This is a genomic window from Arthrobacter oryzae, from assembly GCF_030718995.1.
Lineage (GTDB): Bacteria > Actinomycetota > Actinomycetes > Actinomycetales > Micrococcaceae > Arthrobacter > Arthrobacter oryzae_C.
Map to the genome: position 1 here is coordinate 1,759,701 of NZ_CP132204.1, position 112,159 is coordinate 1,871,859.

The 112,159-nt window shown below is 65.8% G+C and carries 111 protein-coding genes and 1 riboswitch (2 of these 112 only partly in view); of the genes, 72 read left to right on the plus strand and 39 right to left on the minus strand.

Annotated features, from left to right (window positions below):
• The 6 genes in view from Q8Z05_RS08100 to Q8Z05_RS08125 are tightly spaced (at most 25 nt apart) and all read left to right on the plus strand, a layout consistent with a single transcriptional unit that may run on beyond the window.
• Positions 1–702 carry the 3' portion of an ABC transporter substrate-binding protein gene (locus Q8Z05_RS08100; RefSeq protein WP_305942954.1) on the plus strand. It extends 855 nt beyond the left edge of the window, so 702 of the gene's 1,557 nt are visible here — the last part of the coding sequence; its start codon lies off the left edge, out of view; its stop codon occupies positions 700–702.
• Between the two features lie 25 nt (positions 703–727).
• Positions 728–1,657, plus strand: a complete 930-nt coding sequence (locus Q8Z05_RS08105) for an ABC transporter permease (RefSeq protein WP_305942955.1) — start codon at positions 728–730, stop codon at positions 1,655–1,657.
• 8 nt (positions 1,658–1,665) lie between these two features.
• The gene (locus tag Q8Z05_RS08110) at positions 1,666–2,664 is read left to right on the plus strand and encodes an ABC transporter permease (RefSeq protein WP_305942956.1); all 999 of its coding nucleotides are present in this window, start codon (positions 1,666–1,668) and stop codon (positions 2,662–2,664) included.
• Positions 2,661–3,809: an ABC transporter ATP-binding protein gene (locus Q8Z05_RS08115; protein WP_305942957.1), complete on the plus strand. Its 1,149-nt coding sequence runs from the start codon at positions 2,661–2,663 to the stop codon at positions 3,807–3,809. Before Q8Z05_RS08110 ends, Q8Z05_RS08115 begins: the two co-directional genes overlap by 4 nt.
• Positions 3,802–4,851, plus strand: coding sequence for an ABC transporter ATP-binding protein (locus tag Q8Z05_RS08120; protein ID WP_305942958.1), 1,050 nt, complete (start codon positions 3,802–3,804; stop codon positions 4,849–4,851). Before Q8Z05_RS08115 ends, Q8Z05_RS08120 begins: the two co-directional genes overlap by 8 nt.
• 10 nt (positions 4,852–4,861) lie before the next feature.
• The gene (locus Q8Z05_RS08125) at positions 4,862–5,578 is read left to right on the plus strand and encodes a sulfite exporter TauE/SafE family protein (protein WP_305942959.1); all 717 of its coding nucleotides are present in this window, start codon (positions 4,862–4,864) and stop codon (positions 5,576–5,578) included.
• Here the strand turns inward: Q8Z05_RS08125 and Q8Z05_RS08130 are convergent, their stop codons facing one another.
• On the minus strand, positions 5,579–6,610 hold the full coding sequence (locus tag Q8Z05_RS08130; RefSeq protein WP_305942960.1) for a 2-hydroxyacid dehydrogenase: 1,032 nt from the start codon (positions 6,608–6,610) through the stop codon (positions 5,579–5,581).
• Positions 6,604–7,905 (minus strand): glucarate dehydratase family protein, encoded by a 1,302-nt coding sequence (locus Q8Z05_RS08135; RefSeq protein WP_305942961.1) that lies wholly within the window; start codon positions 7,903–7,905, stop codon positions 6,604–6,606. Before Q8Z05_RS08135 ends, Q8Z05_RS08130 begins: the two co-directional genes overlap by 7 nt.
• A 121-nt stretch (positions 7,906–8,026) precedes the next feature.
• Here Q8Z05_RS08135 and Q8Z05_RS08140 point away from each other — a divergent pair, with 121 nt between their 5' ends.
• Positions 8,027–8,962 carry a LysR family transcriptional regulator gene (locus tag Q8Z05_RS08140; RefSeq protein WP_305942962.1) on the plus strand — a complete coding sequence of 312 codons (936 nt, stop codon included), beginning with the start codon at positions 8,027–8,029 and terminating at the stop codon, positions 8,960–8,962.
• Between the two features lie 62 nt (positions 8,963–9,024).
• On the opposite strand, the gene Q8Z05_RS08145 is transcribed toward Q8Z05_RS08140, so the two are convergent.
• Positions 9,025–9,720 (minus strand): FadR/GntR family transcriptional regulator, encoded by a 696-nt coding sequence (locus Q8Z05_RS08145; protein WP_305942963.1) that lies wholly within the window; start codon positions 9,718–9,720, stop codon positions 9,025–9,027.
• A 10-nt stretch (positions 9,721–9,730) separates the two neighbouring features.
• Positions 9,731–10,858, minus strand: coding sequence for an L-talarate/galactarate dehydratase (locus Q8Z05_RS08150; RefSeq protein ID WP_305942964.1), 1,128 nt, complete (start codon positions 10,856–10,858; stop codon positions 9,731–9,733).
• Positions 10,859–11,455: 597 nt separating this feature from the next.
• Here Q8Z05_RS08150 and Q8Z05_RS08155 point away from each other — a divergent pair.
• The 4 genes from Q8Z05_RS08155 (at position 11,456) to Q8Z05_RS08170 (ending at position 15,733) form a co-directional block, all read left to right on the plus strand.
• Positions 11,456–12,313, plus strand: a complete 858-nt coding sequence (locus Q8Z05_RS08155; protein WP_305942965.1) for a helix-turn-helix transcriptional regulator — start codon at positions 11,456–11,458, stop codon at positions 12,311–12,313.
• Between the two features lie 74 nt (positions 12,314–12,387).
• Positions 12,388–13,188 (plus strand): MBL fold metallo-hydrolase, encoded by an 801-nt coding sequence (locus Q8Z05_RS08160; protein ID WP_305942966.1) that lies wholly within the window; start codon positions 12,388–12,390, stop codon positions 13,186–13,188.
• 68 nt (positions 13,189–13,256) lie between these two features.
• Positions 13,257–14,717, plus strand: a complete 1,461-nt coding sequence (locus tag Q8Z05_RS08165) for an MFS transporter (RefSeq protein ID WP_305942967.1) — start codon at positions 13,257–13,259, stop codon at positions 14,715–14,717.
• A 26-nt stretch (positions 14,718–14,743) separates the two neighbouring features.
• Entirely contained in the window at positions 14,744–15,733 is a 990-nt protein-coding gene (locus Q8Z05_RS08170) for an AvrD family protein (protein WP_305942968.1), read from the plus strand.
• 146 nt (positions 15,734–15,879) lie between these two features.
• On the opposite strand, the gene Q8Z05_RS08175 is transcribed toward Q8Z05_RS08170, so the two are convergent.
• The 5 genes from Q8Z05_RS08175 to Q8Z05_RS08195 all read right to left on the minus strand — a co-directional run bounded on the left by Q8Z05_RS08175 (position 15,880) and on the right by Q8Z05_RS08195 (position 21,832).
• The gene (locus tag Q8Z05_RS08175; RefSeq protein WP_305942969.1) at positions 15,880–16,800 is read right to left on the minus strand and encodes an AEC family transporter; all 921 of its coding nucleotides are present in this window, start codon (positions 16,798–16,800) and stop codon (positions 15,880–15,882) included.
• A gap of 110 nt (positions 16,801–16,910) precedes the next feature.
• A complete protein-coding gene (locus Q8Z05_RS08180; protein WP_305942970.1) occupies positions 16,911–18,239 on the minus strand; it encodes an enolase C-terminal domain-like protein in 1,329 nt (442 codons plus the stop codon).
• Entirely contained in the window at positions 18,236–19,843 is a 1,608-nt protein-coding gene (locus Q8Z05_RS08185; RefSeq protein ID WP_305942971.1) for an aldehyde dehydrogenase (NADP(+)), read from the minus strand. Before Q8Z05_RS08185 ends, Q8Z05_RS08180 begins: the two co-directional genes overlap by 4 nt.
• Positions 19,844–19,869: 26 nt before the next feature.
• A complete protein-coding gene (kdgD, locus tag Q8Z05_RS08190) occupies positions 19,870–20,784 on the minus strand; it encodes a 5-dehydro-4-deoxyglucarate dehydratase (RefSeq protein ID WP_305942972.1) in 915 nt (304 codons plus the stop codon).
• Between the two features lie 163 nt (positions 20,785–20,947).
• Positions 20,948–21,832, minus strand: coding sequence for a LysR family transcriptional regulator (locus Q8Z05_RS08195; RefSeq protein ID WP_305942973.1), 885 nt, complete (start codon positions 21,830–21,832; stop codon positions 20,948–20,950).
• A 143-nt stretch (positions 21,833–21,975) separates the two neighbouring features.
• On the opposite strand from Q8Z05_RS08195, the gene Q8Z05_RS08200 reads away from it, so the two are divergent.
• Genes Q8Z05_RS08200 through Q8Z05_RS08215 form a run of 4 tightly spaced genes read left to right on the plus strand, consistent with a single transcriptional unit; the run spans position 21,976 to position 25,447 of the window.
• On the plus strand, positions 21,976–22,980 hold the full coding sequence (locus Q8Z05_RS08200; RefSeq protein ID WP_305942974.1) for a Bug family tripartite tricarboxylate transporter substrate binding protein: 1,005 nt from the start codon (positions 21,976–21,978) through the stop codon (positions 22,978–22,980).
• Between the two features lie 5 nt (positions 22,981–22,985).
• Positions 22,986–23,504 carry a tripartite tricarboxylate transporter TctB family protein gene (locus tag Q8Z05_RS08205; protein WP_305942975.1) on the plus strand — a complete coding sequence of 173 codons (519 nt, stop codon included), beginning with the start codon at positions 22,986–22,988 and terminating at the stop codon, positions 23,502–23,504.
• A 9-nt stretch (positions 23,505–23,513) separates the two neighbouring features.
• Positions 23,514–25,046, plus strand: coding sequence for a tripartite tricarboxylate transporter permease (locus Q8Z05_RS08210; RefSeq protein WP_305942976.1), 1,533 nt, complete (start codon positions 23,514–23,516; stop codon positions 25,044–25,046).
• Positions 25,043–25,447 carry a universal stress protein gene (locus Q8Z05_RS08215; RefSeq protein WP_305942977.1) on the plus strand — a complete coding sequence of 135 codons (405 nt, stop codon included), beginning with the start codon at positions 25,043–25,045 and terminating at the stop codon, positions 25,445–25,447. The genes Q8Z05_RS08210 and Q8Z05_RS08215 overlap by 4 nt, the downstream gene beginning before the upstream one ends.
• Positions 25,448–25,458: 11 nt before the next feature.
• Here Q8Z05_RS08215 and Q8Z05_RS08220 read toward each other — a convergent pair whose 3' ends face one another.
• Entirely contained in the window at positions 25,459–26,169 is a 711-nt protein-coding gene (locus tag Q8Z05_RS08220) for a TetR/AcrR family transcriptional regulator (protein WP_371745945.1), read from the minus strand.
• A gap of 141 nt (positions 26,170–26,310) precedes the next feature.
• On the opposite strand from Q8Z05_RS08220, the gene Q8Z05_RS08225 reads away from it, so the two are divergent.
• Positions 26,311–27,696, plus strand: a complete 1,386-nt coding sequence (locus Q8Z05_RS08225; RefSeq protein WP_305942979.1) for a flavin monoamine oxidase family protein — start codon at positions 26,311–26,313, stop codon at positions 27,694–27,696.
• Between the two features lie 93 nt (positions 27,697–27,789).
• A complete protein-coding gene (locus tag Q8Z05_RS08230) occupies positions 27,790–28,272 on the plus strand; it encodes a pyridoxamine 5'-phosphate oxidase family protein (RefSeq protein ID WP_305942980.1) in 483 nt (160 codons plus the stop codon).
• A 3-nt stretch (positions 28,273–28,275) separates the two neighbouring features.
• Here Q8Z05_RS08230 and Q8Z05_RS08235 read toward each other — a convergent pair whose 3' ends face one another.
• Both Q8Z05_RS08235 and Q8Z05_RS08240 read right to left on the minus strand, forming a co-directional pair.
• Positions 28,276–28,884, minus strand: coding sequence for a DUF6919 domain-containing protein (locus Q8Z05_RS08235; protein WP_371745946.1), 609 nt, complete (start codon positions 28,882–28,884; stop codon positions 28,276–28,278).
• Between the two features lie 68 nt (positions 28,885–28,952).
• The gene (locus tag Q8Z05_RS08240) at positions 28,953–29,537 is read right to left on the minus strand and encodes a hypothetical protein (RefSeq protein WP_305942981.1); all 585 of its coding nucleotides are present in this window, start codon (positions 29,535–29,537) and stop codon (positions 28,953–28,955) included.
• 106 nt (positions 29,538–29,643) lie between these two features.
• On the opposite strand from Q8Z05_RS08240, the gene Q8Z05_RS08245 reads away from it, so the two are divergent.
• The 10 genes from Q8Z05_RS08245 to Q8Z05_RS08290 all read left to right on the plus strand — a co-directional run bounded on the left by Q8Z05_RS08245 (position 29,644) and on the right by Q8Z05_RS08290 (position 39,874).
• Positions 29,644–30,033, plus strand: a complete 390-nt coding sequence (locus Q8Z05_RS08245) for a VOC family protein (RefSeq protein ID WP_305942982.1) — start codon at positions 29,644–29,646, stop codon at positions 30,031–30,033.
• A gap of 51 nt (positions 30,034–30,084) precedes the next feature.
• Entirely contained in the window at positions 30,085–30,264 is a 180-nt protein-coding gene (locus Q8Z05_RS08250; protein WP_305942983.1) for a PspC domain-containing protein, read from the plus strand.
• Between the two features lie 354 nt (positions 30,265–30,618).
• On the plus strand, positions 30,619–31,896 hold the full coding sequence (locus tag Q8Z05_RS08255) for an ABC transporter substrate-binding protein (RefSeq protein ID WP_305942984.1): 1,278 nt from the start codon (positions 30,619–30,621) through the stop codon (positions 31,894–31,896).
• An 83-nt stretch (positions 31,897–31,979) separates the two neighbouring features.
• Positions 31,980–32,867 (plus strand): carbohydrate ABC transporter permease, encoded by an 888-nt coding sequence (locus Q8Z05_RS08260; RefSeq protein ID WP_305942985.1) that lies wholly within the window; start codon positions 31,980–31,982, stop codon positions 32,865–32,867.
• A complete protein-coding gene (locus Q8Z05_RS08265; protein ID WP_305942986.1) occupies positions 32,867–33,820 on the plus strand; it encodes a carbohydrate ABC transporter permease in 954 nt (317 codons plus the stop codon). The genes Q8Z05_RS08260 and Q8Z05_RS08265 overlap by 1 nt, the downstream gene beginning before the upstream one ends.
• Before the next feature lie 27 nt (positions 33,821–33,847).
• A complete protein-coding gene (locus Q8Z05_RS08270; RefSeq protein WP_305942987.1) occupies positions 33,848–35,203 on the plus strand; it encodes a NosD domain-containing protein in 1,356 nt (451 codons plus the stop codon).
• 68 nt (positions 35,204–35,271) lie between these two features.
• Positions 35,272–36,366 (plus strand): LacI family DNA-binding transcriptional regulator, encoded by a 1,095-nt coding sequence (locus Q8Z05_RS08275; RefSeq protein ID WP_305942988.1) that lies wholly within the window; start codon positions 35,272–35,274, stop codon positions 36,364–36,366.
• A gap of 49 nt (positions 36,367–36,415) precedes the next feature.
• Positions 36,416–37,369, plus strand: a complete 954-nt coding sequence (locus Q8Z05_RS08280) for a carbohydrate kinase family protein (RefSeq protein ID WP_305942989.1) — start codon at positions 36,416–36,418, stop codon at positions 37,367–37,369.
• Complete coding sequence (locus tag Q8Z05_RS08285; RefSeq protein WP_305942990.1) at positions 37,362–38,891, plus strand: glycoside hydrolase family 32 protein; 1,530 nt, start codon at positions 37,362–37,364, stop codon at positions 38,889–38,891. The genes Q8Z05_RS08280 and Q8Z05_RS08285 overlap by 8 nt, the downstream gene beginning before the upstream one ends.
• A gap of 92 nt (positions 38,892–38,983) precedes the next feature.
• Entirely contained in the window at positions 38,984–39,874 is an 891-nt protein-coding gene (locus Q8Z05_RS08290; protein ID WP_305942991.1) for a hypothetical protein, read from the plus strand.
• Here Q8Z05_RS08290 and Q8Z05_RS08295 read toward each other — a convergent pair.
• Positions 39,861–40,484: a thymidylate kinase gene (locus Q8Z05_RS08295; protein ID WP_305943510.1), complete on the minus strand. Its 624-nt coding sequence runs from the start codon at positions 40,482–40,484 to the stop codon at positions 39,861–39,863. The two genes, Q8Z05_RS08290 and Q8Z05_RS08295, sit on opposite strands and share 14 nt — an antisense overlap.
• Positions 40,485–40,661: 177 nt before the next feature.
• On the opposite strand from Q8Z05_RS08295, the gene Q8Z05_RS08300 reads away from it, so the two are divergent.
• Complete coding sequence (locus tag Q8Z05_RS08300; protein ID WP_305942992.1) at positions 40,662–41,141, plus strand: hypothetical protein; 480 nt, start codon at positions 40,662–40,664, stop codon at positions 41,139–41,141.
• Between the two features lie 5 nt (positions 41,142–41,146).
• On the opposite strand, the gene Q8Z05_RS08305 is transcribed toward Q8Z05_RS08300, so the two are convergent.
• Positions 41,147–41,551 (minus strand): DUF5997 family protein, encoded by a 405-nt coding sequence (locus Q8Z05_RS08305; protein ID WP_305942993.1) that lies wholly within the window; start codon positions 41,549–41,551, stop codon positions 41,147–41,149.
• A 66-nt stretch (positions 41,552–41,617) separates the two neighbouring features.
• Here Q8Z05_RS08305 and Q8Z05_RS08310 point away from each other — a divergent pair, with 66 nt between their 5' ends.
• Positions 41,618–42,367, plus strand: a complete 750-nt coding sequence (locus Q8Z05_RS08310) for a substrate-binding domain-containing protein (protein WP_305942994.1) — start codon at positions 41,618–41,620, stop codon at positions 42,365–42,367.
• Positions 42,368–42,370: 3 nt separating this feature from the next.
• On the opposite strand, the gene Q8Z05_RS08315 is transcribed toward Q8Z05_RS08310, so the two are convergent.
• Both Q8Z05_RS08315 and Q8Z05_RS08320 read right to left on the minus strand, forming a co-directional pair.
• Entirely contained in the window at positions 42,371–42,706 is a 336-nt protein-coding gene (locus Q8Z05_RS08315) for a hypothetical protein (protein ID WP_305942995.1), read from the minus strand.
• 48 nt (positions 42,707–42,754) lie between these two features.
• A complete protein-coding gene (locus Q8Z05_RS08320) occupies positions 42,755–43,768 on the minus strand; it encodes a LacI family DNA-binding transcriptional regulator (RefSeq protein WP_305942996.1) in 1,014 nt (337 codons plus the stop codon).
• Positions 43,769–43,920: 152 nt separating this feature from the next.
• Here Q8Z05_RS08320 and Q8Z05_RS08325 point away from each other — a divergent pair, with 152 nt between their 5' ends.
• The 11 genes from Q8Z05_RS08325 to Q8Z05_RS08375 all read left to right on the plus strand — a co-directional run bounded on the left by Q8Z05_RS08325 (position 43,921) and on the right by Q8Z05_RS08375 (position 54,436).
• Positions 43,921–45,099 (plus strand): Gfo/Idh/MocA family protein, encoded by a 1,179-nt coding sequence (locus tag Q8Z05_RS08325; RefSeq protein WP_305942997.1) that lies wholly within the window; start codon positions 43,921–43,923, stop codon positions 45,097–45,099.
• A complete protein-coding gene (locus Q8Z05_RS08330; protein WP_305942998.1) occupies positions 45,096–46,115 on the plus strand; it encodes a sugar phosphate isomerase/epimerase family protein in 1,020 nt (339 codons plus the stop codon). Before Q8Z05_RS08325 ends, Q8Z05_RS08330 begins: the two co-directional genes overlap by 4 nt.
• Before the next feature lie 91 nt (positions 46,116–46,206).
• Positions 46,207–46,638, plus strand: coding sequence for a DUF3592 domain-containing protein (locus Q8Z05_RS08335; protein WP_305942999.1), 432 nt, complete (start codon positions 46,207–46,209; stop codon positions 46,636–46,638).
• A gap of 2 nt (positions 46,639–46,640) precedes the next feature.
• Positions 46,641–47,072: a DUF3592 domain-containing protein gene (locus tag Q8Z05_RS08340; RefSeq protein WP_305943000.1), complete on the plus strand. Its 432-nt coding sequence runs from the start codon at positions 46,641–46,643 to the stop codon at positions 47,070–47,072.
• Positions 47,073–47,209: 137 nt separating this feature from the next.
• Positions 47,210–47,307: riboswitch (glycine riboswitch) on the plus strand.
• Between the two features lie 220 nt (positions 47,308–47,527).
• Complete coding sequence (locus tag Q8Z05_RS08345; protein WP_305943001.1) at positions 47,528–48,964, plus strand: L-serine ammonia-lyase; 1,437 nt, start codon at positions 47,528–47,530, stop codon at positions 48,962–48,964.
• 25 nt (positions 48,965–48,989) lie between these two features.
• Positions 48,990–49,997, plus strand: a complete 1,008-nt coding sequence (lipA, locus tag Q8Z05_RS08350; RefSeq protein WP_305943002.1) for a lipoyl synthase — start codon at positions 48,990–48,992, stop codon at positions 49,995–49,997.
• Positions 49,998–50,027: 30 nt separating this feature from the next.
• Positions 50,028–50,864: a methylenetetrahydrofolate reductase gene (locus Q8Z05_RS08355; protein ID WP_305943003.1), complete on the plus strand. Its 837-nt coding sequence runs from the start codon at positions 50,028–50,030 to the stop codon at positions 50,862–50,864.
• Complete coding sequence (gene cycA, locus Q8Z05_RS08360; RefSeq protein ID WP_305943004.1) at positions 50,854–52,326, plus strand: D-serine/D-alanine/glycine transporter; 1,473 nt, start codon at positions 50,854–50,856, stop codon at positions 52,324–52,326. Before Q8Z05_RS08355 ends, cycA begins: the two co-directional genes overlap by 11 nt.
• Positions 52,323–53,180 carry a formyltetrahydrofolate deformylase gene (gene purU, locus Q8Z05_RS08365; protein ID WP_305943005.1) on the plus strand — a complete coding sequence of 286 codons (858 nt, stop codon included), beginning with the start codon at positions 52,323–52,325 and terminating at the stop codon, positions 53,178–53,180. The genes cycA and purU overlap by 4 nt, the downstream gene beginning before the upstream one ends.
• Positions 53,181–53,369: 189 nt before the next feature.
• A complete protein-coding gene (locus Q8Z05_RS08370) occupies positions 53,370–53,642 on the plus strand; it encodes a hypothetical protein (RefSeq protein WP_305943006.1) in 273 nt (90 codons plus the stop codon).
• A gap of 50 nt (positions 53,643–53,692) precedes the next feature.
• A complete protein-coding gene (locus tag Q8Z05_RS08375) occupies positions 53,693–54,436 on the plus strand; it encodes a lytic transglycosylase domain-containing protein (RefSeq protein ID WP_305943007.1) in 744 nt (247 codons plus the stop codon).
• A 14-nt stretch (positions 54,437–54,450) separates the two neighbouring features.
• Here Q8Z05_RS08375 and Q8Z05_RS08380 read toward each other — a convergent pair whose 3' ends face one another.
• Positions 54,451–55,122 carry a DNA alkylation repair protein gene (locus Q8Z05_RS08380; RefSeq protein ID WP_305943008.1) on the minus strand — a complete coding sequence of 224 codons (672 nt, stop codon included), beginning with the start codon at positions 55,120–55,122 and terminating at the stop codon, positions 54,451–54,453.
• A gap of 49 nt (positions 55,123–55,171) precedes the next feature.
• On the opposite strand from Q8Z05_RS08380, the gene Q8Z05_RS08385 reads away from it, so the two are divergent.
• The gene (locus Q8Z05_RS08385) at positions 55,172–55,549 is read left to right on the plus strand and encodes a hypothetical protein (protein WP_305943009.1); all 378 of its coding nucleotides are present in this window, start codon (positions 55,172–55,174) and stop codon (positions 55,547–55,549) included.
• Between the two features lie 24 nt (positions 55,550–55,573).
• On the opposite strand, the gene Q8Z05_RS08390 is transcribed toward Q8Z05_RS08385, so the two are convergent.
• Positions 55,574–55,789, minus strand: a complete 216-nt coding sequence (locus Q8Z05_RS08390; RefSeq protein ID WP_305943010.1) for a hypothetical protein — start codon at positions 55,787–55,789, stop codon at positions 55,574–55,576.
• 198 nt (positions 55,790–55,987) lie between these two features.
• On the opposite strand from Q8Z05_RS08390, the gene Q8Z05_RS08395 reads away from it, so the two are divergent.
• The gene (locus tag Q8Z05_RS08395; RefSeq protein ID WP_305943011.1) at positions 55,988–56,572 is read left to right on the plus strand and encodes a histidine phosphatase family protein; all 585 of its coding nucleotides are present in this window, start codon (positions 55,988–55,990) and stop codon (positions 56,570–56,572) included.
• 7 nt (positions 56,573–56,579) lie between these two features.
• Here the strand turns inward: Q8Z05_RS08395 and Q8Z05_RS08400 are convergent, their stop codons facing one another.
• Positions 56,580–57,362, minus strand: coding sequence for a hypothetical protein (locus Q8Z05_RS08400; protein ID WP_305943012.1), 783 nt, complete (start codon positions 57,360–57,362; stop codon positions 56,580–56,582).
• A 118-nt stretch (positions 57,363–57,480) separates the two neighbouring features.
• Complete coding sequence (locus tag Q8Z05_RS08405) at positions 57,481–57,933, minus strand: DapH/DapD/GlmU-related protein (protein ID WP_305943013.1); 453 nt, start codon at positions 57,931–57,933, stop codon at positions 57,481–57,483.
• A gap of 172 nt (positions 57,934–58,105) precedes the next feature.
• Between Q8Z05_RS08405 and Q8Z05_RS08410 the strand changes: the two genes are divergently transcribed.
• Both Q8Z05_RS08410 and Q8Z05_RS08415 read left to right on the plus strand, forming a co-directional pair.
• Positions 58,106–59,002 carry an SGNH/GDSL hydrolase family protein gene (locus tag Q8Z05_RS08410; protein WP_305943014.1) on the plus strand — a complete coding sequence of 299 codons (897 nt, stop codon included), beginning with the start codon at positions 58,106–58,108 and terminating at the stop codon, positions 59,000–59,002.
• Positions 59,003–59,078: 76 nt separating this feature from the next.
• Positions 59,079–59,270: a hypothetical protein gene (locus Q8Z05_RS08415; RefSeq protein WP_305943015.1), complete on the plus strand. Its 192-nt coding sequence runs from the start codon at positions 59,079–59,081 to the stop codon at positions 59,268–59,270.
• 46 nt (positions 59,271–59,316) lie between these two features.
• On the opposite strand, the gene Q8Z05_RS08420 is transcribed toward Q8Z05_RS08415, so the two are convergent.
• The 3 genes from Q8Z05_RS08420 to Q8Z05_RS08430 form a co-directional block, all read right to left on the minus strand.
• Positions 59,317–59,664 (minus strand): DUF202 domain-containing protein, encoded by a 348-nt coding sequence (locus tag Q8Z05_RS08420; RefSeq protein WP_305943016.1) that lies wholly within the window; start codon positions 59,662–59,664, stop codon positions 59,317–59,319.
• A 2-nt stretch (positions 59,665–59,666) separates the two neighbouring features.
• Complete coding sequence (locus Q8Z05_RS08425) at positions 59,667–60,068, minus strand: YidH family protein (protein ID WP_305943017.1); 402 nt, start codon at positions 60,066–60,068, stop codon at positions 59,667–59,669.
• A 757-nt stretch (positions 60,069–60,825) separates the two neighbouring features.
• Entirely contained in the window at positions 60,826–61,155 is a 330-nt protein-coding gene (locus Q8Z05_RS08430) for a YegP family protein (RefSeq protein ID WP_305943018.1), read from the minus strand.
• 323 nt (positions 61,156–61,478) lie between these two features.
• On the opposite strand from Q8Z05_RS08430, the gene Q8Z05_RS08435 reads away from it, so the two are divergent.
• The 4 genes from Q8Z05_RS08435 to Q8Z05_RS08450 all read left to right on the plus strand — a co-directional run bounded on the left by Q8Z05_RS08435 (position 61,479) and on the right by Q8Z05_RS08450 (position 65,205).
• Positions 61,479–62,861: an FAD-dependent oxidoreductase gene (locus Q8Z05_RS08435; protein ID WP_305943019.1), complete on the plus strand. Its 1,383-nt coding sequence runs from the start codon at positions 61,479–61,481 to the stop codon at positions 62,859–62,861.
• A 67-nt stretch (positions 62,862–62,928) separates the two neighbouring features.
• Entirely contained in the window at positions 62,929–63,441 is a 513-nt protein-coding gene (locus Q8Z05_RS08440) for a hypothetical protein (RefSeq protein WP_305943020.1), read from the plus strand.
• 149 nt (positions 63,442–63,590) lie between these two features.
• Positions 63,591–64,244 (plus strand): DedA family protein, encoded by a 654-nt coding sequence (locus Q8Z05_RS08445; protein ID WP_305943021.1) that lies wholly within the window; start codon positions 63,591–63,593, stop codon positions 64,242–64,244.
• Positions 64,245–64,257: 13 nt separating this feature from the next.
• Entirely contained in the window at positions 64,258–65,205 is a 948-nt protein-coding gene (locus Q8Z05_RS08450) for a ribokinase (RefSeq protein ID WP_305943022.1), read from the plus strand.
• 27 nt (positions 65,206–65,232) lie between these two features.
• On the opposite strand, the gene Q8Z05_RS08455 is transcribed toward Q8Z05_RS08450, so the two are convergent.
• The 6 genes from Q8Z05_RS08455 to Q8Z05_RS08480 all read right to left on the minus strand — a co-directional run bounded on the left by Q8Z05_RS08455 (position 65,233) and on the right by Q8Z05_RS08480 (position 72,000).
• Entirely contained in the window at positions 65,233–65,553 is a 321-nt protein-coding gene (locus tag Q8Z05_RS08455) for a hypothetical protein (protein ID WP_305943023.1), read from the minus strand.
• Between the two features lie 55 nt (positions 65,554–65,608).
• A complete protein-coding gene (locus Q8Z05_RS08460; protein WP_305943024.1) occupies positions 65,609–67,003 on the minus strand; it encodes an MFS transporter in 1,395 nt (464 codons plus the stop codon).
• A 217-nt stretch (positions 67,004–67,220) separates the two neighbouring features.
• The gene (locus tag Q8Z05_RS08465) at positions 67,221–67,601 is read right to left on the minus strand and encodes a universal stress protein (protein ID WP_305943025.1); all 381 of its coding nucleotides are present in this window, start codon (positions 67,599–67,601) and stop codon (positions 67,221–67,223) included.
• A 38-nt stretch (positions 67,602–67,639) separates the two neighbouring features.
• Positions 67,640–69,610, minus strand: coding sequence for a tripartite tricarboxylate transporter permease (locus tag Q8Z05_RS08470; RefSeq protein ID WP_305943026.1), 1,971 nt, complete (start codon positions 69,608–69,610; stop codon positions 67,640–67,642).
• Positions 69,611–69,618: 8 nt separating this feature from the next.
• Positions 69,619–70,839: a Bug family tripartite tricarboxylate transporter substrate binding protein gene (locus tag Q8Z05_RS08475; protein ID WP_305943027.1), complete on the minus strand. Its 1,221-nt coding sequence runs from the start codon at positions 70,837–70,839 to the stop codon at positions 69,619–69,621.
• Positions 70,840–70,920: 81 nt separating this feature from the next.
• Complete coding sequence (locus tag Q8Z05_RS08480; protein WP_305943028.1) at positions 70,921–72,000, minus strand: PrpF domain-containing protein; 1,080 nt, start codon at positions 71,998–72,000, stop codon at positions 70,921–70,923.
• A 275-nt stretch (positions 72,001–72,275) separates the two neighbouring features.
• On the opposite strand from Q8Z05_RS08480, the gene Q8Z05_RS08485 reads away from it, so the two are divergent.
• Both Q8Z05_RS08485 and Q8Z05_RS08490 read left to right on the plus strand, forming a co-directional pair.
• On the plus strand, positions 72,276–73,190 hold the full coding sequence (locus Q8Z05_RS08485) for a LysR family transcriptional regulator (protein WP_305943029.1): 915 nt from the start codon (positions 72,276–72,278) through the stop codon (positions 73,188–73,190).
• Positions 73,191–73,222: 32 nt separating this feature from the next.
• Positions 73,223–74,401, plus strand: coding sequence for an MFS transporter (locus Q8Z05_RS08490; RefSeq protein WP_305943030.1), 1,179 nt, complete (start codon positions 73,223–73,225; stop codon positions 74,399–74,401).
• A gap of 63 nt (positions 74,402–74,464) precedes the next feature.
• On the opposite strand, the gene Q8Z05_RS08495 is transcribed toward Q8Z05_RS08490, so the two are convergent.
• Positions 74,465–75,487 carry a LacI family DNA-binding transcriptional regulator gene (locus Q8Z05_RS08495; protein ID WP_305943031.1) on the minus strand — a complete coding sequence of 341 codons (1,023 nt, stop codon included), beginning with the start codon at positions 75,485–75,487 and terminating at the stop codon, positions 74,465–74,467.
• A gap of 202 nt (positions 75,488–75,689) precedes the next feature.
• Here Q8Z05_RS08495 and Q8Z05_RS08500 point away from each other — a divergent pair, with 202 nt between their 5' ends.
• The 4 genes from Q8Z05_RS08500 (at position 75,690) to Q8Z05_RS08515 (ending at position 81,466) form a co-directional block, all read left to right on the plus strand.
• Positions 75,690–77,000, plus strand: a complete 1,311-nt coding sequence (locus Q8Z05_RS08500) for an ABC transporter substrate-binding protein (RefSeq protein WP_305943032.1) — start codon at positions 75,690–75,692, stop codon at positions 76,998–77,000.
• A 65-nt stretch (positions 77,001–77,065) separates the two neighbouring features.
• Complete coding sequence (locus tag Q8Z05_RS08505; RefSeq protein WP_305943033.1) at positions 77,066–77,992, plus strand: carbohydrate ABC transporter permease; 927 nt, start codon at positions 77,066–77,068, stop codon at positions 77,990–77,992.
• Entirely contained in the window at positions 77,989–78,819 is an 831-nt protein-coding gene (locus Q8Z05_RS08510) for a carbohydrate ABC transporter permease (RefSeq protein WP_305943034.1), read from the plus strand. The genes Q8Z05_RS08505 and Q8Z05_RS08510 overlap by 4 nt, the downstream gene beginning before the upstream one ends.
• A 64-nt stretch (positions 78,820–78,883) precedes the next feature.
• On the plus strand, positions 78,884–81,466 hold the full coding sequence (locus Q8Z05_RS08515; RefSeq protein WP_305943035.1) for a glycoside hydrolase family 78 protein: 2,583 nt from the start codon (positions 78,884–78,886) through the stop codon (positions 81,464–81,466).
• A gap of 91 nt (positions 81,467–81,557) precedes the next feature.
• On the opposite strand, the gene Q8Z05_RS08520 is transcribed toward Q8Z05_RS08515, so the two are convergent.
• Complete coding sequence (locus Q8Z05_RS08520) at positions 81,558–82,247, minus strand: GntR family transcriptional regulator (protein WP_305943036.1); 690 nt, start codon at positions 82,245–82,247, stop codon at positions 81,558–81,560.
• 106 nt (positions 82,248–82,353) lie between these two features.
• On the opposite strand from Q8Z05_RS08520, the gene Q8Z05_RS08525 reads away from it, so the two are divergent.
• The 5 genes from Q8Z05_RS08525 to Q8Z05_RS08545 all read left to right on the plus strand — a co-directional run bounded on the left by Q8Z05_RS08525 (position 82,354) and on the right by Q8Z05_RS08545 (position 93,173).
• Positions 82,354–83,112: a LamB/YcsF family protein gene (locus Q8Z05_RS08525; protein ID WP_305943037.1), complete on the plus strand. Its 759-nt coding sequence runs from the start codon at positions 82,354–82,356 to the stop codon at positions 83,110–83,112.
• 122 nt (positions 83,113–83,234) lie between these two features.
• Complete coding sequence (locus tag Q8Z05_RS08530) at positions 83,235–84,572, plus strand: MFS transporter (RefSeq protein WP_305943038.1); 1,338 nt, start codon at positions 83,235–83,237, stop codon at positions 84,570–84,572.
• Positions 84,573–84,634: 62 nt separating this feature from the next.
• Positions 84,635–86,368 carry a 5-oxoprolinase/urea amidolyase family protein gene (locus Q8Z05_RS08535; RefSeq protein ID WP_305943039.1) on the plus strand — a complete coding sequence of 578 codons (1,734 nt, stop codon included), beginning with the start codon at positions 84,635–84,637 and terminating at the stop codon, positions 86,366–86,368.
• Entirely contained in the window at positions 86,368–88,131 is a 1,764-nt protein-coding gene (locus tag Q8Z05_RS08540) for an acetyl/propionyl/methylcrotonyl-CoA carboxylase subunit alpha (protein ID WP_305943040.1), read from the plus strand. The genes Q8Z05_RS08535 and Q8Z05_RS08540 overlap by 1 nt, the downstream gene beginning before the upstream one ends.
• Positions 88,132–88,292: 161 nt before the next feature.
• Complete coding sequence (locus Q8Z05_RS08545) at positions 88,293–93,173, plus strand: NAD-glutamate dehydrogenase (RefSeq protein WP_305943041.1); 4,881 nt, start codon at positions 88,293–88,295, stop codon at positions 93,171–93,173.
• A 35-nt stretch (positions 93,174–93,208) separates the two neighbouring features.
• Here the strand turns inward: Q8Z05_RS08545 and Q8Z05_RS08550 are convergent, their stop codons facing one another.
• Entirely contained in the window at positions 93,209–93,574 is a 366-nt protein-coding gene (locus tag Q8Z05_RS08550) for an ArsR/SmtB family transcription factor (protein WP_305943042.1), read from the minus strand.
• Between the two features lie 343 nt (positions 93,575–93,917).
• Here Q8Z05_RS08550 and Q8Z05_RS08555 point away from each other — a divergent pair, with 343 nt between their 5' ends.
• The 3 genes from Q8Z05_RS08555 to Q8Z05_RS08565 are packed head-to-tail and all read left to right on the plus strand — an operon-like array spanning position 93,918 to position 95,636.
• Positions 93,918–94,295 (plus strand): YegP family protein, encoded by a 378-nt coding sequence (locus Q8Z05_RS08555; RefSeq protein WP_305943043.1) that lies wholly within the window; start codon positions 93,918–93,920, stop codon positions 94,293–94,295.
• A 5-nt stretch (positions 94,296–94,300) separates the two neighbouring features.
• Positions 94,301–95,008: a PAS and ANTAR domain-containing protein gene (locus tag Q8Z05_RS08560; RefSeq protein WP_305943044.1), complete on the plus strand. Its 708-nt coding sequence runs from the start codon at positions 94,301–94,303 to the stop codon at positions 95,006–95,008.
• A gap of 13 nt (positions 95,009–95,021) precedes the next feature.
• Positions 95,022–95,636 (plus strand): TetR/AcrR family transcriptional regulator, encoded by a 615-nt coding sequence (locus Q8Z05_RS08565; protein WP_305943045.1) that lies wholly within the window; start codon positions 95,022–95,024, stop codon positions 95,634–95,636.
• 93 nt (positions 95,637–95,729) lie between these two features.
• Here the strand turns inward: Q8Z05_RS08565 and Q8Z05_RS08570 are convergent, their stop codons facing one another.
• The 3 genes from Q8Z05_RS08570 to Q8Z05_RS08580 all read right to left on the minus strand — a co-directional run bounded on the left by Q8Z05_RS08570 (position 95,730) and on the right by Q8Z05_RS08580 (position 98,631).
• Positions 95,730–95,924 (minus strand): YegP family protein, encoded by a 195-nt coding sequence (locus Q8Z05_RS08570; protein WP_305943046.1) that lies wholly within the window; start codon positions 95,922–95,924, stop codon positions 95,730–95,732.
• Positions 95,925–96,018: 94 nt separating this feature from the next.
• Positions 96,019–97,518 carry a SulP family inorganic anion transporter gene (locus Q8Z05_RS08575; protein ID WP_305943047.1) on the minus strand — a complete coding sequence of 500 codons (1,500 nt, stop codon included), beginning with the start codon at positions 97,516–97,518 and terminating at the stop codon, positions 96,019–96,021.
• 6 nt (positions 97,519–97,524) lie between these two features.
• Positions 97,525–98,631 (minus strand): GTP pyrophosphokinase, encoded by a 1,107-nt coding sequence (locus Q8Z05_RS08580; RefSeq protein WP_305943048.1) that lies wholly within the window; start codon positions 98,629–98,631, stop codon positions 97,525–97,527.
• 257 nt (positions 98,632–98,888) lie between these two features.
• On the opposite strand from Q8Z05_RS08580, the gene Q8Z05_RS08585 reads away from it, so the two are divergent.
• From Q8Z05_RS08585 to Q8Z05_RS08615, 7 genes are all read left to right on the plus strand, one after another.
• Entirely contained in the window at positions 98,889–99,683 is a 795-nt protein-coding gene (locus Q8Z05_RS08585) for an alpha/beta hydrolase (protein WP_305943511.1), read from the plus strand.
• Positions 99,684–99,799: 116 nt separating this feature from the next.
• Entirely contained in the window at positions 99,800–101,146 is a 1,347-nt protein-coding gene (gene nhaA, locus Q8Z05_RS08590; protein WP_305943049.1) for a Na+/H+ antiporter NhaA, read from the plus strand.
• 114 nt (positions 101,147–101,260) lie between these two features.
• Positions 101,261–102,625, plus strand: a complete 1,365-nt coding sequence (locus Q8Z05_RS08595) for an MBL fold metallo-hydrolase (protein ID WP_305943050.1) — start codon at positions 101,261–101,263, stop codon at positions 102,623–102,625.
• 65 nt (positions 102,626–102,690) lie between these two features.
• Positions 102,691–103,692, plus strand: coding sequence for a carbohydrate kinase family protein (locus tag Q8Z05_RS08600; protein ID WP_305943051.1), 1,002 nt, complete (start codon positions 102,691–102,693; stop codon positions 103,690–103,692).
• 10 nt (positions 103,693–103,702) lie between these two features.
• Entirely contained in the window at positions 103,703–104,212 is a 510-nt protein-coding gene (locus tag Q8Z05_RS08605) for a YbhB/YbcL family Raf kinase inhibitor-like protein (RefSeq protein ID WP_305943052.1), read from the plus strand.
• A 54-nt stretch (positions 104,213–104,266) separates the two neighbouring features.
• The gene (locus tag Q8Z05_RS08610; protein WP_305943053.1) at positions 104,267–105,085 is read left to right on the plus strand and encodes an HAD family hydrolase; all 819 of its coding nucleotides are present in this window, start codon (positions 104,267–104,269) and stop codon (positions 105,083–105,085) included.
• Positions 105,086–105,096: 11 nt separating this feature from the next.
• Positions 105,097–105,879 (plus strand): glycerophosphodiester phosphodiesterase, encoded by a 783-nt coding sequence (locus Q8Z05_RS08615; RefSeq protein ID WP_305943054.1) that lies wholly within the window; start codon positions 105,097–105,099, stop codon positions 105,877–105,879.
• Here the strand turns inward: Q8Z05_RS08615 and Q8Z05_RS08620 are convergent.
• The 3 genes from Q8Z05_RS08620 to Q8Z05_RS08630 all read right to left on the minus strand — a co-directional run bounded on the left by Q8Z05_RS08620 (position 105,876) and on the right by Q8Z05_RS08630 (position 108,744).
• Complete coding sequence (locus Q8Z05_RS08620) at positions 105,876–107,414, minus strand: putative bifunctional diguanylate cyclase/phosphodiesterase (protein WP_305943055.1); 1,539 nt, start codon at positions 107,412–107,414, stop codon at positions 105,876–105,878. The genes Q8Z05_RS08615 and Q8Z05_RS08620 overlap by 4 nt on opposite strands.
• On the minus strand, positions 107,404–107,763 hold the full coding sequence (locus Q8Z05_RS08625; protein ID WP_305943056.1) for a DUF7793 family protein: 360 nt from the start codon (positions 107,761–107,763) through the stop codon (positions 107,404–107,406). The genes Q8Z05_RS08620 and Q8Z05_RS08625 overlap by 11 nt, the downstream gene beginning before the upstream one ends.
• A 105-nt stretch (positions 107,764–107,868) precedes the next feature.
• Entirely contained in the window at positions 107,869–108,744 is an 876-nt protein-coding gene (locus tag Q8Z05_RS08630; protein ID WP_305943057.1) for a hypothetical protein, read from the minus strand.
• Positions 108,745–109,038: 294 nt separating this feature from the next.
• Between Q8Z05_RS08630 and Q8Z05_RS08635 the strand changes: the two genes are divergently transcribed.
• Positions 109,039–109,194, plus strand: coding sequence for a hypothetical protein (locus Q8Z05_RS08635; RefSeq protein WP_156037087.1), 156 nt, complete (start codon positions 109,039–109,041; stop codon positions 109,192–109,194).
• Positions 109,195–109,256: 62 nt separating this feature from the next.
• On the opposite strand, the gene Q8Z05_RS08640 is transcribed toward Q8Z05_RS08635, so the two are convergent.
• Positions 109,257–110,900, minus strand: a complete 1,644-nt coding sequence (locus Q8Z05_RS08640; RefSeq protein WP_371745947.1) for an ATP-binding protein — start codon at positions 110,898–110,900, stop codon at positions 109,257–109,259.
• Positions 110,901–110,994: 94 nt separating this feature from the next.
• On the opposite strand from Q8Z05_RS08640, the gene Q8Z05_RS08645 reads away from it, so the two are divergent.
• Both Q8Z05_RS08645 and Q8Z05_RS08650 read left to right on the plus strand, forming a co-directional pair.
• Positions 110,995–111,366, plus strand: coding sequence for a DUF7793 family protein (locus Q8Z05_RS08645; RefSeq protein ID WP_305943059.1), 372 nt, complete (start codon positions 110,995–110,997; stop codon positions 111,364–111,366).
• Between the two features lie 38 nt (positions 111,367–111,404).
• On the plus strand, positions 111,405–112,159 hold the 5' portion of the coding sequence (locus Q8Z05_RS08650; protein WP_305943060.1) for a class I SAM-dependent methyltransferase. Its footprint extends 79 nt past the window's final position; 755 of the gene's 834 nt are visible here — the first part of the coding sequence; its start codon is at positions 111,405–111,407; the stop codon falls past the right edge of the window.

Sequence of the window (112,159 nt, forward strand, 5' to 3'; positions counted from 1 at the left end):
AATGACATCCGCGTCCGCCAGGCAATCAACTACGCCATCGACAAGGAGGGAATCGTCAACTCGCTCTACCAAGGCAAGCACCAGGTTGCTGCCCAGCTGGTTCCCGAAGGAATTGTGGGCCACAACGTTGAACTGAAGGGCTGGCCGTTCGACCTGGACAAGGCAAAGTCCCTCATTGCCGAGGCCAAGGCCGACGGCGTTGATACGTCCGCGCAGATCTCGATGGTGGTCCGCAGCGCACAGTTCCCGAAGATCACCGAACTGGGCCAGGTCCTCCAGGAGCAGCTGAGCCAGGCCGGCCTGAACGTCAAACTGAAGATGCTCGAAACCAGCCAGCACCTGACCTACCAGGTCCGCCCCTTCCCCGACGATGAGGGCGCGGTGGCCCTGATGACCCAGCATGGCAACCAGGCGGGCGATGCAGCCTTCACCGTGGACCAGTACATGCTGTCAACCGGCGCCCAGAGCTACTTCGGCACCCCCGAGTTCGACGCCATGATCAAGAAGGCGGACGCGGCGTCCGGCGATGAGCGGAAGAAGGACTTCGAGGAGATCTTCGCCTACCAGAACGACAAAGTGGTCCAGTTTGCCCACATCTCGCACCAGACCGGCATCATCGGGAAGGCCAAGTCCGTGAAGTACACACCCAATTCGTCCAGCGGCGACGAGCTGCGTGTTTCGGAAATGACCCCGGCAAACTAACGCGGACCTGGAGATAAGGACAGCCATGCTGATCTACTTGAGAAAGCGGATTGTCTCCAGCGCGTTGCCGCTGGTGGTGGTGATTGTTGGCGTGTTCGCGCTGGCCAGGATGACGGGAAACCCCGCCAGCCTCTACCTGCCGCTGAACGCCACCCAGCAGATGCGCGACGACTTCACCGCACGCAACGGACTGGACCAGCCGCTGCTGGTGCAGATGGCCGACTACTTCGGCGGAGTGCTCCGGCTCGATTTCGGGCAGTCCCTGCGCACAGGCCAGGATGCCGCAGCCATGGCACTGCGCGCCTTCCCGGCCACCTTGCAGCTGGCGGCCACCACCATGGTGCTGGCCGTGCTGCTGGCGCTGGTGGTCGGTTGCTGGGCTGCGCTCAAGCCGAACGGCATCGCTGACCGTGTCTCAAGTTTCGTCTCCATGGCTGCCGCTTCGATCCCTGATTTCTGGCTGGCAATCGTGGGCATCTGGGTCTTCGCCATCACCCTGGGCTGGCTCCCGACATCAGGTGTGTCGGGGGCCGGCGCCTGGGTATTGCCGATCGCCACGTTGCTCTTGCGGCCTTTCGGTGTGCTGGTCCAGATTGTCCGCGGCTCCATGGTCTCCGCCCTCTCGGAGCCCTACATCAAACTGGCCCGCAGCCGCGGAGCAGGCGAACTCCGGGTGGTCACGCACCACGCGCTGCGCAACGCGGCCGCCCCCGCACTGACGGTGGCGGGCGACCTGACAGTAGGCCTCGTCAACGGCGCCGTGGTGGTGGAGACCATCTTCGGCTGGCCGGGGATTGGAAAGCTCATGATCGATTCAATCCTGCAGCGGGACTTCGCTGTCCTGCAGGCAGCCGTCCTGCTCACCGCCGTCGCGATCTTTGCCCTGAACATCCTCATCGACATGGGGTACGCGCTGCTGGACGCGCGCGTCCGTCCGGTCACGGTTAAGGCTTAGGAGTAGCCATGAAGAGTTCACTGACTGAGGGTGCGGCGCCGGAGCAGCTGCCGGCGGCCGACGAACGCGGCACCGAAAAGAAGGGCGGAAACCAGGATGGAAAGCTGAGCCTCTTCCGCCTGCTGCTCAAGGACCGCTTTGCCACCGCCTCTGCGCTGATCCTGGTTTTCATCGGCCTGACCGCACTCGTGGGCCCTGCGCTGATGGGCGATTTGGCCACCAAGCAGAACCTGCTGTTCGCCAACAAGGCACCCTTCACGCTGGCGCACGGCTGGGAATACTTCCTAGGCAGCGACTCACTGGGCCGCAGCATGCTGGCCCGCCTTGTCGTAGCCAGCCGGACCACCCTGTCCGTTGCTTTGCCCGCGGTGGCAGTGGCCCTCTGTGTTGGCTCCCTGTGGGGCGTGTGGGCCGGCTACCACAGGGGCTGGCGGGAGAACGTGTCCATGCGCATCGCCGACGTGATCATGAGTTTCCCGTCCCTGCTGCTCGCCGTCGTCGTGCTCTACGTCTTTAGCCCCAGCGCGGCGAACATCGTGCTGATCCTGGCCCTCACCCGCATCCCGATCTACCTGCGCACCGCACGCGCCGAGTCGGCGGAGCTCCAGAGCCGGACATTTGTCGACGCGGCACGCACGTTCGGTGCCAAACCCAACGCCATCATCGTCCGGCACGTCATTCCCGTGGTGCTGCCGACGCTCCTGACGCTGGCCACCCTCGAGTTCTGCTACGTGATGCTGGCCGAGTCCTCTTTGAGCTTCCTGGGCATCGGCATCCAGCCGCCGGACGTCAGCTGGGGCCTGATGGTGTCCCAGGGCCGGCAGTACCTGCAGACCGCATGGTGGCTGTCGATCTTCCCCGGCGTTGCCATTGTGGTCACGACCATTGCCGCCAACGTCCTCGCCGCCTGGCTGCGGATCGCCACCGACCCGGCCCAGCGCTGGCGGCTCGCACTTCCCCGCAAGCGGCTGATCGCCCGTATCCCAGCCAAGGAGGCACAGCCGTGAAAACAGCTGCCCAACAAGCCCCGATCCAGCGCACCGCCGCCGCGCCAGGCACAGCGTCAGGGCAGGCGAAGGCACACGACGTCGTCCTGCAGGTCCGTGACCTTGCCGTGGACATCCGCACACACCGCGGCACCGTGCGCGCCGTCAACAGCGTGGCTTTCGAGGCCCGCGCCGGCGAAACCCTGGCGCTGCTCGGCGAATCAGGGTGCGGAAAGTCCATGACAGCCAAGGCCCTTGCCGGGATCATGGATCCTGTCTGCGACCTGGCCGGCGGAGAGATCGTCCTTAACGGAACGGACCTCGCCGCACTCAGCCCCAAGCAACGGCTCAAGTTTGCCGGACCCGAGCTGGGCATCGTCTTCCAGGACGCACTGACGGCCCTGAACCCGGTCTATACGGTGGGCACTCAGTTGGGTGAGGCCTTCCGCATCCACCGGGGCCTCAGCGCCAAGGAAGCGCGGGCCGAAGCGATTGACCTGATGAAGCGCGTCGGTATCCCCGAGCCGGAATCCAGGGTCAATTCCTACCCGCACCAGTTCTCCGGCGGCATGCGCCAGCGCATCCTCATCGCCATGGCCGTGGCCCTTAACCCGCGCCTTCTGATCGCAGATGAACCCACCACCGCCTTGGACGTCACGGTCCAGGCGCAGATCATGCAGCTTCTTCGGAAGCTGCGTGAAGAGGGTCAAATGGCTGTCATCCTCATTACCCACGACCTTGCGGTGGTGGCCGAGGAAGCCGACTCGGTGGCTGTGATGTACGCCGGGAACGTGGTGGAGAGCGGACCGGTATCCGAAGTTTTCGCCGACCCGCGCCATCCCTATACCAAGGGGCTGCTGGAATCGGTTCCGGTCCACCTGGAACGGGGTGCCAAGCTGAAGTCGATTGCCGGGAGCCCCCCGGAGCTCCACGACATTCCCGCCGGCTGCGTCTACCAGTCCCGCTGCCCGCTGGTGCAGGACATCTGCCGGACCGAGCGGCCCGTGCTCCGCCCGGTCGCCGGAGCACGCAACGGAGCCGGCAACACTATCGAAGGCAACGCCGTCGCCGGCACCGGCGACCCCGCGAACATCCCTTCCGGCAGGGAGCCGCGGCCTGCCCGTACGGCCGCCTGCCACTTCAGCGAGGAGATCAACAATGCCTGAGCCGCTTCTCAAAATTGACGGCCTGACCAAAACGTTCCACGTGGCGAAGAGCGCCAGCGGCAACACCCGGCTCAAGGCCCTGGACGGAATCAGCCTGACAGTAGGCCGCGGGGAGACCCTTGGGCTGGTGGGCGAATCCGGCTGCGGCAAGTCCACTTTGGCGCGGACCCTGATGATGCTCGAAACACCGGACGAAGGCACCGTGAGCTTCGAAGGAACCAACCCCTTCGGGCTTCGCGGGAAGGAACTGCTGGTCTGGCGGCGGCGCGTGCAGATGGTCTTCCAGGACCCGTTTGCCTCCTTGAACGCCCGGATGAACGCCGGCGACATCATCGCTGAGCCGTGGGCCACCCACCGGGCCCTCTACCCGACGTCCCGGGAACGCGACGCCAGGGTCCGTGAACTGCTGCACATGGTGGGGCTGCGTCCTTCCGATGCACGCAAGTCGCCGCAGGAATTCTCCGGCGGCCAGCGCCAGCGCATCGGCATCGCCCGGGCCCTGGCCTTGAACCCGGACGTCATCATCCTCGACGAGCCGGTCTCGGCCCTGGACCTTTCCGTCCAGGCGCAGGTCCTGAACCTGCTCAACGAGCTCCAGCAGGAACTCGGTGTTTCCTACATCTTCATCTCGCACGACCTGACCGTGGTCCGCCATGTGGCGGACAGGGTGGCCGTGATGTACCTCGGCCGGATCATCGAGACAGGGGCCACCGAGGAAGTCTTCGACCACCCCCGGCACCCCTACACGGCGGCCCTGATGTCGGCGTCGCCGAAGCTGGACGTCAGCGGAACCAGGCGGGACAGGATCGTCCTCCAGGGTGAGCTGCCCTCTCCGCTGGATCCGCCGTCGGGCTGCCGCTTCCGGACGCGCTGCTGGAAGGCGCAGGACATCTGCGCTGAAGTATCGCCGGAACCGCAGTTCCTTGCGGCTCCTGACGGCACGAAGCATATTGCCGAATGCCATTTCCCGCTCGATTCCCTCAAGGGCCTGACCGGCGCCGCTGCAACCGCTACTGCTACCTCCGCTGTGCCCGTCCAGTGACGGATCCCGAGTGACAGCTGCCGAGTATGCCGTTATCGTCGGGGTGATCTTCCTGGCCGCATGCCTGCAGGCGTCCAGCGGCTTCGGCATGGGCATGCTGGCGGCGCCGGTGATCGCGATGGTGGATCCGGCATTGCTTCCCGCCACGCTGATCCTCCTCGCGCTGTTGGTGACCGTCATGGTGACTGTGCGGGAACGCCAAAGCCTGGACCTCCGGGGTACTGGCTGGGCCCTGGTGGGCCGGATTCCCGGGAGTTTCCTGGGCGCGTGGCTGGTGGCGGCGCTGTCGAAGGACGGACTGGCCTGGGTGGTGGTGGCCGTGGTGCTTACAGGACTGGTCCTGGCGGGCAGGGGCTGGGCTCCCCGGCCGGCACCGGCCACCCTGATCGCTGCCGGCGCGGCCTCCGGCATCATGGGCACGGCCACTTCGATCGGCGGACCTCCCATGGCGTTGGTCTGGCAGGGGCATGATGGTCCCAGACTGCGCGGCACCATGAGCGCCTTCTTTATGGTGGGTTCGACAATTTCGATGGTGATGCTTTGGCTGACCGGTGCCGTCACGGCAGAGATGCTGGCACTGGCGCTATGGATGGTTCCGGCGGCTGTTGGCGGCTACGCCGCATCCCGGTATGTCAACCGGTTCCTCAACCCCGCGCGCCTGAAAGCGATTGCCTTCGGCGCGTCGGCGCTGGGAAGCACCCTGCTGATCGTGCAGCTGGTCCTGTAGCTATCGAGCTGAAACGGGACGCGCCACCAGGTTCACCAGCTCCTCGCCGCGGGCGAGCCGCCCGATGTTGGCTGCAATATCGGCCGCCCTGCGTTCAAACGTGATGCGTGCATGGCCGGAATGGTGCGGGGTCAGCACCGTGTTCAGCAGGGATGCGAAAGGCAGTTCCGCCGGCGGAACGACGCCGTCCGCGGGGGCTCCCCACCAGACGTCCAGGCCGGCCCCGGCGATGCGCCGGTCCTCCAGCGCTGCATACAGCGCCGCCTGGTCAACAACCGGGCCGCGGGCCACGTTGATCAGGAAAGCCGACGGTTTCATGGCAGCCAGTTCAGCCGCCCCGATCATCCCTTCCGTTCCGGAATCCAGCGGTACTGTGACCACCACGACGTCGGACGCGGCCAGGAGCTCATGAAGCTGGTGATCTCCGCCCACCCAGTCGAGCCCCACGCCGTCCGGGAGACCGGCGTCGGGGTTCCGCCGGACAGCGCGCACCTTCATGCCCAGCGCCCCGGCCACGCGGGCCACTTCGGCGCCGATGGACCCGAGGCCCACCAGTCCCAGTGTCAGGTCGGCAAGGACGGGGTGGAACGGAACGTCGTCGGCCGTGGCAATAGTGCGCCACTGCCCCTGGCGGACTTCGCGGTCGGCATCGGCAACCCTGCGCGACAGCATCAGGGTGACCATTAGGACGTGCTCGGCGATGGGCCGCGCGTGGTGGAAGGTGTTGGCCACGATCGCCGCCGGTGCCAGGTGCGGGAAGGAAATCTTGTCGTGGCCTGCGCCCGTGACATGAACCAGCCGCACGCGGCCGGCAGCCTCCCCTTCCACGGGGCCGAGGGAGGAGCAAACCACGACGTCGGCGTCCGCCAGGGCGTCCAGCCGCCGTTGGGGAGTCCAAGCCGCCGCCATGTCCCACTGGTGAATGCCGCCGTCGGCCTTCAACCGGTCCTCGAAGCGGCTGATAATCGGGTCGGTGACCACGATCTTCAGTGATTCAGGGCGGTCCGGAGCCTGGCCCCCGGTGGTTACCACCGGGGACCCTGAAGCTCGTAGGAGGGATGCAGGCGCTGCATGTATCCGGTGTCATCCCTGCTCCTGATCCCGCAGTCCAAGTACTGGCGGTGCAGGCGTTCCAGGGCGTCATGGTCCACCTCAATACCCAGGCCAGGACCTGTGGGGACCTTGACGCCGCCGTCCTTGAACGTGAACACACCGCCGGCAATGACGTCCTCCGACGGGTCCTTCCACGGCCAGTGGGTGTCGCACGCGTAGTCGAGGTTGGGCGTAGCCGCCGCCAAATGGATCATCGCGGCAAGGCTTATGCCCAGGTGCGAGTTGGAATGCATGGACAGCCCCAGGCCGAACGTCTCGGTAATGCCGGCCAGGAACTGGGTCCGGCGGAGGCCGCCCCAGAAGTGGTGGTCTGAAAGGATGACGTCCACGGCGCCCGCAGCCAGGGCGGGTGCCACGTCCGCGAAGCTGACCACGCACATGTTGGTGGCCAGGGGCATGTCCACCTCGCGGCGCACGGCTGCCATGCCCTCAATGCCGGGCGTGGGGTCCTCGAGATACTCCAGGACCCCGTGGAGTTCCTTGCCCACGCGGATGGAGGTCTCCACCGTCCAGGCGCCGTTGGGATCGATCCTGAGCGGAAGGTCGGGGAACTCCGCACGGAGGGCCTGGATGGCCGCAATCTCTTCTTCCGGTGCGAACACGCCCGCCTTCAGTTTGAGTGCGCTGAAACCGTAGCGGTCCACCATGGTCCGGGCCTGCTGCACAATCCCGGCCGGGTCCAGGGCAGCACCCCAGGCGTCGTGTTCCTGGCCGGGGTGGCCCGCCCACTTGTAGAACAGGTACCCGCTGAACTGCACGGAGCCGCGGACGGCGCCGCCCAGGAGGTCGCTGACCGGCCTGCCAAGCAGTTTGCCCTGGATATCCAGCGCCGCGACGTCGAACGCGGACAGCACGCGGTCGGCTGTGCTCGAACCGGTGACCATGCCGCTCATGCCGTGGCCGCCCTGGATGGTGTCCTGCTGCAGTGCCGTGGCGATCCGGCTGCGCAGCACGTTGATGTTGAAAACGTCCGTGCCGGGCACGGCCGCAGCTGCGAGCCGGAGCCGGGCAATGTGGCCGGCATCGCCATAGGTTTCACCGAAGCCCGATACGCCGGCATCCGTCCGGACCTCCACGATGGCCCGCAGCGCGAACGGCTCGTGAACGCCAACGGTGTTCAGGAGCGGCGGGTCCTTGAAGGCCACCGGCGTGATGGAGACGCCCGTAATCCTGGCCTGGTTGACGTACTGGGCGGGATCGTATGCCTGGTCCACAGCGCTGTGCTCCTTGGGTTGCCTCGGGGTTGATTTACCTGCTCCGTTCACCGACCATAAGGGGAGTCATCGATCCAAGTCCAAGCTAATTTATGCACTCAACAATTCAGTAAAGGTATGAATGTTTTCCCTTCCGCAGTTAGAGGCGTTCGTGGCCGTGGCTGAAGAGCTCCACTTCGGCGCCGCGGCTGAGCGGCTCAACATGACCCAGCCGCCGCTGAGCCGCCAGATCCAGATGCTCGAGAAGAAGCTGGGGACCCAGCTCTTCGGCCGTACCAGCAGGAAAGTGGAGCTGACCGCCGCGGGCGCCACCCTGCTGCCGAGGGCACGCCAGATCCTGGATATGTGCATCAAGACCGACATGGATGTCCGCCGGGTTTCCTCCGGTGAGGCGGGCGCCATCACAGTGGGGTACACGGCCATAGCCGGCCAGAGCGCATTGCCGCTGATGCTGCGGCGGGCTGCGGAGGGGATGCCGGGAGTGTCCTTTGTGCTCCGGGAACTGGTCTCAACGGACCAGATGGACGGTTTGGTGAAGGGCAGCGTGGACATCGGCCTGTTGCGGCCCATCGTCGCCCGGCCGGGGGTGGTGTCCCGGCCGCTCATGCAGGACCGGCTGGTGGTGGCGCTGCCCGAGGGGAGTGCGCTGCTGGGCAACATGGCGCCGCGGCAGGGGGAGCCGCTGCCGCTCGGATCCCTGGACAGGCTGCCGTTGCTGATGTACTCCACCAAGGAGGCCCGGTACTTCCATGATCTGGTGCTGCGGCTGTTCGCCAGCGCCGGCGCCCACGCCAACATCACCCAGTACGCCAGCCAGGTCCCGGCGCTTCTGGCTTTCGTCCAGGCCGGCCTGGGGGTGACGCTTGTCCCCGCCTCGGCCATGGCTTTCGCCCCCGCCGGAGTGGAATTCCGTGAAATTGACGGTCGGCACGGCATCCAGCAGCTGAACCGCGTGGACCTGGAGCTGGCGTGGAACGAAGAAACAGCCAATCCCGCCGTCCTGCGGCTGCTGCGGCTGATCGACACGCCTGAGCGGCCGGCTGACTCCAACGCGTGAGCTCTAACGCGTGAGCGGCAGGCGCTGAACCGCACGCGCCGCCAGCAGCGGCGACACGCGCCCTACTGGCGTCCGGCCCTGAGCCGGCGCCTTGAGTTGGCCAGGTGGCTGCGCATGGCGGCCGACGACGACGGCCCGTCCCCTTCCGCAATGGCCGCGTAGATGGATTCGTGCTCGTGGACCACCTGTTCGAAGTGCTCGCGGGCATAGTGTTCGTCACCGGTCATCAGCCGGGTGCGGGGCATCGCGATCATGGTCTGGCCCAGTGACGCCAGGCAGTCCGAGTAGAAGGGGTTTCCGGACGCGGCGGCGATGGCCTTGTGGAATTCGTAGTCGGACTTCATCGCGTGCGCCGGATGGTCGCCGCTTGCGGTGAACTCTTCCAGTGCGGTCAGGACCGCTTTTAGCTGCCGGTCCGTGCGGTTGCGGGCGGCCAGGGCGGCAGCTTCTGCCTCAACGCCCATCCGGAACTCGAGCAGGTGGAGCCGGTCCTCGAGGCTGGTCACCGGCCGGCCGCCGGAGGAGTGCGGATCACCGGGGCGGGGCGGGGTCAGCGCGAAGCTGCCCCGCCCGCGTTCGGTTTCCACCAGGCCCTCGGCTTGGAGCCGGATCAGGGCTGCCCGGACCACCGTGCGGCTGACGCCGAACTCGCCGATGAGGGTGTTCTCGCTCGGCAGTTTGTCGCCGGGCTGGATGACGCCGTCGACGATGCGCGTGCGAAGATCGGCGGCGAGGTCCGCGGTCAGGTTCCGGCTCATGCGTTCAAGGTTACGCGCCGAACTCCGCGGAATCGGTGGTCCAGGCGCGGGCCTGGTCGCTGAGGGTCACGCCGAGTCCCGGGCGGTCCGGAACCAGCATGCGGCCGTTCTTGGTTTCGAGGCGCTCGTTGAACAGGGGGTCGAGCCAGTCGAAGTGTTCCACCCACGGTTCGCGGGGGTAAGCGGCGGCAAGGTGCAGGTGGATTTCCATGGCGAAGTGCGGTGCGAGGCCCAGGCCCCGCTCGTCCGCCAGGGCGGCCAGGCGCAGGAACTGGGTGATGCCGCCGACGCGGGGTGCGTCGGGCTGGATGATGTCGCAGCCGTTGGCGTTGATCAGGCCCTTGTGCTCGGCCACCGATGCCAGCATCTCGCCGGTGGCGATGGGCGTGTCCAGTACGTTGGCCAGGTGCGCGTGCCCCTCGAAGTCATAGGCGTCCAGCGGCTCTTCGATCCAGATCAGGTTGAATTCCTCCAGCTGCCGGCCCATCCGAAGCGCGGTTGCGCGGTCCCACTGCTGGTTGGCGTCCACCATCAACGGCACGTCCCAGCCGATGTGTTCGCGGATGCCGGCCACGCGGCGCAGGTCCTCTTTGCTGTCGGGCAGGCCAACCTTGATCTTGATGCCGCCGATGCCGTCGTCGATGGACTGGGTGGCGCGGGCCTTGACCTCATCCAGCGAGGAGTTGAGGAAGCCGCCGGACGTGTTGTAGGTCTGCACGGAGTCGCGGTAGGAACCCAGGAGCTTTGCGAGGGGAAGGCCGGCGCGCTTGGCCTTGAGGTCGTAGAGGGCGATATCGATGGCGGCAAGGGCCTGCGTGGCCACACCGGAGCGGCCCACTGATGCGCCGGCCCAGAGCAGTTTGGTGTAGATCTTGCCGATGTCGTTGGGGTCCTCGCCGATGATCCCCTCGGCCACCTCCTTGGCATGCGCGTACTGGGCGGGGCCGCCGGCCCGCTTGGAGTAGCTGAAGCCGATGCCGCTGTGGCCCTGCTCGGTGGTGATTTCGGCGAACAGGAAGGCCACCTCGGTCATGGGCTTCTGGCGGCCGGTGAACACCTTGGCATCGCTGATCGGCACGGCGAGGGGCAGCCTTGCGGTGGAAAGTTTGACGTGGCGGATGAGGTCTACGGTGCTCAAGGGGGCTCCTCGGAATCGGAAGGGGGCAACGTCGCCCGCACCCCTTATGCTACAAGTTGGCAACTTATATTACAAGTAGTGCTTTCCGCAGACGAAACGGCTGGCGGCGGCGTCGTTCGTCAGGACACGGGGCTGGGATAGCGGCATTCCAGAGCCGTCACTGGACCCAGAACCTTAGCCCTGACGCCCAACATCACCTAAGGGACAGTGAGGAAGCTCTTAGGATCCTCGACACGACAGAGCCCCCGCCAGCCCGTATGCCGGAATGCATCCTGGAACGAACCGCTGCGGGGGTCAGAAGGGCGTGCGCGTACGCCCCGCCCGTGTCGCCGCTGCCGATCCAGCTGGATCTCATCACTGGCTCACGTGACAAGCTTGTAAACATTCGTCAGATGCGGCGGCGGGAGGAATATTGTGCACCTCCGCCCCGCTACCATGAGGTCGTTGGGGGACATCTTTTTCACCGTACCGCTTTCGACGAATTCATGGTCGTGCTGCGGCAGCTGATTCCCTGCAATGCCAATCGTGCCGGAACCGCAGCCGTTTCCTAAGTTTCGGAGCCGGGTTAAGCCCGGAATTCCTGACGAAAGCAGACCAATGACACAGCTGATTACTGAAACCCCTACATTCGCTGTTCCCCGTGAGAGTGATGAAGGCGAGGCCCGCCGGCAACGGCTGGCACGGTTTCTTCGTGCCCGCCGCGAACAGCTGCGGCCCCAGGATGTAGGACTGCCCAGCAGCAACCGGAGGCGCACCCCTGGGCTCCGCCGGGAGGAGGTTGCTGTCCTCGCCAATGTTGGCGTCACTTGGTACACCTGGCTCGAACAGGGGCGGGACATTGGGGTCTCATCGGACGTCATTGACGCGATCGGACAGGCTTTGCGGCTGGAAGAAGGAGACCTTGAGCACCTGTACGAGCTGGCCGGAAAACAGCAGCCAGTCCGCCGGTCGGCGGTGGCCGAAGTACGCGCAATCATGTCCCGGACTTTGGCCGGTTTCACACACTCACCGGCGTACGCAGTGGATAGGTACTGGAACGTCATCGCAACGAACGAGCTGGCAGAGTACGTCTTCGGTATCAGCGTCGGCTCCAACTGCCTTGAAGCCTTTTTTACGAAACCGGACGTAGCCGCGCATTACCCCCACCGGGAACTGGCCGGCCGCATGATGGCCGCCCAGTTCCACAGACAGGCCGCAATGTACGCCGGCGACCCGATCTTCGGCATGCTCGCGGACAAGATCGCTGCAGTCTCTCCCGAGTTCAAGGAGTACTGGGACAGCTACGTCGTCGGCGTTGAACCCCACGTTGATCTCGTCTTCGACCACAATCAGCTTGGACGGCTCACCCTCGAATCTGTCGTCCTCAACCCCGTCGGCGGAAATGACCTCCGCGTCTTCCTGTACCTGCCCAAAGTTGGTTCCGGCACCGCGGAAGCCCTCGCACGTGCTGTTTGACCACCGCCACCAAGGAGAGAACCCTGAGCCGCAGCATTAGCCCTGCCCACGTAGCACCAGAGCGCTGGAGCGCGATGCCGACCCTGCGCAGCGTCACAGTCGGCGAGTTCACCGTGACCTATCTTCCGGATGGGTACGTGCAGTTGGAACCTGACGCTTGGTTCTCCTTGCTTCCGGGCCACAGAACCTACAGCGGGCGGGAGAAAATGATCGGGGACGACGGATTCCTCACCGGATCAATCGGGTCACTGCTCATTACCGGCGCCGGAAAGTCGCTCCTCATCGACGCCGGCTTCGGGTCTCGCCAGCTGCCCGCGGAGCAATCCCACCCCGCACTGGGCGCCATGCATGGCGGGCAACTGGGTAGCCATGGTGTCCTACCGGACCGCCTCGACGCAGTGGCTTTCACCCACCTGCATGAGGACCACACCGGCTGGCTCAACAGCGTCACGGGGCCGGGCGCGCTGTTGGCGGCCACACCGAAGTTCGCCGGCGTGTCGGAGCTATCCGCGCATCCGGGAAAGACGGGACCGCAGTGGACCGCGATCAGCGACGGCACACAGATAATCCCTGGGGTTACGGCGCTGGCCACCCCTGGCCATACCCGCGGGCACATGTCGTACCTGATCGAGTCGCAAACCGAGCAGCTGCTGTGCTTCGGCGACGTCATGCACAGCCCGGTGCAGGTCTGGCAGCCGGAACTGAACTCGTGCTTTGAGGCCGACCCGCAGGAGTCACTCATCTCCAGAGAACGTGTCCTTAACTTCCTGTCCGAAAGCGGAGCTATAGGAGCCGGCATGCATTTCGGAGACGTAGTGTTCGGACGCGTCGGCGCCGGGCCGGACGGGGAACGGCACTGGGAGCCGGTCTCTTAGGGTAGTGGATCCACCACCACCATAAAGGGACTCTGGATAGGCTGTTGCGACCCCGACAGGCTGGAAGCATGCCAACAAAAATGCATCCTCCCGCGCCTGCCCTTACTGGCCGCCAGCGGCTCATCTTGACCCTGCTGCTCGGCGCGCAGTTCATGTTCGCCCTCGACTTCTCCATCGTCACCGTGGCCCTGCCGGCCATGGGCAGAGACCTCGGCATCGCCGACGGTGACCTGCAATGGATCATCACCCTTTTCGCCCTCGCCGCTGCCGGCCTCGTCCTGCTCATGGGACGCATCGGTGACTACTACGGCCGGAAGAAGATGTTCCTCACCGGCATGGCCATCCTCACGATTGCCTCAGCAGTAGGCGGCCTGGCCACCGACCCTTCCGTCCTCTTCGCAGCCCGCATCGGTCAGGGCCTTGCCACGGCGATCACCATGCCGGCGGCACTGTCCCTGCTGACCACCTCCTTCGAGGAAGGCCCACTCCGGAACAAAGCCCTCGGCCTCAACGGCGCCCTGCTGTCCCTGGGCTTCGCTGTCGGAGCAGTCCTCGGCGGCGTCCTGACCGACCTCTTCGGATGGCGGTTCACTTTCTTCATCAACGTGCCGGTCGGCATCATCATCCTGGCCCTGGCGCCGTTCGTGCTCCATGACCTCCCCGCCAGGATCAAGCAAAAACTCGATGTCCCCGGTGCAATCACCCTCACCCTGGGTCTTCTAACCCTGGTCCTTGGAGTCACCTCAGTCGAACGCGAAGGCTGGACTTCACCTTGGACCCTGGGCCTGCTGGCCGCCGGCGCCGTGGCGTTCATCCTCTTTTGGAACATCGAGGCACGGTCATCCCACCCGCTGGCTGCCGTGACCATCCTCAAGCGTCCCTCAGTGTTGCTTGGAAACCTGGGCGGGCTCGTAACGTTCTCCATGGAGAGTGGCAAAGTCTTCTTGCTCACGCTTTACCTGCAGCGCGTTCTTGAATCGTCGGCCTTCGCCACCGGATTGGCCTTCGGTGTTCTTGGCGCCGGCGCCTTCACCGGCGGACTTGTTGCAGCCAACATCATCAACAGGATCGGAGCCAAGGCGACCCTGGTCCTGGGGCTGACGCTGCAGGGTGCTTCGACCCTGAGCTTCCTGCTGCTGGGCATGGATGCCGGGATCGGCTTCACCCACATCCTGGCCGCTACTGCCATCGGTGGCTTCGGACACGTCCTGTGCATCGTGGCCTACACGGTCGCTGTCACCTCCGGCCTGCCTGATACCGAACAGGGCCTTGCGACTGGACTGGCAGGGCAGACCCAGCAGGTGGCCTTCACTATCGGCACCCCGATTGTCAGCGCTATCGCACTGGCCTTCACCACCGGAAACTACGCCGATCCGGCCACGGCCGAGGCGATCCTTCGCGGAGTCCACTTCGGCCTCCTGGTCAACGCGCTGATCATCCTGGCAACGGCGGCCCTCATACTTCTCTTCCTGCCCGCCAGGAAGGAAGCGGCGGCCGAACCGGAACTCGCAGCCGCTGAAGCCGTCTAAGACACCTCAACAGAAAGCACAGTGCCATGAGCCTGACCATCCCCGACCCGCTTGTTCTGGCCAACGTCGACGACTACCTGGGGCCATCCACCGCCCGGTTCTTCGGCAGCGGCTACCGCAAAACGACTCCGGCACTACGAAAGCTTTCCATCCGGCACACTCCGGACGGAATAAGCCACATGGATGCACGCGGATCGGTGCGGGTCGGGGACCTCTGGTCGATCAAAGGCTCGACGTCACAAAAGCCGCACCTGGGCACCACGGACGCCATCGTGCTGGCCCTGGAAGCCTCCGAGGCTCTGCTGGCCAGCCGGTATGCCCCCTCGATCCTGCCCCTGGTGTACGTCCGCGAGTTGACCCTCACCGCCGGCTCGGAACCCGTTGAGGACACCCTTGACGACTTCCCCGTTACAGCGGAAACGACCGGCCAATCAACAGACGGGATCATCCACGTCAGCGTCGAGATGGCCTCCATGAAAGCGGTTCTCGCCCTCCACCACCCGATGTGTGTGGCCTCCAAGGCCAATCTGCGCACTGACAACCCTGATGCCCTCATCGGGGACACGGCCCGCAGGATCTACGGCGACATCTACAAGTCCCGCCGTTCAGACATTCGGAACGTAAGCGTCGGAACTGGCGCCACCACCGCCGAAGCGACGCTCATTGTCACCGGTGGTAACGGAGATACCCCAGGTCTCGGCTTGGAGGCCGGGTACCAGCCCGGGCTCTCCCTGCTTGAAGGCTTCGTCGCCACCCTGCAACTCGGGCAGGTTCTGCTCTATGAGCTCGACCGCATGACAAGGGCCGACAGTAATACCCTCTGGATGCGCCGGACAGTCATCACAGCTACTGCCCCGCCAACCAGCATCCTCACCGATCTTCCCCTCGACGTGCGCCTGCGCCGCCCCAGAACCTTGCCGTTGAACGGCGAGCAATGGCGCTGCGCAGACATCGTCGGGCGGATAGGCGACCACCTCGAGATCACTTGCGACGTCGCGCACCAGCTTCCGGGCTGACCACAAGAACCACCAACTCCCTTCGCATCTAACGAAAGACGACACATGAAACTCGCAATCTCCGGCACCTACTCATCCGGCAAGACGTTCCGTCAGTCTGCGGCACCTGGGGATTGGCACTGTTGGAGGGTCAGCGGCCCCAGGCCCTACCCCAGCAGCCACGCCACCACCAGCAGCGCGCCGATGCTCAGCACGGTGGTGCAAAGGATGACGTCGCGGGCCACGGTCATACCGCGGCCGTAGGGGGAGGCAAAGAGGAACACGTTCTGTGCCGTGGGCAGCGCGGCCATGATCACGCTGGCCAGGAGATGCTGCCCTTCGAGGCCGAACACAAATCTGCCCAGGACCCACACAATGAGGGGCATCCCGGCAATTTTCAGAACCGTTGCCACGAGCGTTTCAACCCGGCCGTCACCTTTCTGCAAGGGGGCCCGGCCAGCCAGTGACAGCCCGAAGGCCAGCAGCACCATGGGCACGGCACCGCCGGCGAGCATGTCGATGGGTTTCTGCATCAGGTCCGGGGCGGTCCAGCCGGTCAGGGCTACGGCTGCGCCGAGCCCCGAGGCGATGATCATCGGATTGGCGAAGGGGGTGACCAGCAGCTTTTTCCAGGAGATCTTGGAGCCTGACACCAGGCCCAGCACCGTGAGATAGAACGGCGCCATCACCAGGATCTGCACCAGCAGCACCGGCGCGACATGCTGAGCCGTGCCCACCGCATACAAGGACACCGGAATACCGATGTTGTTCGCGTTGGCATAGCTGCTGGCCATGGCGCCCACGGCTGTTTCGGCAGCGGGCCGGCGGAAGAAAATAAAGCTGGCCAGGCAATAAAGGAGCCCCACTATCGCTGCCGAAAGCAGCGCCAGCGGGGCGTCGGTTCCGAGGGCTGCCCGGATGTCGCTGCCGGCAACCACTGTGAACAGCAGCGCCGGGTTGGTGACGTAATACGCGGTGCGGGTCAGGGCGCCCTGGATTTCCGGTCCCAGAATCCGGAACCGGGCAGCGAAATAGCCCACGGCAATGACGGCGGAGACGATGAGTATTCCGGAGACAACGCCGCCCAAAAGTGCGCCCTTCTATTTATCTGTAAAGTCTTGGGTCCCGCACGGCCGTCTTCCTGTTGCATCAGGAGGGGAGGGCCGGCCGCGCGGGAAGCTTCGGTTCGCGCGGACCGCTACCTCACCAGGCAGGGGCGCTTCGGGTCGAAGGACCAGCCGTCGATGTAATACTGCATGCCGATGCTGTCGTCCCGGGCGTCCAGCCCGTGCTCGAGGTACAGCTGGTGTGCCTTGTCCAGGGCATCGCGGTCCAGCTCGATGCCCAGGCCCGGTGCGTCCGGAACTTCGATGGCGCCGCCCTTGATCTCCAACGGGTTCCTGGTGAGGCCCTGCCCGTCCTGCCAGATCCAGTGTGTGTCCAGTGCGGTAATCTCACCGGGGGCTGCTGCACCGGTATGCGTGAACATGGCGAGCGAAATGTCGAAGTGGTTGTTCGAGTGTGAGCCCCAGGTGAGCCCGAATTCGTGGCAGAGCTGCGCCACCCGGACCGAACCGTGCATGGTCCAGAAGTGCGGGTCTGCCAGCGGAATATCCACGGCGTTGCTGCGGATCGCGTGGGACATCTCCCGCCAGTCGGTCGCAATCATGTTGGTGGCCGTCTTGAGCCCGGTGGCACGGCGGAATTCCGCCATGACCTCGCGGCCGGAGAAGCGCCCTTCGGCGCCGCAGGGATCCTCGGCATAGGCCACCACGCCCTGCATCCGCTTGCCGAGCCGGATGGCTTCCTCGAGAAGCCAGCCGCCATTCGGATCAAGGGTGACGCGGGCTTCGGGGAAGCGCTGGGCCAGGGCCGTCACCACGTCCACTTCGTCGTCGCCGGAGAGCACGCCACCCTTGAGTTTGAAGTCGCTGAAGCCATACCGTTCCTGCGCAGCTTCGGCCAGGGCCACAACCGCGGCCGGTGTCATGGCCTCCTGCCGGCGCAGCCGCTCCCAGCGGTCCGACGGCGCCTCCTCCACCAGGTACGGCAGGTCCGTCCGCCGGCGGTCGCCGATGAAGAAGAGGTAACCGAGCATCGGAACCGAGGAGCGCTGTTGCCCGTCACCGAGCAGTTCGGCCACCGGTACGCCCAGGAACTGTCCGTGCAGGTCCAGCAGGGCGGATTCGACGGCGGTGACCGCGTGGACGGTGGTCCGAAGGTCGAAGGTCTGGAGCCCGCGGCCGCCGGCGTCGCGGTCCGCGAACTCGGCTGCGATCTCGCGGAGCAGAGAGCGGTAGCGGGCCACCGGCTTGCCCGCGATGAAGGCCCCGGCCTCCTCGATGGTGGTGCGGATCTTCTCCCCGCCGGGAACTTCACCCAGGCCCGAGCGTCCGTCCGAGTCGGTAATGATCACCACATTGCGCGTGAAGAACGGTCCGTGCGCGCCGCTGAGGTTCATCAGCATGCTGTCGCAGCCGGCGACGGGAACTACCTCAACCTTGGCGATGGTGGGCTGGGTGCTCATGCGTTGACCTTATCTTCTGCATCGGCTGCGCTTTCCACGACCCCGTCGATCCGACGGTTCAGGTGCCAGGGGTTGGCATCCTGCAGCGGTGCCGGGAGGAGTTCCTGGGGCAGGTTCTGGTAGGCGACCGGCCGCAGGAAGCGGTTGATGGCCAGCGTACCCACTGAGGTGGTCTTCGTGTCCGACGTTGCGGGGAAGGGGCCGCCGTGGACCATGGCATGGCCCACTTCGACGCCGGTGGGCCAGCCGTTCACGATGATGCGGCCCACCTTCTGTTCGAGGGCCGGCAGCAGCTGCGCCGCCGTCCGATAGTCCTCCGCAGTGAGCTGCAGGGAAGCGGTGAGCTGGCCGTCGAGCCGGTTGATGGCGTCGATCAGTTCCTCCGCGGTGGAGTAGCGGATCACCAGGCTGGCAGCGCCGAAAATCTCGGCGTGCAGGACGTGGTTGCTGACGAAGTCGGCGATGCCGGTGCCGAAGATGGTGGGAGCCGGTGCGTTTTCGGTGGGACCGGGCGTGCCCTGGCCAACGACGGACACGTTCGCAGCGGCGCCGAGTGCCCCGGCGCCGTCGTTCCACGAACCGGCGATGCCTGCGGTCAGCATGGTCTGGCCGGCACAGGCGGATACGGCGCGTCCGACGGCGGCAGCGAGTTTGTCGCCTGCCTCGCCGGCCGGGGCGAACAGCAGGCCGGGGGAGGTGCAGAGCTGTCCTGAGCTGCCGGTGACGGCAGTGACGTACTGCTGGGCGAGGGCGTCGACATCACCCTTGAGCGCCCCCGGGAACACAAAGACCGGGTTGAGTGAGGACATTTCCGCGTAGACCGGGATGGGTTCCGGGCGGGCGGCGGCGGCGCGCATGAGGGCGATGCCGGCGCTCTGGGAGCCGGTGAAACCCACGGCCTTGATGGCCGGGTCGGCTACGAGGGCCTGTCCGATGCTGGCGCCGGGGCCGTAGATCAGCGAGAAGACTCCCGGGTGCAGACCCAGGTCCTTGACGGCCTTGACTACGGCCTGGCCCACGAGTTCGCCCGTGCCGGGGTGGGCGTTGTGGGCCTTGAAGACCACCGGGCAGCCGGCGGCGAGGGCAGAGGCGGTGTCTCCTCCCGCCGTCGAGAAGGCCAGCGGAAAGTTGCTGGCCCCGAAGACGGCCACGGGGCCCAGCGGGATCTGGCGCTGGCGGATGTCGGCGCGGGGGAGCGGCGTGCGCTCCGGCAGGGCCGGATCGATACGGACGCCACGGAAATCGCCCTGCCGGACCACGGAGGCGAACAGGCGGAGCTGGCCGGTGGTGCGTGCGCGTTCGCCCTGCAGCCGGGCAGCGGGGAGGCCGGTTTCCTGGCCTGCGCGGATGATGAGTTCGTCGCCGATGGCCTCAATGTTGTCCGCAATCGCCTCGAGGAAACGTGCATGTGTCTCGGGATCGAGCGTGCTGAAGGACGGGTAGGCGTCGGCGGCCGCGGCCGTGGCTGCCTTGCGCTGCTCCTCGGTGAGGAGGGTATAGGCGGGTTCAAGCTGCTCGTTGCTGGCGGGGTTGAAACCGAAGGCGGCCTTGCCTTCGCCGACGACGGGTTGCCCGGCGATCAGGGAATGTCCGGTGAGTGTCACGGGGGTTACTCCTTAGGGATGGTGGTTCAGGAGACGGTGGCGATCAGGGCCTTGAGGTCGGCAAGATCCTGCGGCGCCAGGTTCTGCAGCGGCGGGCGCACTCCGCCGGCGGAGCGGCCGATGGCGTCGAGGCCGCCCTTGACGATGGACACTGAGTAGCCCTTCACCCTGTCGCGGATGTCCAGGTACGGGATCACGAAGTCGTTGAGCTTCCGGTTCACGGCCACGCGGTCCTGGTTGCGGACGTCCTGGTAGAAGTCCAGGGCGAACTGCGGGACGAAGTTGTACATGGCACTGGAGTAGGTGCTCATGCCCAGCTGCAGCAACGGCAGGGCGAAAGTTTCGGCGGTCGGGAGGCCGCCGAGGTAGAACAGGCGGTCGCCGAGCTTGGCGTAGACGCGGGCGTCGTGTTCGAGGTCGCCCACGCCGTCCTTGAAACCGATCAGGTTCTCGTGGCGATCGGCCAGGGCGGCCACGGTGGTGTCCTTGTAGATCGCGTTGGCGCGGTTGTAGATGATGACGCCGAGCGAGGTGGATGCGCAAACGGCGCTCACGTGGTCTATCAGGCCGCCCTGGTCCGCTTCCGTCAGGTACGGCGGCAGCAGCAGGATGCCTTCGGCGCCCGCGGCCTCTGCTGCCTGGGCGTTTTCAATGGCCTGGGCCGTGGAACCCCCGGCGGACGCCAGAACGGGAACGGTACTGCCGACTTCCTCGACGGCGGCGCGGACTACGCGGGCGGATTCGGCAGGCGTGAGGGAGAAGCCTTCGCCGGTGCCGCCGGCTGCGAAGAGCCCTGCCACCGGGTAGCTGGCCTGCCAGGCAAGGTGCTTCCGGTAGTTTTCCTCATCGAACTGGAGCTGCGAATCGAACGAGGTCACCGGGAAGGAGAGCAACCCGTCTTTGAGAACGCTGGCAAGTTCCTGGGGTGAGTATTTGGCCACAGTGGGTCCTCCATGTCGGCGCCGCAGCGGTGCGGCAGTGGGTGTCTTCGCCTCCAGCCTAGGGAGCCATGTAATGCCTGTCTAAGTTCATTTTTGTATGCATTGATGCTCTTTCTGCATCGCGTCCTGCCCGCCCGGTGCGGAAGGCTCTTCTGCCCGCCGCCTAGTTCTCCTGAAAATCCAGGGTGCGCAAGGCAAGGGCGAGTGCGGGGTTGCTGTTGTTCCGGCTCCAGATGGCGTGGAGTTCCACGGGATCATCCACGCTGCTTTCCAGCGGCAGGAACTCGACGCCGTGGACCCCCAGAAGCGTCGCCGAGTGCGGAACGAAGGCTACGCCGCGTTTTGCGGCCACCAGGGACACCATGGTGAGGATCTGGCTGACGGTGTGCACCACGTTGGCGTGCTGGACGGGGATCATCCGCACCACCAGGTCGTAGAAGTACCGGGCCTGGGTGGAGGAGTGCATGATCAGCGGCTCGCCCCTGAGGTCCTTTTCGGTGACGGCGCGGCTGAGGCCGGCCAGCGGATGGCCGGACGGTACCGCCAGGACCATCGCTTCCCGGTACAACAGGTGCGAATCGAAGACCTCATTGTCAAAGGGCGGCCGCGCGAGGCCGATGTCCAGTTCGCCGGACTGGAGTCCGGCGATTTGTTCGCCCGTCACCAGTTCCTGCAGGTCAATGTCGACGTCGGGCAATGCTGCGGCAATTTCTTCCAGCAGCGGGCCGAGGATGCTGAAGCCGCTCGCTGCCGTGAAACCGATCCGCAGCAGCCCCGAGCGTCCCGATGCGATCCGGCGGGCCGTCACGGGTGCCCGGTTGGCCAAGGCCATCAGCCGCCGGGCCTCGTCCAGGAAGGCCCGGCCCGCGGCCGTCAGCTGGACTTTCCGGTTGTCCCGCTCCAGGAGTTCAGCGCCTACGGCCTTCTCCAGCTTCTGGATCTGGCGGCTTAGCGGCGGTTGCGTCATGTTGAGCCGTTCGGCTGCCCGGCCGAAGTGGAGCTCTTCAGCGACGGCGATGAATCCTGCCAGCTGGTCAAAGGTAAACATGATGCCTTCCGGGTATCACTCGATGCATATTTGGGCTTAGACATGCATCATAGTGGCTTCCTAAACTCGATACAGCCAACCGGCAGTGATCCGGTTCACAGACATATGGGGCGCAAGCCCTGCAGCGCCAACGAGGAGTTCCAATGATGCACTTCCCCACCCGCCGAGCCGTCCTCGGGGCGGCTTCTGCCATGACGCTCCTGGCACTGACCGCCTGCGGCAATGTCGCAGGCGGCGGCAGCGCAGATTCATCCAAATACCCGTCTGGTCCCGTCAGCCTCTCCGTCGGCCAGGCTGCCGGCGGCAGCACCGACCTGATCGCCCGCGCCCTCGCCGAAGGCGCCTCCAAGACCCTTGGCCAGCCGGTGCCCGTGGTCAACAAGCCCGGTGCAAACGGCGCACTCGCAACGAAGGAAGTGGCCGGCAAGCCCGCCGATGGCCAGGAGTTGGTCCTGCTGAACGCCTCCCTGATCACCATCACGCCCCTGGCGGTCTCAGCTGACGAAGCCGTGAACATTGACGATCTGGATATCATTGCCGGCCTGTCCCAGGACGACTACGTCCTGGTGGCAAGCCCCGGATCGGGATTCAAGACCTTCAAAGATGTGACGGATGCCGGCCGCAACGTGACCTTCGGTACCACGGGTGTCGGCACCGGCAGCCAGTTGGCCCAGACCGTGCTCTTCAAGCAGGCCAATGTCACCGGCACCGACATCCCCTTCGACAGCGGCAAGCCCGCCCTGACTGCAGCCCTGGGCAACCAGGTGGAGCTCGCAACCATCCAGCTGGGTGAAGCAATGCCCCAGATAGAAGCCGGCAAGGTCGCCCCGCTCCTGGTTTTCTCTGAAGATCGCAACACGTTCCTGCCGGACACGCCGACCGCGAAGGAAGCGGGATATGACGTTCCCGTAGCCCAGTACCGGGCCGTCGCCGCTCCCAAGGGCACCCCGCAGGATGTCAAGGACAAGCTGTTTGCCGCATTCCAGGAGGCCTTCAAGTCGGACGCCTACAAGGAGTTCAACAAAAAGAACATGCTGACGCCCAAGGAAATCTCGGGTGAGGAAGTGGTCACCGAATGGAAGGCCTATGCAGCGAAGTACAAAGAGCTGGTGGAGAAGTACGACATCAGCCTCAGCGGAAATAAGTGATTCCAGTGAAGGAAACACCTGCGATCACCGAGGATGACCTGACGCCGGAGCAGCTCGCGGCGCAGTGGGAAGAGGAAAAGCCGCCGGCCGCCGGCGCCCTGGCCAACGCAGCCTCATCCTTGGTGGTCCTGGGCGTGGGCATCGGTGCGGCCATCCTGTCCGTCGCGATGGGTCTCGGCACACCAGCCACCCCGCAGCCTGGCCTCTGGCCGTTCATCATCAGCTGCGTCATGGTGGCGCTCGGGCTCTTCCAGCTGATCGCCGGCCGTCACAACCGGGATGCGGAGAAATTCACCCGCATGTCCAGCGCGCCGCTGACCGGCCTGGTGACACTCGCCGCCATGGTGGCCCTGATGCCGCTCATTGGCTTCGAACTGCCGGCGCTGGTGCTGTGCATCATCTGGATGCGGTTCCTGGGTGGCGAAACCTGGCGCTCCACCCTCGTTGTCAGCGCAAGTGTCGTCATTGCCTTTTATGGGATCTTCGTACTGGCGCTCAACACCTCCATTCCCCACCTCTTCTAGGAGACCCCCGTGGATTTTCTCAATCCCGTTATCAACGGATTTGCGGTTGTCCTGGAGCCGACAAACCTCCTGTACTGCCTGATCGGCGTCGTGATCGGCATGCTGATCGGTGTGCTGCCCGGCTTGGGGCCCGCGGCAACCATTGCCATCCTTCTTCCGCTCACCTACAACGTGGAGCCCGTAACAGCCATCATCATGCTGGCCGGCATCTTCTACGGCGCCCAGTACGGCGGCACCATCACCTCCGTGCTGCTCCGGCTTCCCGGTGAGGCGTCCTCGGTGGTCACAGTGTTCGACGGCTACCAGATGGCAAAGCAAGGCCGGGCCGGTACCGCGCTGGGCCTGGCATCTATCGGTTCCTTCGTTGGTGGCACCGCCGCCATCATCGGCCTGACCTTCCTGGCCCCCATCGTTGCCAGCTTCGCCCTGGATTTCGGCCCGCCTGAGTACACCGCCCTGGCCCTGCTCGGCATCCTCCTCGTGGCAACGATCAGCAGCGGATCGAAGGCTAAAGCGCTCATCGCCGCGGCCCTGGGCCTCCTGCTGGCCACTGTCGGCAGGGACATTTTCACTGGTGAGAGCCGCTTTACGTTCGGCAGCCTGCAACTCGCAGATGGTATCGACTTCGTGCCGATCGCCATGGGCATCTTCGGCATCGGTGAGATCCTCTACAACCTGGAGGAGCGGCACCGGGCCGCGAAGGCGCCGTCGAAGGTCACCAACGTCTGGCCCTCCCGGAAGGACCTGAAGCAGGCCTCCGGTGCCATCGGCCGCGGCTCCATCCTCGGCTTCTTCCTGGGCATCCTCCCCGGCGGCGGTGCGACCATCGCCTCCATGGCCTCCTACGCCATGGAGAAAAAGCGCGCCAAACAGCCGGAACGTTTCGGCAAGGGCGCACCCGAGGGTGTCGCCGGGCCGGAAACCGCCAACAACGCCGCGGCAACCTCGTCCTTTATCCCGCTGCTGACGCTGGGAATCCCCGCCAACGCCACCATGGCGCTGATGTTCGGTGCCTTGCTGATCCAGGGCGTCACCCCCGGGCCGCAGTTGGTGGAGCAGAACCCTGAGCTCTTCTGGGGCGTCGTGAACTCGATGTACATCGGCAACATCCTGCTGCTCATCATGAGCCTGCCGCTGGTGGGAATCTTCGTGAAGATCCTCCGTGTTCGGGCAGCCATCCTGGCCCCCGTCACCGCCCTGATCACGCTGCTCGGTGCCTACACGATCAACAACAGCATGTTCGATGTCACGCTCGTGGTCGTCTTCGGGATCATCGGCTACCTCATGAAGAAGTTCGGCTTCGAACCGGGCCCGCTGGTCCTGGCCTTCGTGCTGGGAGAACTGCTGGAAAGCTCCATGCGTCGCTCACTGCTGGTCTTCGGCGGCGATCCCATGGGCTTCTTCGGCCGCCCGATCTCGGCCACGCTGCTCGTGGTGTTCGTGCTGGTCGCCGTGCTTCCGGGCCTCCGGTCCATGCTCGCCAGGCGCAAAGCCCTCGCTGCGGCAGAGCCCGCACCCACCAAAATCAAGGAGAAGGTATGAGCATCATCGTCGGATTCGTTCCCACGCCTGCCGGCGAGGCGGCGCTCACTGCCGGCATCGCCGAGGCAACACTCCGCAACGAGGAGCTGGTGATCGTCAACTCCGCCCGTGAGGGTGCCCTGGTGGACAAGTCAGTTGCGGGCGATGACGTCCTGGCCACGGCAGCCAGGCGTGCGGCCGAGGCCGGCGTCACGGCAAGGGTCATCCAACCGCCCTACCACCACGACCTCGCGGACGAATTCCTGGACGTGGCCCGTGAAGCAAATGCGTCCCTCATTGTCATTGGCCTGCGGCACCGCTCCCAGGTGGGCAAATTCATCCTGGGCAGCCACGCCCAGCGCATCCTGATGCAGGCGGACCGGCCAGTCCTGGCCGTCAAAGCCGACGGCGCGCACTTCTAGCGCGGGTCCGCCTACTTCCGCAGCGCCCCGAGCCCGGAGATCAGTGCTTCCAGGCCCAGGCTGAACGCGACGTCGGCAGGCTTTTCGTGGCCTTGTTCCGCCAAGCTCTGCACTGCGGCCGTGAAATTGGGTGTGGACTCCGCCATGCTGCCCGGATCGAAGATGTCCGCCGGTGCGGTGACATCGAAGGCCGAGCCGAAAATGAAGGATTCCAGCGCCACGATCGAGGAAATGATGCGCGCTTCGGGGAACCCGGCGTCCCGCAGCCCTGCACTCACTGTCTCGTACATGGCCAGGGTCTGCGGCGCGTCCGTCACGGGCAGGACCGCGATCACCGGGATCAGCGGCGTGTGCTGGGAAAAGACGTCCCGGTAGCTCCACGCCCACCGCCGCACGGCTTCGTCCCAGGGCTCACTGCCGAACGCGGACACGTCCACCAATGCCGCGAGGTGGTCCTCCACCAACACCAGCACGTCCCGCTTGGACGCCACATGGTTGTAAAGGGCCGACGGCGCCACGTCCAGTGAGCGGGCCAGCGCAGCCATGGTGAGGCCGTCGTAGCCGTTCTTTCCGATCAGCTGCAGTGCTGCAGAGGTGATCCCCGCCTGATCCAGTACCGCCGACGCCGGCCTGCCGGCACGGCGCTTCTGCGGGGAACGCGGGGTGCCGTCCGGGCGGGCATCCGCGGGGGACTCGGTGTGTTGGCGGGCGGCTGCCGGCATCGTCGGCCTTTCTGCTGGCGGGGTCCCCAGCATTATTCCACTGACCTCTTCCGCGGCGTCACGGAAACAGCTATAGTCTAAATAAATGAATGGCATTCATTTAGTGGTCCGCATCACTCGCGCGGCCACAGAAAGGACATCATGCTGGAACTTGACCGCGACGTCGTCGTCGTGGGCGCTGGCCCCTCGGGCCTCACCGCCGCCCGTGAGCTGAAGAAAGCCGGACTCAGCGTTGCCGTACTGGAGGCGCGGGACCGCGTGGGCGGCCGCACCTGGACGGACACCGTTGACGGGGCCATGCTGGAAATCGGCGGCCAGTGGGTTTCGCCGGACCAGACCGTGCTCCTGGAGCTCCTCGACGAGCTGGGCCTGGAGACCTACTCCCGCTACCGGGAAGGTGAATCCATCTACGTCGGTGCTGACGGCAGGAAGATCCGCTACACCGGCGATTCCTTCCCGGTTAGCGGAACAACAGCCGCAGAAATGGACAAGCTCATCGGCCTGCTGGACGGGCTGGCAGCGGAAATCGGCCCCGCCGAGCCCTGGGCGCACCCCAAGGCGCGCGAGCTGGACACCATTTCCTTTCACCACTGGCTGCGCCGGAACTCGCCGGACGAGGAGGCCTGCAACAACATCGGCCTGTTCATCGCCGGTGGCATGCTGACCAAACCCGCGCACGCATTCTCCGCGCTGCAGGCCGTCCTGATGGCTGCCTCCGCAGGATCCTTCAGCCACCTGACGGATGAGGACTTCATCCTGGACAAGCGTGTGGTGGACGGCATGCAGCAGGTTTCGCTGCTGCAGGCACGCGAGCTGGGTGACGACGTCGTACTTAACAGCCCGGTGCGCACCATTAACTGGACGGAAGAGTGCGACGGCGGTCCCCGGGTCACCGTGGCGTCGGAGCGGGCCACTGTCAACGCCCGCTATGTGATCATGGCGGTGCCGCCCAACCTGTACTCGCGGGTTTCCTTCAACCCGCCGCTGCCGCGCCGCCAGCACCAGATGCACCAGCACCAGTCGCTGGGCCTGGTCATCAAGGTGCACGCCGTCTATGACACGCCGTTCTGGCGCGAGGAGGGGCTGTCCGGAACCTGCTTCAGCGCAGGCTCGCTGGTGCAGGAGGTCTACGACAACACCAACCACGGGGATTCCCGCGGCACCCTGGTGGGGTTTGTCTCGGACGAGAAGGCCGACGCCGTGTTCGAGCTCAGCGCCGAAGACCGCCGCCGCGCCATCCTGGAGTCGATCGCGGCCTTCCTGGGCGACAAAGCACTCGAGCCCGAGGTGTACTACGAGTCGGACTGGGGTTCCGAGGAATGGACGCGCGGGGCCTACGCCTCCAGCTACGACCTCGGCGGCCTGCACCGCTACGGCAAGGACCAGCATCAGCCTGTGGGTCCCATTTACTGGAGCTCGTCAGACCTGGCGGCGGAAGGCTACCAGCACGTCGACGGCGCCATTCGGATGGGGAAGCTGACTGCCGCCCGGGTTGCCGCAGCCGCCAGGGTGGGCGCTCCGGCCTGACTCGGATCCAACCCTGTCGTTGAAAGTAAGTACGCTTACTAATAGGCTGGGCTGGCGGGGATCTTCCCCGTTCGAGACGAACGAGGTGAATGCATGTCTGAGACTGAGAACATCAGCAAAGTCACGAAGATCATCAACGATTCCCACATCGGGATGCTGACCACCATCAACGAAGAAGGTGCGCTGGTCAGCCGGCCACTGGCCGTCCAGGAAGTTAAGGACGACGGCGACATGTGGTTCTTTACGTCATCGGAAACTTCCCAGGTGGCGCATGTCCGCGCCGATCCGCGGGTGAACGTGTCCTTCGGCAAGAACACCGAGTGGGTGTCCGTGGCCGGCACCGCGGAGGTTGTCACCGACCGGCAGAAGATCCACGACATGTGGAACCAGGTGGTTGAAGCCTGGTTCCCGGACGGTCCGGACACGCCGGAGGTTGTCCTGCTGCGGGTCGACTCTGATTCGGCGGAGTACTGGACCAGCCCCGGCGGCAGGGCCGCCACGGTGCTTCAGTGGGTCAAATCCAAGGTGACGCACAGCCGCATGAGCGTCGGTGAGAGCGGGACAGTGGACCTGTAGTCCTTACTGCAGCTGCCGGAGGGCCGCCAGGACCTCCGGCAGCAGTACGTCGTTCCGGCCCCACACGGGATCCAGGACTTCCACGTACCAGGAATCGGCGAGGAGCAGGGCCAGCGTTTCGTTGGTCTCGTCCGACCAGTCGCGGAGCTGGTCCTCGTCCACCGGATTCTCACTGGACCCGAGGACGGTGACCACGGCATCGCCGTCGAACGTGACCGGGACTGCCGCCGCGCTCACTTCGCCCGGAGCGTGGCCGATGGTGACGAGATCGGACCTGGTGGACAGGGCCATGAGTTCGGCCGCGGCCCCGGCGCTGCAGAAGCCCGTGACGTATTGTCTCTGCGCGTGGCCTGCCTCGGCACGCATGCCCGGCTGGGACTCCTTGGTGAACAGGCCGTTCCTGTTGAGTTCCGCCAGTTCGGCGGCGATGGGCCGCGTCTCCTCATCGAAGCTGGGCGCAAAAGTGCCCGGCTGGTATTCGCTGCGGGATTCCAGCCACCGCGCGGTCAGTTCCCCGGCGGCTTCGAGCGTTGTTGCCTGACGCCAGACTCCCCGGTCCGATCGCAACCTGCCGTGCTGGTCTCGTGTGTCCGTGACTAAAGGCTCCATCATGGGATGCTATCGCCGCCGTTGCGGCCTTCCCAACAGCTGCGACACACCGGTTAACGTCCGGGACCCTTTTACTGCGCCCGCACCCCGGCAGCGGCTTCCGCCCGGCCCAGGGCATTTTCCAGGCGGACGACGGCGGGGAGGTAACCGGCTGCTTCGACCGCCCGCACCCGTTCGGCCTCCTTCATCGCCTTGATCAGGGCCGCCGTTTCCGGCCGCCTGACGTCGGTCATGTGTGGAAAGTCAATGCAGGAGGCGGGGTCGAGCTCGTACCGCTGCCATCTGGCCAGCGCCGTCCGGTGCCGCGCCTCCGCGGCTGCCAGCTCCTCACGCTCGGCTGCCTGGTGGAGGCGCGCCGCATGCCGGGCCATCGCGCGGGGACTGTATATGTAGGCCGCCACAGCCGTCGCGGCGGCGAGGGATCCCGCCGCAAGCCCCAGCCAGGGCGATGCCAGCGACGGTATGAGCACAGCCGGGAACACGATGACCAGCCCGGCGAAGGCGTCCCAGAAGACGGCGTCTGTTAGCTGCCCGGCGTCGCGCCGGGCGTGGTACCGCGCCGAAAAGACTGCGCCGGCCACACCGCACACCACGACGGCGGCGCATGCTGCCAGCTGCCAGGGCCCCATGGGGACCGATTCCGTAAGGACAGACACCGTTCCACCTCCAGCGGAACCCGCCGCGGATGGCTGGTTCCGGTACTTCCATTGGAATCCCGGCGGGTCCTGCCGTCAATGGGCGGGCCCGGGTAGCCTAGGCACCATGCGACTTAAAATGTGCAGCATCCACGTCAAGGAGCCCGCCGCGGCGCATCAGTTCTACACGGAGACGCTGGGCTTCGAAACCCTGATGGCCATGCCCGAATACAACCTGTACATCGTGAAGGACCCGGGTTCCGCCAGCGGTAGTTCCGGATCGTTGGGGCTTCTGCTGGAGCCCAGCGACAATCCCATCGGGGCGAACTACATGAACGCCCTGCACGACGCCGGGATGCCGGCCATCGTCTTCGGCGTTCCCGATGTCCGGGCGGAGTACAAGCGGCTCACAGGCCTTGGCGTGATCTTTCAGGACGAGCCGACCGAAGGACCCACGGGAACCTCAGTGGTGCTGGATGACGGCTGCGGCAACTTTGTCCAGCTGCACCAGGACTAGGGGCTAAAGGACTCTGGACCCAACCGATGCACCGGCTGGTACTGTGGCCGCATGACAGGTGCATTGGTACGGCCCAGGAATGGCAAAATGATCGCCGGCGTCTGCGCAGGCCTGGCAGCCCGCTTCGGCATTTCGAAGGCCCTCGTCCGCATCGGCTTTGTGCTGTTCGGCCTGTTCGGCGTGGGTGAACTGGTCTACATCGCCTTGTGGATCATCATGCCCAAGGAGTGACACCGCGGTTCAACGGAACGGGCCGCTGTACGGCCGCTTCATGCTTTGAGCCGTGCGCTTCCTCCTCATACAGCCGTGCGTGAAGCCGGCCGCTGATCAGCTCCTCCGGTTCCGTTGTCAAGGCCGGCTGCCAAACTTGCCAAATTGGCCAAAATGTGCCAAAACGATTTATCCGCCTGTGACGATGACTCTAGGCCTGCGCCGGGCCGGGCGTCAAGGCCAAAATTCTTGCGCATCGTGATGCTTGACACTTACTGAGGGACGCCCCTAGGGTGATGCCAAGTCGTTTTGGCAAAACGATTCTTCACCCCGCATACCTTCTTGCCATACCGTTCCGAGAGAAAGTCGACAGCGATGTCCACTCGAAAGACCATCTCCAGGCTCGCCACCATTGGCGGCCTTTGCACGGCCGTGGCCCTGACTGCCACCGCATGCGGCGCTGGGGGACCGGCGTCGTCCGGTAGCGCTGCAAGCTCCGTCAACGTCCTCGTCGAAGCCGGCGGGCACGCCGAGTTGGCCGGCGTTGCCGAGGCCTGCAAAAAGGACACCGGCCTCGACGTCAACTTCGTCGAACTGCCCTACGACGGCCTGTTCAACAGGCTTTCCAGCGAATTCTCCTCCGGCACAGTCTCCTTCGACGTCGCCGCCCTGGACTCCGTCTGGCTCCCCAGCTTCAAGGATGCCGTCCAGCCCATCGACGAACTCTTCACCGATGAGGCCAAGAAGGACATCTTCCCCGCCCTGGTCAAGGAAGCCAACGTTGATGGCCACTTCATCGGCATGCCCGCCTGGACCAATGCCGAAATCATCCTGTACCGCAAGGACCTTTTCGAGGACGCCACAAACAAGGCCGACTTCAAGGCAAAGTACGGCTACGAACTGGCAGCCCCCACCACCTGGAAGCAGTACCAGGACATCTCTGAATTCTTCACCAAGGACGGCATGTACGGCACGGACGTGAAGGGCGCCGTCGAAACGGAATGGCTGGCCCACGTTCTCCAGGCCGGGTCCCCGATGGTTCTGGACGACCAGAACAACGTCGTGGTCGACAATGCGGCCCACAAGGAAGCCCTCGACTTTTACACCAGCCTTGTGAAGTCCGCACCGTCAGGAGCCGCACAGGTTGACTGGGCCGCCGCGCAGAACCTCTTCAACCAGGGCAAGACTGCAATGACCAGGTTCTGGGCCCACGCCTACCGGCAGATTCCCGCCGACGCCGCTGTCTACGGCAAGGTGGGCGCGGCGCCCATGATTGGCGGATCCGCCGGCGTTGCCGGTGTCCCGGGGCCGTGGTACCTCTCCGTCCCCAAGGCGACGAAGAACGCAGACGCCGCCAAGAAATTCATCAAGTGCGCGTACGACCACAACGATCTGGGTATCGAGTCCAAGCTGGGCCTCGCCGCCCGCATCTCGGCGTTCGAAAAGTACCAGGACAAGCCCGGTTATGAAAGCTTCGGGCCACTGATCGAGACGCTCAACGGCACGGCCACGGCAACCCGCCCGGCAACGGCGAAATGGCAGCAGATCGTGGACACCGTCCTGGTGCCGACCCTGCAGAAGGCAGTTGCCGGCGGGGACAGCGCGTCCCTCTTGGCTGAGGCCAAGACCAAGATCCAGGCCCTCGTCAAGTAAGACTTCGCGGCTGGCACCGCCGGATGCTGCACTGGCAGCAGAAGGGGTGCCGGCCGCGGACCCAACCAGCGGAAGAGTATCCCGTGCGTATCACTGATCGCCGCTTTGCCCTGTATCTGATGGCCCCAGCGGCCTTGTTCCTGGCAGTCTTTGTTGCCTATCCGCTGTTCCGCCTCATCGCGGACAGCTTCTTCAAAATCTCCCCGATCGTCGGCGGTCCCCGCGACTTCGTGGGCCTGGACAACTACGTCCGGGCCTTCGCGTCCGAGGACTTCATCGGCGCCGGATGGCGGACCCTCGCCTACACCGTGGTGGTGGTGACCCTCGAGTTCGCCCTTGGCCTGGGCATGGCGCTGCTGTTCACCACCCTCGGCCGGAAGTCGCAGATCTGGCGGACCGTATTCCTGTACCCGCTCATGATCGCCCCGATTGTCGCCGGCCTGCTGTGGAAGTTCCTGATGATCGACAACTTCGGTCTCATCGGCACCCTCCTTTACCAGGCAGGCATCCTCTCCAACCCGAACCAGATCGGCTGGCTCTCGGACCCGGACATCGTGCTCTTCTCGGTTGCGATCCCTGACATCTGGCTGACCACCTCCTTCATGTGCCTGGTCCTGTTCGCAGGCCTCCAGAACATTCCAGGGGACCTAATCGAAGCTGCCCGCCTTGACGGGGCACGCGCTCCGGCAATGCTCTTCCGGATCATCCTGCCCCTGCTCCGGCCGGTCATCGCCGTCGCCCTGGTGGTCCGTGGCATCGACGCCGCCAGGGCCTTCGACACCATCCTCATCCAGACCAACGGCGGACCCCAGTCCGCCTCGGAAACCATGAGCCTGCTGATCTACCGGACCATGATCCGCTTCGGCGATCCCGGGCTGGCCAGCGCAATGGGAACCATATATCTGCTCGCCATGCTCGCTATCGCGCTCTTCGCGGTGGCCACCATTTGGCGGCCAGGAAAGGACAGCTGATGCACGTCGCAGAAAGAGTCAAGCACGACGGCGGGAAGCCGGCCGCAGTGCCTGCCAAGCCGTCTGCTGAGGCTTCCGCGCCCGGCGGCGGGCGCCGCCGTCGGGCCGTGAACCGCGAGGGGCTGGAAGCGGGCCGCCGCAGCACCCGGATCATTCTCTGGATCCTGCTGGCCGTAGCCATGGTGCTCTACGGATTCCCGTTCCTGTACCTGCTGTTCACATCCTTCAAGCCCCCGATCGACACCATCGCGGTACCGCCCACCATTCTCCCCAGGGAATGGACGCTGGAGAACTACGTGAACGCCCTGGGCCGCAGTGGAGTGCCGGCCTCGTTCATCAACAGCGCACAGACCGCCATCATCAGCACCGTGCTGTCCCTGGTGCTGGCGGTTCCCGCGGCGTACGGTATCACCCGCTACAAAACACCGAGCGGCCGGGCGTTCATTATGGCCGCACTGGTCACCCGCATGGTGCCGCCGGTAGCCATCGGCATTCCGTTGGCATCGATGATGTCCTCCGTGGGACTTGCGGATACTCCGATTGCCCTCTCCATCGCCCACACCACCATCTCGCTGCCGCTGTCCATCTGGCTGATGGCCAGCTTCTTCGAAGCCGTGCCCAAGGACCTGGAGGAGGCGGCCACCGTGGATGGCTGCAGCAGGCTCGGCGCCCTGTGGCGGGTGGTCATCCCGGTGGTCTCCGGCGGCATCGCCGTCACCGCGATCTTCGCCTTCCTGGCCTCCTGGAACGAGTTCCTCTTCGCCCTCCTGATGACGGCGATCCGCTCCCAGACCACGCCCGTGGTCATTGCGAATTTCCAGACCCAGTTCGGCCTCGACTGGGGATCCATGACGGCGCTGGCCGCCGTCTACTCGATCCCGGTCATCCTCCTCACCCTCCTCTTGCAGCGCAAGATCGTCGCAGGCATGACGCTCGGCGCCGTCAAGGGCTGAGAAACCACAACACAAAGGGAAAAACCTGTGCCAAGCAACAACTGCTACGACGTGACGACGTGGCCCGTCGGCGATCCGTCCGAGGACGTCGGTGAAGTAATCAACAGCATCATTGCCGATATCAAAGACCGGCAGACGCTCGCCGATGTGAACAACGGAGGAAAGCCGGGCGCGGTGATCTACATCCCGCCCGGGGACTACCGCCTTCGCACGCAGGTAGTGATCGACGTCAGCTTCCTCAGGATCCATGGCTCGGGACACGGCTTTACGTCGTCGAGCATCCGGTTCAACGTTCCCGAAGACGAATGGCCCGACCTGCATGAGCTGTGGCCCGGAGGAAGCCGCATTCTCGTCGACATTCCGGTCGACGGAGACGTGGAGGAATCCCAGGGAGCCGCCTTCTATGTTGAGCGAAGCGGGAGCCCGCGGATCAGCTCGATTGAGTTCTCCAACTTCTGCATCGACGGGGTGCACTTCAACGAGGATGGCTCGGGAATGCCTCCGGAAAACACCTACGTCAACGGCAAGACCGGTATCTATGTCGCGAACGCCAATGACTCATTCCGAGTCACCGGCATGGGGTTCGTCTACCTTGAGAACGCCCTCACCATCTACAACGCGGACGCGCTATCCGTTCACGACAACTTCATCGCCGAATGCGGAAGCTGCATCGAGTTGCGCGGGTGGGGACAGGCATCAAAGATCACCGACAACCTGGTGGGAGCAGGGTTCAAGGGTCACTCGATCTACGCCGAGAACCATGGCGGGCTCCTGATCACCGCGAACAACGTCTTCCCCCGTGGTGCGAGCAGCGTCCATCTCGTCGGGGTCACGCGTTCAAGCGTCACCAACAACCGTCTGCATTCGTTCTACCCGGGGATGGTGGTTCTCGCAGCGAACAGTTCGGAGAACCTCGTGGCCACGAATCACTTCCTGCGCGACCATGAGCCCTGGACGCCTTTCCTGGGAGTCGACAACGGACTGGACGACCTCCACGGACTTCTCTGTGTCAGCGGCAACAACAACTCTGTGATCGGCAACCACTTCTCCGAGGTCATCGACTCGAAGAGCATCCGGCCGCCCGGGGCGACGCCTGTCATCATCCGGCTGATGGCGGGGATCGGCAACTTCGTCTCTACCAACCACATGGTGGCGATGGACGTTCACTCCACGTCAAGTGACTCCTGCTTCTCGGCCCAGGTGGACGCTCTGTTGACGACGGGGGCTGCGGACGGCCTCGCCGTGACGGCCGTCCGGGTCGATGCCGACTCAGCCCGGAATACGATCCTTGATTCCGGAAGTGACGCCCAAGTTATCGCAGACAGGACTGTTAACGCCTTAAGGGCCACACCCACCGTCAGTTTCCAGGCGGCACCTGCATGAAGCAAAGACGAGTGACGATCAACCGAACGTAGGATCAATACCAACACCATGAGGACGTGGGAGACAAAATGACCAATAGATCAGTCGGTATCAAGGATGTAGCGGCCGCGGCCGGGGTCTCTGTCACCACCGTCTCGCACGTCCTCAACGACGTCGCCTACGCCCGTGTGGGCGCACGTACGAGGGAACGGGTCCACGAGGCGGCCCAACGCCTGGGTTACGGGCCCAACCGGCTCGCCCAGGCGCTGCGCACCCAACGCTCAGGGATGATCGGGTTCATCAGCGAAGAAATCGCCACCACCCCGCACGCAGGCAGGATCATCCTCGGGGCCGAGGAAACTGCGCGGGCCCGCGGGTACCGGATCATGATCATCAACTCCACCAGCACCAGCTCCCAGGATTCCAAGGAAAGCCAGGTGGCGGATCTGCTGGACCGGCAGGTGGACGGCATCCTGTACGCCACGATGTACCACCGGAAGCTGGCTGTCCCCAAGAACCTTGCCGGACTGCCGGCTGTCCTGGTGGACTCCGAAGACACCACCCACATTGTTTCCTCCGTCATCCCGGACGAGGTGGGCGGCGCAAGGTCGGCCGTACAAACCCTGATCGACGCCGGGCACACCCGGATCGGCATGCTCAACAACACCGACGACGTGCCGGCAACCCACTCGCGGCTCAGGGCCTTCAAGGACACGCTGGCAGATGCCGGGCTGCCGTTCCACGAGGAACTGGTCCAGTCCGAGCATTCGGAGGTGCCGGGCGGCTACCAGGCGGCACTGCGCCTGCTCAAACCTCGAAGCCGGCCCACGGCCGTGTTCTGCTACAACGACCGCATGGCCATGGGCGCGTACCGGGCCGCTGAAGAACTTGGACTTAAGATTCCGGACGACATTTCCGTCGTCGGTTTCGACAACCAACAACTCATCGCCGAAAACCTTTACCCCGCACTGACAACCGTCGCCCTGCCCCACTACGAAATGGGCGCATGGGCAACCGAAAACCTGATCGACGCCATCGAGGGAAAAACTGACCTGCAGTTGTTCTCCGCCCACCCGACCGTTCTTCCCTGTCCCATGGTTCTTCGCGATTCCGTCTCCTCCCCAAAAGTTGAGGACGCTACGAGCAGAACAGCACCGGACCCAGCCACGCGCGCCAACAACTGACCCCGAGCGCGTCCAGTAGAGGACGCGCCCAACCTTCCAAGGACCTCGAATGCACAGCACCCCAGTTCCCCCATGCCCTGAAACGGACGTCGTCGTCGTCGGCGAGGCCATAGTCGACATCATTGACACCGCGGCAGGGCCCGTCGAGTTTCCAGGCGGATCAGGGATGAACGTTGCGTTCGGACTCGGCCGGCTAGGTGTCAGCACCGCATTTCTCACCGCGCTGGGCAGCGATGAACGCAGCAGGAGCATCCAACGACACCTGGACGCCGCGGGAGTGCACCTGCTTCCGGGAGCCGAACACCTCAACCGCACGTCCACCGCCAGGGCGCTTCTGGACAGCAGCGGGTCCGCAGAGTACGACTTCGACTTCGAATGGAACCTCCCCCACATCAGCCCCGCTTTCCTCCCGAAGGTGCTGCACACGGGGTCACTGGCCTCCTTCATGGAGCCGGGAGCAACCCAGGTCCGGTCCCTGCTGGAACAGTTCTCCCGCCGCTGCCTGATCACCTACGATCCCAACATCCGCCCGACACTGCTCCCCGGCCACACTGAAGCACTCAGGATCTTCGAGCACACAGCTGCCCTGGCTACCGTCGTGAAGCTCAGTGCGGAAGATGCCCAGTGGCTCTACCCGCGCACGTCTCCTCACGACGTCGCGGGGCGGCTGCTTGATCTCGGGACAGAACTGGCCATCATCACCGATGGTGCATCCGGGTCCTATCTGCGCTCGAATGCCGCCGGGATCGAAGTGCCGGCACCAGCAGTGGTCGTCAAAGATACAGTCGGCGCTGGCGACTCCTACATGTCCGCACTTATCGCCGGCCTCATCGAGGACCCCGAGGACGGTTTCGGCTACGGCAAACTCACGCGCGTCGGAGCAGCAGCCTCGCTGGCCGCCGCGATAACGGTGGGACGGCACGGAGCGAACCCGCCAACACGGGCAGAACTGGTCCGATCGCTGGAACTGGCCCAGACTTCCCGAAAGAACTCCGATGACTGAAACGACAACGCACCCGGCCGGTCCCGCCGAAGAAGCCGCCCCCACCATCCGGCCGGTACTTCACTACACAGCCAAGGACACGTGGCTGAACGACCCCAACGGACTCGTACGGCACCAGGGCATCTACCACCTCTTCTACCAGAACAACCCCTTCGACAACGTCTGGGGCAACATGTCCTGGGGACACGCCACCTCAACCGACCTTCTGCACTGGACCGAACACCCGGTTGCCATCGCTTGCGACGAGGAAGAAGACATCTTCTCCGGCAGCATCGTGGTGGACCACGGCAATACATCGGGATTCGGTACAGTGGACGATCCGGCCTTGGTGGCCGTCTACACGAGCGCCTTCAAGGACGTCTCGGTGCACCAAGGGACACAAGCCCAGTCCCTCGCGTTCTCCACGGACGCCGGCATGACCTGGAACAAATACGCAGGCAACCCGGTGCTCGGCCGCGGCTCGGCCCATTTCCGGGACCCCAAGGTGTTCCGCTACGGGGGGCCGGGCGGTTCCTGCTGGGTGATGGTGGCGGTGGAGGCCCAGCACCAGCAGGTGGTGCTGTACCGTTCGGCCAACCTCAAGGACTGGGAGTACCTGAGCACGTTCGGCCCTGCAAACGCGATAGGCGGCGAATGGGAATGCCCCGACCTGTTCCCGCTTCCGGTCGACGGAGACCCGGACAACGTCAAGTGGGTCCTCGTAGTTAATCTCAATCCGGGTGCCGTGGCCGGCGGCTCGGGAGGGCAGTACTTCGTCGGCGACTTCGATGGGGTGCAGTTCACTGCCGACCCTGATTCACTCGTACCTGCAGATGCCGGCGGGACCACGGATCTCAACCGCTGTCTGTGGCTCGACTGGGGACGTGACTACTATGCCGCAGTCTCCTTCAGCAATGCCCCGGAGAACCGCCGCATCATGATCGGCTGGATGAACAACTGGGACTATGCCAACTCCTTGCCGACGTCTCCATGGCGCTCCGCGATGTCGCTTGCCCGCGAGGTGGAGCTCGCAACGGTGGACGGTTTGCCTCGGCTGGTGCAACGCCCGGTGCTGCCGTTGGACCGCGGCGAGCCGGCCATCCAAAATATGGAACTTTGCGACACCGTGGTGCAACTGCCCGACGCGATGCCCGGATCAGCCCAGCTGATCGAGGCCGAGATCCTGCCCGGCACGGCCCGGACCGTTGCATTCAGGCTTCTCGGCGCATCGGACGGGAGCGCCGCAACGATTCTCAGCTTCGATGCCGTGACGAGCCGGCTCACCCTCGACCGCCGCAACTCGGGAGACACCGCCTTCCACGAAAAGTTCGCGTCGACGGAGTCGGCACCAGTGAAGCTCGACGGCGGCGTGCTGAGGCTGCGCGTCATCGTTGACCAGTGCTCGGTGGAGGTTTTCGCCCAAGGCGGCGGGGTTGTCCTGAGCGATCTGGTGTTCCCCCTGCCCGGGAACCTGGGCGCCGACGTGTGTGTTCAGGGCGGCACGGCGATCGTGCGGAAACTGGTCGTCTCGGCCTTGTCCTAAACACCACGACTCCGGACAGCCCTGCCGGCAGGTGAAGGTACCTGTTCAACAGCCCGCGGCGGGAGCAGAATGAAGCAACCTAAACTTTGGTGGTGATGCCGGTGGCGCTGGCAATCGTGGTTGTGTGCACGCTGTTCCTGCTGGTTGCCGTCATCCTGGCCATCATCTGGGGCGGGCGCCACTTCCGGAAGCCCGGCGCCCCCGATGAACAGGCTTCCCCGTTGCGGCTCTACCTCTGGTGGGCCAATGTGGCAACGGCTTCGGCCCTCGCCTCCGGCGTTTTGGTGGGATGGGCCGGCGGCAGGCTGGTGATGCGGGTGCTCGCCGTCACCTCGCCGGCATCAGCCCAGGGCCGCCTTACCGAAGCGCAGGCGAACGTCGGATTCCCCACGATCGACGGCAGCATTGCCCTGCTGTTCTTCGGGGGACTGCCGGCAGGCTTCGCCGCGGCCTTCATCTACCTGTTCATCCGCCGCTGGCTCCCTGCCGGCCGTTGGGCGGGCCCCGCGCTGGGGGTGTTGCTCCTCCTGGTCTTCGGCGCCTCTGTTGACCCGCTTCGGGCTGACAACATCGACTTCGCGATTGTGGGGCCCGGCTGGCTCTCCGTGGTGCTCTTCTCTGCGGTGGCCGTCCTGCACGGCGCGGTGGTGGCCGCCGTGGCCGGCGCGTTCAGCCTGCGCCTTCCGCTTCCGTCCGGCCGGGACTGGAAGTACTACCTCCCGCTCGCCGGAGCCATCCTCTTCCTGCCAGCGGGCATCCTGCTCGGCATCGGTGCGCTGGTTGTCATGCTGTGCTCGTGGCTCGCGCATGTTGCCGGGGCCGGGCGGCAACCTGCGGAAACGGGTCCGGATGATGTCCGGTCCGCGCGTGACCTGAGACGGGCAGCTGCGGTGTCCTGGGGCGGCCGTGCGGCTCTGGGCCTGGCTGCGGTCCTGGCCCTGCCCCCGTTCATCACCGCTGTCACGTCGATTATTTCGCGCTGATCCTGTCCGGCCCTGCAGCGGACGTCTCGGGGATGGCCGTTGACGTGGCGGCGTTGATCGCTGCGGTGAGCGCGGCCAGCACCTCGTCCTGGCCGCCGCCGGCGTCGATGCGGACGAATCCGGGGAACTCCGGAAGGGCGCGGTAACCCTCGCTGAGGGCCGTCAGTTCCTCAAGGGTTTCGCTGTCCGTGCCGCGCAGGAGGATGCGTTCCAGGGCCTGCTCCGGCGCGACGTCGAAGTGGATCACCAGGTCCGGTGCCGGGAGGCGCTTCAGAAGCCAGGGGAGGAACCGGCCGTGGGGGAGGCCCCGGACGCTGCGCAGGGCCAGTTGGCAGTATAAGTGCCGGTCCATGACTACGAGGCCGGAAAAGCTGCGGGCGCGGGCATGCGACACCAGGACGTTGACCGTCCGGATCACAGTTTCCAGGGCATCGGCCAGGCGCGGGCTGAGGGGAATTCCGGAGCGCTCGGACCACTGGGACAAGTTGCGGCGGCCGGCGTGGTTGCGCAGCAGCAGGGCGTTGCCGCCGGCCAGGCGCGCGGCTTCCACGGCTGCGCGTGCTGCGGTGGTTTTTCCGGCACCGTCGATTCCGGTGAGGACTATCAGCAGGGGTGGCTCGATTCGTTGGGCGGACTGTATGACTCGACGCGTCAATGGTTCAACGAGGCGCCGGATCAGATTGTCCCCGAGGAACTTGTTTTCTGTTCGCCGTCCCGATTTCACGCGGTGTTAATGGCAGGGTTCTAGCGTGGGTCTTCAGGCACCATCCGCAAGAAGGGATCCATCATGGCCGATATTGCTGCTGTGCTGGGGCGGCTCACCCCGGAAGAGCTCGATGAGCTCCGGGAGATTGGTCCCCAGGGGCACCTCACCAGGCGCCTGGTCGATGCCTTGGACAGGGCCGCCGGCGGTTCGGGCGCGGGCCGCGGCTACTACGTTCCCACGGGAAGCGTGAGTGCCACCGGCGGACCCCACCTTGTACTGCGCAGCGACGTCTCTGCGTGGCTGTTCGGCGCAAACCCGCAGATTCCGCACGGACACCAGACGGCCAGCGAGGCAGCCGGGTCCGCGCAGCCGGAACGTGACTGGTCCGAACTGCGTCCAGGCGACAAGGTGGCCATTGTGCGGGGCAACCGTGTCACGGCGTCGGGCATTGTGGACGCCATGACTGACGATGCCTCCACCGTGTGGGTGCTCTTCGAAGGCGTTGCGCCGCGGAGGATGTTCCACCGGGGCGACCCCGACGACCTTCGGCCCGTCCGTTAAGGCACCTACTCGGCCTTGGCGCGGGCTTTCTTGGCGTCCTTCTTGGCGGCCTCGTCCTTGACACGCTGGGCTTCCGCGCGAACTGCGGCGTGCGTGGAGCGCTCGGTGACCAGCCAGGCCGGGGGAGCCTGCAGCAGCGCGGTGATTTCCGCCGTCGTGAGTGCTTCTTCGACGCCGCCGCGGGCCAGGCCGCTGATGGAGACGTTCAGTTTCTGCGCCACCACCGGGCGAGGGTGCGGGCCGTTGCGGCGGAGATCCGCCAGCCACTCCGGCGGGTTGGCCTGGAGCTCGGCGAACTCGGCGCGGGTGATAACCGAATCCTGGAACTCCTGGGGTGTTGCGGGCAGGTAGATGCCAAGCTTCTTGGCAACGGTGGCCGGCTTCATGGACTGGGAGTTTGCAGAGGTCATGCTTCAAGGGTATCCGGAGGGCGGGCCCGCAGCGCCATCCTGCAGCACTGGCGGTACTGTGAACGTGTGTCCGCTGAAGAAGAAGCCCCCCAAGTACCCGCACCTTCCGATCCGGAAAGGCGGGAGCTGCGCTTCGCCTACGTTGCCGGCGTGACGCCGGGCAAATGGATCCGGCGCTGGGAAGAGCGGATGCCGGAAGTTCCCTTGCGCGCTTTTATGTCCGACGACGGCGCTCAGCTTTCCGTCCTCGGCGACGGTTCCGCGGACCTCAGCTTCGTCCGGCTTCCGGTGGAGCGGGAGGGCCTGAACGTCATCCCCCTCTATGAGGAGCAGCCCGTGGTGGTTGCCCCCAAGGGACACGAGATTTCCGTGTTCGACGAGGTGGCGCTGGCCGACCTTGCCACGGAAACGTTCCTGGATGTCACTGAACTGGGCGGGCCTGAAATGGCCCTGCAGGTGGTTGCTTCCGGTGCCGGGCTCGCCATCTTGCCGATGTCCGTTGCCCGCCACTTCAACGTCAAGGACACGGTGGCGCGGAAGCTCACCGGCGCACCCACCACCCAGGTTGCGCTGGCGTGGCCCCAGGCAGCCCAGCCGGACGACCTGGACGAGGTGATCGAGGAGTTCATCGGGATTGTCCGCGGACGCACCGCCCAGAGCTCCCGCCAGCCGTCGGCGAAGGTGGAGAAGCCCAAGAAGGAACCCAAGCCGGACCGCCGGGGGACCGGCGTCAAGAAGCCCAAGGTGGCCCAGCGCTACGCTCCCAACCCGGACAAAGGCCGCGGCAAGGGATCACGCAAGAAGGGCAAGCGCTAGCACCTATGCGGTGCAGGCGTCCTTGAGCGCGGTGACGGATTCGGCCGGAACCTGGTCGCCCGCTTCGGCGATCTGACGCAAGGGAGTGGTGATTTCGGCCGGCACGCCGGCGGTCTCCGCGCCGCCCACGAGGCCAACGAGCAGCTCCTTGTCCTTGACGCTGACAAGCCCGTCCTCCACGAGGGCGCAGATCTGGCCCTTGACCTGGTCGGCCGCTGCGGTGGCAACCTGCGAGGCGCCGTCGCTCACAGCCTTTTCGGCGGCGTCCTGGACCTGGCCGCACCCGGTCAGGGCAACGATGAGGGCGGCAGCGGACAGGGCGGCGAGGCGGGGTTTCATGCCTCCAGCGTAGCAAGCGGTGCTGTGGTTGCTGACCGGGTACTGCTGTCAGGCGGAGAAGCGTGCCGTTGTGCCGCGGACCACGAGGACGGGGTCGATCAGCTTGCGGCTGGGTTCGATGTCCGGGTCCTGGATCCTTGCCAGCAGTGTCTGCGCGGAGTCTGCTCCGACGACGTCGCTCCGGTTGTCGACCGTTGTGATGTCCAGATAGCGGGACTTGGCCAGCGGCGAGTTGTCGTAGCCGATCACGGACAGGTCCTCCGGCACGGACCGGCCCCTCGTCTTTGCCGCGGCGAACGCGCCCAGTGCCATGGTGTCATTGGCCGCGAAGATGGCAGTGGTATCGGGGTGGCGGTCCAGGACCCAGCAGGCCGATGCGTATCCATCCTCCTCCGACGTTCCACCGGATTCCCCTGCGATCCGGACCTCCAGCCCGGCCTCGACGATGCGTCCGCGGAAGCCCTCGCGCCGGTGGGCCGCGGCGCCGCCGGTGCCCGACAGGTGTCCGATGCGGGTGTGGCCCAGGCTGAGCAGATGGCCGGCTGCGAGGCGGCCGCCGCCGTCGTCGTCGTTGGTGATGAGATCTGCACCCGCGGGAACTCCGTTCCGCCAACCGGCGACGACGGTGGGGACCCAGGTGCCGGCGAGCATGGGCTCGCTGGGCTCGGCAGCGATCACGAGGCCGGCGACGTGCAGGGCGAGCAGGCCGTCCGTAGCCTCTTTGACCCGGTTCCGTCCGGGCCGCGAGTCAGCCACCGTGACCTGGTAGCCGTGCACCGAGAGCGCGGATTCCATGCCGCGCAGCAGATCGACGAACCACGGGTTCCGGAAGTCGTCGATCACCAGTCCGATGCTCTTCGTCCGGCTGCTGGCGAGGGCTGTGGCGGCACGGCTGGGCCGGTATCCGAGCTGCGATATGGCGGCCAGCACGGCCTCCCGGCGTTTATCGCTGACCCTCGAAGGGTTCTGCAGGACCAGGGACACCAGCGACGGCGAGACGCCGGCGCTCTCGGCGACGTCGTAGATCGTGGGCCGGCGCGTCCGGGGGGTATTCAGGGTCATGGGAGAGCCTTTCGTGTCTCCTTATCGAGGATAGCCCCACGACCATTGACAGGACATATGGACAAAGCTACGCTCTTTCCAGCGAATATTTTTGTAGCGCTACAATTTTCCGGGCAGGCGATCAGCCTGGCCGAATTTCAAAGGAGAAAGCAATGGCTGAAAGCCTCGGCGTCGCCGTCATTGGCGCAGGAATGGCCGGCAAGGCCCACGCTGCCGCCTATCGGACGGCCTCAACGCTGTATAGCCCCGTTCTTCCCGCGGTACGCCTGGTCTCGATCGGAGACGTCAACGCCGAATTCGGCTCCTTGGCCGCCCGCCGCTTCGGTTACGAGCGCAACGACGCGTCATGGCAGGCAATTGCCGAAGCCGATGACATCGACGTCGTTAGCGTGGTCATCGCCAACTCGCTGCACCGCGAAGTGGTGGAAGGCCTCCTCGCCGCCGGCAAGCACGTACTGTGCGAGAAGCCGCTGAGCGATTCCATCGAGGATGCCCGCGCCATGGCGGAGGCGGCCCGCAATGCGAGCTCGATCGCACGCATCGGCTTCACCTTCCGCCGCACCCCGGGCATCGCCTACATCCGCGACCTCATCCGCACCGGCGTCCTCGGGAAGGTGCTGCACTTCAGCGGGCGCTATTGGACCGACTACGGCTTCAGCCCCTCCGCTCCCATGAGCTGGCGCTACAAGGGCGGGCCCGGCTCCGGCGCGCTTGCCGACGTTGGAAGCCACCTGGCCTACGTCTCCGAGTTCCTCTGCGGCGACATCAAGTCCGTCAGCGGCGGGCGCCTCAGCACCGCGATCGACAAGCGGCCATTGCCGCTGGGCGCCGTCATCGGGCACGACCACGCTGCGGTCAGCGACACGTTCGAAGCCGTGGAGAACGACGACTACGCGGCGTTCTCTGCAGAGTTTGAAAACGGCGCCGGCAGCTTCGAGGTCTCCCGCGTGGCCGCAGGCCACGCCAACAGCCTCAACTTCGAGGTGTTCTGCGAGAACGGTGCGGCCAAGTTCGACCAGCGCCGCCCGGCCGAAATCCAGCTGTTCCTCAATGACGGTTCCGGCAACGAGAACGGATACCGGCAGGTCATCCTCGGCCCCGGCCACCCCTACATCGCCGGTGGCCTGGCCATGGACGCCCCCGAAGTCGGCTTCGGCCAGAACGACGCGTTCGGCTACCAGGCCCGGGCATTCCTGGAGGAGGTGGCCGGCCTCAGCGAAGCGGAGTCGCTGCCCCGCTGCGCCACGTTCGACGAGGGCGTCCGCAACATGGAGCTGCTTGGCGCCGTCACGGAGTCCGCGCTCAACAACGGAAAGAAGATCACGCTATGAAACTCGGGGTCTACAACGCCATCCTGCACGACCGCCCGCTCCCCGAAGCGCTGAAGGTCATCGCTGACCTCGGGCTCACCGGGATCGAAATTAACACCGGCGGCTTCCTGCCGGCCGTGCACGTCCCCAACATGGACCAGATCCTGGAAAGCGACGCCGCCCGCGACGACTACCTGGCGATCTTCGAGGGGACCGGCGTCTCCATCGCGGGCCTGAACTGCAACGGCAACCCGCTGCACCCGAAGCGGAAAATCGGTGAGAAGCATGCCGAGGACATCCGCCGCTCCATCCGGCTGGCGCACCGGCTGGGACAGGACCGCGTGGTCACCATGTCCGGCCTGCCCGGCGGCGAGCCGGGAGCCACCACCGTCAACTGGGTGGTTAACGCCTGGAACTCGGCGGCCCTGGACGTGCTCGACTACCAGTGGGGCATCGCCGCCGATTTCTGGAAGGAAACCGACCGCCTTGCCGCTGACCACGGCGTGAAGGTGGCCCTCGAGCTGCACCCGCAGAACATCGTGTTCAACACCGCTGACGTCCGCAAGCTCATCGAGCTTACTGGCGCCACGCACGTTGGCGTTGAGCTGGATGCCTCGCACCTGTTCTGGCAGCAGATGGATCCGGTCGCAGTGGTCCGGGAGCTCGGCCCGCTGGTGTTCCAGGCAGCTGCCAAGGACGTCCGCGTCAACACGGGGAACGCCGCGCTCTATGGCGTGCTGGACAACAGCTTCCGCCGGCTCGCGCCCGAGGAAAGCCGCACCAACCTCGGCGGCGACGAGTGGGCCAACGAATGGCCTAAGAACTCCGCGTGGGACTTCGTCGCGCTGGGCCGCGGGCACGACACTGCCTACTGGACCGAGTTCCTCCGCGCCCTGTACGAGGTGGACCCCAACATGCTGGTCAACATCGAGCACGAGGACGTTTCGCTGGGCCGGATCGAAGGTCTCCAGGTGGCGGCCAAGGTGCTGCGCGACGCCGACGCGGCGCTTACCTCCTCGCTGCACCTCACGTCCTAGGACCGCCAGGTTCCGGCCGGCGGCCGCCCCGAATGCGGGGCAGCCGCCGGCCGATGGCATACTTCTTGGTGACTGGAACCTGGGGGGGCACGTGAAGATCGCGCTGTACATCATTTGGGCGCTGTTTGTTGCCGGCGTGATTTTTTCGATTGTCCATCTTTCGCGGAAGACCAAGCGCCGCGAACAACTCACTGCCAGCTGGCCGAGGGTCCAGGCGACCGTCACCGGGAGCGTGGCCGGCTGGACCAACGGCGGAGGCGGCGGCAGCCGCAGCCGGCGTTTCTACCCCACCTACCAGTTCGCGGATCCCCGCGGGACGCTGTTCGCCGGCGAATCCGAGGTGTCGTACGCCAGCCAGCCGGATCCGGGGTCTTCGGTGGAAGTGATGTATAACCCCATCAATCCCAACCAGTCGTTCCAGGTGTCGTCCCAGGACAGTACGGTGATCGGCTGCCTCATCCCGTGCTTCGCGGCGATTGCAGCGGGGTCATTCTTGTTCATCAGCATCCTCCCGCTGAGCTGAGCATGGAGTCCATAGAAGCGCTGTTCGTGGGGGTACCCGCGATGTTCCTGGTGGTGGGGGTGCTCATCACGGGGTTCTCCCTGGCGGGCTCATTCCGGCGGCGGTACGCACAACGCGGCTGGGTGCCGGTTCAGGCCACAGTGACCGGGAACCTGCACGGGAAAGACGGTCCCGCCAGCAATGGCCAGCACCGCTTTGCCCCGTCCTACGAGTTCCCGGACTCCCACGGCCGGCGGTGGCTTGGCCAGTCAGACATCTACGGTGCGGACCAGGAAATCATCGGCACCCGGATCCCGGTGCTCTACAACCCGGCGAACCCCGCTGAATCGACGCGCCCCGTCTTTGTCGTCTCGAAGGGCAGCCTCTCGGTGGGCCTTATCCTCGCCGCCTTCGGAGCCGGCGGAACGGCGATGTTCACCGCAGTGTTCCTCTAGCCGGGGCCTGGCTCGCCCCGACGCCGTTCCCGGCCCTTTCGTGGCCGGGAATGATCCACACGAAGTGACTCTGTTGCATGTTGTCCGCCGGACGGGATAATGTGTGAGCCGTGTCACCGACAGGTGGCACACGCTTTTGATCTGCGGCGGGAGAGTCCTGCCGGTACGTTCAGCAGGCGCCGTAGGAGCAAATCCTCCCCAGGAATCTCTCAGGCCCACGTACCGCCGCGGCGAGGCAACTCTGGAAAGTAGTCCGGTCTCCGGGCTCACCGACGGTGCAAGCGGCACTCTGTAACAGCAGGGTCCGCGGAAACTCTCAGGTCAGATACAGAGCGGGGAGGAACCCGAATCATCGTGGCACCCTGTGCCACCTGAAATATGGAGTTCCTCGTGACCGTTCAGTTGTTCCCCAAAACCCCCGCCCCGCTGCGCCCGGGCACCTAAGGACCCCGGCTATGGCTGTTGGTGTCTTTGATCTTTTTTCCATCGGAATCGGACCGTCGAGTTCGCATACGGTGGGTCCGATGCGTGCTGCCGCGGTGTTCGCCGAGGAGTTGAAGGCGTCCGGTGACCTGGACCGGGTGGCGTCGCTGCGGGTGGACCTGTACGGCTCGCTGGCTGCGACCGGGCACGGGCACGGGACGATGACGGCCATCCTGCTGGGGTTGGAGGGCTACCATCCGGAGAAGATCCTGCCGGCGGAGGTGGAGGAGCGGCTGGCGGCGATCGCGGAGACCGGGGAACTGCAGCTGGCCGGCGCCGGTGACGGGCAGGGTGTGGCGTTGCCGTACGGGGTGAAGGACATGGTGCTGCGGCCGTTGACGATCCTGCCGCGGCACACGAACGGGATGACGTTCACGGTCACTGACGGTGCCGGGGAGGTCCTGCACCAGGCGACGTTCTTCTCGGTGGGCGGCGGGTTTATTGTTCGTGAGGGCGAGGAGGACGCGGCCCGGCAGGAGCTGGAGGAGTCCAAGAAGGAGCTGCCGCTGCCGTTCCGGACCGCTGCGGAGTTGCTGGGCCGGTGCCAGTCCAAGGGCCTGTCCATCGGGGAGATCATGTTCGTCAACGAACGCGCGTCCCGGTCCGAGGAGGAGATCCGCGAGGGGCTGCTGCACATCTACTCCGTGATGGAGGAGTGCGTCGCGGTGTCGCTGAAGCGTGAGGGGCTGCTGCCGGGCGGGTTGAAGGTCCGCCGTCGGGCCCCGGACTGGCACGAACGGCTGATGAAGGAGACCCGGGACCAGGATCCCCAGGATCCGGAGTACCGGGATCCGAAGTACTGGCAGGAATGGGTCAACTTGATCGCCCTGGCGGTGAACGAGGAGAACGCCTCGGGTGGCCGGGTGGTCACCGCGCCGACGAACGGGGCGGCCGGGATCATCCCGGCGGTGCTGTATTACGCCCTGCATTTCGCGCCGGGCATGGACAAGGCGACGCAGGCGGACCGCGAGGACGTGGTGGTGAAGTTCCTGCTGGCCGCCGCCGCCATTGGTGTGCTCTACAAGGAGCAGGCGTCGATTTCGGGTGCCGAGGTGGGTTGCCAGGGCGAGGTGGGCTCGGCGTCCTCGATGGCCGCTGCCGGTCTGGCCGAGGTGATGGGCGGGACGCCGCAGCAGGTGGAGAACGCGGCGGAGATCGCGATGGAACACAACCTGGGGCTGACGTGTGATCCGATCGGCGGTCTGGTGCAGATCCCCTGCATCGAGCGGAACGCGATCGCGGCCGCGAAGGCCATCAATGCCGCGAAGATGGCGCTCTGGGGTGACGGGACGCACCGGGTGTCCCTGGACGAGGTGATCGTGACCATGCGTGAGACCGGCAAGGACATGTCCTCCAAATACAAGGAAACGGCCATGGGCGGCCTCGCCGTCAACGTCGTCGAATGCTGAGCCGAATGTTGAAGGAAAGAGAACTATGACACTGGCACCAGAAGGCCGGAAGATGCTGCGTATCGAGCAGCGCAACGCGGCCACACCGGTGGAGCGTAAGCCGGAGTGGATCAAGGCCAAGGTCCAGATGGGCCCGGAGTTCGTCCAGCTCAAGAACCTGGTGAAGAAGGAAGGCCTTCACACCGTGTGTGAGGAGGCCGGCTGCCCGAACATCTTCGAGTGCTGGGAAGACAAGGAAGCCACGTTCCTGATCGGCGGTTCCGAGTGCACCCGGCGCTGTGATTTCTGCCAGATCGATACCGGCAAGCCCTCCCCGGTGGACATGTTCGAACCCACCAAGGTGGCCCGCTCGGTCCAAGCCATGCAGCTGCGCTACGCCACCGTGACCGGCGTGGCCCGCGACGACCTGGCCGACGAAGGTGTCTGGCTCTACGCCGAAACCGTCCGGAAGATCCACGAACTGAACCCGGGCACCGGCGTCGAACTGCTGATCCCGGACTTCTCCGGCAAACCCGAGCACATCGCCGCGATCTGCGACTCCAGGCCCGAGGTCTTCGCGCACAACGTCGAAACGGTCCCGCGGATCTTCAAGCGCATCCGCCCCGCGTTCCGGTACGAGCGGTCCCTGGATGTGATCACGCAGGGCCGGAACCTGGGCATGGTCACCAAGTCCAACCTGATCCTGGGCATGGGCGAAACCCGAGAGGAAATCTCCGAGGCCCTGCGCGACCTGCACCAGGCCGGCTGCGACCTGATCACCATCACCCAGTACCTGCGCCCCTCCGAACGGCACCTGCCGGTGGACCGCTGGGTCAAGCCGCAGGAATTCGTGGACCTCGCCACCGAGGCCGAGGAAATCGGCTTCCTCGGCGTCATGTCCGGCCCGCTGGTCCGCTCTTCCTACCGTGCCGGCCGGCTCTGGGCCACCGCGATGCGCAAGAAGGGCTGGGAAATCCCGGCCGAACTCGCCCACATCGAGTCCTCCGGCAGCACCCGCCAGGAAGCCAGCTCCCTCATCGCAGCACAGCGCTGAGAACAACGGATTGAGAACCAGAGAGGACCAATGATGTTCCCCACCAGAATCGAGATCATCCCTTCCGAGGGAATCGTTGACCTCGTCCGGGCGCACGTGCCCGTGACCACAACGCTCACCGTCACGTGCCTGCCCCACCACGGCATCGAGCGGACCATGCGTGCCGCCGTGCAGCTGGGTGTGCTCGGCTACAACGTCGTCCCGCACCTCGCCGCGCGGAGCGTGCATGACCGCGCAGAGCTCACCGGAATCCTCCGCGACTGCAACGTGGCCGGCATCCGGGAAGTGTTCGTGATCGGCGGAGACCGGAAGCAGCAGGCCGGCCAGTACGGGTCCGCCCTTCCGCTGCTGGAAGACATCGCGCAGTACTCCGGCGGCATGATGCGGGCGGGTGTTGCCGGTTACCCGGAGGGCCATCCGGGCGTTGGCCCGGTGGACCTGCTGGATGCCCTGCTGGCCAAGCAGCACCTGGCCTCGCATGTCGTCACGCAAATGTGCTTCTCCCCGTCGAGAATCCTCGATTACGCGGCGCTCCTGCGCCGCGAAGGGGTGCTGCTGCCCGTCTGGGCCGGCGTGGCGGGGTCCGTCCCCCGGACCAAGCTGGTCGCCCTGGCGGCGCAGATCGGCGTCGGAAGTTCGCTGAAGTTCCTCAGCCGCAAGGGTCCGCTGGCGCGCAAGCTCCTCAGCGGTGACCGCTATTCGCCGCAAACCCTGGTGGCCGGGCTGGAAAGCCAGCCGGGAAACATCGCAGGCATCCATCTCTACAGCTTCAACAACCTTGATCCGGTCCCCGGCGGGCCGGATCAGGCGTCAACGTCCGCAGCACTCCAGTCCGCTTTGATCCGAGGAACAGCACGTGACAACTAAGACCCTGACTTCCCACCAGGAGCCGCACCTTGAGCGGCAGCTGAGCAACCGGCACATCCAGCTGATCGCCATTGGCGGCGCCATCGGCACCGGCCTCTTCATGGGTTCCGGAAAGACCATCTCGGCGGCCGGGCCGTCCGTCATCTTCGTGTACATGATCATCGGCTTCATGCTGTTCTTCGTGATGCGGGCCATGGGCGAACTCCTGCTGTCCAACCTGAACTACAAGTCCTTCAGCGACTTTGCCGCGGACCTCCTGGGCCCCTGGGCCGGCTTCTTCACCGGCTGGACGTACTGGTTCTGCTGGGTGATCACCGGGATCGCGGACGTCATTGCCATTGCCGGCTACTCGAAGGAACTCTGGCCGGGGCTGCCGCTGTGGATCCCGGGCCTGGCCACCGTGGCCATCCTCCTGCTCCTCAACCTTGTGACGGTGAAGGCGTTCGGCGAGACCGAGTTCTGGTTCGCGCTGATCAAGATCATCGCCATTGCGGCGCTGATCATCGTGGGCATGTTCATGATTTTCACCGGTTTCCAGTCCGACGCCGGCCCTGCCACCTTCTCGAACCTGTGGAGCCACGGCGGCTTCTTCCCCAACGAATTCATGGGCTTTGTGGCCGGCTTCCAGATCGCCGTGTTCGCCTTTGTGGGAATCGAACTGGTGGGCACTACGGCCGCGGAAGCCAAGGACCCGGAGAAGAACCTGCCCAAGGCCATCAACTCCATCCCCATCCGTGTGCTGCTCTTCTACGTGGGCGCCCTCATCATCCTGATGTCCGTCACCCCGTGGACCCAGTTCCAGGCCGGCCACAGCCCGTTCATCGCCATGTTCTCCCTGGCCGGACTGGGCGCCGCCGCCACCGTGGTGAACCTGGTGGTGCTCAGCTCGGCCATGTCCTCGGCCAACTCCGGCATCTACTCAACGTCGCGCATGGTCTACGGCCTGGCCCAGGAGGGCGACGCCCCGTCAGTGTTCAGCAGCCTGTCCCGCCGCAAGGTCCCGCAGAATGCGCTGTTCCTCTCCTGCGTCCTGCTGCTCTCCGGCGTGGTGCTGATGTACGCGGGCTCGGACATCGGCAAGGCCTTCGACATGGTGACCACCGTGTCCGCCGTCTGCTTCGTGTTTGTGTGGTCAATCATCCTGGCCAGCTACCTCGCCTTCCGCAGGCGCCGCCCGCAGCTGCACGAGGCGTCCAGGTACCGGATGCCCGGCGGCGTCCCCATGGTCTGGGTGGTATTCGCCTTCTTTGCCTTCGTGCTGTGGGCGCTGACCACGCAGCCGGATACCCTGCTGGCGCTGCTGGTGACTCCGGTGTGGTTCATCCTGCTCGGCGCCGCCTGGCTGGTACTGCGCAGCCGGCCCGCGCACCTGGCCCGTTACGCCACGTTCCAGGCCGAACTCGCCCAGGACATGGAGCCCGGAACGGCCCTCACCCGCGAACTGCGAGACGCAAAGAAATGAGCACATCCGAGCACGTCCTGACCCTCGACTGTGCCGAATCTCCGGGCATTGTCCACGCAATTTCGGGATTCCTGCTGGACCACGGCTGCGACATCATCGACAACAAGCAGTACGGGGACCGCCAAGAGGGACACTTCTTCATGCGCGTCCACTTCGCCTCCGCGCCGGAGGCCTACAGCACCGAGGAGCTGCGCCGGGACTTCACGTCACTGGCGCACAAATGGCAGATGAACTGGCAGCTGGAGCCGCACGGCCGTAAACGCCGCGTCCTGGTGATGGTGTCCAAAATGGGCCATTGCCTCAACGACCTGCTCTTCCGGGCTCGCACCGGGGATTTCCCGGTGGAGATCGTCGCCGTCGTCTCCAACCACCGCGAGCAGGAGGACCTGGTGCGGTGGCACGGCATCCCGTTTTTCCACCTCCCGGTCACGAACGATACAAAGCCGGACGCGGAAGCGCGCCTGATGGAGCTCGTCGACGCCTTTGACGTGGAACTCGTGGTGCTGGCCCGTTACATGCAGGTCCTGAGTGACGAGCTCTCAGCCAAGCTGGCCGGACGGACCATCAACATCCACCACTCGTTCCTGCCCAGCTTCAAGGGTGCCAAGCCCTACCACCAGGCCTACGAACGCGGCGTCAAGACCGTGGGTGCTACCGCCCATTACGTCAACGCGGAACTCGACGAGGGCCCGATCATCTCGCAGCAGGTGATCGACGTGGACCACACTTACACCGCGGAAGACCTGGTGGCCGTTGGCCGGGACGCTGAATGCGCCGCGCTGCGCAACGCCGTGCGCTGGCACTGCGAAGGCAGGGTCCTGCTGCTCGGCAACCGCACGGTGATTTTGCGGTAGCACCGTTTCCTGAGAAGTACGACGTCGGCGGGTCACCCACGAGGGTGGCCCGCCGACGTCGTGCTTTACTCTTCACTCGACGACGCCGTGACGTCCGCCTCGTTCGCCTCTGTGGGGGAATGCCGGGACCCCGGAGGGCCTTGTACTAACCGGGCGCCGACTACCGGTTTGCCTCTCGAGAGGACCCCTTTGCCTACTTTTATTCCGTTCACCGTTTGCGCCACTGTCCGCGAAGACCACAAGCGCTCTTTCCGCACGGACATTGAGCGTCTCACCTCCAGCCATCGCGGATGGGCGCCGCTGGACGTGGTGAAGTCCACCAACACGCAGGCGTTTCTGCGGGGAGCGGTGCCGAACGGCGCCCACACTGCCACGGATGCCAGCCTGGCCCGCTATCTCCAGGAGCGGCTGGTGGCCGACAGCGACATCCACTTGGATCTCACCGTCAGTATGGAGCGGTAAGTTATACCCGGCTGACTAATAACACGCCGGAAACGAGAACCACCAAGTCCATGCTCCGACTCAAACGCCTTGCGGTCTTCTGCCTGTTCGCGACCTGCGTCATCAGCGGGCTCCTGTTCTGGGCGCTCGGCCAGTCCGGCGCGGCCGGGCTGCGGGGCCAGGCGCCACCGCCGCAAGCTGGCGCGAAACTCGCTGCACTCCCGGATTTCAGCGCCCGCGCCGTGGACATTACCGACAGCCCGGTGGATCCGGAATGGCTGGCCAGGACGGCGAAACAGACCGGCATACCTGCCAGGGCGCTGCAGGCCTATGCAGCCGCCGCGGAGCTCGCCAACACCGACACCCCCGCGTGCCGGGTCGGATGGAATACCGTGGCCGCCATCGGCTTTGTGGAGTCCGGACACGGGAGCCATGGAGGCGGGACTCTGTCCGGCACCGGGCAGTCGAGCGGGCCGATCATCGGGCCAAGCCTCGATGGCGGCGGGTTCGCCGCCATCCCCGACACGGACGACGGCGTCCTCGACGGCGACGCTGTCTGGGACCGCGCCGTGGGACCCATGCAGTTCATTCCCACCACGTGGGACCTGGCAGGGCGGGACGGGAACGGAGACGGAATCGCCGACCCGCTGAACATCGACGATGCCGCACTCAGCGCCGCCTCGTACCTGTGCCGGGGCGGCCGTGACCTCACCACCGCCGGGGGATGGAGCGACGCAGTGCTCTCCTACAACCAGTCCGATAACTACCTGCGGCAGGTGCGCGACCAGGCCAACGAGTATGCGGCGCTGCCCTGAGCCGGAAACTCAAGCTACTTCTTGTGCTGCCGGCGGACCATTTCGGCGATCCAAATGGGCGCGAAAGGAGACGTGCAGTTCGGCGGCGTCGGGTAGTCCTTGAGGACCTGCAGGCGTTCACCGATCTCGATGGCACGGGCGCGGTGCCCGGCGTGCTCGATCCCGATCTGCGCCAGGCAGTTGTTCATCGCCCACTGCAGGCGATCCGGGGCGTCCTTCATCTTCGCCTCAATGACGTCGAGCAGTCCTGCGAGGTCGAGGCCCTCGGGCTCCTTCGCCACGCGCTCAGCGGTCAATGCCCAGCCGGCACTCGCGACCACCGGATCCGGATCTGCGAACCACGCCAGGCGAAGCTCCTCGGAATGCGGGTTCTTCTTCACCACATAATTCACAAGCCAGTCGTGCACCTTGGGGGTGCCCGCCGCGCGCACCATGGCATCCAGCTCGTCACGCTCGAACGCCTTCGGACGGCAGACCAGGATCGCCAGCAGCTTCGCCGCGGTGTCCTCCGTCTTCCAGAGCTGGAGCGCGAGGTCCTGCTCCGTCTTCAGCCGCTTCGCCAGCGCGCGGAGCTTGCTGAGGTTCACACCGTGATCATCCCCGTGCTTCTCGTTCACCTCGCGCATCCTCGGATCCTCGAGGGCGGCCAGCTCAGCCATCACCTCTGCCACTGTCATCCCGGCCATTTCAGCCTCCTGTCCATCACGCGTGAGGTTCAGCTTAGTGGGCGTATGGATGACCAGCGCACAGGAGGTCCTGCGGCCCTGGTACCGGGGAACGCGGGCAAATAGCATGGCGTCATGGAACAACTGCAGGACATGGGCGCTGACGAACCGGCATTGTCCGCCACCGCTGCTGGGCATCAGCGTGGAACTTCTGGAACGCTGGGCGTCGGGCCAGGATGCGCCGGATGCGGGCGGCCGGCTCGAGCTTGCGGACCTGGATGCCCTTATAAGGCACCTCCACTCCGCTTTCACGCCGGCGCAGGCAATGGTCTGGATGTGCAATCCCAACGTGCTGCTGGGCTCCAGGCCAATCGACGTTTACCGCACGCAGGGATCGGCGCGGGTGATCGGTGCCATCCGGGCCCACGTGCAAGGGGAGCTCGGCTGATCGTCAGGACAGACGACGAGCGGGTCAGGCGCTGAGCGATTCGGTTGCCTTCGAGCGGATGAACTCGTGGTCCTCCGGCGATAAGACCATCTCGCCATGCTGGCCACTTCCTGGATCTTCCCCTGTTGCCTTGGAGATGATCGTGGTGACGGTCCGGGGCAGAATCCGGCACCCCGGGTTGTCGATGAGCCACTTCTGCGTGGGCTGGTCGAGCCGGTCCCAATGATCCCTGATGTTCATCTGAATCGATGCTGCCTTCCTGCTGAATGCGGGCGGAACGGTATGCAACATGACAAGCTACGGAGTCCTTTGAAGGTGATACCGGCTCAAGGTACGCCTGACGGATGAGGAAGGCAAGGCCTCTGGCCCTCCACCAGTGTCGTCGTAAACGTCACGAACAGTTCCGGACCGGGCATGCCCTCAAGGCAGAATGGAGGCATGACCCTTACGACGTTCGCCCTTGTCCGCCATGGCCAGACTGACTGGAATGCGCAGCGCCGCCTGCAGGGATCCACTGATATTCCACTGAACGACGTCGGCCGCGGACAGGCGCGCGACGCCGTCGCCGCCCTGTCCGGCCACAGCTGGGACACCATCGTGTCCTCGCCGCTGAGCCGTGCAGCGGAAACTGCCCGCATAATTGCCGACGGGCTGGGCCTCAGCGTCGCGCGGCACGTGCCTGAGCTCACCGAGCGCCGCTTCGGGCCGGCGGAAGGGCTGCAGGCCGGCCCCGAACTTGAAGCCCTGCGCGTCCCCGGCGGCTTCCGCGGCGCGGAGAGCGAGGACGAAGCGGCCACCCGCGGCCTGACCGCGCTGGAGGAGCTGGCCGAAGAGTTCCGTGGCCGCCGCGTCCTGGTGGTCGCCCACGGCACCCTCATCCGCGTGAGCCTCAGCCGCGCCATCGGCCGCACGCTGCAAAGCGTCGACAACGCCGTGCTCAACCTGGCCCACCACCATAGCGTCGACGGCTGGCAGCTCGAATACTTCAACGGCGGGCGGGTAACGGCGTCCGCCGAGGCCTGACCTCCGCCTAGGACTGGTAGTACTCCTCCGTTGGGGCGAACCCCGCCCGGTCCACTCTTCGGTGGTAATGCACCCCGGCAATGCCGCCCGTGACGGCGCCGAGAAGGGCCAGGGCCGCGACGGCGATGAGGGCAATGACGCCTGTGGTGCTCAGCTGGCCCTGATTCAGGGGAAATCCAAGAAATTCGCTAAGTGTGGTGAGGACATTGAGCTGCCCGCCGAGGCCGCCAAAAAGGACCACACCAACCACAATCGCGCTCATAAGCACAGCCCACAGCCACACCGTGAGCCCCTGGCCGATGCCGTTGAAGCGCGCCATCCGACCTGCAACGTACCCGCCCAGGAAATACGCGAGAAAGGGGATCGCCAGGAGCATGGCGGCCCCCGTCACACCACCGGGCCACAGTGATGACTGGCCTGCACCCGGCACCAAGTCCGTACCGGCCAGCAGCCCTGCCCTCACAGCCGCCAAAGCCAGTGCCGCCAGCAGGACAATCATTGCGGTGGCCGTCAGCCAGCCGAAAAAGGCCGACCCGATCTTAATGCCGCCGAACCGCTCCTCTTCCCGGGCAACGACTGCTTCGCGGAAAGCGGCCGCCGGCACTGCGGGGAGGAAAGCCCCGGCCGTGCCGCCGGTCTCGTCGGCGTTCCCCTGGCCACCGCTGTCAGGCGCACCACGGTCGTCGGGGACAGCGCCGTCATCCGGCGAAGCACCGTCGTAGGGGATCCCGCCGTCGGAACTTTCGGCCCCGCGCCCTTGCCCGCCATCGGGATCCCATGGGCTGCCCATCACGCGTCCCCGCTCTCAATGCTCAAACGCTGGGTATGCCTCCACGGTAGTCGCACGCCGGCGTGCTCCGCGAGAGCCTTTAGGCCCCCTTTCGGCGTCGCCGACGCGTCATGCGCGCTCAGGCGGCCTTGCGCGTTTTACGGCTGCCGTCCGGGCGGGACCGCTGGGACGAGGCCGCGGACGCCTTGCTTCCGGCCGTGATGTAGCTGCCCGAGGCGACTGTGCTGTCACCGTGCAGGCGGACCCCGTGGCCAATGACCGCGCCCCCTCCAATCCTGGAGTGGCTGCCCACACGAACCCGGTTGCCAACCACCGCTCCAGGCCCCACATACACGGCATCGCCAATTACCACGCGGTGGCCGATGCGCGCCCGCCGGTCGATCCAGCTGCCGCCGCCAACCCGGCTGCCCCTGCCCACCAGGGCGCCGGCCTCCACATAGGCAGTCGAACTGATGAACGACGTCTCATCCACGTCGGCACCGCGGCCGATCAGGCCGCCGCCATTCGGGTGCCGACGGTAGCTGATGACCTTCCCGGCGTCGTCTTCAACTGTTTCGATTTTCCTGCTCATGACCTTCCTGTCAGTCCGGTGCAACCCATAGCAGCGGACACTCGTTTTAACGTCTGCGGACCGGTGGGCATTCCATTGACAAAAACGGCATTTGGTCCCTATTGCGGAACATGTGGGCCGCTCCGGTGGTTAATCAGAAAAAGGACGCAGGCTTCCCACGAGGAGGTGCGTGGTGACCACACAGGACAAGGATCTGTCGGGGCGCCGGACCCGCGGTGGTGGCGGCAGTGCGGGGTACGCCGCCGGTGCCGGTGACCACCCATGGCGCAGGTACGTCGCCTTGGGGGACTCGTTTACCGAAGGAGTGGGGGACCCCGACCCCCGGCGTCCCGGCGGAGTGCGCGGATGGGCCGATCGCGTGGCTGAGGAGCTAGGTAATGGCCGTGCGGACTTTGCCTACGCGAACCTTGCCGTGCGTGGCCTGCTGCTGGAGCAGATCCTCGCCCGGCAGGCCGGGCCGGCGCTGGCTCTGGAGCCGGACCTGATCACAATTTCCGCCGGCGGCAACGACATGGTCTTCCACGGCAGCGACCCGGACAAGCTGGCGGACAAGCTCGACGCCGGCGTCGAGCTGCTAAGTTCCAGCGGCGCTACCCTGGTTCTTTTCACCGGTCCCGACTGGAGGTCGACGCCCGTGCTGGGCCGCAACCGGACCAAGGTTGCGGTCTTCAACGAAAACATCCGCGCGATCGCCTCCCGGCACGACGCCGTCATTGCTGACCTGTGGGGTTTGCGTGAACTCCGGGACCCGCGGATGTGGGACCGGGACAGGTTGCATCTGTCCCCGCTCGGCCACCACGCCGTGGCAATGAGAGTGCTGGATGCACTTGGTGCACCGCATGTGCTGGTGCACCCGGAACCCGCTGGGGCACCCGCAGGCCTGGTGCAGGGCAACTGGCGGCAGGCCAGGGCTGAAGATCTTGAGTGGGCCCGCAGGTACCTGCTGCCGTGGGCTGTGCGTCGGTTCCATCGGCGTGCCCCTGCTGTGGAACATACGGCGAAGCGGCCGGCCGCGGATCCGGTGAACAGTCCGGGGCAACCTGTCGTCGCCATGGAGGGCCAGGGTTAGGCCGGAGTACAGTCACGCGCCGTTCATGCTGGAGTGTCGTCCCTCCAGTGTCGGGGCCCTGCCATAAACTCACTCAGTGGCAGATTCCAGCACCGACCCCAGTGCAAACACAGGCAGTGCGAATACGGTGGTGATCCCGGTGCTCGAGGGCCAGACCTGCATTGGTGAGCTGCTTCCGGACTTCAAGGACATCGTCGGAATGACTTCTGCTGAAGGGGTGCTGACAGCCGCAGGCGAATCCGCAGACGGCCAGCAGATGCTTTTCTAACCGGCTCCCCGTTGACTGGCCGGCTGTACCGGCGGGCCCCCGGCCCCTATGGCTGCAGCGGCAGGAACAGTACCGTGTAGATCCCCAGCAGGGCGAGGACGACGACGCTCGCGGCGACCGCCGCCGTCGAACCTACATGCGGTGCCATGGTTTCGTGCCTGATGCCCCGAACGGCGCGATGGAAGCGCCTTTTCTGGGTGAGGTTGATGGCAACTGCGGTGACGATGGCGCCCCCGACGAGCGTTCCGACGAACCAGCCGTGATGGGGCAGCCAACGCAGGAAGACTGCTGCTGCGATCACCATCGACATGGTGGTGCGGCTCCAGGCGAGATCGGTCCGTTCAGGCTGAAGACCCGCGTCGCCGTGCCAGGCGGAGTCGTGCTGGGCTGTCACGGTCAGGCCGGCCGGGCGATCACGAAAACCACCATGATGGCTGCCACGAGGGCTCCGCCGATGGCCAGCACAGGGGCGATGAGGGGCAGCGGCAACGGCGCCTTTGACCGCATGGCGCGTTCCACGTTCACCCACCGGAAGAACGAGCCGCCGCCGATCACCAGCGCCAGGACGAGCAGCAGCACTGCGATGGTCTTGCGCAACTCCTGGCCCAGGAGGTCGGCCATAAAGGCTTCGACGGCCACGCCGCCGGCCAGCAGGGCCAGCGAAGTGCGGATCCACGCCAGGAAGGTGCGCTCGTTCGCCAGGGTGAACCGCGGATCGGGCTCGGTGCCGCCACGGAGGATCCTGGAAGCGAGCCAGCCCCTCGTGTCGGGCTCTCCGGTGTTCGGATCTTCTGGCAACGTGAATCCTTCCGTACGCGGCAGGTGGCAGATGTGCTCCCTTCTCTTGCCTACCACGTTTCCGGCCCTGGTGCCGCACCCTTGCGTGCTCGCCGGGGCTTGGGGTCCGCAGGTTTCCGTGACCAATTGGGTAGCGTTGTACGTCGTGAGTACCGGGCAGAGGATTGTGGGCACTGCGTCGCTGTGGTGCGCCGTCGTCCTTGTCATGGTGGCGTTGGCTGCGCCGGCGGCCTCAGAGCCGTGCCCCGCAGGCCAGGTTCCGGTAACCCCTGGCGGCATCTGCGTCCCGTTGAGCCCGTTGCTTCCCGGACCAACAACGCCCACGACGGCGGTCCCGACCGCGCCGGCACCCTCGACCACCGTTACCCCGGACCCTGCACCGGGAGGCCCTGTTCCGGGCCCAAGCAGCCCGACGTCGACCGCCCGGCCGCTTACACCGGGAACCGAACTGCCGGGAGGCCAGCTTCTTGAAAGCCAAGTGCCCGCCAGCCAAGCGCCGGGAACCGATGCCAACTCTGCCGGGAATGCGACCGGGACGCCGTCACCGGAATCTTCCGCAGTTCGGGCCCCTGCGGTTCCCACGTCAGCTGCAGAGTCGTCCCCCGCGGTTCCGGCTGCGGGGCCACCTTCCCCGCAGCAAGCGAGGCCCCTGGCTGAGGCCGGCTACTTGCTTGTTGCCGGCGGAATCCTGCTTGTTGCCGGGGCTGCAGTCGGCTTCAGGCTGCGCCGCCCCGCGGCCGGGGTGCGCGGGGCGTGATTACGCCACTCCCGAGAGGTGCGGCACGGCCGCCGGCCGCCGCACTGCCGCGTGTTTGCGGAAGCCGTCAACCGGGGTCCGCCGGGGTTCGCAGGCCGCGGGGACCGGTGCCGGCGTGGCGGCGGCCGACGTCGGAACCGAATTGCCGGCCGGGCAGAGGTCGCTGATCAGGCCCATGCCCGCGCACTCGCGGACTGCCTCGATGGCCGCCACGGCTGCGGACTTGTCCCGGTACGGAGCGGACACGGCCAGTTCGGTTCCGTCGGGCGTGGTAAGCCGGAACCGGTACTGCGCTTCTGCGTCAACGAAGACTTCAAACTTGCCGGCCATAACTAATCCTTCCGGTCTGCGGAGCCCGTCCGCCGGCGGCTTCGCCGCAAAACAGGCCGAGCGCATCTCTGCGAACATCTTCCGCTGGTCTGGTCGAACGATCAGAATTGATCCGTTCATCAAGTGCTTTAAGTCTGTCGTGGCCCCGTGCAGGCCCACAAGACCGATCAAGTTAAGCCCAGGTAAAATGCATGCAACGGATCGCCGCCCGGGTCCCGTCGAAGGCCCCGGCGCGGACAAAGGAGCTCGCTATGACCAAACTGTCAGTGTAGGTCCAGCACTCGGATGAGCAGCTGGAGAAGGGCAGCGGGGCCTGGGAACTGGTGCCCGAACTGAAGCGCCGGGAACAGGAACCGCTGGTGCACAAGTCCTTCGCGGACTCCTTTGAGGACACCGACCTGGAAGATGTGCTGGCCAGGGAGGGCGTGGGCAGGCTGGTGGTGTCCGGGGCCCAGACTGACGAGTGCATCCGTTCCACAATCCACGGTGCCTTTGTGCGCGAGCCGCTCCGTCGCAGGAACCTTGGCAGAATGGAACGGCGAAAAGCCTCACGAGGAGGCCGCGGGACCGGGTTGGGTGGAGCTGTGGTGGATGTTGATGTCGTTGTAATCGGCGGAGGGGCGATGGGCTCGGCTGCCGCGTGGCAGCTTGCCCGCCGCGGGCACTCGGTCAGGCTCCTGGAACAGTTCGAGCCGGGCCACCACATTGGCGCCTCGCATGGCGCCACCCGCAATTTCAACATGGCCTACGCCGAGGCCGACTACCTGGACCTGGCCACCGAAGCCAAGGACCTGTGGGACGAGCTTGCCGACGAAACGGGCACGCAGCTGCTGGACCTCGTGGGGCTGGTGAACCATGGCAACGTCGGCAGGCTGCGGGACGTCCGTGCGTCGCACGCGGAGCGCGGCATCGACAGTTACTTCCTTCCGGCCCCGGAGGCTGCGGACCGCTGGCGAGGCATGAATTTCCGGAGCGAGGTCCTGGTGGTTCCCGGCTCGGGGCGCGTCCGCGCCACCGATGCGCTGCTGGCGCTGCGCCGGGCCGCAGAGGCGCACGGCGCCCGTTTTGACTATTCGACGCCGGTCCGGGACATCCGCGTCGCCGGCGACGACCGCGCCGTCGTCGTGACTGACTCCGGCGAGATCAGCGCGCGCCGCGTGGTGGTCACCGGCGGTGCGTGGACCACCAAACTGGTGGGGAACCTGGTCCGGCTCCCGGAGCTCGTGGTGACGCAGGAGCAGCCCGCGCACTTCACGCCGCTGGATGGCTCGCTGACCTGGCCCAGCTTCAACCACAACCCCGATCCCGGCGATCCCCGCGACGCGTACTGGTACAGCCCCGTCTACGGAATGCTCACTCCGGGCGAGGGCATCAAAGCCGGATGGCACGGCGTGGGACCGGTGACGGACCCTGACGCGCGCAGCTTTACTCCCGAGCCGGTCCAGCTGGAGGCGCTGGTGCGGTATGTCCGGGAGTGGCTGCCGGGAGTGGACGCGGCTTCAGCGGTTCCGATCAGCTGCACGTACACCAGCACGGCTACTGAGGACTTCGTGCTGGACCGCTTTGGCCCGGTGGTGGTGGGCGCCGGCTTCTCCGGCCACGGGTTCAAGTTCACGCCGGCGGTCGGCCGGGTGCTGGCAGACCTGGCCGACGGCGGCAGTGGACACCCGCTTCGGCTCCCGGCACGCTTCGCGGCCAGCCGTTAGGCTGCCGCAAACCCCGCGCTGCCATCCGGCAGGACGGATTGTCCCGGAGCGGGTAGCGTTGGATCACATGTGCAACGGTCGACTGGTTCTCTGCGTCCTCGCGGTGCTGTCCGTCGTCGCTGCCGGTTTCCTGGCCCTGGCGTTGCCAGCTAACGCCGCGCCCTGCCCGGACAAAGAGCCTCCGGCCGCTTCCGGCCGGGTCTGCGATTCCGGCGGACCGCCTTCCCCTGCCCCCACAGCTCCGGCACCTGCCATCCCCCTCCAGGAAGGCGCCGGCTCCGCCGAAACTCAGCCCATCGTCACTGACCCCGGCGTGGCCAACGTGCCGGCACAGGAAAGTGTGCCCGGACAGGGAACCACCCCGGAAGCGTCGGCAGGAACGCCGTCGGCCGGCACCGTCACGCCTCCGGGAGTAGCGGCGTTCCCGTCCCGCTCAGCCCGGACCCTGACGGCTGCACCGCCGGATTCCGGCGCGGCCGGGTCCGGTCCCATGGCCGGATACCTGGTTGCGATCGGGGGCGGAATGCTCCTGCTCTCCTCGGTCTTCGGTTTCATGCGGTTCCGCCCTGCTGCCCGGTGAGCTTTCAGCTCCCGTTCAGCCGGCTCGGATAGGCTGACGGCGCAAGGCCGTTGACTGCGGGCGCCATCCGGGGCTGGTGTTGACGGTGCGTCCGGCCAATGAGGGGTATGAACCGTGCCGCAAAAGCCTGAACTGAAGCGGGGCCAGCCATGATGCCCGCAAACACCGTGGACGAGCTCACCGGGATAGCCGGTTTCGCAGCGCGCGGCATTGATGCCCTGGGGGAGTGGGGCGTGGGGCTCTTCACCTTTGCGGAAACCATCATCCCGCCCATCCCCAGCGAGGTGATCCTGCCGCTGGCCGGCTTCCTCACCAAGCAGGGGACCATGAGCCTGGTCCTGGTGTTCGTGACCAGCACGCTGGGCGCGTATGCCGGTGCCCTGCTGCTGTACTGGCTCGGGGCCAGGCTGGGCCTGGAGCGGGCCATCCGCGGGCTCTCCAAGCTGCCGCTCATGGACCGGGAAGACTTCGAGAAGGCCGCGGACTGGTTCCAGCGCCACGGCAAGTCGGCCGTGTTCTTCGGCCGGTTCCTGCCGGGCGTGCGCAGCCTGATTTCGTTGCCCGCCGGTGCGGAGAAGATGAACCTGGCCACCTTCAGCGTCTTCACGATCGCCGGGAGCGGGCTGTGGAATGCCCTGCTGATCGGCCTGGGCGTCCTGCTCGGCGCGCAGTACCACCTCATTGAGGAGTATTCCAAGTACCTCAACTACGCCGTTTATGCTGCACTGGCCACCGCGATTGCCTGGGTTTGTGTCCGGGCGTACCGGCGGCAGCGGGAGCGCGTAGGCCAGAACGAGCGTTAGGGAAGTGGCTGGGATGGGCACGGAAGCGCACGGCCGGATCGTCGTCGTCGGCTCCCTGAATGCCGACCTGACCATTTACTGCGAACGGCTCCCGCTGCCGGGTGAGACGGTCCACGGCACCGGGTTCGCCGTCAATCCGGGAGGCAAGAGCGCCAACCAGGCCGTGGCGGCCAGCCTGCTGGGCGGGGCCGTCAGCCTCATCGGTGCCGTGGGGGACGACTCCAACGGCGAGATGCTCTTGGCCTCGGCTGCCGGGGCCGGTGTGGACATCTCGCGCGTGCGCACCTCGGATTCCGCCGCCACGGGAGTGGCCGTCATCGCGGTGGACGAGCACGGCGAGAACCACATCATCATTTCCGCGGGCGCCAATGGAACCCTGTCACCCGCCGATGTCGCGGCGTCCGCGGACGCATTCGACGGCGCCGCCGTGGCCTGCCTCTGCCTCGAAGTCAGCCTCGACACTGTGGAAGCCGCAGCCCGGATGGCGCGCGACGCCGGGGCGACAGTCCTGCTGAATCTCTCGCCGTACAGCGAGATCCCGCAGGCCCTCGCGGACCTGTGCGATGTCCTGCTGGTCAACACGCACGAGGCGTCGCTCTTTCTCGGCGCGGAAATTCATGACGCGGACGACGCCGGCTGGGACCGCGTCCGGGATCGTTTCGCCGAACGCGGTCTGCAACGGGTCCTCGTCACTTTGGGGGCGAACGGTTCGGTGGTCCTGGATTCGCTGGCCCACGGGGCGGATCGCGTGGTCCGGATTGCGCCGGTCAAAGTCCACGCCGTCGACACCACGGGTGCCGGCGACGCGTTCACAGGCGCCGTGGCCGCCCGGCTTGCTGCGGGGGAGCCGCTGGCTGACGCCGCGGCGTTCGCCTCCGGGGCTGCGGCTCTCGCCACCACCCGCAAGGGCACGCAGGCCGCCTATGCCGGAACGGCGGACGTGGAGCGGATGCGGGGTTAGTGCTTCCGCCCGGGCGGAACCGCGGATCTACTGCGCGTCAGTGGGCGCTTCTGCGGCGTGCTTTCCATGGGGCGCCGGTTTAATCACAGGCATGGCCGCTGTATCGAAAAACTGGAAGTCCGCGGCCGGGACACGGATTGTTCCGGCGGCCTCCGCCTTGTCCCGGATGAAGTTATGGTCCGCCCGGGAGAGGACGATCTGGCCGTGCGGGTCGCGCTCGATGTCCCCCTGCGCTTCCTCCTCGATCTTTGCCGACAAGGCCCGGGGCAAAACCAGGCATCCCGGATTTTCCAGGAGCCACGTCCGGGTCTCGGAATCGAGGCGGTCCCATCTATCTGTGAGGCTCATATGCTGCCGTCCTGTTGTGCCATTCTGGATAATTCCGTCCAGACTACGCCCAGGGTCAGTCGGATGATAAGACTTCCTGCCCTTCTGCCGCCCGTGCGTAGGACGCCGTGACCCGGCGGTAGACCGGAGTGAGGAAGGCCAGCAGGGCTGCAACGATCATGATGATCCCGGCGATCAGGAACACCAGGGCGATGCCGCGGGAGGTTCCCTCGCCCAGCAGCGGGGCCAGCTGGGCGGCACCTTCGGCAGACCGTGCGTACGGAATGATCCAGACCTGGGCGATCGGCGCGATGAGGAACGCGGTGATCGGCGCTGCCGCGGACTCGAAGGCCATGGCGAATCCGAACACCCGGCCCTGCCGGGGGAGGGGCACTACCTGCTGGATGACCGTCTGCTCGGCGGCCTCCACGAAAGGTATCAGGACCAGATACAGCCAGATGCCGGTGATGTACAGCCACGCCCACTCCCGCAGCGTGAACACCGCTCCGAGGAACCCCATGACGACCACTGCGATGAGCATGGTGCGCAGGGGGTTGGACCCGAGCCCGAACTTGCCAATCAGGGCTCCGCCAATGATGAAGCCGGTGGAACCGACCGCGAAGACGGCTCCCCACACCTCCACGGGGAACATTTCCAGGCCGTACGGATCCATCAAGGCCATGTAGACGCCGCCGATGAAGTTGTTGAATGTGGTGAACAGGATCAGGGCGAACAGTCCGGCGATGGCCAGGACGGCGGCAAGGGAGCCGCGCAGGTCGAACGCGCCGTGGGCGTCCGTGGCGGCCACCCGCACCTCCTCCGGAAGGCGGAGCGTGAGCAGGTGCGCGAAGGCCAGCGCCGTAAGCACGACGGCGACCAGAACCGTCCACCCCATGCCCAGGAGACCCACCGACAGCCCGGAGAGCACGGAGGTGACGATGAAAGCCAGCCCCTGCACCATGCCGACCATGCCGTTGGCGTTGGCCCGCCGGTCCGGCTCGATAAGGATGGTGACGGTGGTGGAGAGGGCGACGTTGCGCATGTTCTCAACCACCGCGCCGACCAGGATGACCACGGCGAAGATCCAGAACCACGGCGTTGTCAGGTCCAGCATCCGGTCAGTGGGAGTCAGCAGGAACATGACGCCGGACAGCAGGAACATCACCAGTGTGAAAGCGGCGGCGAAGCGCATCACGGCCAGTTTGCGGTAACGGTCCACGAACGTGCCGAAGCTGATGCTGGAAAGGGCGATCAACAGCATGTACGCACCCCCGATCACCCCGGTGGCGATTACGTTGCGCGTCTCCAGGTACACCCAGAACGTCAGCGCGAACCACAGGTAGCTGGTGGTGATGTTGGCGAGGGCGGTGTTCACCAGGATCCCGGCGAAGGTGCGGGATCTCTGCTCCGGACTGCGCAAGGACGAGTCGACACCGTCAGGAGTGGCCAGCCGAGGTTCCTGCTCGGTCATGCGACCAAGTTTACTGACATGCGACCGGCGCGGACACGGTCAGCTGGGATTTCGTAGGGGGAGTCATGGGAGGAGGCAGGGTGGCCTCGTGGCCACCCTGCCTCCTTTTGCATGCTGCGCCGTCCCCGCGCCCGTCCGTCGGGCTACCTGTTGCGATGGAGTGCGGAAACTGCAGCACGCGGGCCGGACGGAGGGTCCGGCAGTCTGTGCCGGCGGTTCAGAGCCTGTCGGGCCGGACGGCGAGCACGGGGCACGTGGCGTCGAGGAGAATCCGCTGAACGGTGCTGCCGAGGATGAGCTTGCCCACCATGGATCGGTGCCGCAGGCCTATGACCACCATCTCAACATTGCGGTCCTGTGCGATCTGGATGACGGCGTCGCCTGGATCGGCCAGGACGGACGCTTCCATGGTCAGCGTGAGTCCGGCCGCGGTCAGCTGGCTTTCCAGCTCCTGCAGTTCCTGTGTGTCGAGGTCGTGGTGGCCACGGCCGATGTTCACGATGAGAAGGTCCGACTTTCTCAGGTGGGCTTCCTTGATTCCTTCAGTCAGCGCCTCCCTGCCCTCCGGGGCGGGTGCATAGGCTACGAGTATGGTCATGGGTTGTCCTCCAATGGCTTCGATGACGTGGCGTCGATTTAGACGAGTGTGTTGAGCCAGCCCTGGGGCAGGTCGATCGGCAGCAGCGACGGGAGGGCCAGCAGTACCACGTAGAGCACGCCCGTGTAGATGACGGCGACTTTGAGCCGTGCCCGTGCGACGATCAGCAGGAAAGCCGGGATGAAGATCATGACTGCGACCAGGTAGCCGAGGGCGGCTGTGAGCGCCAGGAAGCCTGTCATCCAGACGAAGGTTTTCAGCGCGAACTTTGCGTCAAGGGTCCAGCCCGCCTTCTCGGTCCTGGCGCGGAGCCGTGTCCGGATCTCAATGAAGAGCAGGATTCCGGAGAAGACCAGCCCTCCGATGCTCACCAGCTGGGGAACCAGCCTGGCTTCCGGAGAGAACCCCGCCGATGAGATCAGCGCCGCGGCGAAGGCTATGGCGAAGATGCCTGACGCGGCGAGCGACCAGGTGGAATTCTTCAGCGGGGCCTCGTCATCCTCGGGCTGCTCGTCCCGGTGTCCGTCGTCGAGGTTGGTCTTGCGGCGGGCGCGGATGAACTTGATGAACGCCCAGATCATCGGCAGGATCAGGATTGCCAGGAAGACCAGCACACCGGGGCGTGCCATCCAGTCGAATCCTTCGTACAGGCTGTCCGTGAGGAAGTAGTAGCGTTCCAGGGGGATGGCCAGAACGAAGCCGATCAGGAACGGCGCCCGGGGGAACCCGGTCGACTTCAGCAGCCAGCCGAAGACGCCGAGGATGATCATGATCCAGAGATCGCCGAGCTGTCCGCCTTCCTGGAAGGAGCCCAGGAGCATAACGGCCACCAGGCCCGCCGCCAGGACCGCGAAGGGGACCTTGGTCAGCTTGGCGAGCTGCTTGACGCTGAGGAAGCAGAACAGCGCGCCGAGGATCGAGGCGATTGCGAAGGACCAGACGATCAGGTACATCAGGTCAAGGTGTTCGGTGATGATGGAGGGCCCCGGCTGAATGCCGTAGGTCAGGAGCATTCCCAGCAGCATGGCTGAGGGAACACCGCCGGGGATGCCGAAGAGCAGGGTGGGAATCAGGTCGCCGGCTTCCACGGAGTTGTTGGCGCTTTCGGGACCCACGATGCCGCGGGGGTCGCCCTTGCCGAACTGCCGCTTGTCCTTGGCCGTCGCCACAGCCTGACCGTAGGCCAGCCAGGTTCCTGCGGTGGCGCCGACGCCCGGCAGGACGCCTGCCCAGATGCCGATGAGTGCTCCACGGATGACCTGCGTCCAGTGGCTGAGCCACTCCCGGATGCCTTGCCCCCAGCCGCCGCCGAGGGTGATGGTTTCCTTCTGCCCGCGGCGCTGGCTGGCGCGGGACGCAATTTCGGCGAGGCCGAAGATGCCAAGCGCAACTGCCACGAGCGAGAGGCCGTCACCAAGGAACAGGCTGCCGAAGGTGAAGCGCTCCTCCGCCGTGGTCGGTGACGTTCCGACCATGCCGAGGACCAAGCCAAGGAGGCCGGCCGAGACACCTTTGATGATGTTTCCCCGTGACAGGACAGCGGCCAGCGCTACACCGAGGACGGTCAGCATAAAGAGTTCGGGGCTGGCGAAGGACAGGACCAGGGGCCGGGCCAGCGGGATCGCCAGCGTCAGGCCGACGGCACCGATGATGCCGCCGGCCATGGAGGAAAGGAAGGCCAGTGTCAGCGCGCGGGCTGCCTGTCCCTTTTTCGCCATGGAATATCCGTCAAGCATGGTGACGCTGGCTGATGCCGAGCCCGGCGCCCCGAGCAGTACGGCGGAGACGGTATCTGAGGTGTGGACAACGGCAAGGGCGCCGATGAGGAGCGCCAAAGCCTGGGGCGGTTCCATGCCGAACGTGATGGGCAGGAGGATCGCGACGGCTCCTGTGCCGCCCAGTCCCGGGATGAGGCCCATGATCAGCCCGGCCACGGTGCCGATCAGGAGCATGATGAGCAGGGAGGGGTCAGCGAGGGATGCCAGCGCTGCCATTGCGGAGTCAAGCATGATGGTCCTTATTCAACGTGGATGTTGTATTTGCTCGCGAGCAGGCCCGTGACATAGGACCGGACGGAGCTGCTGACGGTGTAGGCGTCCCGGACGCGGTCGGCCACGCCGGTATCCGCGACGAGGGGATATCCGCCGAGGACTTTGGAAGCCTTCTCCTGGAATGCAGGGTCTGTGCCGAGTTTTTCGCTGGACTGGCGCAGCAGCTCGTAGGCTTTCCCGGGTGTCTCCTCAGGAACCCAGAGACCTTTTTGATACGTGTAGGTCAGCCCGAGCAGGGTCTTGTACGCCTCGAACTTTTCGCCCGAGGGCTTCTTCCCGTGCAGCGTTTCGTAGGCTTCTGCGACCGTGGGAACGTCGGGGAAGTTAGGATCGCGCACCACGTCCCCGGCGTCGTTCAACTGGCCGAAGGACATCAGGACCACGGCTTTGCCCTCCTTGACGATGCCCGCGACGGCGGAGCCATAGGCCGACGTCGTCTGGTAATCCAGGTCGATTTCCCCCCGCTGCAGAGCGAGGTTGACCGGCCCCCGGCCTTCGAAACCGAAGGTGCTTGTGACGTCTGCTTCGAGCAGGTCGAAAGCCACCAGGGTGGTGATGTCCAGGCCTGTGGCGCTGATCCCGCCGAATTCGAGTGGCCGGTCCCGGTTGATCAGGTCCTGCACGCCGGCCACTCCGGCTTCGGCGCGGGCGTAGATGACGCCGCCGGTGCCGTTGACGACGACGGGCTTGAGGTCCTCGAAGGAGTACTTCACGGCCGAACGGCCCAGCACCCACGGCACCACTGTCGATGCGGTCCCGACGAGGATCTCCGTGCCGTCGGTCTTGGCGGACCGCGCGAACCGGTTGGTGCCCAGGATGCCTTCGCCGCCGGCTTCGTTCACGGGCGCAAACCCGGGACGGCCCGGGACGTAGTTTGTCAGTTCGGTCCCGATGAAGCGCGCCCAGGTATCCGTTCCGCCGCCGGACGCGAGGGGGATCAGGAACTCCAGGGTTTCTCCGCTAAAGTCCCCGTCCTCGGTGCTGGACGGCGGGTTCAACAGGCTTCCGCCCAGGACGGTGGTCGCAGTGCCCAGCAGCGCGAAGGCGCCGACGGCGGCAAGGATGGTGCGCCGGGAGTGCTTGGGCGGATCGGGCTGCTCCGTTGGTTCAGCCTGCCCGAATGCCTGGCCCGTGGTGCTTTCGGGGGAGAGCCCGGGCGGCTCCAAGGATGACTTATTGCTCGTCATTGAGGAATCCTTTGGTTAGTGCCTTCCTCAATGCAACACCACTTCGGGTCAACGGGAGGAAGGCTATTTTTTTGGTTCCGCTTACCAGGACTCTGGCAGCAGCAGTTCTGCGTCAGCGATGCGCCGGGAGCTTCGGATGGTTCCGACGACGGGGACGCCGTCGCGGATCTCCGCCCATGTCTGGACGAGCCCGGCCGGGGTGCGCATGATCAGCCCGGATGAGCCGTCAGCTGTCAGGAGCTCCCGGACCACGGTGCCTTCGTGCTGTGCGGCCATCGTCAACGCGACGCTTCCTGTAATGGCCAGGGCGGGATGGAGCCTGCCCATGGAGAGCATCCTCACGTTGAGGTCTGCTTCATCCTCCGCGGCGGCTCTGCCAACCAGTGCCAGCTTTGGAATGGCCCGCTCCGCCTCAGCACGTGTCGCGGCTAGGCCCATGCGGACGGCTGCATCCCTGCGTACGTCGTCCAGGTGCACAAGCAACGCAGCCTGGCCGTCAATCTCCGCGGCCGTTTCGTCTCCCCTGAGGCCAAGGGACTCGGCGTCCAGAATGATCAGCGGGGCACCGGCGTCAATAAGTGTGGCCGGAACTTCACGCCCGTCGAACGTCACCTTCTCCACCGGTTCCCCCGTCGGAAACAGCTTCCCGGTGGTCCTGCCTGCGGGATCCAGGAAGCCCATGCCGACGGACAGGCCGGGGAATGGAACGCCCGGAATTACCTGCGTGCCGGGATCCTGAAGTTTGCCGTCCGGGGTGGGAACCTTTTGCAGTATGAGCTGATCGGTGTTGGTGTTCAGTGTCCGGACCGAGGTGCTCTCACGGCCGGCATCCACCCAGCCCCGCTGAATGGCATACGGGGCGACCACGGCTGAGCAGTTGCCGCAGTTGCTGCCCCAGTCCACCCTCTGCTCATCGACGGCGACCTGCGCAAACGTGTAGTCGACGTCGGCCTCGGCGCTGAGGGAACGGGACAGGATAACTGCCTTGCTGGTGGTGGAGGTTCCGCCGCCTACACCGTCGATCTGGCGGTTGTCGGGGCTGCCGAACAGGCGGAGGAGGACTTCGTCGACACTCTTGCCCGGGACCTGGAGGTTGTCCCACTCAAACACCCAGCATTTGCTGGTCCCGCCTCGCATCCACGCTGCTGGGATTCTAAACATGATTGCTTCCACACCTTCCTGGGCCCTTCATTGGGCCTTAACGCCATGCCGGCTGGTCTAAGTGTGATCCGCGGCTCATGTGAATTACAAACGCTAAATTATGCATGAGTATGCACTTTTGCTTCAATCACTGCGCGGAGATCCGGTTAATTTTGCGTGCTTTGCCCTTGGCTCCGGCTCCAAGCCTCCGATACCTCGCCGAATTACCGGTCCCGATGAAGCGTGCGCATAGGATTGTGAGGGGGGAATAAGAAACACTTCAAAGGAGGCGGGCTGTGCTGAACGTCCGAAGGCTCGAATTGTTGCTCGATGTGGTGGAACTGGGATCCATTACCGCTGTTGCTGAAAAGCATGTGTATTCTCCGTCGGGGGTGTCGCAGCAGCTGCGGCGGCTGGAAGCCGAAATCGGCCAGCCGCTTCTGCAGCGGCAGACGCGCGGCATGGTTCCCACCGATGCCGGGCATGTCCTCGCATCACACACCCGCCGTATCCTGCGGCAGATGGCTGCTGCCGAAGCGGACCTGGCGGAAATCGCGGGGCTCCACCGGGGCAGCCTCACCATGGGGACGTTTCCCACCCTGGGCGGGTCATTCCTTCCGATCGTGATCAGCAGGTTCAAGAAGGAATATCCGGCGATAGAGCTGCACGTCCGCAGCAGCCGCTTTGAGGAACTGGTTGAAATGCTCGAAAACGGCCAGGTGGGGATGTCCCTGCTCTGGGACTACGAATGGAACCGGATCAATCCGGAAGACTTTGCCCTCACCACCGTTTTCGAAGACGCAACCGCACTCATCGTCGGCAAGGACCACCGCTTGGCACGCCGGAAGCAGGTGGACATGGCGGACCTGGCCTCGGAGGAATGGATCGTTCGCGGAGATCAGCATCCTGTCGTCGAAGTGCTGCAAAGGAGCGCAAGCGCCGTAGGGTTCACGCCCCGCATCGCTTTCCAGGCCAACGACTACCAGGAAGCGCAGGCCATGGTCAGTGTGGGCCTGGGCATAGCGCTGGCACCCCGAACGGCGGTGGTCAACAAACACCCCGGCGTCAGCATCGTGTCACTCGGCTCGACGGCGCCGTCCCGGCGGGTGCTCCTCGCGCACCGCCACGACAGAGTGCGCGCCGCAGCCGAAATAGCCTTCCAAACGACGCTCCTGGAGGTCGCCAAAGATACAACCGCGGATTTCCGGTGAGGGGTGGCAGGCAGTCGCGACGCTGGTTGTGGATGCTCATCGCATCCGCAGTGCTGTGCCAGATCGCCCTCAATCTGGCGCGGCCACTCATCTCCTACAAGGTGCTGTCCCTCGGCGGCGATTCCGTTGCGGTGGGCCTGACCTCGGCCTCGTTTGCGCTTCTTCCGGTCGCGATCGCCCTGTGGCTCGGGCGGATGTCGGACCGCCGTGCGTCGATGAAGGGAATCACCCTGGCCGGAACGCTCTTGCTCGCAGCCGGTCCGTTCCTCTTGTCCACCGCCCCGTCCCTGCTGCTGGTCGGCGTCGCCAGTGCAGTGCTGGGTATCGGGCACTTGTGCTTCACCATTGCAGGACAGTCCGCCATCGCCAGGTTTGTCCCCCTCAGCCGCATGGACGCAGCCTTCGGCTGGTTCACCGCGGCATTCTCCCTGGGCCAGCTCGTTGGTCCGCTCCTGGCGGGCCTGGCCATGGGATCTGCAGGGAACGCGCCCGCCGACGCCCGGCTTGTGGACGCCAACACGGCGCTGCTGCTCGCTGGTGCAATCTCGATGCTGGCCATTCCGGTCGCCCTGGGCTCCTCGGTGAAGGATCGGGCACCCGCGCGGGAGGCCGCGGACGCGCCGACGCCGCAGAAATCCCCCTCGAAATCCGTGGCCCACCTCCTGGGCATCCCCACGGTGAAGACCAACATGCTGGCCAGCCTTGCACTGCTGGCCACTACCGACATTATTGTTGCGTTCCTCCCGCTCCTGGGAGAAGAGCGCGGGATTGCCCCTATCGGAATTGGCGTTCTGCTGGCCATCCGGGCAGCTGCGTCGATTTCTTCCCGCCTGCTCCTTCCCGTGATGCTGTCCCGCTGGAGCAGGACCGGACTCATCACCGCCAGCCTTGCGGGAGCGGGAACCACCCTTGCGGTTCTGCCATGGGTGTTCTCGAATCCTGTGCCGGCTGCCGTCCTTTTGGCCATCGTGGGATTCTTCCTGGGGCTGGGGCAGCCGATCACGATGACACTCATTACCCAGGCTGTTCCTCCGGAGTCGCGGGGTGCAGCACTGGCACTGCGCCTGCTTGGCAACCGGCTCGGGCAAGTTGCCTTGCCGATCGGTGCGGGAGTGCTGGCCGCGCCGGCGGGGCCGGGAGGGGCCCTGTGGATGTCCGCGGCCGTGTTGTGCGCCGCGTCCATTAGATGGCCAAGGAAGCCCAACGCCTGACGGCCCTTCGCCGCAGTCCACTGCGGCCGCGAGCATTAGAGCACCTGAGGGGCGGTCATTGGACTAGCGCGGGGGCCCGGATGTCTTGCGAATGACAAGCTTTGGCGGAACGAGGGTGGACACGGGTTCGCTGCGGCCCTCGATCCGTTCCACCAGGAGCCGGGTGGCAATGGAGCCCATTTCTATGCCCGACTGGTCCACGGTGGTGAGGGCGATCTGGGGGAGGGCAGCCGCCAGGGCGTTGTCGTAACCCACCACGGAGAAGTCCCCCGGGACCGGTATGCCGAGATCATAAAATCTGGCGAGCACGCCGAAAGCTGCCATGTCGGTGCCCGTGTGTACCGCTGTGGGAGGAGCGGCCCGTCCCAGCATCTGATCCGCAGCCACTGCTCCGCCTTCCTGGCTCCACCTGGATTCCAGGAGGTCAACCTCACCTTCGAGGCCGTTGCGGACCATTGCTTCCACGTAGCCCTTGGCCCGGACGGACTGGGGCATGGTGCTTTCGTTTTTTTCCCTGCCAATGTGCAGGAGGTGGGTGATCCGCCGGTGGCCCAGTGACACCAGATGGTCAACGATCAAGGCGCTGCCGGCGACGTCATCGCTGGCCACGGTGTCATAGTTCTGGCCCGGGCCGTGGCGGCCGAGAACCACGGTGGGAGTGCTGCGCCCGATTTTCTCCAGCTCCTCTTCGGTCCCGAAGGGGGCGATAAGCACAAGACCGTCCATCTTCCTGTCCATCATGGCCTCGATCATGCGCTGCTGTTGGTTCAGCCCCCTGTTGGCCTCCCCGATAAACACCTGGTACCCCCGAAGCTCCGCCTCCGTCCGGATCCCTTCAATCAGCACCGAGACAAACGTGTTGGAGAGGTCAACCACAAAGACGCCGAGGGTGAAGCTGCTCCCGCGCATGCCGCGGGCGAGGGCAGATGGCCGGTATCCCAAGGCGTCCATGGAGGTTTCCACGCGGGTTTTCATAATGTCGCTGACCCCGTAGGCTCCCCGGAGAACCTTGGAGACTGCGGCACGGGACACCCCGGCGTGGAGCGCGACGTCACTGATGGTCGCCCTCTTGGTCTGTCCCGTCACGTCGCCTCCCTCCTGTGTGGTCGTAAAAGAAATTGTAGACTGATCTACGAAAATCTCTTGCGTTCGAATGTGAGCTCCCTTACAGTGGAAAAAGTAGACCGATCTACACAAGCACCTTCAAGAGACAGTATTTTTCCTTTCGATCCAATTGAAACGTTCCACAGGACCACCAAAGGGCCTGCGGCTTTACAAGGAGGTAAAGATGATCAGGACCCCACGGCGCTGGTCCGTCCTCGCCGGAAGTGTCACGGCGGCAGCACTGGTACTCACCGGATGCTCGGCCGGCGGAGGCGAGAGCAGTGATGCAAAGACCATCACCTGGTTGGTCGACAACACCGAAAACACCCTCACTTATGCGGAAAAACTCGCCGAAGACTTTCATGCGGCGAACCCGGACATCAAAGTAGAGATTGAAACCAGGCCGCAGGGCGGCGACGGCGACAACATCGTCAAGACCAAGCTTGCCACCGGCGACATGGCCGACGTTTTTTCCTACAACACCGGTTCGCTCTTCCAGCAGATCAATCCCGAACAGAACCTCGTACCGCTGACCAGCGAGCCGTTCATGGACAACGTCTCAGAGTCCTTCAAGCCCGTTGTGACGGCGGGTAGCGAAGCCTATGGCGTACCGGTTGGAACCGGTTCGGCCGGAGCTGTCCTCTACAACAAGAAGGTCTACCAGGACCTGGGACTGTCCGTTCCAAAGACCTGGGCTGAGTTCATGGAGAACAGCCGCAAGATCAAGGACGCCGGCGTTGCTCCGATCATCCAGACCTACCAGACCACCTGGACGTCCCAGCTGTTTGTCCTGGGTGATTTCGCCAATGTGGCTGCCGCCAACCCCGCGTTCGCAGAGGACTACACCGCGAACAAGGTCAAGTATTCGACCGACCCCGCGGCCATTAAGGGCTTCGAACACCAGGAGGAGGCCTTCAAGGCGGGGCTCTTCAATGAGGACTTCGCCTCCGCCACCTATGCGCAGGGCTTGGAGAAGCTGGTCAACGGCGATGGTGCCCAGTACCCCATCCTGAGCTTCGCCCTCCCGGAGATCAAGGTGAGCTACCCGGACCAGCTCAACGATCTGGGGCTGTTCCCGCTCCCCGGTGACGACGCTTCGAAAAACCGTCTGACCGTCTGGCTGCCCGGTGGCGTCTACCTGCCCAAGTCCACGGAAAACGTTGAGGAAGCCAAGAAGTTCCTGGCCTTCATTGCGAGCAAGGAAGGCTGCGCGTCCCAGACAGCGGCCGTCGGGGCCAACGGTCCGTATCTGGTGGAGGACTGCACACTCCCCGATGATGTCCCCGCAGCCGTGAAGGACATGCTGCCGTACTTCGAGGACGAATCCAAGAACAGCCCTGCGCTGGAATTCCTCTCTCCGGTCAAGGGTCCCGCCCTTGAACAGATCACCGTCGAGGTCGGCTCGGGAATCCGTTCCGCCAAGGACGGTGCCGCCCTCTACGACGAGGACGTCAAGAAGCAGGCGCAGCAGCTCAACCTGCCCGGCTGGAACTAAACCTCCTACACCACCACGCCGTCCGGGCCGCGCTCCGGCCCGGACGGCACTATGGAGACACTCACATGACAACCAACACCACAGTGGCCGTTCCGGCCAAGCGGTCCCTGGACGCCGCGGCTCCCAAAAGGAGCAAGGGCAAATCGGCCTATCCGTACTGGTTCTACCTGCCTGCCGCCGTCGTTTACTCGGTTCTGTTCGTTGTTCCCACCTTTGCCTCGTTCTTCTTCAGCTTCACCCGCTGGAACCTTACGGAGTTCACCTGGATCGGGATGGACAACTTCGCCCAGTTCTTCTCCGAGCCGGCGCTACTCAAGGGGCTGACCAACACCTTCATCTACGGTGTGGTGACGTCCAGCCTCAAGGTCATCCTCGGAATGCTCCTGGCTGTACTGCTGACATCGCAGATCATCGCCCGCGGCTACCTCCGCTCCGTCATATTCTTCCCGGTGCTCCTGAGCAGCATCGGCGTTGGCATCGTCTTCACCGTGCTGATGGACCCATCCAGGGGAATGATCAACGAGGCCCTGGCCGTCGTCGGCATCGAAGGACCCAAATGGCTCACCGACCCCGCCTGGGCGCTCATGTCAGTGGCGTTCGTGGATGTCTGGAAGGGCGTGGGCCTGGCAACGGTGATCTTCATCGCCGGCATCGTCTCCATACCGTCCGAGTATTTTGAGGCCGCCAAAATGGACGGCGCCAGTTCGTTCAAATGCTTCTGGAACATCACTGTGCCGCTGGCCCGACCGGCCACCGCAACCGTGATCATCCTCTCCCTCATCGGCGGCCTGCGTTCCTTCGACCTGATCTGGGCCATGACCAGGGGCGGCCCCGGGTTCACCTCCGACGTGATCGCCTCCGTGATCTACAAGCAGTACCAGGCAGGCTTCTACGGGCTGTCCACCGCCGGCAACGTGGTCCTGTTCCTGATTGTCACCGCCATCATCGTGCCCCTGTCCATGTTCCTGAACCGCAAGGAGGTGGAAGCATGACCGCCGCCCTGAAGCGCTATGGCCTGGGCATACTGGCCATCAGCGTCACTATCTTCATCTTCGTCATCCCGCTGCTCTTTATGGCTTTGACCGCCATGAAGGACCGCCGGGAGGCAAACCGGCTCGAATTCTCCTGGCCCACCAACTTCGCACTGGTAGAGAACTTCCAGGAAGTCCTATCCGCCCGCCGATTCATGTTGGTCACTGCCTTCATCAACAGCACCATCCTCACGGTGGCCAGCGTCGCCATCATGGTGATCCTCGCGGCGATGGTGGCATGGGTCCTGCAGCGCCGACGGAGCCGGTGGAACCCGCTGATCAACTTCCTGATCCTTTCCGGCCTCATCATCCCGCCTGCTGTCGTGCCCACCATCTGGGTCCTGCAAGGACTGGGGCTCTTCAAGACCCTGCCCGGCCTGATCCTGATCGAAGTGGCCTTCGGCCTGTCGTTTTGCATCATGCTCTTCCGGGCATTCATCTCCACGATCCCGCGGGAACTGGACGAGGCCGCGGTCATCGATGGCTGCGGACCGGTGCGGCTGTTCTTCCGGGTGATCTTCCCGCTGCTGCGTTCCGTCATCGTCACCGTGATCGTGGTTCAGTCCGTGGCGGTCTTCAACGACTTCCAGCACCCGCTGTACTTCCTGCCCGGCGATGCGAACGCCACCGTGCAACTGACACTGTTCAATTTCCAGAGCCAGTTCACCACCGCGTACAACCTGCTCTTCATGAACATCCTGCTGATCACCATCCCTCCGCTGGTCATGTACCTGTTCTTCAACCGCCAGATCGTTGCCGGCATGACTGCCGGAGCCGTCAAGGGCTGACGGCCGCCACTCACGACCCCCAGCCGGGACGCTGCCGTCCTGCGCCTAACAAGGAGATATTTCTATGCCCAGCACAGTCCAGGCGGTAACTTTCGAGCACCTGCCCAAGGCCCTCGGGATCGGAACCCCTGTTCCCCGGATCTCGTGGAAAACGAAAGCCGAACCCGGCTGGACGCAACAGGCCTACGAGGTCTCCGTCACCACATCCGCCGATTCGTGGACGAGTGAACGGATTGCCTCCGGCGACTCGGTACTCGTCCCCTGGCCGGGCCAGCCCCTCGGGTCGGCCCAGCGCGCCGAAGTGCGTGTCCGGGTGTGGGGCGCAGGCGAGGAGGAGCCAAGCGCATGGAGCCTTGCTGCGCCCGTGGAGACCGGGCTGTTGGACGCCTCCGACTGGACTGCCACTGCGGTTTCCCCCGGCTGGAATGAGGACCCCGACGCCGACCGCCAGCCTCCCCTGTTGCGCCGGAGCTTCCTGCTTCCCCGCCCGGTGGCCTCCGCCCGCCTGTACGTGACGGCGCACGGCCTCTACGAAATGGAGATCAACGGCGCCCGCGTGGGCGACGACGCCCTCTCACCGGGGTGGACGGTCTACGGCAAGCGGCTGCGGTACTACACCTACGACGTCACGGACCGCCTGGAAAAGGGCGAAAATGCGATCGGCGCCTGGCTGGGGGACGGCTGGTTCCGCGGCCGCATCGGATTCCAGGGCGGGCATGCAAACATCTACGGTGAAAAGCTGGCGCTGCTTGCGCAGCTGCAGGTAACCCACGACGACGGCTCCACCACAGTCGTCGGCACCGACGGTGACTGGAGGGCCGCCTTTGGCCCGATCATGCTGTCCAGCCTCTATAAGGGGGAGAGCTACGACGCGCGCCAGCTGCCCCAGGGATGGAGCAGTCCCGGCTTCGACGACGGCGGCTGGCAGTCCGTCGTCGGCGTCGAGCGTGACCCCCGTACTCTCGTGGCGCCCGAAGGGCCGCCCGTCCGCTGTACCGGCGAAGTCCGGCCCGTGCGGGTGTGGGAGTCGCCGTCCGGAAAGACCTTGCTCGATTTCGGGCAGAATCTTGTGGGCAAGCTCCGCGTAACCGTTCAGGGTGAGGAAGGGGCCGTGGTGACCCTGCGGCATGCTGAGGTCCTCCAGGACGGCGAGCTCTACACCCGTCCCCTGCGCGGGGCCGACGCTACGGACGTCTACACCCTGGGCGGGCGGGGAACCGAAACGTGGGAACCCCGGTTCACGATCCACGGCTTCCGCTACGCCGAGATAACCGGCTGGCGCGGCGGGAACGTCGCTGAGAACGTGGTGGCCCGCGTCTACCACACGGACATGGAACGCACGGGCTGGTTTGAGTGCTCGAATGCGGATCTCAACCGGCTGCACGACAACGTGCTGTGGAGCATGAAGGGCAACTTCGTGGACATCCCCACCGACTGCCCGCAACGCGACGAGCGCCTTGGCTGGACGGGGGATATCCAGGTCTTCGCGCCCACTGCGAGCTTCCTCTACGACTGCTCCGGCATGCTGGCCTCCTGGCTGAAGGATGTGGCGGCCGAGCAGCTTCCTGATGGCACGGTGCCCTGGTACGTGCCGGTCATCCCCGGCGGCAACTACTGGAGCCCCATCCGTCCCGGAGCCGTGTGGGGTGACGTGGCCGTGCTCACGCCCTGGACGCTTTACGAACGCTTCAACGACACGAAAATCCTGGCTGACCAATATGAAAGCGCCAAGGCCTGGGTTGACCTGATAGACCGCCTCGCTGGCAGCGGCCACCTGTGGAACACGGGATTCCAGCTGGGTGACTGGCTGGATCCCACCGCACCGCCCGAGGATCCCACCCAGGCGATGACGGACAAGCACCTCGTTGCCACTGCCTATTTCGCCTGGTCCGCCCGGCACCTGGCGAAGTCAGCCGCGGTATTGGGAAAGACCGACGACGAGCTTCGCTACCTGGAACTCAGCCGTGCGGTGGAAGTGGCCTTCGCCCGTGAATATATCCATGGCGATGGCCGCATGACCAGCGACGCCCAGACTGCCTATGCCCTGGCGATCGCGTTCGGGCTGTTCCCCGACGACGACGCCAGGCAAAGGGCCGGGCGGCGCCTCGCCCAGCTGGTGCACGACGGTGGAAACAGGATCGGGACAGGCTTTGCCGGCACTCCCGTGGTCTCGGACGCACTCACCGCGGCAGGGGAGCTGGAAACGGCCTACAATCTCCTTCTCGAGAAGGAGTGCCCCTCCTGGCTGTACGCCGTGGTGCAGGGCGGCACCACCATCTGGGAGCGCTGGGATTCCATGCTTCCGGACGGCTCCATCAACCCTGGCGAGATGACGTCCTTCAACCACTACGCACTGGGTGCGGTGGCGGACTGGATGCACCGCGTGATGGCCGGAATTGCTCCCCTGGAACCCGGGTACCGGCGGATCCTGTTCCGTCCGCAGCCCGGGGGAGGGCTCACGTCAGCCTCCGCCCGGCACGAGACGCCCTACGGGATGGCGTCCATCGCGTGGCAGCGAAACGGCGCGGGCTACACGGTGGAGATCGAGGTGCCCACCGGCGCTACAGCCCGGGTCGAGTTGCCCGGGCAGGAACCCCGGGACGTCGGATCCGGAACGTTCGACTATGCAGTGGCCCCTGTGAGCTAGGGGCCGGCTGTCCCGCTGGCGGGCGGCCACGGAGCAGGGGCGGTGCCACCATGGGTGGGGCCGCCCCTTTCCGTGTGTCAGGGCCGCGTCCTCACTCCCCGTGGACTTCGGCCTGCTTTGCCTCGGAACGGTCCAGGTAGGCCAGCAGCAGCTCTGCGGCCCGTTCGAGTTCGCCGGCCTCGAGGGCCTCGCAGATCTCCTCGTTGTCCTTGAGGTAGCCGCTGTAGAAGTTGGCATCCATCGTGGCTTTGTGGAAGAACAGCCGCATCTCTGCCAGGACCTGGGACATGATCGTGTTCAGCCGGCGGCTTCCGGCCAATGCGACGATCGCCCCGTGAAAGTGCTGGTTGGCGGTACCCAGCCCCTCGTCGTCGTTCGCTGCTGCGGCGATCTTGCCTTCCTCCACCGCCGCGCGCACGGCTGCCACTGCCTCCGGGCTGCCCCCGCCGCGGATGGCGCTGACTTCGATGGTCCGGCGGACGGTGTAGACGTCGTGGATATCGCCGGGCTCCAGGCTCGCCACAAAAACCCCCCGGTTGGGGTGCCGCACCACCAGCCGTTCGCTGGCCAGCTCGGCAAAGGCCTCGCGCACCGTGTTTCGGGAGACGCCGAGGTCCTCGGCGATGGTGGACTCGGTCAGCCGTGTGCCGGGGAGGAGGATTCCCTCGGCCAGCTGCAGGCGCAACTCATCAGCCACCCTGTCCGCCACTGAGGGCATGGCAACACGCAGCCTCGCGGCGGCGGCGGACGTGCCCTGGACTGCTGCTTCGGAAATGGCCATACTCCAGAATTTACACGATCGTCACATCGTTGAATCGAAGGATTGTTGAACAATCGCTAAATTTGGTGCATCCTAGTAGGAGGAACCCGATGAGACGAGGATCACAATGGTGTACATGGACCTGAACAGCGACGTAGGCGAGTCCTTCGGCCGCTGGACCCTGGGCGACGACACGGCAATGTTCCAGTCCGTGTCCAGCGCCAACGTGGCCTGCGGTTTCCACGCCGGGGATCCCACGGTCATCCGCCGCACCTGCCGCGAAGCCGTGCAGGCCGGCGTCATGATCGGCGCCCACGTGGGCTACCGTGACCTCTCCGGCTTCGGCCGCCGCTTTGTGGACATCGACCCCAACGAACTGGCTGACGACATCGTCTACCAGATCGGCGCGCTGCAGGCTCTGGCCGCCACGGAAGGCGGCCGCGTCCGCTACGTCAAGCCGCACGGCGGCCTGTACAACGCGATCGTTTCCCACACCGCCCAGGCACGCGCCGTCGTCGACGCCGTCAAGTCGATCGACGCCGGCCTGCCGATCCTGGGACTGCCCGGCTCGGAAGTGCTGCGGCTGGCCGAGGCCGCCGGACTCCGCGCCGTCTCCGAAGCCTTCGCCGACCGTGCCTACAATCCCGACGGCACGCTCGTCTCCCGCTCGCTCCCCGGAGCCGTCCTGCATGACCCGGCCCACGTGGCCGAACACGTGCTGCGCATGGCCACCGACTCAGCCATCCGCACCGTGGACGGCTCCATCCTGAAAATCAACGCAGACAGCATCTGTGTCCACGGCGATTCCCCCGGAGCCGTAGCCATGGCTGCCGCAGTCAGGGCTGCGCTTTCCGACGCCGGAATCACCATCAGGGCTTTCGCCTAAACCGCATTCGCTTAACCCCTTCACCGCTCCGCGTACTGAAACCCGCCGAGCGGCAGCACCCCCCAATCAGCACCCCCCAATCAGCACACAGGCAGCACCACCGCACACCTGAAGGAAAAACCATGACCACACACCACACGGCCGCCCGCTCCGGCCGAAAGATCCCGCCCGGAGCCGTGAAGGCCTACATCGCCAGCCTCACCGGCACCTCGCTGGAGTATTACGACTTCGCCATCTACTCGGTGGCCTCCGCCCTGGTCTTCCCCAAGATCTTCTTCCCGGGCAATGACGAGTTCGTGGGACTCCTGCTCTCCTTCTCCGCTTTCGCCGTGGGCTACCTGGCACGCCCCATCGGCGGCGTGATCTTCGGCCGCCTGGGTGACAAGATCGGCCGCAAGCACGTCCTGGTGGTCACCCTGATGCTGATCGGCGTCGCCACGGTGCTGATCGGCCTGCTGCCCGACTACTCCGTGATCGGAGTGGCAGCCCCCACCATCCTGGTGCTCCTGCGCCTTGCCCAGGGCATCGGCGTCGGCGGCGAATGGGGCGGTGCCGTCCTGCTCTCCAGTGAATTCGGTGACGCCAACAAGCGCGGCTTTTGGTCCTCCGCCGCCCAGATCGGCCCGCCCGCCGGCAACCTGATGGCCAACGGCGTCCTGGCACTCCTTGCCGCAACCCTCAGCACCGAAGCATTCCTCTCCTGGGGCTGGCGCGTAGCCTTCCTTGCCTCCGCACTGCTGGTGGTCTTCGGCCTGGTCATCCGCCTCAAGCTTGAGGAAACCCCGGTGTTCAAGGCCATCGCGGCCCACGGCGAACAGCCCAAGGCCCCCATCACCGAGGTGTTCCGCAAGGAACCCCGCGCCCTCATCGCCGCCGCCCTCTCCCGCGTCTGCCCCGACATCCTCTACGCACTGTTCACCGTCTTCGTGGCCGTCTACGCCACCAAGGAGCTCGGCATGACCACGGGCAATGTCCTCACGGCCATCCTGATCGGCTCGGCGTTCCAGCTGTTCCTGATCCCGCTGGCCGGCGCCCTGACGGACCGCTTCAACCGCCGCGTGGTCTATGGCATCGCCGCGGTTGGCACCGCCCTCTACATCCCGCTCTTCTTCCTCATGATCGAGGGCAAATCCGTGCTGATGCTGACCATTGGCGTGGTGATCGGCCTGGCGTTCCACGCCTTCATGTACGGCCCGCAGGCCGCCTACATCACCGAGCAGTTCCCGGCCCGCCTGCGCTACGCCGGCAGCTCGCTGGCCTACACCCTGGCCGGCGTGATCGGCGGCGCCGTGGCACCGCTGATCTTCACCGCCCTCTACGCGGCGTCCGGTGACTGGTACCTGATCGCGGCCTACCTGCTGGTGGCCTCCGCAGTCACGGTGGTGGGCCTGGCCCTCGGCCGGAACCCCCAGACTGCTGAAGAAGAGCGCCTCCTGGCGGACGCCGCCTCCCTCGCCTAAGCGGCAGCGAAAGTCCGGCACAACAACCTGTTCAGCACAGAGCCTTTAAGGCATTGGCAACGATGGAAGCGGTAGCAATGGAAACCCTGAGCGTGCACAAGGTCCTCTCGGTGCGGCCCGTGGGAACGCGGGCGGTGCTCGCGGAGCTCACCGGAACGCAGGACGTCCTCGCCCTGCAGACCCTGCTCCTGGAATCGCCGCTGCCTGGCCAGACGAACGTGCTGGCGGCCGCAGAGACCGTGATGATCCGCGCGGACTCGCCGGCGGCCGCCCGCCGCATTGCCGCGCTCCTGCTGGAACTGGACCTCACGGCTCCGGTCAAACAGGCCGGCGGCCTGGTGGTCATCGATGCCGTGTACGACGGCGAGGACCTCGCCGAAGTGGGGCGGCTCACCGGCCTGGGAATTGACGGCGTCATCGAAGCCCATTCCCGCCAGGTCTGGACGGTGGCCTTTGCTGGTTTCGCACCGGGGTTCGGCTACATGGTGGGGGAGAACCAGGTGCTGGAAGTTCCGCGCCGCAGCTCGCCCCGCACCGCCGTTCCCGCGGGATCGGTGGCGCTTGCAGGCAACTATTCAGCGGTGTACCCGCGCAGGTCCCCGGGCGGCTGGCAGCTGATCGGCCGCACCGGGGCCCGCATGTGGGACCTCAACCGGGCCGAACCCGCGCTCGCCAGCCCCGGCCATCGCGTCCAGTTCCGCGCGGTCCGCGATGTTGTGACCATGGCACCGGAGCACGACGCGTCCGGAACGGTGCCCGGCACCGGGCACCTCGCCGGGATTCCGGACGGGGAAGCTGCCTCCGGGCTGCGGATCGTTTCGCCAGGGCTGCAGAGCCTCATCCAGGACCTCGGCCGGCACGGCCACTCCGCACTGGGCGTCTCTGCCGCCGGTGCGCTGGACCGGGCCTCGCTGCGGCGCGCCAACCGGCTGGTGGGCAACAGCCCGGCTGCCGCGGCTATCGAAACGGTGGCCGGCGGGCTCCGGGTCCAGGCCGCCGGCGACCAGGTCCTGGCCGTTGCCGGGGCGCCGTCGGCACTGACTATTGACTCGCCGTCGGACGCTGGATCCGGCGCTGACTCCGAGGCTGACAGCGACGGGACCGGGCGCCGGCGCACCGTTCCCATGGCCACCCCGTTTGCCCTGCTCGACGGCGAAATCCTGACGGTTGGTGCGCCGGAGGCCGGCTTCCGCAGCTATCTTGCCGTCCGCGGCGGAGTGGACGCCCCGGCGGTGCTGGGCAGCCGTTCCACGGACACCATGTCCGGCATCGGCCCCGCGCCGCTGGCCCCAGGACAGCTGCTGGCAGCCGGCGACGTCACCGAGTCCGGCGTCGTCGGCAGTCCGGAACTGCAGCCGGACTTCCCCGGTACCGGGGTCACGGTGCTGGACATCGTGCCCGGCCCGCGGGCCGACTGGTTCGACGAGGCCGCCCTTGAGTCCCTGTGCGGACAGGACTGGGTGGTCAAGCCTCAGTCAAACCGCGTGGGCATGCGGCTGGACGGCACGCCGCTCCAGCGCAGCCGCCAGGGCGAACTGCCCAGTGAAGGCACCGTGGCGGGCGCCATCCAGGTCCCGCCGGAAGGACTTCCCGTGCTCTTCCTGGCGGACCATCCCATCACTGGCGGCTACCCGGTGATCGGCGTGGTGGTGGACCACCAGCTGGACCTTGCCGCCCAGGTGCCGATCGGCTGCAGCATCCGCTTCCGCCGTGTTGCCGGGCAAGCGTCGGCCGGCCCGAATTCCGCTGAACAAAATGCCCCTGTACAGACTTCCCCAGAAAAAGTGAGTAACTGATGCACAAGGTCCTGATCGCCAACCGTGGTGAGATCGCCGTCCGGATTGCCCGAGCCTGCGACGACGCCGGGCTGGAGTCCGTCGCCGTGTATGCGGACATCGATGCCGATGCCATGCACGCCGGTGCTGCCACCGAGGCCTTCAGCCTGGGCGGGAACTCCCCGGCAGACACGTACCTGAACATTCCCAAGCTGCTCGATGCGGCAGCCAGGTCAGGTGCCGACGCCGTCCACCCCGGCTACGGCTTCCTCTCCGAGAACGCCGACTTTGCCCAGGCCGTCCTGGACGCCGGACTTGCGTGGATCGGCCCGTCGCCGGAGGCCATCCGGCAGCTCGGCAACAAGATCACCGCACGCGAGATCGCCGTCCGCGCGGGGGCCCCGCTGGTGGCCGGCAGTGACGGTCCCGTGGAGTCTGCAGCGGAAGCCCGCGCCTTCGCCGAGCAGCACGGCCTGCCCATCGCCATCAAGGCTGCCTTCGGCGGCGGCGGCCGAGGCCTGAAGGTGGTCCGCGCGCTGGACGAAGTGGAAGAAGCCTTTGACTCCGCCGTCCGTGAGGCCGTCGCAGCCTTCGGCCGCGGCGAATGCTTCGTGGAGCGCTACCTGGACCGTCCGCGCCACGTCGAGGCGCAGGTGCTGGCGGACACGCACGGCAACGTGGTGGTGGTGGGAACCCGCGACTGCTCCCTGCAGCGCCGCCACCAGAAGCTCGTGGAGGAAGCGCCCGCCCCGTTCCTCAGCGACGGTCAGCGCCAACAGATTTACGACGCCGCCAAGGCAGTCTGCCGGGAAGCCGGCTATTCCGGCGCCGGCACCGTGGAGTTCCTCGTGGCAGCGGACGGCACCGTGGCGTTCCTGGAGGTCAACACCCGCCTGCAAGTGGAGCACCCCATCACCGAGGAAACCACCGGGATCGACCTGGTCCAGGAGCAGTTACGGATCGCCGCGGGGGAAACCCTGCGCATCACGGCGGACCCGGAGCCCCGCGGCCACTCCTTCGAATTCCGGCTCAACGCCGAGGACGTGGGACGCGGTTTCCTGCCCTCGCCGGGGACCATCGCCGAATTCCGCGGCCCCACCGGCCCGGGCATCCGCCTGGACACCGGCGTCCGCTCGGGATCCTTCGTTGCCCCGCAGTTCGACTCGCTCCTCGCCAAGCTGATCGTCACCGGCGCGGACCGCCAGCAGGCGCTGCGCCGGGCGCGCCGGGCACTCGCCGAGATGGAGATCACCGGCGTGGCCACCGTGCTGCCCTTCCACCGCGCCGTCCTGGAGTCGCCGGACTTCACATCCGAGGCCGGCCTGGGCATCCACACCCGCTGGATCGAAACCGACTTCGCGGACCGGATCCCGGCTGACCCCGGTTACAGCACCACCGCCCCCGACGGCGAACGCCGCACCATCACCGTGGAGGTGGACGGCCGCCGCCTGGCTGTGGGGTTGCCCGCGGACCTGCTGGAGGGCTGGGCCAGGTCGGGCGGAAGCCTCCCTGCCGGCGTTTCGGTAATTTCCGACGGCGGCCCTGCCGGGCCGGGCGCCGAGGCCGCCGACCCGGGGGAGCTCCGCGCGGACATGGCCGGAACCGTCGTGAAGTGGCTCGTGGAGCCGGGCGCCGAAGTGTCGGCGGGGGACGCCGTCGTCGTTCTTGAAGCGATGAAGATGGAAACGCAGGTGGCGGCGCACCGCGACGGAACCGTCACGGACCTCCGCACCCAAGCTGGCGGCGTGGTCACTGCGGGAGCGGTGCTGGCCCTGATCGGGTAGCCCGCCGAGGGCCGGAATGCCGTGGTTCGTGTCGGACGCTCAGGCGGACACCCGCGGACGCTGGACGCGCCCCGGGTAGGCGGCCATGATAAAAACATGCGCGGTTGCCGATTCACCGGCGCCGGTTGCGGCGGGGCTCCGCGCACTGGAGGCGCATTGGCATGGCACACAAAACCGGGGCCGCGGGGCACGCCCAGGACGGCGGGAAATTTGAGCCGGACGGGGAGTTCCTGGCCGCGTACTATGCCCATGTCGCCGCCGAGGACCTTCAGAACTACGCGCCGGAGACCCTCCGCAGCAGGGCGATGCACCACCTGACCGTGGCGACGTCCCGCGCGCCGGGGGAGGCCGCCGTCGGTATCTTCAATGAACCGGATGCGCGCATTATTGAAGTGGCCACTGACGACATGCCGTACCTGGTCCAGTCCCTCACGGCAGAGCTCACGCGCGACGGCGCCACTATCCGCCTGCTGGTGCATCCGGTGTTTGAGGTGCGTCGCGATCCCCTCTCCAACGTGCTGTTGGAGGTCCGGCCCGGTCCCGTGAGGGAAGGGCTCACTGCCGGGCCTGTTCACGGAGAGGGCGGAGATGCGGACGTGCCGGCCGAAGTTTCCGGCACCGCGAAGCAGCAGCCCGAGGCGTGGGTGTCGGTGGAAATCGGCAGGATGCCGGACGAGCCGTCCGGCGAGGCGCTCGCGAAAAGACTGAAAGCGGTGCTGGCCGATGTCCGTGCCTGTGCCGAGGACGCGCCGGAAATGGACCGCAGATTTTCCGACGCCGTCGCTGCCGCGGGCACCGTTCCGCCGGCAATGGTTCCGCCGGCCCGGCAGCTGCGCGAGCTTCTGGGCTGGCTGGGGGACGGCAATTTCATCCTGCTCGGCTACTGCGAGTATGAATCCACGACGGCGGATGGCCAGGAGATTACTCCGCGCCCGGGCTCTGCGCTGGGCTTGTTGCGGCGACCGCCGGCGGACGGCGTCCACCGCGGACACGGCGGGGAGGTGCGGATGCCGTGGCCGAACGCGTGCACCCTCGCGACGTCGGACCTCCGGTCCACCGTGCTGCGGGCATCCTACCTGGACGAACTGCGCCTGCAGCTGCTGGATGATGACGGTGCCGTCGTCGGGGAGCGGCGGTTCGTGGGGCTGTTCACGCCGGGTGCGGCCCACCAGTCCGTGCGCCGGATCCCGGTGATCCGTGAAAAGGCCCGGACGGTCCGGGAACGGCTGGGACTCCAGCCGAGGTCGCACCGGGCCAAGGACCTTGTGGCCGTCCTCGAGTCCTTCCCGCGCGACGAGCTCTTCCATGTCGGCATCGACGACCTCACCGGGCTGGCGTCCGAGATCCTGCGGGCCGAAGAACTCCGCCGCCCCCGGCTGTTCCTCCGCCCGGACAGCTTCGGCAGGTTCATGTCCGCCCTCGTCTTCTTCCCCCGCCGCCGGTACAGCACGGCGGTGAGGCTGCTGATGGAGCAGGAACTGAAGGCCGCCTTCCACGCGGAGGCGATCGACTTCGAGGTCCGGCTCACTGATTCCCCCATGGCGCGCATTTTCTTCCGCATCCTGCTGACCGGTACTGCCGCGTCCGCGCCGGACGTCCCGTGGCCGGGCGTCGACCCCGCACAGCTGGAGCGGCGCGTGATTTCAGCCACGCGCTCGTGGACGGAAGGGCTGGAGGAAGCTGTCCGGGAGCAGTTCCCGGTTGCTGAGGCTGCCCGGCTCACTGCCCTCTGGTCCGACGCTTTTCCGCCAAGCTACCGGGCAGACCATGCAGCGGAAACCGCACTTCAGGACATCATTAATTTCGAATCCTTCGACTTGGACGGTGCAGGCGGGCGGCCGGCCGGCAACCCGTTGCTCACCGTCCATTGGCCGGGAGAAACTTCTTCGCCGGGCAAGGGCGCCAGGCTCCGCCTCTATCTGACCCGGCCGCGCAGCCTTACCCAGATCCTGCCGCTGCTGCACAACCTGGGGCTTGACGTCCTGGACCAGAGGCCGTTTGAAATCAGGCGCGGGACGGGCAGCAAGCTGTACCTCTACGATCTGGGCGTGAACTATCCCCCCGGCGTGGACCCGGCCGCCACGAGCGGACTGCTCGCAGACGCTTTCGTCGCGGCCATGCGCGGGGACGTCGAGTCGGACCGGATCAACACCCTGGTCATCCGCGAGGGCGTGGACTGGCGGCAGGCCTCCATCCTGCGAAGCTACGCGAAATACCTCCAGCAGCTGGGGAGCGCCAATTCCTATGGCTTCATCGCGGACACCCTGACGGCCAATGTGCGGGCAACGCATGCGCTGCTTGCCCTGTTCCACGCCAGGTTCGACCCCGAACTGGATGCCCGGCGCAGGTTCCGGGACACTGCCGCCGCGCGGGCCGAACTGCTGTCCGCAATTGACGAGATCCCGGTCCTCGACGGCGACCGGATGCTGCGTACGTTCATGAACCTGGTGGAAGCCACGTTGCGCACCAACTTCTACCAGGACAAGCCGCACCTCAGTTTCAAACTGAATCCCGCGGCCATCTCCGCCGCCCCGTTTCCCCGGCCCAAATACGAGATCTGGGTCTATTCGCCGCGGGTGGAAGGCGTCCACCTCCGGTTCGGGGAGCTCGCCCGCGGCGGCCTGCGCTGGTCCGACCGGAGCGAGGACTTCCGGACGGAAGTCCTGGGACTGGTCAAGGCGCAGAACGTGAAAAACTCCGTCATCGTGCCCACCGGCGCCAAAGGCGGTTTCTACCCGAAACAGCTGCCGGACCCGGCAGTCCACCGGGACGGCTGGCTCGCCGAGGGGCTGGAGTGCTACCGCACCTTCATCAAGGGCCTGCTGGACCTGACCGACAACCTGGTCACCACGGCCAGCGAGCAGGCGGTGGTGGCTCCGCCCCGCGTGGTGCGCCACGACGGTGACGACTACTACCTCGTGGTGGCAGCGGACAAGGGCACCGCGTCCTTTTCCGATGCAGCCAACGCCGTGGCCCTGGAGTACGGCTACTGGCTGGGGGACGCCTTCGCCTCCGGCGGATCGGTGGGATACGACCACAAGGAGATGGGCATCACCGCGCGCGGCGCCTGGGAATCAGTGACCCACCACTTCCGCGAACTCGGCATCGACCCGCAGCGCGAGGAGTTCACCGTGGCTGGCGTCGGGGACATGAGCGGGGACGTCTTCGGGAACGGGATGCTGCTCTCGCCCCACATCAGGCTTGTGGCGGCCTTTGACCACCGGCATATCTTCCTCGATCCCGCGCCCGACGCCGCTGCCTCCTTTGAAGAACGACGCCGGCTTTTCAGCCTGCCGCGCTCCTCCTGGGAGGACTACGACCCGTCCCTCATCAGCGAGGGCGGCGGCGTCCACTCCAGGCGCGCCAAGGCGATCAGCATCACCGAACAGGTCCGGACGTGCCTGGGCCTGCAGCCCGGAACTGCGGCTCTTCCGCCCCATGCCTTGCTTCAGGCCATCCTGCGGGCGCCCGTGGACCTGCTCTACAACGGCGGCATCGGCACGTACATCAAGGCGTCCTCGGAGAGCCACGCGGACGTGGGCGACAAGGCGAACGACCCGATCAGGATCAACGGCAGCGAAGTGCGCGCCCGGGTCGTGGCCGAAGGCGGAAACCTCGGCGTCACCCAGCGCGGCCGCATCGAAGCTGCGCTCGCCGGTGTCCTGCTCAACACCGATGCGATCGACAACTCGGCCGGTGTGGACTGCTCCGACCACGAGGTCAACATCAAGATCTTCGTGGACCGGATGATCTCGACAGGGCGGATGCCGGCCACGGACCGCACCGTCTTCCTGCAGTCTCTGGTGGACGACGTGGCCCGCCAGGTGCTGGCCAACAACGCGGACCAGAACGTCCTCCTGTTCAATGACCGGCATCTCGTCCTCGAGTGGAGTCCCGGCTTCCAGCGGACCATCGACTGGCTGGAAACCGCCACGGACCTGGACCGCGAGCTGGAGGCTTTGCCCACCACCGAACAGATCGAGGAACGCGTGCGGCAGGGACAGGGATTGACCACCCCGGAACTGGCCGTGCTCGCCGCCTACGCGAAGACCGAACTGGCCAGGGAACTGACGGCCAGCGACCTCGCCGACGATCCCTGGTTCAAACGGGTCCTTCGCGGCTATTTCCCGCCCCGGCTCGCTGAGCGCTTCGACGCCGAGCTCGATGCGCATCCCCTGCGCAAACAGATTGTGTGCACTGTGCTGGCCAACGACATGATCAACCTGGGCGGGATCACGTACGCCTTCCGGGCCATCGAAGAAACCACAGCCACCCCCGCAGCGGTGGCCAGGGCCTTCGTCGTGGCCCGCGAGGCCTACGACCTGCCGTGGATCACGCGCAAGCTGGCAGCCCTGCCGCCGGACTTTCCCAGCGAACACTCCGCCGGAGTGGCCATCCACATGCGCCGGGTCCTGGACCGGGCAACCCGCTGGTACGTCACCCATGACCACCGTGACCAGCCCGTCACCGAGGCGCTGGCACGGATCATGCCCACCATGGAGCTGCTGCGGACACGCACAGCCGACTACCTGCGCGGCTCCGACCTTGACCGTGTGCAGGACCGCCTGGCCCACTGGGACGCCGTCCAACTCCCGCACGAGCTGGGCGCGCGGGCGGCGGACATGCTGGAAAGCTTCGGGCTGCTGGACATCTCACTCGTGGCCGAGCAGACGGCCGAGCCCATCGAGGTGACCGCGGATCTCTACTACGCAGTCTTCCAGCGCATCGGCGCCGCCAGCCTGCTGCTGCGTATCACCGACCTCCCCCGGCAGAGCAGGTGGGAAACCCTTGCCCGCGCGGCACTGCGCGACGACGTCTATTCCGCCGTGGCGGACATGACTGTCTCCGTGATGCAGATGACCCCGGTGAGTGACCCCGGCCAGTCCGATTCGGTGGAGCGCATCGTGGCGTGGGAGCGCGGGCACCAGGAGCAGCTGGCCAGGATCAAGGACACCCTCGCCGAGGTGACCAAACCGGGGCAGGTGGACATCGCCTCGATCTCCGTGGCGCTGAAACTGCTCCGGACACTGGTGCGGCAATAGGAACTCTGCGGAAGCGGTGGGCTTACCGGCCGGGGCTACCGAGCGGCGGGTTCCCCCAGGGGCTCATCCAGTGTCATCAGCGAAAGCCGGGTTGACTGCAGGACCGTGCCGATCAGTGACCGGGCCGAGAGGAGGAGGCTGCTCACTTCGGGGCAGGAGAGCTCGTAGAACAGCCGGCCCTCCTGGCGCGAGGGGACAATCAGGCGCTGGCGGCGGAGCACCCCAAGATGCTGCGAGAGGTTCGAGGGCTCAAGGCCCGTCTCGTCGCGCAGCCGGCTGACGGCCACCGGGCCGTCAGTGAGGATCTCAAGGACCCGGATCCGCGCGGGGTGGCCCATGGACTTGAACAGTTCGGCCTTTACCTCACTCAGGACCACGCCTGCGGGCAGATCGTCCTTCATCGGGCTTCCCTTCCTGCGTCCAAAAATCGGCGATAAACATAACGCCTGTTCAACTTTTTTCAACGACATACAGCCTATGACAGACAGAAAGGTCTGTCTCCTCACGGCGTGAATCGGCGCGAATCCGCATCTATATCGTAGCCCCGGCCGCCAAGGGATGATCGGTGGATTTACTACGCGGGCACCTCTTGCGCTGACAGCTTGAGTAGTTCAGACTTTCATGAATTCATCAATTTCGACCGGCCGATCGCAAGCGCCCGGCCACACATGGATGGATTCAGGCTGCTTCCGCTGACAACGGCGTCACCGGGAGTGGCATGATCCCAACTTCCAGGAGGGTTCAATGGCAGGCATGTTTGAACTATTCGCCGAGGCGGATGCATCCTTTAGATTTCGACTGACGGCTCCGGACGGGACAGTCATGGCACTCTCCAAGTCCTTCCCGGACAAGCGCGCCGCCCTCGCCGGGATCGCCGCCGTGCGCGAGTACGCAGGAATGGGCTTCATCACCGAAATCCCGGCACCTCAACAGGCGCCGGCACCCGCGCCAGCACGTGCACAGGCACCTGCGCAGGCACAGGCACAGGCGCCGAAGCGTTCCCGGCTATCCTCGGCAGCGCGCACCTTCGGCGGCCGGGCGGCACGCCGCAAACGGCAAGTCCTTGTCCGGTGGAGGCAATCGCTCAGGCCCCGGGTCGTCACCAATTTCCCTGCTTGGTGAATCCCATGGCCGCGCGCAAAGTCCACCCGGCGAACTCCGGCGTCCCTCCGGCGGAGGAATGCCTTGCCGGGACGTTCCGGTACGACGCTGCGACCGGCAGGCTCGACTGGTCCGACGAGGTGTACATCATCCACGGCTATGGCCGCGGGGAAATTGTGCCCACCCTCGACCTGTTCCTCTCGCATAAGCATCCGGACGACCGGAACCGGGGCCGCGATATCTTTTCCCAGGTCCGGCTCACCGGCGGCAGGTTCTTCAGCTTCGACAGGCTCATCGACGCCCGCCTGCGGGAGCACAGGATCCTGACAACGGGGGAGGCGGTCCTGGATCCGTGCGGCACGCTGAGTCACATTACCGGTTTCGTCATCGACCTCACCGCCACGCTTCGGCGTGAGACGGAGCAGTTCGCCCGGGCAGCCGTCACGGCGTCCAATGCGAGCCGCAGCACCATCGAACAGGCCAAGGGGATCCTGATGGGTGCCCTGCATATCGGTGCGGAGGAGGCTTTCAACCTGCTCATCACCCACAGCCAGCACACCAATACCAAGCTGGCGAGGGCTGCGGCAAATCTTGTGGACCTGGCCAACAACGCCAAGGACCCCGCGCTTCTGGACGGCTTCATCCAGGCCCTTCGGCGTGGAAGTGCGCGGCGCCTGCCTGGAGTCATGGGCGTGCACGGCCCGCCGCGAGGGCACCCGCAGCGCTCCATGTAAAATTTGTTCCACCATGACTGCCGAAGACGCCAACCGTCCCTCCCTGCTGCCCGCCCGGGCGCTGGCGGGCCGGGATGACCCCGTGGACCGCATCCTTGCCGCCGCGTATGACCTGTTTTCCCGCCGCGGGATCCGCGATGTTGGCACCAACGAACTCATCAGCCGGTCCGGCGTGGCGAAGGCGACCTTCTACCGGCATTTCCCGTCCAAGGATGCCCTGGTCCTGGCTTTTTTGGCGCTCCGGGACCAGGTCTGGACCGTGGACCTTATCGTTTCCGAAGCCCGCCGTCGGGGCAACACCCCGGAAGAGCGGCTGCTCGCCGTTTTCGATGTTTTTGGCGACTGGTTCCACCGCGACGACTTCGAGGCCTGCACGTTTATCAACGTCCTGCTCGAGATGGGTCCCGAACATCCGCTGGGGAAGGCGAGTATCGGCTACCTGAGCCGGATCCGCGGTCATATCCAGGCCCTTGCCGAGGAAGCCGGGCTGAGCCGCACCGAGGAATTCGCACGGTCCTGGCACATCCTGATGAAGGGCTCGATCATTTCCGCCACCGAAGGGGACTTCCTGGCGTCAAAGCGGGCCCAGCAGATGGCCGGCTGGCTTATCGAGCATCACCGCAGCTGAACTGTCAGGGTGGCAGCGGGTCAGGAGTTCTGAATCCCCACTTCGAAGCCAGCGCCGCCGGGCCGGCTCGTCCAGGCGCCCCGGGGCAGCCCGCTACTGAGGAGGCGGACCGCTGTAATCGGCGATGTGCGCGGTGGCAGCGTGCTCGCGGATCTCGGTAACGCCGGAAGCGGCGGCTGCGCTGTCCCGGTAGATTCCCGAGACGGCCAGGATATTGCCTGCGCCGTTGACGAGCCGGATGCGGACGCCGCCGTTTTCCGCGGTGACGAGTTCGAATTTTCCTGCCATGTTGAACCTCCCCCAAGGTGGTGCGCCTGCCGTTCGGCCGCAGGCTGCTTCCTCCACCATAGATGACAATTCTTGTCACACGAACTACACAACGCTATGTGGCGTTGAGCTTTCCCGCGAGCCGCTCGCGCATCCGGGAGCTCGCGGAGTTCAAGCCGATCAGCTCCACTTCCCGGCCATGCCTGCGGTACTTCTCGGTGACGGCGTCGAGGACGGCGATGGTGGAGGCATCCCACAGGTGGGAGGCATGAAAGTCGATGATGACCCGGTCCACCGTGGGCGCGGCATCCCGGGCATATTCGAACTGGGTGTAGAGGTCGTTGGAGGAGGCGAAGAACAGCTCGCCGTCCACCGTGTACGTCGCCACCGTCTCGCCGTTGAGCTCGATCTCAGTCCGTTCAACCGTGGCAAAGTGGGCCACCCGCCGGGCGAACATGGCCATGGCTGCCAGCACACCGACCCCCACCCCGATGGCCAGGTTGTGCGTGGCCACCACTGTGCCCACGGTGATGAGCATGACGGCTGTTTCGGACTTGGGCATCCGCTTGAGCGTCTTCGGGGCGATGGAGTGCCAGTCGAACGTGATGGCGGAAACGAAGATCATCACGGCCACGAGCGCCGCCATGGGGATCAGGCCCACAATGTCACCCAGCGTCACTACCAGGACCAGCAGGAATACACCGGCAAGGAACGTTGAGATGCGGCTCCGTGCGCCGGAACCCTTGACGTTGATCATGGTCTGGCCGATCACGGCGCAGCCGCCCATGCCGCCCAGGAAACCGGTGACGATGTTGGCCACGCCCTGCCCCCAGGATTCGCGGGTTTTGTTGGAGCGGGTGTCCGTGATGTCGTCAACGAGTTTGGCCGTCATGAGGGATTCCAGCAGGCCCACCAGTGCCATGGAGAGGGCAAACGGGGCGAGGATCTGGAAGGTCTCCAGCGTCAGCGGCACGTTGGGGAGAAAAAACGTCGGCAGGCTTTCCGGAAGCTGGCCCTTGTCCCGGACGGCGGGAACGTCGACATTGGCCAGCACTGCAAAAAGCGTGAGGACCACAATGGCCACCAGCGGGGACGGAACGGCGGAGGTCAGCCGCGGGAGGGCAACGACGATCACCAGGCCCACGGCCACCAGGGGATAGACCAGCCACGGAACGTTGACCAGCTCGGGCAGCTGGGCCATGAAGACGAGGATGGCCAGCGCGTTGACGAACCCCACCATCACCGAGCGCGGAATGAAGCGCATGAGCCGGGTGACCCCCAGGAGCGCCAGCAGGATCTGGAAGACCCCGGCCAGGATCACAGCGGCGATCAGGTAGTCCAGCCCGTGGCTGCGCATCAGCGGGGCGATCACCAGGGCAACGGCTCCGGTGGCCGCGGAAATCATGGCGGGCCGGCCGCCCACGAACGAGATGGTGACAGCCATGGTGAAGGACGCAAACAGCCCGATCCTCGGATCCACGCCGGCAATGACGGAGAACGCGATGGCCTCGGGGATGAGTGCCAGCGCCACCACCAGCCCGGCCAGGGCTTCCGTCTTGAGGCGGCGCGGGGAACGGAGCGTAGCCCGGACGGACTGGAGTTGTTCGGGCTTCATGTCTTCCTAAAGCTTGGTCTGGCGGTAGCGCTCGATCTGCTTCAGCCGCCGCAGGAGGCTGTCGCGCCGGGGGTGCGGAACGACGTCGGGCGCCTCTGCGGTGAGGTCGATGTGTTTGGTGCCGTACTGCCACAGCAGCAGGTCATCCAGCAGCCGGTCCGGGCCGGGAGAGTACCTGTGGTCCAGCGCCTTGCGGACTTCGGTGATCCGGTTGGCGCTGAGCAGCTCTGCCAGTTGTACGGTCTGGTTGAGGCCGTGGGCCGCCATGAGTTCGGCTGCCCAGCCCCAGTCGTCATCCACTTTACGGTCAACGTGCGGCAGGAGGGTCCGCCAGACGTCGCGGATCCGGTTCGGCGACAGCTGCGCTGCACCCTCCCCGTCGGTATCCCAGTAGCCGCGGACCTCCTCGTAGCGTTCATGCAGGTCCGCGAAGGCGCCTTCCACGGTTTCCAGCATTGCCGCCGTGGCAGTGAACTGGCGGTCGAAGTGCGGGGTCCAGGCCCGCGGGTCCTCGGCCTTGAAGCGGATGTCGTGCTCTATCTCGCTCCACGCATGCGCAAAAACCGTGCGGATCTGGCACTCAAAGAAGTAGCTGCCGTTGGGCTGGAGGTCCGGATTGAAGACCTGCTGGTACTCCTTCACCGCCTCGTTCTGGATGGTCCGCAGGATCAGGTGGCGGCTGGAGTAGCCGTAGGTGCCGGACTCAATGGAACCGATGTCCTTCTCGCGGTCGCCGCGGCAGTCGAAGAGCTGGCGCTGCCGCTTGATCAGGTTGGCCACCACCGCGTTCTCCGCCGGCAGCTTGGTAATGACGCGCACGCCCACCATGTCATTGAGGGTCCGGAACGGATCGGGGAACTTCAGCACGGGCGGGCCGCCCGGTTCCAGCGGCTTCTCCGTGCGGGAAATCTTTTCCTTGAATGACTCCACTGTCTTGGTGCGCCCCGTGACGAACAGGGGAGTCACCTCGGTGTCCTTGAGCATGCTCCGCAGCGTCAGCAGGACCTCCCGGGTGACCAGCTTCAGGGCAGGGCGGACCCGCTCGTAGAGCTCCACGTTTTCCTGCACGGATTCGCGCAGGCCTGCGTCCAGGCGGTCCCAGTTGGTAGCCATGTTTCCAGCTTACGGGCGGCGTGCGACAGCCGCGGGGGTGACACCCTTGCGGCTGTTCCGTCGTTGACGCCGCCCGCGGTGCGGGTCGCCGCCGTCGGACGCGCCGGCGCAAAGCTGTCCGGCACCCAAGGTAGGCTCGGCACATGGCTGATGTGCGGCGTCGGACCCTGCTTTCAGGGGGCCTGCTTGGCGCCGCCGCAGCAGTGACACTGGGGGCACTGTCCGCTTCCTGTTCGTCGGGCCCGAAGGAGGACGCAGTGAAGCGGCACAAGTACCAGTACGGCGACGGCTCCAGCCAGTGGGGTGAACTCTTCCTGCCGGAAGCACCAAGCTCCCGCGGCGTGGTGGTGGTCATTCACGGCGGGTACTGGCGCTCGCAGTACGGTGCCGAACTGGGCGAGCCCCTGGCCAGGGACCTTGCGATGCACGGAATGCCGGCGTGGAACCTGGAGTACCGGCGCGCCGGAAACGGCGGCGGCTGGCCCCACACTTTCGAGGACGTGCTGGCCGGCATCGACAAACTCAGGGACGTCGCCGCTATCCACGGGCTGGGCCTCGACAAGGTGGTTGCATTGGGCCACTCGGCCGGCGGCCACCTGGCCGTCTGGGCGGCCGGCCGGTCCCGGCTCGGGCAGCTCGGCGCACCGGACCCTGACCGCCAGCTGCGGCGGAAGCACGACGACGCCGCAGTGCACCTCACCGGGGTGGTCAGCCAGGCCGGCCTGCTAAACCTGGCCGCGGCCGAGAAGCTTAACCTCAGCAACGGCGCGGTCAGCAACCTCCTCGGCGGGTCGTCGGAAAGATACCCCAAACGGCATAAGTATGCGGACCCGATGAGCGCGATCCCACTGCGTGTTCCCGTCTACGCCGTGCACGGCAGTGACGACGACGACGTCCCGGTGAGCCAGTCCACGTCCTACGCCGGCGCGGCCAAAGCCGCGGGTGCGCCCATCCAGCTGCTGAGCGTGCCGGGGGACCACTTCGCCCTGATCGATCCCAAGGCGGCGGCCTACCGGAAGTGCCGGGACCTGGTGCAGGAACTCCTGGGCTGACCGTAATGCGGCCATCACGTTTGGCCCGGGGCAGCGTGCGTCGCCTAGACTGGACGTAGGTGAGCCGGGAAGTCTGGTCGGCATGGTTTTGTCGACTCAACTTTTAGGACTTCCCCGTGAGCCAAACACCCCCGCCCGGCGCTAAGCCGCGCACCATCCTCGGCTACGGCAGCTACGCGGAATCGCTGCGCATCGGCGAGATCCTGCGCAAGGAGACAGTAGGCGGCGCCCTGCTGGTGGCCGCGGCCGTCATCGCCTTGATCTGGGCCAACTCACCGGCGTCGGACAGCTACTTCGCGCTGCGGGATTTCAAGATCGGCTACGAGCCCTGGCACCTCGACCTGAGCCTCGGCGCCTGGGCCGCCGACGGGCTGTTGGCCATCTTCTTCTTCCTGGTGGGACTCGAGCTCAAACGTGAGTTCGTGGCGGGCGACCTCCGCCAGCTCAACAAGTCGATTGTGCCCGTGGCCGCCGCGGCCGGCGGCGTCCTTGTCCCGGCGCTGATATACGCGGCAGTGAACATCTACAGCCCGGAAACCCTGCGCGGGTGGGCCATACCCACCGCAACGGACATCGCGTTCGCCGTGGCGGTCCTGGCCATTATCGGCTCGCACCTGCCCAGCGCCCTGCGCATTTTCCTGCTCACCCTGGCAGTGGTGGACGACCTCATCGCCATCAGCATCATCGCGTTCTTCTACTCCAGCGACATCCAGGCAGCGCCATTGCTGTTCGCCCTCATCCCGCTGGCGCTGTACGCCTTCCTTGCCCAGAAGTACCGCCGCTTCTTCGGCGCCCACTTCATGGCTGCCTGGGCCATCCTCCTGCCGCTCGGCATAGCCACCTGGGCGTTGGTGCACGCCTCCGGCATCCATGCCACGGTGGCCGGAGTGCTGCTGGGATTCGCCGTGCCGGTGCTCCGTTCCAAGGCCAGCGGAGGTCCGGAAGCCGGACCCGGGCTCGCGGAAATCTTTGAACACCGTTTCCGTCCCATCTCCGCGGGCGTGGCCGTTCCCATCTTCGCCTTCTTCTCCGCCGGCGTTGCCGTGGGCGGCTGGGAAGGCCTGGGGTCCGCCCTGTCCGGCCCCGTGGCCATCGGCATCATCATGGCCCTGGTGCTGGGCAAGCCCCTGGGCATCATGGGCACCACCTGGATCCTCACCAAGGCCACCCGGGCGCGGCTGGACAACTCCTTCAAGTGGATCGACGTCTTTGGCGTCTCCCTCCTGGCCGGAATCGGCTTCACCGTCTCCCTGCTGGTCGCCGAACTCAGCTTCGGCCACGGCAGCCTGTATGACGACCACGCCAAGGTGGGCATCCTGGCGGCGTCCTTCCTCGCCGCAATCCTGGCCACCGTGGTGCTCCGGACCAGGAACCGCCAGTACCGCCTGGCGGAGGAGCGGGAGAAGGTTGACTCGGACCAAGACGGCATCCCGGACGTCTACGAGCACGAGAACCAGGCCTGACGGCACGGGAACCCTTGCCGCGCCATACCCCTGTGGGTATGGTCGAGTTAAGGGCAGGCGGAGGGCCCAACGTCCCAGGCGCCGCCGCCCGGAGCCACCGTCGAGGAGGAAATCATGGACGTCGTTGTCATCGATACCCCGCAGCTGGGTGACCGGAGCTACCTGGTTCACGACGGCACGGTGGGGTTGGTCATCGATCCGCAGCGGGACACCGACCGCGTGGAAGCCGCCGCCCGTGACGCGGGCGTCACCATCACCCACGTCGCTGAAACCCACCTGCACAACGACTACGTCACCGGCGGTGTGGAGCTGGCCAAGGCGCACGGCGCGAAATACCTGGTCAACGCCGCGGACCCTGTGCAGTTCGAGCGTGAAGCCATCACGGACGGCCAGACGGTCCGGGTGGGATCCCTGACCGTGAAGGCCGTGGCCACTCCGGGCCACACCCACACGCACCTGTCCTTCATTGTGGACGACGGCGACAAGCAGGCCGTCTTCTCCGGCGGGAGCCTGCTCTACGGTTCCGTGGGCCGGACGGACCTTGTGGCGGCGTCCGACACCGTCGGCCTGACCCACGACCAGTATGCTTCCGCCCGCCGGCTCGCGGCTGAAGCCCGGCCCGATGCTGCGCTGTTCCCCACCCATGGCTTCGGCTCGTTCTGTTCGTCCGGCCCTGCCACCGGCGCCGGTTCCTCCACCGTCGGCGAGCAGCTCACGGCCAACCATGCGCTGACTGATCCGGACGAGGACCACTTCGTCGAGGAACTCATCGCCAACCTCACCGCCTACCCTTCGTATTACGCCCACATGGGGGCCATGAACGCCAAGGGGCCCGGCCCCGCGGACCTCACCGTCCCGGAATCGGTGGACCCCGCCGAACTCACCCGCCGCCTGGAAGCCGGCGAATGGGTGGTTGACCTCCGCCGCCGCGTGGCGTTTGCCAGCAACCACCTCAAAGGCAGCGTCAGCTTCGAATACGGCCGCGGCACCAACTTCACCACGTACTTGGGCTGGGTCCTGCCGTGGGATGAGCAGCTGACCCTGGTGGGCTCGCGCGAGGACGTCGAAAAAGCCATCCGCGACCTCTCCCGCATCGGCATCGATTCCCCCGACGCCGCCGTCGGCACCGAACCGCAGGCACTGGCCCCGGATGCCGCCGTCGCCTCCTATCCGCGTGCGGGCTGGGACGGCCTGCTGGCCGGCCGCGCGGACGGCGACACGGTGCTCGACGTGCGGCGCCCCGACGAATTCGCGGACTCCCACGTTGCCGGCGCCGTCAACGTCCCCGTGTACCAGCTCCTGGCCCGCATGGACGAGGTCCCGGCCGGAAAGCTGTGGGTCCACTGCGGAACGGGCTACCGCGCCGGAGTCGCCGCCAGCCTGCTGCAGCGTGCGGGCAGGGACGTGGTCCACCTGGATGCGAAGTTCGAGGATGCCGGGGCCGCCGGAGTTCCCCTGGCCACGGGCGCCACGGCCTGATCACATCCGCATGACGCGCGCGTCATCAGGAGCGCGCGCACCCCGTTCTCTGGCAGAGTATGAGCATGCTCACAGTTATTGGCGAAGGCCTGGTCGATGTTGTCCAACGCTCCACGGGAATCGAGGCCCACGTGGGCGGCAGTCCGCTCAACGTGGCCGTGGGACTGGCACGGCTGGACCACCCGGTGCAGTTCATCGGCAGGTTCGGGCGCGACGCCTACGGTGAGTCCGTGGCCGCCCACCTGAAATCCAGCTCGGTGATGGTCCCGCAGGGCCCGGACGCCCTGCCCACCAGCGTGGCCACTGCGTTGATCGACGACGACGGTGCCGCCACCTACACCTTCGACCTCGCCTGGGAGCTTCCCGGCCTCGCGGACCGGCTGCCGTTCATGCTGCAGGGCACCACCCTGGTGCACACCGGTTCGATTGCCACCATGCTGGCGCCGGGCGCCGCAGAGGTGCTTGCCGCCGTCGAGCATGCGCACCCCTCCGCCACCATCAGCTTCGACCCCAACTGCCGCCCCAGCATCATCACCGACGTCGACTATGCCCGCCGGCAGGCGGAAAAGTTCGTAAGCCTCGCAGACGTGGTGAAGGCCTCCGATGAGGATCTCGAATGGCTCTATCCCGGCGTGGACGTCCTGGACTCGGCCCGGCGGTGGCTCTCCCTGGGCGGTCCCGAGGGGCCGGCCCTGGTAGTGGTAACCCGTGGCGCGGCCGGCCCGTGGGGCATCACCGCTGCCGGTGAAGCGGAGTTCCCTGCGCCCAAGGTTGACGTTGCGGACACCGTCGGGGCAGGGGATTCCTTCATGGCCGCCCTGATTTCCGGGCTGGTGGACCGCGGCCTGGCCGGTGCGCAGAACCGGAAGGAGTTGCGCGAACTGCCGGCGGAATCACTCCGCGAACTGCTGGCCCATGCCGCGTGGGCCGCCGCCGTCACCGTGTCACGGCCAGGAGCCAACCCGCCCACGAGGGCAGAGCTGAACCACTTCGAACTCGAGAGCCTGGAGCGCGATGCGGCGCTCGCCGGCGACGACCTGAGGAATGCCGACTCCGCCAGCAACTGAAAGGCAGCAGATGCCCCACCACGATTCCCCGACCCTGCACGTCACCAGCGAGTCCTTCCGGGACGGGCAGACCCTGCCGCCCGCCCAGCGCAGCGGCAAGATGCGCGGCGGAGGTCAGGACGAATCGCCGCAGCTGAGCTGGAGCGGCGCTCCGGCCGGGACCAGGGGCTACGCGGTCACGCTGTTCGACCCCGACGCCCCGGGCCGCGGCGGCTTCTGGCACTGGGCCGTGCTGGACCTGCCCGCTGCTGTCACGTCGCTTCCGGCCGGCGCCGGTTCCGAGGGCGGCAGGCACCTTCCGCCGGGTGCGCTGCAGTTGAAGAACGACGGCGGTTTCCACGGCTACCTGGGGGCCGCGCCTCCGCCCGGGCACGGACCGCACCGCTACATCATCACGGTCTACGCCCTCGACGTGGAGCACCTGGGGCTCGACGCCGGGTTCAGTGCGGCAAAGCTGGAATCGAAGCTGGCCCCTCACGTTCTGGGCCGCGGGACGCTCACGGGCATCTTCGAACGCTAAGGCCGTCCGCCTCCCGCGAAACTGCCCGCAGCCGGGCCAACGTAGACTGGCAGTATGCGGCTGGTAGCAAGTGACATTGACGGAACGATCCTCGGGCATGACGGAAAGATCAGCGACCGGACCATCCGCGCCTTTCACGCCTGCCGTGACGCCGGCGTCGAACTGGTGTTCGTGACCGGACGCCCGCCGCGCTGGCTGCACCCGCTGGAGGACCAGCTGGGACATGCCGGAACCGTAATCTGTTCCAACGGCGCCGTGGTGTGGGACCTCGAGGAGGCCCGCCTGGTTTCAGCCCGCGCCCTTGCCCTGGAGGCGGTCTTCGAGACCCGCCGCATCATCAAGCGGCTGCGGCCGTCCGCCCTGTTTGCCGCGGAAACGCTCACCGGCTTCCACCTCGAACCGGGCTTCATCGAAAACGACTCCAGCGAACTCCTGTCCGAGTTCAGCCCGGCCCCGCTTGCCAGCACCCTCACTGCTGACGACGCGGTGGTGAAATTCCTGGCCATCGTCCGGGAAGGCACCGCCGACGACTTCCTGGCCGAAGTGTCACCCGCGGTGGCCCACCTCGTGTCGGCCACCCACTCGGCCCCCACTGTGGCCATGCTGGAGCTCGCCCTGCCGGGCGTCAACAAGGCCGTGACCCTGGCCGAGTACGCCGCCACCCTGGGGATCGATGCGGCTGACGTGGTGGCGTTCGGGGACATGCCCAACGACATCGAGATGCTGCGCTGGGCCGGCAACGGCTACGCGATGGCCAGCGGCCACCCGGAGGCGATCCGTGCAGCCGGGCAGCAGGCGCCGCATTTCGACGATGACGGCGTGGCCCAGATCCTTGAAGCCAAGCTGGCCGAACTTGGCGTGAAGCACGCCTAGGCAGGCGTGGAATGACGGAGTCCCAGCCTTTCTTCGCCGCCGGAAGCGCCTCCGCGCGCATTGCGATGGCGCACCGCGGATTTTCCCCGGACGGGCTGGAGAACTCCATGGCGGCGTTCCGTGCCGCCGTCGAACTCGGCTACCGCTACCTGGAAATGGACGTCCACACCACCGCCGACGGCGTGCTGCTCGTGTTCCACGACCCGTCGCTGGACCGCGTGACGGACGGGCAGGGCCGCATCGCGCGGCTCCCCGCCGGGACGGTGGCACAGGCGCGGATCGGCGGGGTGGAACCCATTCCGCTCTTCGAAGAGCTGGTGCGTGCCTTCCCGGACGTGCGTCTGAACCTGGACATCAAGGACTGGAATTCCGTGCCCAGCCTGGCCGCGGCCATTGAGCAGCACGGCGTCCACGACCAGGTGCTGATTGCGAGCTTCTCGGACCGCCGCCGCCGTGCAGTGGTCAAACGGTTGAGCCGGCCGGTCGCAGGGTCTGCCGGAATCGTGTCCAACGCGCTCTTCACGGTCCTGGGCCCGGTGCTTCCGCCGCCGGTCATCCGCCGGGCGCTGCGGGGCATCCACGCCCTCCAGGTCCCGGTCAGCTACGGGGCCGTCCGGGTGGTGACGCCGCGCTTTGTCCGCCGCGCCCACCGGCACGGCCTTCAGGTCCATGTGTGGACCATCAACGACCCCGCGGAGATGCATCGGCTACTGGACCTTGGCGTCGACGGCATCGTCACGGACCGGGCGGACCTCCTCAAGAAAGTTCTCCAGGACCGGGGGCAGTGGGACTAGCCGCCGCGGTTGGCCGCCCGTTGTGCGTCCAGCACTGCGGCGAACTCGTCGGCAGGGACCGGACGCCCGAAGAAATACCCTTGGGCGCTGACGCACCCGATGCTGGCCAGATGCTGCGCCTGTTCGGCCGTCTCCACCCCTTCCCAGACTGCTTCGAGGCCGCACGCCCGGATCAGCTGGAGGATCGCCGCTATCAGGTCCGGCTGGGCGGGGTCGGTGCCCAGGTCCTTCAGGAGGGACCGGTCCACTTTGACCTTGTCCACCGGAAGCCGGCGAAGGTAGCTGATGGAGGAGTAGCCCGTGCCGAAGTCGTCGATTTCCAGCCCGACGCCCAGCTTCCGCAGGCTGTTCAGGGAGTACCGGTCCAGCTCGTTGCCGCTGACGATCGCCCCCTCGGTCAGTTCAAGGACCAGCAGTTCCGGGCTGAGTTCGGCTCCGGTGAGGGCATCCCGGACCTCTTCGATGAACTCGAGGCGCTGAAGGTCCGCGGCGGCGATATTGATCCGCATGGAGAAGTCGTCTCCCGCGAGCCCCACGGCCCGCCACTCCCGCAATTGTTCGACGGCGGCGCGCAGCACCCAGCCGCCCAGCTCGGAGATGAGGCCGGCATCCTCAGCGAGGGGAATGAATTCATCCGGCATCACCATGCCGCGGGAGGGATGCCGCCAGCGGACCAGCGCCTCTGCGCCCTCGATCCTCCCCGAAGCCAGCTCGACCACGGGCTGGTAGTAGAGCACCAACTCGGACCCGGAAATGGCTGCCCGTAGGTCCTCAAGGAGCTGGCTCCGCAGCTGGCGGGCATGCAGCATCGCCGGCTCGAACACCTTGAGCCTGTTGCGTCCGCCGGCCTTGGAGGCATACATGGCCACGTCAGCTTCCATGAGCAGCTGTTCAGCGCTCTGTCCGGCTCCACCGATGCACAGTCCCATGCTGGCGCCGCACTGGACGGCGTCGTTTTCGAGCTCCACCTGGCTGTCCAGGGCGGCGAGGATGCGGTTACCCACACTCGCGGCGCGGGCGAGGGTGGTGGACGGCATCAGGACGGCGAACTCATCGCCGCCCAGGCGGGCCACCGTGTCCGTGTCTCGGACGGACCCTTGGATGCGCTCACCGACCGCCGCCAGCACCTGGTCCCCGGCGGCGTGGCCCAGGGAGTCGTTGACGCCCTTGAAGGCATCAAGGTCCAGCAGGAGGACGGCGGGCGGCAGGCCGCCGTCCCCGGCCTCCGCGAGGGCGTCGTTGAGGGCGCTGACCAGCGCGGTGCGGTTGGCCAGGCCTGTCAGCGAGTCCGTCAGCGCCATCTTCTGCATTTCGAGATGTGCTTCGTTGAGCAGCCGGGTGCGCAGTTCAACGCGTTGTTCCAGCTCCTGGTACATGATCTGGAGGTCTTCGGCGAGGAGGTTGGTGCCCATGATGATGGCATCCAGCTCATCCCTGGCGGGGGATACTTCGATCCTGGAGTGGAGCTCTCCTGCGGCGAGGCGGACGATTCCGTCCAGCAGCTTGCCAAGGCGCGGATCGCCGTCAGTGAACATGGGCGGTTTCCTTCAACCACTCGAGGGCCTCAGGCTCGGACGTGAAGTATCTGGCCGGCCCGGACTTGAAGTCGCCGCCGAGGATGAAATGCGCCAGGATCCGGTCCACGGGGGTCTGGCCCAGCAGGGCCCAGGCGGCCACTGTGCCGACGTTGCTGAAAACCGCCCTCGCTGCCCTGCTGACGGACGCAACGTCCGTGACATCCATCAGCACGGCCAAGACGGCGCCGGGGTGCGGGGTCTGAAGGCCGGCAGCCAGCAGGCGGGCCGAATGCTCATCGAGGTGCTCGTCCCGGGGGAGCACGATCCGGACGATGTGCTGTTGTATCAATTCAAGCGGCTTAGGCATTCATCCCCCGAACATAGGAGCGGCGCCGTTTGGCCTCCCAGGCACCACCGACCTCCGGAGAGGCTTGGGACTAAAAATACACTGTCCATCCGCGTTCGGAGTGCGCTAGCTTACATCGGCTGCAAAAGCGCGGACCAGGGCGCTCCGTTCGGGGGCGTCCGCGTTATCAAAGAGGGTAGCGGCATCAGCCAGTCTCTGCAGCGCTTCGTCGCGGTCACCATTGGCCAAGAGGGATTTCCCCAGCAGAAATGAGGCCTCGCCAGCCGTTTGGGTGGCCAGGATTTTGGCTTCAGTGCAGAGCGGCCTAAGAATGTCGATGGCGGTGGCCATATCGCCCGTGAGGAAGTGCCAGTGGGCGCGGACGAACGACATTTCCAGGAGGTCGCGGTTGCTGCCGCCCACGACTTCGGTGGCGAGCTCGGCCCGTTCAATGCAACGAAGCGTGGCAGGTTCGGTGAGCTCGGCCTCGAGCCGCATGACCGCTGATGCCCGGTTGAATCTTGCCCAGAGGTCCACGTCCTTGGACGGTGAAAGATTCTCTGCAGCCATATCGTGGTACCGGCCGCCGTCCATCACCCGGCCAGTAAGAAACGCGACGTTTCCTATCACCCAATAGGCCTTGCCAGCCGTGTCCTCCTCTACGAGTTCCGTCATCAGGCCCTCCAGCAGGAGGCACTGCTCCCACGCCTCGTCGAGTCGGCGGCTTTCGGCCAGGGCCGCGATCAGAGCGCGTTGTGCCTGGATGTGGAGATATACGTACTCGGGGTTGCCGGCAACAAGACCGGCGGCGGACCTGGCTGCGGCTACGGCGTCGGGGAGCCGCCCCAGGCCCTGCTGCGACAACGCCATCAGAATAAACGCCCGTGCGCCTAGGACCGGCTCCGCCGTGGAGAGAGGGTGGCTGGACAGATACGTGATCAGTTCCAGGCATTCCTGGATAAGACCCAGGTCCCTTAGGCATTCAGCCTGGAAAAGGGTCATGTTCCACCAGGCGGTCTGATCGCCCTCCAGAAGAGCCAATTCCGCTGCTCTGCGCGCCTCGTCACGAGCTTTGGCGTACTCGCGGCCTTTCCAGCTTTCGCGGGCCTGCAACTCCGCGACCACATGCGGTAACAATTTCCGTGGATTCGGCATATTCCCAATTATCCCCCGGGAAGGATCAGCACCTCACACTTGCGGCTAAGTTTCCCGTTGTTACCGGCTGTCAATTGAGCTTGTGACCGTATACTGACGCTTGTAATGTGTTTGCGCCTAAATTGATTGAAAGGACCGGGGATGAAGAAGATTGCCGCAACATTCTTGCTCACCGGCGTCCTGGCTGTCGCAGGTTTTGCTGCGCCCGCCACGGCCGCTCCCAAGTCGGATACTACCGTCAGCACTTCAAGTAAGGCGCCCACCACGCAGGCACACATCGGCTGGTGGCCGGACTAGTCTAACCGGACTAATCTAACCGCTAACGCTGCCCCCGGATCTCGCATCCGGGGGCAGTCTTTTTAAGGGCCAGAAACGGGCAAATGCACGGTTATGGTGGTGCCCGCACCCAGTTCCGAACTGGCCGTCAAATATCCCCTGTGCGCCTTGATGATGTCGTAGGCAATCGCGAGTCCCAGGCCACTGCCCGGCACGGCAGCGGATGTCGCATTGGAGGCACGGAAAAACCTGGTAAATAGATGCGGGATTTCTTCCTCCGGGATTCCTACGCCCGTGTCGCGCACGTACACATTTACACCGGGCTCCCCGTTTGTCATTGCCTCAGGGCGACAGCTGACAACAATCTGGCCTCCGCGAGGCGTGAATTTGATGGCATTTGAAACAAGATTCGTAAACACCTGTTCCAACTGAACTTCATCGGCGACTAATTCGGCAGGGCTGTCACAGAGTTCCAGGGAGATAGTCACATCCCCCAGTTCCGCGAGTGGACGGAGCGCCACTGTCACGATCTGGAGGGTTTGCCCCAGCTGAACAGGCCCCGGGCGCAGAATGGCGCCATCGTAATCCTGGCGCGAAACCGTGAGCATGTCCTCGATCAAGCGGCGGAGCCGCTCGGAGTTCCGGACGATGATGTCCAGCATTCGGTCCACCTCGGCGGGCACCGGCCCGCCCACACCGTCCTGGATCATGTCCAGGTACGCGGAAATCGACGTCAGCGGCGTCCGCAGCTCATGGTTGACGGTGGCCAGGAAGTCGGTTTTCGCCTGGTCAAGCTGCCGCAGCTGCTTGACCACCTGCTGCTGGGCGCTCATCAGGTGGCTCTGGATGAGGCCGTAAGCCACGTTGCCGGCGACGTGTTGAATCAGCGATATCTCGGTGCGCGTCCAGACCCGCGGCTCCTCCAGCTGGGCAATCCAGATAACGCCGAGCGATGCCTTTCCCTCGCCCACGGGTACGAACGCGGAGGCCCACGGGCCCATGCGCTCGGACCACGCCGCCAGCTCCTGGTCCTCAGGGGCCCACTCGTGGAAACGGTGGTCGTCCACGGCGAGCACTTCGGCGTCCGCCCACAGCCGGTCGGCAACCTTGTGCGCCGAGGACTCTTGAATACCGAGTCCCTCCGGCAGGGCTGCAAGGCCGGGGCGGTGCCACTCGGCAGCGATCCGCGGCACGCGGTCGTCGTCGAACGTGGTGAAGAGGACGCGGTCAGCGCCGAAAGTTTCGCCGAATCCCGTCACCAGGTATTCCGAAATCTGGTGGGGGTCGTGGGTGGCGCGCACGGCGGCGGACACCTCCCGGAGCTTTTCGCGCAGCCGTTCGGCGCTTTGCCGGGCTTCGGAGCGCTGCGCGGCGCGACTGATCAATACGTCCGCCCGGTGAACCAGTTCCGCCGGCGCGGCGGGTTTGGCAATGTAGTCAGCCATACCCAGCATCCGGACGCTGGCCGTCGCGGATTCGTCCGCCAGATCCACCAGAAGAAGCAGCGGCGCATCCACCGGAGGGCCTGCCAGCGAATGATCCGCGACGACAATGCTGGGATGGTGTTCCGCGAGCAGTGCCGCCAGGCTTTCATGGCTTGAGGCCCTGGAAACCTCGAACCCCGCGGCCGCCAGAACCGCGGCCGTAACGGAGAGGCGGCTGCTGTCCGGATCCGCCACGATGGCTGTGCGTGGTACCAGTGAATCCTCCTGTGCCTGAATTACCACACTGCCCCCTTCGGTCCCCGGTTGAGTACATTGTAGGGTGACATCAGTCGCACGCATTCCGTGCGTGCTGGCCCTGGCGGAAGGAAGGCTGGATATGTCCGGAAAACGCGAGGTGGAAACTGAAGCGGACCTGACGCTCGGAGCCGACGGCGTTGTCCGGCTGACGTGGCCACGGGACGCTGTTATCACGGGCCCGGATGCAGAGCGTGCCATGCTCAGGGTCAACGAGTTGTGCGGCGAAGACCGCCATCCCATGCTGGTGAACATGGCCACCACCGCTGATGTGACCCGCGGCGCCCGCGCGGTGTTCGGGCGGCCGTGCCAGGCGTCCCGGATCGCACTGCTGGGTGCGTCACCGGTTGACCGGGTCCTGGCAAATTTCTTCCTGGGGATCAACTCAGTGCCGTGCCCCACGAAGTTCTTCACGTCCGAGCGTGACGCCCTCACCTGGCTTGCCTTGACGTAGTTCCTTCGGCGTTAACGTGGTGCCCCTATATTTGGACAATGCTCGCAGCCCTAAAAAAATACCTGATGGTCCCCAAGCTTGTGCGGTTGTCCGCGGGCGCACCGAAGGACCACCACCTTGCCTGGGACAGGTTCTGGTCCGGCGTGAAAACCACGGGGGCCAGCGGCGACGTTCTGTGGGATTCCGGCAGCGACCACGAGATGCAGGGCTACCTTGGCAGGCTTCGCCTGCACCTGAACCCGGACCTGCCGGTGGTGGACATCGGCTGCGGTAACGGAAGCTTCACCCGGCATCTGGCCCAGCATTTCCCGCATGCGGTGGGCGTGGACGTCTCGGACCACGCAGTCCGGCGTGCCCGCACCGAATCGGACGGGCTGGCCAACATCTCCTACGCCGTCCGTGACATGACTGCTGCCGGTGCCGGCACGTGGCTCGCGGAAGAGCTCCATGCCCTGGGCAGGGGCGGGGGCGGTGCTCCGGGAGCCGGAGCGAACGTCTTCATCCGCGGCGTCCTGCACGTCCTCGGGGAACGTGACCGCTGTGCCCTGGCCGAGAACGTCCGTACCATCACGGGGGTAAACGGCCGCGTCTTCCTCGCCGAAACGGACTTTCGGGGAAACGCGATCGATTACGTGTCGCACCTCGGTGCGACCCTTCGGTCCATCCCCGCGCCCCTCGAAGGAGCCATCCGCGGGCTGCCGATGCCGGGACGCTTCGGCCCCAAAGAGCGGGGCCTGGCGTTCCCGGCCAGCCGGTGGACACTGATCGAAGACGGCCCGGCGACGATCGAGAC

Coding starts and splice junctions, on each gene's coding strand:
- Q8Z05_RS08105 (WP_305942955.1), top strand. CDS start 728: ATGCTGATCTACTTGAGAAAGCGGATTGTCTCCAGCGCGTTGCCGCTG.
- Q8Z05_RS08110 (WP_305942956.1), top strand. CDS start 1,666: ATGAAGAGTTCACTGACTGAGGGTGCGGCGCCGGAGCAGCTGCCGGCG.
- Q8Z05_RS08120 (WP_305942958.1), top strand. CDS start 3,802: ATGCCTGAGCCGCTTCTCAAAATTGACGGCCTGACCAAAACGTTCCAC.
- Q8Z05_RS08140 (WP_305942962.1), top strand. CDS start 8,027: ATGTTTTCCCTTCCGCAGTTAGAGGCGTTCGTGGCCGTGGCTGAAGAG.
- Q8Z05_RS08145 (WP_305942963.1), bottom strand. CDS start 9,720: ATGAGCCGGAACCTGACCGCGGACCTCGCCGCCGATCTTCGCACGCGC.
- Q8Z05_RS08155 (WP_305942965.1), top strand. CDS start 11,456: ATGACACAGCTGATTACTGAAACCCCTACATTCGCTGTTCCCCGTGAG.
- Q8Z05_RS08160 (WP_305942966.1), top strand. CDS start 12,388: ATGCCGACCCTGCGCAGCGTCACAGTCGGCGAGTTCACCGTGACCTAT.
- Q8Z05_RS08165 (WP_305942967.1), top strand. CDS start 13,257: ATGCCAACAAAAATGCATCCTCCCGCGCCTGCCCTTACTGGCCGCCAG.
- Q8Z05_RS08170 (WP_305942968.1), top strand. CDS start 14,744: ATGAGCCTGACCATCCCCGACCCGCTTGTTCTGGCCAACGTCGACGAC.
- Q8Z05_RS08180 (WP_305942970.1), bottom strand. CDS start 18,239: ATGAGCACCCAGCCCACCATCGCCAAGGTTGAGGTAGTTCCCGTCGCC.
- Q8Z05_RS08195 (WP_305942973.1), bottom strand. CDS start 21,832: ATGTTTACCTTTGACCAGCTGGCAGGATTCATCGCCGTCGCTGAAGAG.
- Q8Z05_RS08200 (WP_305942974.1), top strand. CDS start 21,976: ATGATGCACTTCCCCACCCGCCGAGCCGTCCTCGGGGCGGCTTCTGCC.
- Q8Z05_RS08215 (WP_305942977.1), top strand. CDS start 25,043: ATGAGCATCATCGTCGGATTCGTTCCCACGCCTGCCGGCGAGGCGGCG.
- Q8Z05_RS08220 (WP_371745945.1), bottom strand. CDS start 26,169: ATGCCGGCAGCCGCCCGCCAACACACCGAGTCCCCCGCGGATGCCCGC.
- Q8Z05_RS08225 (WP_305942979.1), top strand. CDS start 26,311: ATGCTGGAACTTGACCGCGACGTCGTCGTCGTGGGCGCTGGCCCCTCG.
- Q8Z05_RS08230 (WP_305942980.1), top strand. CDS start 27,790: ATGTCTGAGACTGAGAACATCAGCAAAGTCACGAAGATCATCAACGAT.
- Q8Z05_RS08235 (WP_371745946.1), bottom strand. CDS start 28,884: ATGATGGAGCCTTTAGTCACGGACACACGAGACCAGCACGGCAGGTTG.
- Q8Z05_RS08245 (WP_305942982.1), top strand. CDS start 29,644: ATGCGACTTAAAATGTGCAGCATCCACGTCAAGGAGCCCGCCGCGGCG.
- Q8Z05_RS08250 (WP_305942983.1), top strand. CDS start 30,085: ATGACAGGTGCATTGGTACGGCCCAGGAATGGCAAAATGATCGCCGGC.
- Q8Z05_RS08255 (WP_305942984.1), top strand. CDS start 30,619: ATGTCCACTCGAAAGACCATCTCCAGGCTCGCCACCATTGGCGGCCTT.
- Q8Z05_RS08265 (WP_305942986.1), top strand. CDS start 32,867: ATGCACGTCGCAGAAAGAGTCAAGCACGACGGCGGGAAGCCGGCCGCA.
- Q8Z05_RS08275 (WP_305942988.1), top strand. CDS start 35,272: ATGACCAATAGATCAGTCGGTATCAAGGATGTAGCGGCCGCGGCCGGG.
- Q8Z05_RS08280 (WP_305942989.1), top strand. CDS start 36,416: ATGCACAGCACCCCAGTTCCCCCATGCCCTGAAACGGACGTCGTCGTC.
- Q8Z05_RS08285 (WP_305942990.1), top strand. CDS start 37,362: ATGACTGAAACGACAACGCACCCGGCCGGTCCCGCCGAAGAAGCCGCC.
- Q8Z05_RS08300 (WP_305942992.1), top strand. CDS start 40,662: ATGGCCGATATTGCTGCTGTGCTGGGGCGGCTCACCCCGGAAGAGCTC.
- Q8Z05_RS08305 (WP_305942993.1), bottom strand. CDS start 41,551: ATGACCTCTGCAAACTCCCAGTCCATGAAGCCGGCCACCGTTGCCAAG.
- Q8Z05_RS08315 (WP_305942995.1), bottom strand. CDS start 42,706: ATGAAACCCCGCCTCGCCGCCCTGTCCGCTGCCGCCCTCATCGTTGCC.
- Q8Z05_RS08320 (WP_305942996.1), bottom strand. CDS start 43,768: ATGACCCTGAATACCCCCCGGACGCGCCGGCCCACGATCTACGACGTC.
- Q8Z05_RS08325 (WP_305942997.1), top strand. CDS start 43,921: ATGGCTGAAAGCCTCGGCGTCGCCGTCATTGGCGCAGGAATGGCCGGC.
- Q8Z05_RS08330 (WP_305942998.1), top strand. CDS start 45,096: ATGAAACTCGGGGTCTACAACGCCATCCTGCACGACCGCCCGCTCCCC.
- Q8Z05_RS08340 (WP_305943000.1), top strand. CDS start 46,641: ATGGAGTCCATAGAAGCGCTGTTCGTGGGGGTACCCGCGATGTTCCTG.
- Q8Z05_RS08345 (WP_305943001.1), top strand. CDS start 47,528: ATGGCTGTTGGTGTCTTTGATCTTTTTTCCATCGGAATCGGACCGTCG.
- lipA (WP_305943002.1), top strand. CDS start 48,990: ATGACACTGGCACCAGAAGGCCGGAAGATGCTGCGTATCGAGCAGCGC.
- Q8Z05_RS08355 (WP_305943003.1), top strand. CDS start 50,028: ATGATGTTCCCCACCAGAATCGAGATCATCCCTTCCGAGGGAATCGTT.
- purU (WP_305943005.1), top strand. CDS start 52,323: ATGAGCACATCCGAGCACGTCCTGACCCTCGACTGTGCCGAATCTCCG.
- Q8Z05_RS08375 (WP_305943007.1), top strand. CDS start 53,693: ATGCTCCGACTCAAACGCCTTGCGGTCTTCTGCCTGTTCGCGACCTGC.
- Q8Z05_RS08380 (WP_305943008.1), bottom strand. CDS start 55,122: ATGGCCGGGATGACAGTGGCAGAGGTGATGGCTGAGCTGGCCGCCCTC.
- Q8Z05_RS08385 (WP_305943009.1), top strand. CDS start 55,172: ATGACCAGCGCACAGGAGGTCCTGCGGCCCTGGTACCGGGGAACGCGG.
- Q8Z05_RS08390 (WP_305943010.1), bottom strand. CDS start 55,789: ATGAACATCAGGGATCATTGGGACCGGCTCGACCAGCCCACGCAGAAG.
- Q8Z05_RS08395 (WP_305943011.1), top strand. CDS start 55,988: ATGACCCTTACGACGTTCGCCCTTGTCCGCCATGGCCAGACTGACTGG.
- Q8Z05_RS08400 (WP_305943012.1), bottom strand. CDS start 57,362: ATGGGCAGCCCATGGGATCCCGATGGCGGGCAAGGGCGCGGGGCCGAA.
- Q8Z05_RS08405 (WP_305943013.1), bottom strand. CDS start 57,933: ATGAGCAGGAAAATCGAAACAGTTGAAGACGACGCCGGGAAGGTCATC.
- Q8Z05_RS08430 (WP_305943018.1), bottom strand. CDS start 61,155: ATGGCCGGCAAGTTTGAAGTCTTCGTTGACGCAGAAGCGCAGTACCGG.
- Q8Z05_RS08440 (WP_305943020.1), top strand. CDS start 62,929: ATGTGCAACGGTCGACTGGTTCTCTGCGTCCTCGCGGTGCTGTCCGTC.
- Q8Z05_RS08445 (WP_305943021.1), top strand. CDS start 63,591: ATGATGCCCGCAAACACCGTGGACGAGCTCACCGGGATAGCCGGTTTC.
- Q8Z05_RS08450 (WP_305943022.1), top strand. CDS start 64,258: ATGGGCACGGAAGCGCACGGCCGGATCGTCGTCGTCGGCTCCCTGAAT.
- Q8Z05_RS08455 (WP_305943023.1), bottom strand. CDS start 65,553: ATGAGCCTCACAGATAGATGGGACCGCCTCGATTCCGAGACCCGGACG.
- Q8Z05_RS08460 (WP_305943024.1), bottom strand. CDS start 67,003: ATGACCGAGCAGGAACCTCGGCTGGCCACTCCTGACGGTGTCGACTCG.
- Q8Z05_RS08465 (WP_305943025.1), bottom strand. CDS start 67,601: ATGACCATACTCGTAGCCTATGCACCCGCCCCGGAGGGCAGGGAGGCG.
- Q8Z05_RS08470 (WP_305943026.1), bottom strand. CDS start 69,610: ATGCTTGACTCCGCAATGGCAGCGCTGGCATCCCTCGCTGACCCCTCC.
- Q8Z05_RS08475 (WP_305943027.1), bottom strand. CDS start 70,839: ATGACGAGCAATAAGTCATCCTTGGAGCCGCCCGGGCTCTCCCCCGAA.
- Q8Z05_RS08480 (WP_305943028.1), bottom strand. CDS start 72,000: ATGTTTAGAATCCCAGCAGCGTGGATGCGAGGCGGGACCAGCAAATGC.
- Q8Z05_RS08490 (WP_305943030.1), top strand. CDS start 73,223: ATGCTCATCGCATCCGCAGTGCTGTGCCAGATCGCCCTCAATCTGGCG.
- Q8Z05_RS08500 (WP_305943032.1), top strand. CDS start 75,690: ATGATCAGGACCCCACGGCGCTGGTCCGTCCTCGCCGGAAGTGTCACG.
- Q8Z05_RS08505 (WP_305943033.1), top strand. CDS start 77,066: ATGACAACCAACACCACAGTGGCCGTTCCGGCCAAGCGGTCCCTGGAC.
- Q8Z05_RS08510 (WP_305943034.1), top strand. CDS start 77,989: ATGACCGCCGCCCTGAAGCGCTATGGCCTGGGCATACTGGCCATCAGC.
- Q8Z05_RS08515 (WP_305943035.1), top strand. CDS start 78,884: ATGCCCAGCACAGTCCAGGCGGTAACTTTCGAGCACCTGCCCAAGGCC.
- Q8Z05_RS08520 (WP_305943036.1), bottom strand. CDS start 82,247: ATGGCCATTTCCGAAGCAGCAGTCCAGGGCACGTCCGCCGCCGCCGCG.
- Q8Z05_RS08525 (WP_305943037.1), top strand. CDS start 82,354: ATGGTGTACATGGACCTGAACAGCGACGTAGGCGAGTCCTTCGGCCGC.
- Q8Z05_RS08530 (WP_305943038.1), top strand. CDS start 83,235: ATGACCACACACCACACGGCCGCCCGCTCCGGCCGAAAGATCCCGCCC.
- Q8Z05_RS08535 (WP_305943039.1), top strand. CDS start 84,635: ATGGAAGCGGTAGCAATGGAAACCCTGAGCGTGCACAAGGTCCTCTCG.
- Q8Z05_RS08540 (WP_305943040.1), top strand. CDS start 86,368: ATGCACAAGGTCCTGATCGCCAACCGTGGTGAGATCGCCGTCCGGATT.
- Q8Z05_RS08545 (WP_305943041.1), top strand. CDS start 88,293: ATGGCACACAAAACCGGGGCCGCGGGGCACGCCCAGGACGGCGGGAAA.
- Q8Z05_RS08550 (WP_305943042.1), bottom strand. CDS start 93,574: ATGAAGGACGATCTGCCCGCAGGCGTGGTCCTGAGTGAGGTAAAGGCC.
- Q8Z05_RS08555 (WP_305943043.1), top strand. CDS start 93,918: ATGGCAGGCATGTTTGAACTATTCGCCGAGGCGGATGCATCCTTTAGA.
- Q8Z05_RS08560 (WP_305943044.1), top strand. CDS start 94,301: ATGGCCGCGCGCAAAGTCCACCCGGCGAACTCCGGCGTCCCTCCGGCG.
- Q8Z05_RS08565 (WP_305943045.1), top strand. CDS start 95,022: ATGACTGCCGAAGACGCCAACCGTCCCTCCCTGCTGCCCGCCCGGGCG.
- Q8Z05_RS08570 (WP_305943046.1), bottom strand. CDS start 95,924: ATGGCAGGAAAATTCGAACTCGTCACCGCGGAAAACGGCGGCGTCCGC.
- Q8Z05_RS08575 (WP_305943047.1), bottom strand. CDS start 97,518: ATGAAGCCCGAACAACTCCAGTCCGTCCGGGCTACGCTCCGTTCCCCG.
- Q8Z05_RS08580 (WP_305943048.1), bottom strand. CDS start 98,631: ATGGCTACCAACTGGGACCGCCTGGACGCAGGCCTGCGCGAATCCGTG.
- Q8Z05_RS08595 (WP_305943050.1), top strand. CDS start 101,261: ATGGACGTCGTTGTCATCGATACCCCGCAGCTGGGTGACCGGAGCTAC.
- Q8Z05_RS08600 (WP_305943051.1), top strand. CDS start 102,691: ATGCTCACAGTTATTGGCGAAGGCCTGGTCGATGTTGTCCAACGCTCC.
- Q8Z05_RS08605 (WP_305943052.1), top strand. CDS start 103,703: ATGCCCCACCACGATTCCCCGACCCTGCACGTCACCAGCGAGTCCTTC.
- Q8Z05_RS08610 (WP_305943053.1), top strand. CDS start 104,267: ATGCGGCTGGTAGCAAGTGACATTGACGGAACGATCCTCGGGCATGAC.
- Q8Z05_RS08615 (WP_305943054.1), top strand. CDS start 105,097: ATGACGGAGTCCCAGCCTTTCTTCGCCGCCGGAAGCGCCTCCGCGCGC.
- Q8Z05_RS08620 (WP_305943055.1), bottom strand. CDS start 107,414: ATGTTCACTGACGGCGATCCGCGCCTTGGCAAGCTGCTGGACGGAATC.
- Q8Z05_RS08625 (WP_305943056.1), bottom strand. CDS start 107,763: ATGCCTAAGCCGCTTGAATTGATACAACAGCACATCGTCCGGATCGTG.
- Q8Z05_RS08630 (WP_305943057.1), bottom strand. CDS start 108,744: ATGACCCTTTTCCAGGCTGAATGCCTAAGGGACCTGGGTCTTATCCAG.
- Q8Z05_RS08635 (WP_156037087.1), top strand. CDS start 109,039: ATGAAGAAGATTGCCGCAACATTCTTGCTCACCGGCGTCCTGGCTGTC.
- Q8Z05_RS08645 (WP_305943059.1), top strand. CDS start 110,995: ATGTCCGGAAAACGCGAGGTGGAAACTGAAGCGGACCTGACGCTCGGA.